We start from the raw sequence: 109,983 nt of genomic DNA, 5'->3' as shown, positions 1-109,983 counted from the left end.
GTGCCCACCTCCACTGGGGCATGTCGTGGCTGGACGTCCGCCTCGACCCGGAATCCACGGACGCCGCCCTCCGGGAACTCATACCTTCGTATAGATAGCACAACAAGGAAGTAGCTTTCTTACTCCTTGGTATGATATCTAACCCCTACGGATAGGCTCCGTGGGGAAGCCATGCGCATGCATCTGCCCGCCACCGGTGAGAACGACACCTTCGGCGACGATATTCTGGACGAGTTGGAAGGCGAGGCTCTGGTGATCCTGGAGCATCCGGACCAGCACGCCGCCATCACGGTGAACATGGCCCGCAAGACGCTGGCCATGATCCACCGGATACGCGGGCGCGACATTCCCTGCGCCGCGCCCCAGGTGGCCTGAGCCTTCCTCTTCCCCCGTCCCCGGACATGGCGTAATAATCCCGCCTCCCGCCTTCGCCCTGTTCCGAGGTCGTCATGAAATCCCTGTGGTCCGAAACGCAAGCCGAATCCTACGTCGCCAAATACGCGCCGCAGGGGGTGAACCGCGACCTGGCGCTTCGGGTCTACACCACCCGGCTGCTGGGGGGCGATCCGCGCCTGGTGCTGCACGGCGGCGGCAACACCTCGTGCAAGACCATCGTGAAGGACCTGCTGGGCGACGACGTCGAGGTGCTGTGCGTCAAGGGCTCGGGTTGGGACATGGGCGACATCGAGCCGGCCGGCCTGCCCGCCGTGCGCCTGGCACCCCTTTTGAAGCTGCGCAAGCTGGACACGCTGTCCGACGAGGACATGGTCGACTACCAGCGCGGCAACCTGATGAACTCGTCGTCGCCCAACCCGTCGGTGGAAACGCTGCTGCACGGCTTCCTGCCGCACAAGTTCATCGACCACACCCATTCCACCGCCGTTCTCTCGCTGGTGGACCAGCCCGACGGCGAGGCCCTGGCCCGCGAGGTCTACGGGCGTCGCATGGGCTATGTCCCCTACATCATGCCCGGCTTCGCCCTGGCCAAGAAGGCGGCCGAGGTGTTCGAACAGGACCCGACCGTCGAGGGCCTGATCCTGGTCAAGCACGGCATCTTCACCTTCGGAGACGACGCCAAGACCGCCTACGAGCGGATGATCGAGATGGTGACCCTGGCCGAGCAGCGCCTGGAAAAGGGCCGCAAGCCCCTGGTTCCCGCCCAGAATCTGCCCAAGGAAATCGCGCCCCTGGCCGAGGCGGCGCCCATCCTGCGCGGCCTGCTGGAAGGCGGCGGCAAGCGCCGCATCCTGGATTTCCGCACCAGCCCGGCCATCCTGGCCTATGTGAACGGCGCCGAGGTCTCCCGCTATTCCCAGCAGGGCGTGGTCACCCCCGACCACACCATCCGCACCAAGAACTGGCCGGTGGTGCTGCCCGCCCCGGAAGCCGGCAAGCTGTATCTGTGGGCCGATTCGGTCCGCGCCGCCATCGAGGCCTTCGAGGCCCGCTACCACGCCTATTTCAGCCGCAACAACCAGCGCCTGGGCGGCACCAAGACCGAGCTTGACCCCAAGCCCTGCGTCGCCCTGGTGGCCGGACTCGGCCTGTTCGGCATCGGCGCAAGCGCCAAGGACGCCGCCATCGCCGCCGACATCGCGGTCAACACGGTGGAGAGCATCACCGACGCCGAGGCCATCGGCCGCTTCGAGCCGGTCGGCGAGGCCGATCTGTTCGACCTGGAATACTGGTCGCTGGAACAGGCCAAGCTGGGCAAGGCCGCCGAAAAGCCCCTGGCCCGCCAGGTGGTGGTGGTCACCGGCGGCGGGTCGGGCATCGGCGCCGCCACCGCCAAGGCTTTTGCGCGTGATGGGGCCGAGGTCGCCGTTCTCGACCGCGATTCCGACGCGGCGGCCAAGGCCGCCAAGGCCTGCGGCGGCAAGGCCATCGGCGTCGCCTGCGACGTCACCGATTCCGCTTCGGTGCGCGCCGCTTTCGACCGCGTGGCCGAGCGCTTCGGCGGCGTCGACGTGGTGGTGAGCAACGCGGGCGCCGCCTGGCAGGGCGCGGTGGGCGAGGTGGACGATGCCACGCTGCGCGCCTCGTTCGAGCTGAACTTCTTCGGCCACCAGAGCGTGGCGCAAAATGCCGTGCGCATCTTCAAGGCCCAGGACACCGGCGGCGTGCTGCTGTTCAACGCCTCGAAGCAGGCGGTCAATCCGGGCAAGAATTTCGGCCCCTACGGATTACCCAAGGCGGCCACCATGTTCCTGATGAAGCAATACGCCCTGGATTACGGCAAGGACGGCATCCGCTCCAACGCGGTCAACGCCGACCGCATCCGCTCTGGCCTGCTCACCGACGAGATGATCAAGAGCCGGTCTTCGGCCCGCGGCCTGTCGGAAGCCGATTACATGGGCGGCAACCTCCTGGGCCGCGAAGTCACCGCCGAGGACGTGGCCGACGCCTTCGTCTGGCTGGCCAAGGCCGGCAAGGTCACCGCCTGCACCGTCACCGTGGACGGCGGCAACATTGAGGCGTCCTTGCGATAGGAATAAGGGGCGGAGAACACCTCCGCCCCCGTTCAGACGACGGTGCGGCCTACTTCCAGCCGGCTTCCTTCTCGCACGCCTTCATCTCGTTGGGATGGGTCTTTTCCCAGGCGCTGATGGACAGCGTCTCGTTGTCGTCCATCTTGTTGTTCATGCAGGTGCAGTAGGTCTTGACCACCTCGGCCGACACCTTGGCGTCGGCGTTGTCCTTGATGCACTTGGCGACCCACTTGGCGTCGTCGGAGCCGGCGAAGGCGGCGCCCGGCGCGGCCAAAAGAAGTCCAAGGCACGCGGCAGCGATGAATGCTTTCATGATCCCCTCCCTTCCTTCTTCCCCAAAAAGGCCATCCCTCCAGGGGACAGGAAGAAAGTAATATGGGATGGCTATGGCCGCCTGCTAAGGGGTCAGCAGACCGGACAGCGCACCATGGGCAGATCGCGCCGGATCCAGCCCGGCCCGGCGCTCGATCCCGCCATGCCTTCCGACACGTCGAGGATATGGGTGAAACCCGCGTCGGCCAGCGCCTTGGCGGTGGCGCCCGAACGGTTGCCGGTGCGGCAGATCAGCGCGATGGGCGCGTTGCGGTCGCCCTTGGCGGCGGCCAGCAGGTCGCGCACGAAACCGGCCCCGCCTTCCGGATGCCGCATGGGGATCAGCTTGGCGCCTTCGGCCACGCCGCTCTGCTTCCACTCCTCGGGCTGGCGGATGTCGACCAGCACCACCTCGCCCTTCTTCGCCGCCGCGAGCGCCTCGGGCGCCGAGATGGTCTTGATCTCGGCCAGAGCGGGAAAGGCCAGGGACAGCAGCAGGGCGGCAGACAACAGGATGCGCATGGAAGACCTCATTTGTTGAGGCTTTGCTAATACACCTTTCGGCGGGCCGCTATCAAGGCCAACGCCTCCTCGCGGGTCCGCACCCCCAGCTCCAGCAGCAAGGGCGGTTCCAGCCCGCAGGCCGCCAGGGATTCGCGATCGGCCAGTACCTCGGCCGCCTCGCCCTGGGCGATCACCCTGCCCCCCTGGAACAGCGCCACCCGGTCGGCGAATTCGTAGGCCAAATCCACCTCGTGGGTGGTGAAGACCAGGGTCGTCCCCGCTTGGGCCAGCCGGTCCAGGGCGGCGAGCAGGCGCTTGGCTCCCTGGTGGTCAAGGCCGGCCAGCGGCTCGTCGAGCAACAGCACCTCGGGCTCCATGGCCAGGGCACCGGCGATGGCGACGCGCTTCTTCTGCCCGAAGGACAGCATGTGGGTGGCGCGTTCGGCCAGATCAAGGATGCCGAGCGCGTCCAGCGCCGCCTCGACCCGCCGGCGGGTCTCCGCCTCGTCGAGGCCGAGGTTGAGCGGCCCGAACGACACGTCCTCGGCCACGGTGGCGGCGAACAGCTGGTCGTCGGGCTCTTGCAGCACCAAACCCACCCGCTTGCGCCAGCCGGTCAGGGCCGAGCGCGTATAGGACTGCGCCGCGCCGTCCAGGCGGACGTCGCCGGCGGCGGGCTTCAAGGTGCCGTTGAGATGCAGCAGCAAGGTGGTCTTGCCCGCCCCGTTAGGCCCCAGCACGGCGAGACGCCGCCCCCGCTCCACCCTGAGGTCGAGACCGGCGAGCGCCGCGACGCCGCCGGGATAGGCATAGGCGAGGCCACGCGCCTCGAGAATCACGCCAGCCACAGGCTTACCCCCGCCAGGGCGGCCAGCCCTGCGAAAATCAGCGCCAGCACCGGCCCCGAAGCCGGACGCGCCACGGACAGCATGGGCAGCGAGCCGTCGAAGCCCCTGGCCGCCAGTCCCACTTCCAGACGCCGGGCGCGCTCCATGGCGCGCGGCAGCAACTGGGCGATCAGGAGGCCCAGCGAACGCAGTTGCCGCTTGGGCCCGAACCAGCCGAGACGGGCCTCCTGCGCATTGCGGATGGCGGCGGCCTGGTCGAGCAGCAGGAACACGAAGGTCCAGGTCAGCAGCATGACCTCGGCGATCTCGGCGGAAAGGCCCAGGCGGCGCAGGCCGCGCACCAGATCGGGGGCCGGCGTGGTGGCGGCCAGCAGCAGCAGGGCGGAAACGCAAGCCGCCGCCCGCAGCACCACCTGGGCGGCGCGCGCGCCCTGGTCGGCGGCCAGACGCAGCCCCTGGGAATCCACGTCCACCGCCAGGGTGGCCGCCCCGGTCAGCACGAAGCCCAGCGGAATGACGTTGAGCCGCAGCCAGTCGCCCGGCGGCACCTTCGCCGCCCCCAGGGCCAGCGCCCAGGCGACGGCCAAGACCAGCGCCGCCCCCGGCAAAGGGGGCAACGCCAGGGCCAGGACCAGCAGGCCAAGGGCGAGCGCCGCCTTCTCGGCGGTCGCTCGCTTGCGCCATGGTCCCGACTGTGACAGCCGGTCGATGGCCAGCGTCATGGTTGAACGCCCTCAAGCGCCGGGCGCCCACATCCGTGGGCTGGGCTCCTCCGCTGCGCTTCGGGTCGCTCAACGCTCCCGCGCTCGCTCCGCTCGCTCACTTGTCCCGCCGGCCGTGCCGGCGTCCGATGACATAGCCCAGCAGACCGGCCCCGAAGGCGGCCTGCAGCGCGAACAGCAGGCCTTCGATCTCCTTGGACGGCTGCCAGAACGGCGCGGTCCACTTCTCGTAGCCGGGATTGGAGGACGACACCACCTCGCTGGCCGCGTCGTCGGTGCCGCCAAACTGGCCGGCGGGGTTGAGGACCAGCGGGGCGGCGATGATCAGCGCCGCGGCGCCCAGCAGCAGGGTATTGGCGCGCGCGCTCATGCCTTGGCTCCTTCGATGCGCGGGGTGCGGCTGGAAAGGGCGTTCATCACCACCACGGTGACCAGGCCCTCGGCCACCGCCAGGGGCAGCTGGGTGACGGCGAAGATGCCGCCGAACTTGGCGAAGGCGCCGACGAAGCCGCTTTCCGCGTCGGGGAAGGCCAGCGCCAGCTGGAACGAGGTCACCACATAGGTGGCGAGGTCGCCCAGGAAGGCCGACAGGAACACAGCCACGGCCACCGGCGCGCCCAGGCGTCCGGCCAGCTTCCACACGCCATAGGCCACCCACGGCCCGGCGACGGCCATGGAGAAGACGTTGGCCCCCATGGTCGACAATCCGCCATGGGCCAGCAGCAGGCCCTGGAACAGCAGCACGATGGCCCCGATCACCGCCATGATGCCGGGCCCGAACTGCATGGCGCCCAGCGCCGTGCCGGTGGGATGCGAGCACGAGCCGGTGACGCTGGGCAGCTTCAGGGCCGACAGCACGAAGGTGAAGCCGGCGGACGCCGCGATGTTCAGCCGCGCCTCGGGCCGTTCGGCCAGGATGCGCTTCAGGCTCCGTGCGCCCGCCACCACGAAGGGGGCGGAAATGCAGGTCCACGCGACGGCGTGGGGGGCGGGAAGGAACCCTTCCATGATATGCATGATGAACAGACTCCGTTCGTCGAGAGACAACACCTGTCGCCGCGAAACGGAAAACTGACCCGACGGCACACCCCGGCCGAACGGGCTCGCAAGCGACTCTCGATGATGGCAGGTCTCCTGACTCGCGGGTCGTTGGGTCCGGCATAGCCTTCCCAGCCCATTTTCGGGCCAGTGGCGTCTCTCAAGGGCCGGAACCTCTCCGCCTACAGTTGCGGGGGCAGTCGCGGAATTGGCCCCTTTTCGGGCGCCGCACCACGTTCCCATTTTCACCCCGCGCCCTCTCGGATCGCGGGGAACCATCGCCGGGCACTATAATTTCGCCATGATCGGGATGCAAACCATTCCCGGCCTGATAAAGTATGGCCTTAGGTCTAGCGTGAGGAGGGTTCCCGTGTCCCATACCATCGCCCTGGTCGACGACGACCGCAACATCCTGACCTCGGTCTCGATGGCGCTGGAGGCCGAGGGCTTCAAGGTGCGCACCTATACCGACGGGGCCGAGGCGCTGCGCGGCCTCACCAACCAGCCCGCCGACCTGGCGGTGCTCGACATCAAGATGCCGCGCATGGACGGCATGGAATTGCTGCAGCGCCTGCGCAAGCAATCGGCCATTCCGGTGATCTTCCTCACCTCCAAGGACGACGAGATCGACGAGTTGCTGGGCCTGCGCATGGGGGCTGACGACTACATCAAGAAGCCGTTCTCGCAGAAGCTCCTGATCGAGCGCATCCGCACCCTGATCCGCCGCCTGGAGGCCAATGCCGAAGGCGCGGCCGAGCCCGGCGGCGAGACCCTGGTGCGCGGCCAGCTGGTGCTCGACCCCGGCCGTCATATCTGCACCTGGAAGGGTAAAGCGGTGGACCTCACCGTCACCGAGTTCCTGCTGCTCAAATCCCTGGCGATCCGTCCCGGCCACGTCAAGAACCGCGACCAGTTGATCGACGCGGCCTACGGCGAGTCCATCTACGTGGACGACCGCACCATCGACAGCCACATCAAGCGGCTGCGCAAGAAGTTCCGCGAGGTGGACGACGACTTCGCCCAGATCGAGACCCTGTACGGCGTCGGATACCGTTATCGGGATGAGTGAGCCCACCCTTCCGAGGCGGCGGCTGCCCCGCTGGCGGCTGCTGGCTTCGCCGCTGACCCGGCGCATCCTGCTGGTCAACCTGCTGGCGCCCATCGTGCTGGTGGTGGGCGTGTTCTATCTCGACCGCTACAAGCAGGGATTGATCCGCGCCGAACTGGACGGTCTGGGCACCCAGGCCGAGATGGTGGCCGGCGCCATCGGCGAGGGCGCAGTGTTCGAGGAGGAGGCGGGCTTCTTCGAGATCAACCCCGACATGGCGCAGCAGATGGTCCGCCGCCTGTCCGAGCCGGCCAAGTTCCGCGCCCGGCTGTTCGGCTCGGTGGGCGAACTGGCCGCCGATTCCCGCGTGGTGGGCGGCGCCAAGGGCTCCATCTATATCGAGGAACTGCCGCCGCCCACGCCGCCCCACTGGAGTGACCGGCTGGCGCGGCAATGGGACCGCTGGTCGCGCTGGATGCCCAGGGACGATTCCCTGCCCCTTTATCGCGAGCATCCCAACGCCCGGGCCGACGATTTCGAGGAGGTGATGACCGCCATGGCCGGGCGGGCCGCCTGGGCGGTGCGCTCGCGCAAGAACGGCTCCCTGATGCTGTCGGTGGCGGTGCCGGTGCAGCGCTACAAGCAGGTGGTGGGCGCCCTGCTGATCACCGCCGACGGCGCCAACATCGCCCGTTCGCTGTTCCAGGTGCGCATCGCCATCCTGGAGGCCTTCGCCGTGTCGCTGGCGCTGACCATCGGCGTGTCGCTCTACATGGCCGGCACCATCGCCCGGCCCATCCGCCGCCTGGCCCTGGCCGCCGAGCGGGTGCGCCACGGCCAGGGCCGCGTCCACGCCATCCCCGACCTGTCGCGGCGCAAGGACGAGATCGGCGAGCTGTCCCTGGCCTTGAAGGAGATGACCGAGGCCCTGTGGCGGCGCATGGACGCCATCGAGGCCTTCGCCGCCGACGTGGCGCACGAGATCAAGAATCCGCTGACGTCCCTGCGCTCCGCCGTCGAGACCGCGGCCCGCATCGAGGACCCGGAAAAGCGCGCCCGCCTGATGGCCATCGTGCTCGACGACGTGGGGCGGCTCGACCGGCTGATCAGCGACATCTCGGACGCCTCGCGCGTCGACGCCGAGATGAGCCGCGCCGAAACCGGCCCGGTGACGCTGTCGGCCATGCTCGACACCATGGCCGAGATCTATTCCGGCATTGCCGAGGACCGGGGACTGCGCTTCCAGGTGGAACGGCCCACCGGCGATTCCCTGGTGGTCCAGGGGATCGAATCCCGCCTGGTCCAGGTGCTGCGCAACCTGATCGCCAACGCCGTCTCGTTCAGCCCCGAAGGCGGGCGAATCGTCCTGGCCGCCCGGCGGGACGGCGGGCGCATCGTGCTCACCGTCGAGGACCAGGGGCCGGGCATCCCCGAAGGCAAGCTGGAATCCGTGTTCGAGCGCTTCTACTCCGAGCGGCCCGAAGGCGAGAAATTCGGCACCCATTCCGGCCTGGGCCTGTCCATCTCGCGCCAGATCGTCGAAGCCCACGGCGGAACCATCCGCGCCGAGAACCGCGGCCAAGGCGGGGCGAGGTTCACGGTGGGCCTGCCGGCGTCATCCTGAGGGAAGGCAAACTACCGCGAGAGGATGTCCCTGAGCCGGTCGGCCTGGGGCGAATCCACCGTACGGCTGAACAGGATGTCCTCGGGCGTCGGATTGCCGCCGTAATAGGCGGAATTCCACGAGTGCCGCGGCAGGATGCCGGCCCCGTCCAGGGTGGCGCCGCCGTAAAGGCCGACCGAGCGCGAGAAGGCGTAGATGTCGGCCCCCACATTGGTGGTGGTGTTGGCCGAGGCGCCGGCGCCCACCACCGCCACCGCCACGCCCGCCTCGGCGCCGGCCTTGAACTGGTTGTCCACCACCGCCTTCAGGCCGCCCTCGTTCATGATGATGTAGACAGTCTCGGCGTCCTGCAGGCCGATCTGCAGCCCGACGCTGCCCGCCGCCACCGAATAGAAGGCCGGGCCGCTCCAGCGCCCCGACCCATCGCGGGCCAGCAGCACGCCGGTGCCGTACTGGGCGCCCAGGATGAACCCGCCCTTGACCAGATCGGGCACCACCAGCACGGCCCGCGCCCGGCCCAGCAGGTTAGTCATCTGGGAGCTGAAATTGGGGTCGGCGCGCAGGCGCTCGACCACGGTGACGGCCTTGCCGACCATCATGGTCTGGTCGGTGACCTGGGCCGTGGCGTGGCCCGCCAGGAAAAACGCCGCCAGGACCAGGGCGATCAGTCTCGGCATCTCGGCCTCCGTTGAGAAACGTACCCCTCCACTCCAACCACGAGCGTGGTTAGGATTCTGTTAACCCTTGCCCGCCCGCGCCATTGCGGGTAAGCCTGTAACCCTTCCAAACGGAAGGGCGACGGATCGATGTACTCTCTCATCGTCAACGGCGAACGCCACAAGGTGGACGCCCAGCCGGACACCCCGCTGCTGTGGGTGCTGCGCGACCAGTTGGGCCTGACCGCATTGCGCTACGGCTGCGGCCAGGGCCAATGCGGCGCCTGTTCCGTCCTGGTGGACGGCGAGCCGGCCAGGGCCTGCCAGCTGCCGGTTTCCGAGATCAACGGCCGGCGCGTCGTCACGCTGTCCGGTCTGAACGACGCCGTCGCGGCGCAATTGCGCGCCGCCTGGATCGAGCTGGACGTGCCCCAATGCGGCTATTGCCAGTCGGGCCAGCTGATCAGCGCCGGCGCCCTGCTGCGCCGCAATCCCAAGCCCAGCGATGCAGACATCGACAACGCCATGAGCGGCAATCTGTGCCGTTGCGGCACCTACCAGCGCATCCGCGCCGGCATCCATCTGGCCGCCAAGCGGCTGCGGGGGGGCGCATGAACCGCCGGACATTCCTGCAGGTCACCGCCGGCACCGGCCTGGTCCTGGCGGTGGGCGAGGCCCGCGCCGAGGCGGAAGCCGGCGGCGGCGGCACGGCCGTCAACGCCTTCGTCGCCATCGCCCCCGACGGGCGGGTGACGGTGACGGTCAAGCATCTGGAGATGGGCCAGGGCGTCGCCACCGGCCTGCCGGTGCTGGTGGCCGAGGAACTGGAGGTGGACCCCGCCCAGGTGACGGTGGAATTCGCCCCCGCCGATTCCAAGCGCTACAATAACCTGTTCTGGGGGCCGAGCCAGGGCACCGGCGGCTCCACCGCCACCGCCAATTCGTGGCAGCAGCTGCGCCTGGCCGGCGCCGCGGCGCGCGAGATGCTGATCGAGGCGGCGACCCGCGTTCTTCGGGTCAACGCCTCGACCCTTGCCGCCCTCAACGGCGGGGTGGTCCACATGCCCAGCGGAAGGCGCCTGTCCTATGGCGAGCTGGTGGAGGTGGCCGCCACGCTGGCTCCGCCCGCCGCGCCGCCCTTGAAGCAGCCCGCCGACTTCCGCCTGATCGGCAAGCCCGGGGTCAAGCGCACCGATTCCCGGATGAAGAGCGACGGCACCGCCAAATTCGGCGCCGACATCCGCCTGCCCGGATTGCTTACCGCCCTGGTGGCCCGCCCGCCCGTGTGGGGGGCCCGCATGGAATCCTACGACCGCAAGGCGGCCCTGGCGGTGCCGGGCGTCATCGCCGTGGCGCCCATCTCGTCGGGCATCGCCGTGGCCGCCAGTTCCTTCTGGGCGGCGCACAAGGGCCGCGAGGCCCTGAAGCCCCGCTGGACCGAACCGGCCGAACGGGTCTCCACCGAAGCCCTGCGCCGCGATTGGACCGAATTGCTTGCCAAGCCCGGCAGCCCGGCGGCGGCCAGGGGTGACGCAACCCTGGCGCTCGGCCAGGGGAGCCAGCGCCTCGCCGCCACCTACGAGCTGCCCTATCTGGCCCACGCCCCCATGGAGCCGCTCAATTGCGTGGTGCGCCTCGTCCCCGGCAAATGCGAGATCTGGGCCGGCTGCCAGTTCCAGACCCACGATCAGGCCATGGCCGCCAAGGTGGCGGGCCTCAAGCCCGAACAGGTGGAGATTCACACCATGCTGGCCGGCGGCAGCTTCGGGCGGCGCGCCAATCCGGCCTCGGACTACATCGTCGAGGGCGTCGAGGTGGCCAAGGCGGTGGGCGCCCCGGTGCGCCTGATGTGGACCAGGGAGGACGACATCACCGGCGGCTGGTACCGCCCCATGGCGCTGCACGGCTTCGAGGCGTCTCTGGACGAGCGCGGCATGCCGCTGGCCTGGCGCCACCGTCTGGTCTGCCAGTCGATCCTGGCCGGCGGCCCCTTCGCCGGCATGGTCAAGGACGGCATCGACCCGGTCTCGGTGGAGGGTGCGGCCAATCTTCCCTACGCCATCCCCCATCTGGGGGTGGAGCTGCACTCGCCCAGGCTGCCGGTGCCGGTGCTGTGGTGGCGCTCGGTCGGCTCCAGCCACACCGCGTTCGCCACTGAATGCTTCCTGGACGAACTGGCCCAGGCGGGCGCCAAGGACCCGCTGGAGCTGCGCCGCGCCCTGCTGGCCGACCAGCCCCGCCATCTCGCCGTGCTGGAACTGGCCGCCGCCAAGGCCGGCTGGGGCAATCCGCTGCCCGCCGGCAAGGGGCGCGGGCTCGCGGTGCATGAAAGCTTCCACTCCTTCGTCGCCCAGGTGGTCGAGGTGACCATCGGCCCCAAGGGCGAGATCAAGGTGGACCGCGTGGTCTGCGCGGTGGATTGCGGCATCGCCGTTACCCCCGACGTGGTCAGGGCCCAGATGGAAGGCAGCATCGCCTTCGCGCTGTCGGCCGCCCTGTTCGGCGAGATCACCTTGAAGGACGGCAAGGCCGAGCAATCCAACTTCCACGACTACCGCTGCCTGCGGATCGACGAGATGCCGGCGGTCGAGGTCCACATCGTGCCGTCGTCGGCGCCCCCTACGGGAGTGGGCGAGCCCGGCGTGCCGCCGCTGGCGCCCGCCCTGGCCAACGCCATCTTCGCCGCCTGCGGCAAACGCATCCGCAAGCTGCCCATGGGCGATCGGGTGTAGATGCAGGCGGGACGCCCGCGCTCCGCCTCTCCCCTGGAGCGCGGGCGTCCCGCCCGCACCACCCCGACGACATGAACTTTTCTTCACCGTCCGCCCGTTCGACTCCGCTGGAAATGCGAATGGAACGGCGCTAAGAAAGGGCGCCATGCATCGCTTCGCCAATCCCGCCCGCTTCCTCCGCCTCGCCAAGGTGATTCTGCCCTGGTCGAACGCCATCGCCATCCTCTGCCTGGGGGCGGGGCTCTACTTCGCCCTGCTCGGCTCGCCCGCCGATTACCAGCAGGGCGAAAGCGTGCGCATCATGTACGTCCACGTGCCGTCGGCCTGGATGGGCATGTTCTGCTACACCGCCATGGCGGTGTTCTCAGGGATGGCGCTGATCTGGAAGCATCCGCTGGCCGATCTGCTGGCCAAGGCCACCGCGCCGGTGGGCGCCGCCTTCACCTTCTTGTGCCTGCTGACCGGCTCGCTTTGGGGCAAGCCCATGTGGGGCACCTGGTGGGCCTGGGACGCCCGGCTGACCAGCATGCTGATCCTGCTGTTCCTCTATTTCGGCTACATGGCCCTGGTCAACGCCTTCGACGATCCTGAGCGCGGCCACAAGGCCGCCGCCATCCTGGCCCTGGTGGGCGCCGTCAACATCCCCGTGATCAAGTGGTCGGTGGATTGGTGGAACACCCTGCACCAGCCCGCTTCCGTGGTGAAGATGGGCGGCCCGGCCATCGATTCGTCCATGCTGATTCCGCTGCTGCTGATGGCGGTGGGCTTCAAGGCCTATTGGATCTCCATCCTGATCCTTCGGGGCCGCGCCGAGATCGCCGCACAGAAGATCCGCGTCATCCGCATGGCGCAGATCCACGCCGCGGCGCAAGGGGAGTGACCAACGTCATGGAATCCTTCCAGGCTATGCTCCATATGGGCGGCTATGGCGGCTATGTGTGGCCCGCCTACGGAGTCGGCGCCGCCGTGCTGGCCCTGGTGCTGGTCCTCTCGCTGTCCGCGGCCCGCAAGGCCGAGGCCGAGCTGGAGGTGCTGCAACAGGCCCGGCGAGCGCGCCGGGGCAAGGATTCGGAGACCGAAGAGTGACCCGCAAGCAACGCAGGCTGTATTTTGTCCTTCTCGGCATGCTGGCGCTGGGCGGCGCGGTGGCGCTGGTGCTGACCGCCATCTCCGACAGCCTGGTCTATTTCTATTCGCCCACCGACATCGTCACCCAGCGCATCCCCGAAGGGCGGCGCATGCGCATCGGCGGACTGGTGGAGAACGATTCCCTGGTCAAGGACGGCAAGACGGTGAGCTTCAAGGTCACCGACGTGACCAACGCCATTCCGGTGACGTATACCGGCGTGCTGCCCGACCTGTTCCGCGAGGGCCAGGGCGTGGTGGTCGAGGGCCGCATGGAGAAGGGCGGCCAGTTCAAGGCCACCGAGGTGCTGGCCAAGCACGACGAGAACTACATGCCCAAGGAAGTGGCCGACGCCCTGAAGAAGTCCGGCCAGTGGAACGACGGCAAGCAGCAGAAGTAGCGTCAGCGGGTCTCACGTCGCGCCCGGTCCTGACGAAACATAGAGGACCAAACCCATGATCGCCGAGATCGGCCATTTCGCCCTGGTGCTGGCTTTGTGCGTCGCATTGGTGCAGGCGATTGTCCCCCTGATGGGCGCCAAGCGCGGCAATGCCGCCTGGATGAACGTGGCCGGGCCCGCCGCCACGCTGCAATTCCTGTTCATCGCCATCGCCTTCGGGGCGCTGACCAACGCCTATGTCACCAGCGATTTCTCGCTGATGAACGTCGCGAGTAACAGCCACACCGACAAGCCCATGCTCTATAAGGTGGCCGGCGTATGGGGCAACCACGAGGGCTCGCTGCTCTTGTGGATCACCATCCTGGCGTTGTTCGGCTTCGCCGTGACCCTGTTCGGCCGCAACCTGCCGCCGGGCCTCAAGTCCCGCGCCCTGGCCGTACAGGCCATGATCGCCGTGGGCTTCCTGGCCTTCATCCTGCTGACGTCAAACCCCTTCGCCCGGCTCGAGCCGCCGCCGGTCAACGGCCAGGGCCTCAACCCCATGCTGCAGGACCCGGGCCTGGCCTTCCATCCGCCCTTCCTGTACCTGGGCTATGTGGGCTTCTCCATGGCCTTCTCGTTCGCCATCGCCGCCCTGCTGGAAGGCCGCGTCGACGCCGCCTGGGCCCGCTGGGTGCGGCCGTGGACGCTGGCCGCCTGGGTGTTCCTCACCGCCGGCATCGTGCTGGGCTCGTGGTGGGCCTATTACACCCTGGGCTGGGGCGGCTGGTGGTACTGGGACCCGGTGGAGAACGCCTCGTTCATGCCCTGGCTGGCCGGCACCGCGCTCTTGCACTCCGCCATCGTGGTGGAAAAGAGGGACGCGCTGAAAAGCTGGACCATCCTGCTCGCCATCGTCGCCTTCGGCCTGTCGCTCTTGGGCACCTTCCTGGTGCGTTCGGGCGTGCTGACCAGCGTGCATGCCTTCGCCACCGACCCGGCCAGGGGCGTGTTCATCCTGCTGCTGCTGTGCGGCGCGGTGGGCGGTTCGCTGGCCCTGTACGCGGCCCGCGCGCCGTCCATGAAGATGGGCGGCCTGTTCTCGCCCATCTCGCGCGAAGGCGCGCTGCTGCTCAACAACGTGCTGATGGCCACCGGCGCCGCCACCGTGCTGCTGGGCACCCTTTACCCGCTGATCGCCGACGCGCTGAACCTGGGCAAGGTGTCGGTGGGCCCGCCCTTCTTCAACGCGGTGTTCCTGCCCCTGATGGCCCCCATGGTGCTGGTGATGGCCGCCGCTCCCATGATGTCGTGGAAGCGCGGCGACCTGGCCGGCGTGCTGGGCCGGCTCAAGTTCATCGGCGCCCTGGCGCTGGGTGCGGCCATGCTGGTGTGGTTCCTCCAGGGCGGGTCGTCCGGCCCGTGGTGGACGGCCGCCGGCTTCGCGCTGGCCGTCTGGCTGGGCCTGGGCACCCTGTGGGACCTGGCCGAGCGCATCGGCCTGTTCACCCGTCCGGGCCAGGCCCTGTCGCGTGCCGCCAAGCTGCCCAATTCCGCCTGGGGCATGGTGCTGGCCCATTTCGGGCTGGCGGTGTTCATCGTCGGCCTCACCGCCTCGTCGGCCTGGACCACCGAGCACATCCAGACCCAGAAGGTCGGCGAGACCGTCACGGTGGGCGGCTTCGGCGTCACCCTGAAGGGGGTCCAAGACGTCCCCGGCCCCAATTACACCGCCACGCGGGCCACCTTCGAGATTTCCAAGGGCGGCACGGTCATCGACGTCATGCACCCGGAAAAGCGCCTGTACAAGCAGCCGCCGCGCCCCACCACCACGGCGTCCATCCGATCGGGCTTCACCGGCGACCTCTACGTGGTGATCGGCGACCCCGACCCCAACAAGGGCGGCTGGGTGACGCGGCTGTACTTCAACCCCTGCATTCCCTGGCTGTGGGCCGGCGCCCTGCTGCTGATCGTCGGCGGGCTGATCAGCCTGGCCGACCGCCGCCACCGGGTCGGCGCGCCGGCGCGTGCCGCCAACGCCGCCGCCAAGGCCTGAGGAGAGACGAGCCATGCGCCGCCTGCTCTACGTCCTGCCCGTGGTGGTGTTCACCGTGCTGGCCCTGTTCTTCCTGAAGGGCCTGACGCTGAACCCCCGCGACATCCCCTCGGTGCTGATCAACCGCCCGGTGCCGGAGATGAATCTGGCCCCCCTGCCGGGACGCGGCGAGAATTCGGGCCTTTCGACCGAATCGCTGAAGGGCCGGGTGTCGCTGGTCAACATCTACGGCTCGTGGTGCATTTCCTGCGTGCAGGAGCACCCCGTCCTGATGGAGATCAAGCGCCGCGGCGACGTGCCCATCCACGCCGTGGACTGGCGCGACGACCCCGTTCTGGGCGCCGCCTGGCTGAAGAAGAACGGCGACCCCTACGAGCGGGTCGGCGTCGATCCGCCCCCCGGTCGCACCGCCGTTGATTTCGGTGTCACCGGCGCGCCCGAGAGCTTCATCGTCGATAAGGCCGGCATCATCCGCTACAAGCATGTGGGCCCCATCTCCATGGAGATCTGGACCAAGACGCTGCTGCCCATCATCCGCCAGTTGGAGAAAGCGTCATGAAGCGGCTGGTCGTCGCCCTTCTGCTGCTCGCCTCGCCGGCCCTCGCCGTCAATCCCGACGAGATGCTGAAGGACCCGGCCCAGGAGCACCGCGCCCGCGAACTGGGCAAGGACCTGCGCTGCCTGGTCTGCCAGAACCAGTCCATCGACGATTCCGACGCCGATCTGGCCAAGGATCTGCGCGTCATCGTGCGCGAGCGCATCGCCAAGGGCGACAGCGACGAGCAGGTGAAGAAATTCGTGGTCGACCGTTACGGCGATTACGTTTTGCTGAAGCCGCCGTTCAAGGGCACCACCCTGGCCCTGTGGCTGGGGCCGCTGGTCCTGTTCGTCGGCGCCTTGTGGGCGGTGCTGGCCTTCTATCGCCGCCGTCCGGCGGAACAGGCCGCGCCCCCGCCCCCGCCGCTGTCGGCCGAGGAACGGCGCAGGCTCGACACGTTGCTGAAGGAGTAGGGCGCGGTGATCTGGATCGTTTTCGCCGCCATGGTGGCCCTGTCGCTGCTGGTTCTGCTGCGCCCGCTGCTGGCCGCTCCCGCCGCATCCGCCGCCCGGTCGGAATACGACCTGATGGTCTACAAGGACCAGCTGGGCGAGATCGCCCGCGACGTGGAGCGCGGCCTGATGACCGCCGACCAGGCCGAGGCGGCCCGCACTGAGATCCAGCGCCGCATGCTGGCCGCCGCCGATAGCGGGAAGGGGGAAAAGACCGCCGCCGTCAAGGCCGGCAAGAAAACCCCCATCATCATCGCCCTGCTGCTGCCCCTGCTGGCCCTGGTTCTCTACCTGCCGCTGGGCGCGCCCGAGCTGTCCGACCGCCCCTATGCGGGCCGCGCCGCCCAGATCGCCGAGATGCAGGAGAAGACCGCCACCATCCAGGCCATGGTCGCCCGTCTGGCCGAACGTCTGAAGCAGGACCCGTCCGACGGCAAGGGCTGGGCCATGCTGGGCCGCTCCTACCGCGCCCTGGGACTGGCCGACGAAGCCAAGGACGCCTACCGCAACGCCGTCACCTTGCTCGCCGACGACACCCAGTCGCGCATCGAGCTATCCATCATGCTGCTGGAGGAGGCCGAGGGCGACACCCTGCCGGCCGAGGCCGTCACGCTGCTGGAACAGGTGCTGGCGCTTAACCCCGACCAGCCCGACGCCCTGTACTTCACCGGCCTGTCGGCGGCCATGAAGGGCGAGACCGCCCGCGCCAAGGCCCGCTGGAACCGGCTGCTACTGGTCCTGCCCGCCGATTCCCCGGCCCGCGCCCAGGTGGAAAAGGATATGGCGAAGCTGGGGAGCTGAATTTTAGTCCGAATGGGGTTCGGGGCCCACGGCCCCGGGCGGGCGCGGGCGGCAGCCCGCATCCCTTGACTATTCCAGCGCCTGCCGCAATGCCGCCGCACTGGCCCAGGGGGCCAGCACCAGGGCGGCAGCCAGCATGGCCGAGAGGATCAGCAGGTGCGGCTTGGCCGACATGCCCTGCACGGCGGCGTCGATGGCCCCCACCCCGAAGATCAGCACCGGCACGTAGAGCGGCAGGATCAGGAGCGACAGCAGCACGCCGCCACGGCGCGCCCCCAGCACCAGGGCCGCGCCGATGCCGCCGATCAGCGACAGCACCGGGGTGCCCAGCGCCATGGCGGCCAGCAGGGTGAGGAAACCGTCCTCGTGCATGTGCAGCAGCACGGCCAGCACCGGGGCGGCCACCATCAGCGGCAGGCCGGTGGTCAGCCAGTGGGCCAGCATCTTGGCCGCCACCACGAGCCCTAAGGGCGCCGGCGTCAGCACCAGCAATTCCAGCGAGCCATCCTCGTAATCGGCCTGGAACAGCCGGTCCAGCGACAGCATGGAGGCGAGCAGCGCGGTGACCATCAGCACGCCGGCCGAGACGCGCTCCAGCACGTTGGCTTCCGGCCCGATGCCGAAGGGGAACAGCACCACGGTCAGCACGAAGAAGGTCACCACCATGACGCTGTCCGAGCCCTGGCGCAGCGCCAGCCGCAGGTCGCGGCGAACCACCTCGAAGAATCTGTTCACGGCAGTTCCTCCGCCACGGAGAAGCGGTCCAGATGCAGTTCGGCAGCACCCGGCATGTCGATATCCGCGTGGGTGGACAAGATGACCATGCCCCCCGACGCCCGATGCTCGGCCAGCACACTTTCCAGCACCTTGATGGAGGCCTTGTCCAACGCCGTGGTGGGCTCGTCCAGCAGCCACAGCGGGCTGGGCGCCGCCAGCAGGCGGGCCAGGTTGGTGCGGCGCTTCTGGCCCGCCGACAGCATCTTGCCGGGAATGGTGGCCAGCCGCGCCAGACCGAAGCGGGCCAGGGCGGCGTCCACGGCGCGCCCGGCGCGCTCGGCGTGGGGATCGTGCAGATGGGCCCAGAACCGCAGGTTCTCGGCCACCGAAAGGACCGGCTTCACCGCGTCGTGATGGCCGAGGTAATGGGTGCGCGCCGCATGGGCCTCGGGGTCCTCGGCCACCGCCTCGCCGTTCCAGGCGAGCACGCCGTGGGCCGGCTTCAACAGCCCGGCCAGCACGCGCAGCAGCGAGGATTTGCCCGAGCCGTTGGGACCCAGCAGCACCAGTCCGCCGCCGGCGGCAAGGGAAAAGCCCAGGCCGGCGAACACCACGCGCCCGCCGCGCACGCAGGCCAGATCACTCGCGGAGAAGGTCGAATCGGTCATGGCCCGCACCATGGCAAAAAACCGGACGCTTGACGAGGGGCTTGGTGGATTGCCCCCTTGCCTTTTCCCACCGCCGACCGATCATGGAAGCCATGAAACTGATCGGCAGAAAGCTCGGCGGACACGAAATCCAGCGGCGCCACGTGGTGGCGGCGGCCACGGGGCTGGCCGTCCTGATCCTGACCATCGCCTGGGACTGGGTTCCCGAGGCGGGGTTCCGCTGGGGCGTGGCCAAGGCCCTGCGGGGTCTCGGCATGGTCGAGGTCACCATCGACGACACCGACATCTCGCTGTTCGGCGGCCAGCTCACGGTGCGCAAGGTGGTGGCGCAGCCCGCTTTGGGCCGCGCGCTGGGCATCGGCGACTTCGACCTGAAGTTCCGCTGGCGGCCCTTGCTGGACCGCCGGCTGGTGCTGGACCGGGTGGCGGTCGAGGGCATCGACATCGAGCTGAAGCGGGAAGAAAGCGGCTTCGTCCTGAACGGCCTGCCGCTGGCGGTGGCGGCCGCGCCGCCTTCGGCCAAGGAGACCTCGCCGCCCTGGGGCATCGACGTGGCCGGGCTGGAGCTGACCAATTCCCGCCTCAAGATCACCGATGGCGACTTCACCGCCGACATCGCCGTCGAACGGCTGCTGGTGGAGAATCTCAACAGCCTGGAACCGGGCCGCGCCGTCTCCTTCACCCTGAAGGGCAGCCTGAACGGCGCCGCCCTGTCGCTGGCGGGAACCGTCCACCCCTTCGCCGCCGAGCCGTCCTTCGCCGTCACCGCCCACGCCCAAGGCCTTGCCCTGGCCGATTTCGCCGCCCTGGCCGCCCGTTCCGGGGCGGACGGGCTGGCCGGAACCCTTGAAACCTCGCTGGTCGCCGAAGGCGGCCTGAAGGCCGATGGAATCCGGCTCAAGACCAGCGGCCGCATCGCCGTGGAATCCGCGGCGCTCGCCGCGCCGGCCGCCATCAAGGCCGAACGGCTGGACCTGGATTTGGGCCGCCTGATCCTGGACGGTGGCAAGGTGGAGCTGGACGCCCGCCTCGCGGCGGTTTCCCCGGCCGTCGGCATCCATGGCGTCAAGGCAAGCGCCGGACGACTCGAGCTGGCGCTGGACGGCGTGACCTGGGACGCAGACAAGGCGGGGCTGGCCGGAAGCTTGCGGGCCGAGGCCCTGGAGGTCGCCGCACCGGGCGGCCAGGGCTCCGCCGCCAAGCTGGACATCGAGCTGAAATCCCTGTCCTGGCAAGGCGGCAAGCTGGGAGTGGAAGGCCGCGTCGCCGGCGCCGCCCTGGCCGGCAAGGGCGAGGGCGGCGACGGCGCCGCCGGCCAACTGGGGCTCGACGCCACCCGCTTCGACTGGGATGGACGCCGGCTGGGCTGGCAGGGCGGCCTTAAACTCGCCGGCGCCCGCATCAAGGCCGGCGGCCACGATTCCGCCCCCGACTCCCTGGACTGGGCGGGCCGCTTCGACCTGGACACCGCCGATCTGGCGGGCAAGGCCGAGGGCCGGCTGGCCCTGGGACCGCTGAAGCTGGGGGTGGGCGAGATCCGCACCGCGCTGAAATCCGCCGAGGCGCAAGGCAAGGTGGAGTTCGGCCAGACGGTGTCGGGCGAGCTGCCCAAGGCCCGCATCGAGGGTTTGTCGGTGCAGGATTCTGCCCGCAAGGTCGATCTCGCCACCGTGGACCGGATCGAGGCCGAGGGCCTGCGCATGGCCAAGGACGGCGGCGTTGCCGTCACCCATCTGGGGGCCGATGGGATCAACGCGCTGCGCAAGGAGGGCCAGGGCGGCTACAACTGGCGCTTCGAGACCAAGCGCCTGCGCCTGGACAAGGCGCAACGCGACGGCGACGGCGATTTGGGCCTGGACGAAGTGCGCATCGACGGCATGCTGGCCCGCGTCAACCGCACGCCGGACGGCTTCACCGGCTTCATCTCCGAGGACAAGACAAAGACCAAGGCCAAGGAGCCCGCCAAGGACGAAGACACGCCCGGCATCCGCATCGGCCGCCTGGTGGTGGCCGGCGACAGCCGGGTCAACCTGCGCGACCGCACCATGGCCGAGACGGTGCGCATCGACGTCACGCCGCTGGAGCTGACGGTCAGCAATCTGGACAGCGAGGCGCCCGAGCGCGATTCCCCCTTCGAGATCAAGGCCGGGGTGGGACGCGGCACGGTGGCGGCCTCGGGCACGGTCCGCCCCTTCGCCGACAAGGTGTCGGGCCGGGTGGACGGCAAGATCGCCTCGTTCGAGCTGCCGCCGCTGTCGCCCTATCTGGGCGAGGCGCTGGGCGTCAACCTGCAGTCGGGGCATTTCGACGGCACGCTGGGGGTGAGCGCCGACCAGGGCAAACTGTCGGGCGCGCTGGACGTGGCGCTGTCCAACCTGTTCATCGCCGCCCCCGATCCCAACGCCCCCGTCGCCGCCAAGGCCGGCATGCCCATCGAGACGGTGCTGGACCTGCTGCGCGACGGCGAGGACCGCATCCGCCTGTCGCTGCCCATCCGGGGCGACACCTCCAATCCCGACCTGGACGTCAGCGACGCGGTGGCCCAGGCGGTGGCCGGCGCGCTGAAATCCACCGTGCTGACCACGCTGAAGCTGGCCTTTCCGGTGGCGGCGCTGATCGAGCTGGCCATGGACGCCGACGACAAGTCGCATCTGGCCCTGGCGCCGCTGGCCTTTGCGCCCGGCATCGACGCCCTGTCCTCCGAGCACGAGAAGACCCTGGCGGTGGTGGCCGAACTGCTGAAGGGCCGTCCCGGCCTGAAGCTCACCTTGTGCGGCAAGGCCGACGACAGCGACTGGCCGGTGGTGGCGGCGCGCCGCCGCTCGGCGGAAAGGCCGCTGCTGTCCAAGCTGGAGCAATTGGTCGGCTTCGAGCGCAGCGCCGAATCCTTCGGCCCACCCGACCGCAACATGCTGGCCGCCCTGGCCCAGCGCCGCACCGATGCGGTGCGCAACAACCTGGTGGACAAGGGCGGCGTCGAGACCGGCCGCCTGTTCGGCTGCCGCCCCATGGTCGAGACGGCGGACAAGGGCCCCCGGGTGGAGCTGCTGCTCTAGCGATGGGGCTTGCGGCAATTTTGCACAGGCATCATCCTTGACCCTGCCGGCGCCATATCCGTAACGGATTAGACTGATGATGTTCGACGACAGCCAAGCGGAGCACGGAAGGCCGGAAACACCGACCTCCTCTCCCCGAGGGCTGCCGAGCATCCGCTCCAAGCTGGTGCTGCTGGTCATGGTCTGCCTGCTGCCCGGCAGCCTGGCGGTCGGCCTGCTGATCTACGACTTCTATCACCGCCAGCGCGCCCTGCTGGAGCAGAACATGGTCCAGACGGCGCACGCCCTGGCCCTGTCCGTGGATCGCGAAATCGCCCGCAGGGTGGCGGCGCTGCAGGTGCTGGCCACCTCGCCCCATCTCGCCAACGACGATCTGGCCCGCTTCTACGAACAGGCCAAGATCATCCTGAGCGAGCAGGGCGGCCTGAACATCGTGCTGAGCAACGAAGCGGAACAGCAGGTTCTCAATCTGGCCCGCCCCTTCGGCACGCCGCTGCCCCGTCATGGATCGCCGGAACAGATCGCCAAAATCTTCGCCACCGGCCAGCCGGCCATTTCCGACCTGTTCGTCGGCGGCGTCCTCAAGCGCTACCTGATCACCATCGACGTGCCGGTAAGAATGAACGGCAGGATCATCTACAATTTGAGCATGGCGCTCCTGCCCGAGAACCTGTCCCACCTGCTGACCGAGCAGCAGCTTCCCCGCGGCTGGATCTCCGCCATCTTCGATTCCCGCGGCGTCATCGTGGCGCGCACCCACCTATCGGAAAAATTCATCGGCCAGAGCGGCTCCCCCGTCCTGGTGGAGCGCATGCGCCAGTCCTCCAAGGGCCTGTCCGAGAACAACACCCTGGAAGGCATTCCGGTTTACGGCGCCTTCAGCCATGGCAGCGTCTCCCAGTGGTCGGTGGCGGTCGGCGTGCCCAAGCAGACCCTGCTGGCGGATCTGCGCAATTCCATCCTGCTGGTGTCCGGCTCGGCCATTGCGCTGACCGTCGTCGGCCTGGGCTTGGCCTGGGCGGTGGGCGGCCAGATCCGCCGCTCGGTGCGATCCCTGATCCGGCCCGCCCTGGCCCTGGGCTCGGGAGAAGAGGTGCGAAGCCCGCGTCAGGACATCCGCGAGGTGGACGAGCTTTCCTCCGCCCTGACCACCGCCGCGGCCCTGCTGCGCCAGCGCACCGCCGAGCGCGATCTGGCGCGCCGCAACGAGGCCGAGACCCAGCGGCTGCTCCAAGAACTGATCGACGCCAACGGCGAATTGCAGCGCTTCGCCCATATCGCGTCCCACGACCTGCAGGAACCCCTGCGGACGGTCACCGCCTTCACCCAGTTGCTGGCCCGGCGCTTCGCCGACCATCTGGACCCGGAGGCCGACGAATATGTCGGCTTCATCGTCGGCGCGGCCACCCGCATGCACGAATTGATCAACGGCCTGCTGGTCTTCGCCAACGTCTCGGGCCAGGGCCAACTGCTGGCGCCGGTCTCGGCGGCCCAGGCCTGCCAGGCGGCGCTGGACAATCTGAAGGACAGCATCATGGGCGGCAACGCCATGATCGAGGTCGGCGACCTGCCGGTGGTGCTGGCCGCCGAGATCCAGCTGATGCAGGTCTTCCAGAACCTGATCGGCAACGCCATCAAGTTCCGCCGCCCGGGCCTGGCGCCCCATATCCGGGTCACGGCCGAACTGCGCCAGGCCATGTGGGAGTTCTCCGTCGCCGACAACGGCATCGGCGTCGAGAAGTCCGAGCAGGACATCTTCCAGATCTTCCGCCGCCTGCACACCAGCGACGCCTATCCCGGAACCGGGGTCGGACTGGCGGTGTGCAAGCGGATCATCCAGGGATGCGGCGGCGAGATCTGGGTCGAACCCGCCCCCGAGGGCGGCAGCATCTTCCGCTTCACCCTTCCGGCGATCTCATAGAGCGCGCGTCTAAGCCTCGATCCCGCGGGCGATGCGGCGGATATGGGCGCGGATTTCGGCCTCGGCGGCATCGGGGTCGCGATGGGCGATGGCTTCGACCATGCGGGCGTGCTCGTCCACCCGTTCGTCCAGCAGCGCCGGACGGGCGCCGGGGCGGATGCACATGGCCTTGGCCCTGGCCCACAGCCGCTCGACGATCTTGACCATCACCTTGTTGCCCGCCGCTTGGGCCATCAGGGAATGGAAGCGGGCGGCCTCGGCGGCGTAGTCGTCCATAGCGCCGCCCGAAAGGGCGGCCCGCTGGCGTTCGACCGAGGCGCGCAGCTCCGCCACCTGCCCGGGGCTGGCCCTCTCGGCGGCCAGACGGGCGGCGGCGCCTTCCAGCACCTCGCGGGTCTCCATGATCTCCAGCAGGCCATCGAGGTCGAAGCCGACGAAGAACACGCCCTGGCGCGGCCGCACCTCGACGATACCGTCGGCTTCCAGCCGGGCGATGGCCTGCCAGACCGGCGAGCGGCTGACTCCCAGTTGCCGCGCCAGATCCTCGACGCTGATCTTGTCGCCGGGCGCGAAGCGCTCGCCGCCCAGCAGCATGTCGCGCAGCGCCGCATAGGCTTGCTCCGCCAGATTGGTCTTGTGCAGCTTCATGCCGACGATCCTCTCTCCCCTCCTCGAAGTGTGCCAAAGCTGGACTCCGGAGGCAAACAGGAATAACGTATCACGTAACATGAAACACGAGGTAGCGTGATGAGCCTGTCCCCCTCCCGAATTTCGTTGCCGCCAATTCCGCTGCCACGCGCCCTGGCCTGGGCCGCCGTGATCGCCGGGGCGGCGATCGTCGTCATCGACCCGCTTCCGGGAACCGAAGGCCGGGTCCTGGGGCTGGCGGTGGCGTTCATCGGATTGTGGGCCACGGCGGTGATGCCCGAACCCATCGTGGCGGTGTTCTTCTTCACCACGGCCATGCTGCTGAAGGCGGCCCCGTCCTCGGCGGTGTTCGGCGGCTTCCAGTCGGCGGCCCTGTGGCTGGTGTTCGGCGGGCTGGTGATGGGGGTGGCGGTGCGCTCCACCGGCCTGGGCGAGCGTCTGGGAACCCGGCTTTCCCACGCCTTCGGCTCCAGCTATTGGGGAATCATCGGCGGGGTGACCCTGGTGGGCGTCGCCATGGGCTTCCTGATGCCGTCCTCCATGGGCCGGGCCATCCTGTTGATGCCCATCGCGGTGGGGCTGGCCGAGCGCTACGGCTTCGCGCCGGGCTCCAACGGCCGGGTGGGCGTGGTGCTGGCCGCCGCCTTCGGCTGCCACGTGCCCACCTTTTCCATCCTGCCCGCCAACCTGCCCAACCTGGTGCTGGTGGGCGCGTCGGAGACCCTGTGGCACTACACGCCGAGCTATGGCGCCTATCTGCTGCTGCATTTTCCCGTGCTGGGCTTCTTGAAGACCGCCATCATGATTCCGCTGATCGTCAAGCTGTGGCCCGACACGCCAAAGCCCGAGGCGGCGGGCCGGGCGCTGGGCCCCATGACGCGCCAGGAGGGGCAGCTGTCCCTGCTGCTGGCCGCCGCCCTGGTGCTGTGGGCCACCGACTTCCTGCACCATGTCAGCCCGGCCTGGGTCAGCATGGCGGCGGGCGCCCTGTTGCTGCTGCCCGGAATCGGCCTGGTGGACCGCAAGGCCTTCAACGAGCAGATCAATTACGGCTCGATGTTCTATGTGGCGGGCATCATGGGATTGGGCGCCATCGTCGACCAGTCGGGACTGGGCGCGCGTCTGGCCGGGGCGATCCTCGACATCCTGCCCCTGGCGCCGGGCCAGCCGGCCACCAACTTCACCGCGCTGGCGGTGCTGTCCACCGTGGTCAGCGTCTTCACCACCCTGCCCGGCGGACCGGCGGTGCTGACCCCCATGGCCGGGCAGATGGCCGAGGCGTCCGGCCTGCTGGTGGAAGCGGTGCTGATGAGCCAAGTGCTGGGCTTTTCCAACCCCATCCTGCCCTACCAGTCGGCCCCCATGGTGGTGGCCATGCAGCTGGGCGGCGAGCGCCTGGGCCCGGCCCAGAAGCTGTGCCTGTGGCTGGCGGGCATCACCATCGTCGTCCTGCTGCCGCTGAACTTCCTGTGGTGGCGGCTGCTGGGGTGGATCTGATCCCCAAGGGCGAGGAGGTCGTTTACTAGGCCCAAGGGGCCGCGCGCCTTATGGCGCGGGAGCCAAGCGCCCGGCGATTGAGGGCGATACGTAAAGCGTTCAGCGCACCTTGCTGACGTAGGCGTTGACCTCGTCGTTCAGGGCCTCGACCACCTTGGACAGGGTGCGCGCGCTCCAGATGACGCGCACCGTGCCGCCACAGGCCTGGGCGGTGGATTGCGACAGGTGGGCGACGTTCTCGGACACCTCCGAGGCCTTGGCCGCCACCTCGTCGATATGGGCCGAGATGTCGCGGGTCACCGCCTCCTGCTCCTGCACCGCGCCGGCGATGGCCGCCGAGATGCTGTCGATGGTGCGGATGGTGGCGACCACGCCCTCGATGCCCGAGGCGGCGGAACGCGCCGCGTCCTGCACCGCGCCCACCTGGCGCGAGATGTCCTCGGTGGCGCGCGCCGTCTGGTTGGCGAGGTTCTTCACCTCGTTGGCGACCACGGCGAAGCCCTTGCCCGCCTCGCCGGCCCGGGCCGCCTCGATGGTGGCGTTGAGCGCCAGCAGGTTGGTCTGGGCCGCGATGTCGTTGATCAGCTGCACCACCACGCCGATCTGGCTGACCGATTCGGCCAGACCGTTCATGCGGTCGACGGTCTCGCCGATGTCGGACACGGCATTCTGGGCCACCGAGGCCGACTGGGTGACCTGCTGGGCGATCTCGTTGATGGCGTGAGCCAGCTGGCGGGTGGATTCGGACACCGCCGAGGCCAGATGGGTGGTGGTATCCGCCGCCTCGCCCACGGTGATCGAGCGGCCGCCGGCGCTTTCCGAGCGCCCGGCCATGGTCTGGGCGGTGCGCCCGATGCCGGTGGTGGCGGTGGCCACCTGGGAGACCATCTCGTGGACGTTCTTCTCGAAGGTCTGGGTTTCCTGGTCGCGGGCTTCCATGTCGCCCAGCACCTTGTTGATCATCTCGGCATAGAGGTGGTAATCGCCGCGCAGGCCCTGGACGGGGATATAGCGGAAATATTCCTTGGCCCCGGCCCGCTTCATGGCGGCGCCGGTATCCTTGGCGAATTCCTCGGTCAGGTCGAGAACGTGGTTGAGGCCGTTCATCATCCGGCCCAGTTCGTCCTTACGGCCGATGCGCAGCACCCGGACGTTGAGGTCGCCCTGGGCGGCGTGATGGGCCACCGCGGCGCCGCGCTCGATCAGGCCCAGCACCGCGCCCACCTCGCGGAAGGCGGCCAGCGACACCGCCAGCAGGAACAGCCCGGCCAGCCCCAGGGCCACCAGCGCGCCGACGGCGAAGCCCGCACCGCCCTCGGTGGAAAACAGCCGCCAGACGGCGACCAGCGCCACCAGCACGATGACGGCCACCGCCGACCCCACCAGGAAGGCGGCGGTATTGGTGCGGCCACGCAGCGTCGGATTGGACATGATCTTGTCTCCTACCGGCTGATGGTCATGATCAGGCGGTCATAGCTGTCGAAGCCGAGATCGCCGATGGTCTTGACCAGGGCGGCGAAGGATTGCTCCACGCCCTGCTTGCGGTCGGCGGCGCTGTTCTCGATACCCAGCAGGGTCTCGTAAAGCGGCTTGATCGTGGCCACCGCCTCGGCCTTGGGGACCCGGCGGTTGGAATGATAGCCCACCATCTTGCCGGTCTGGTCGTAGCAGGGGGTGACGTGGGCGAAGACCCAGTAGTGATCGCCGTTCTTGGCCCGGTTCAGCACATAGGCGAACACCTCGTGGCCGTCGGCGATGCGGTCCCACAGGAACTTGAACACGCAGCGCGGCATCGCCGGATGGCGCAGGATCGAATGGGGTGCGCCAAGAAGCTCTTCCTCGGTATAGCCGCTGATGCCCAGGAAAATGTCGTTAGCGTAGGTAATTTTTCCTGTCAGGTCGGTCTTGGAAACGATGACGTCGTCCCACTGGAAGGTTCTTTCCACATTGGTCAATGAACGGTCGATGGCCATGATGGACCTTCCCAGCCGGAAAATTCTTTGGAATCAACATCAGAGAAGTTCTAGTTCCTGTCCATCGGAGATAAGCCAATCCTCGATGAAGCAAAACGAAAGTGTTATGCCGCGCCGGTAGTGTCAACCGGCATGTATCCCCATGCCGTGGCCCGAACGCGTCGTGTCGCCGTCATGCCCCGCCGCGGACGCAGCGGGCCGTGTTGTAGATGCGGAGCACGTCGCCCTGGGGACCCGCGCCACGCGGCAGGCGGGATTCATCGCCGCCTTTCGGGCTGCTGCGCTGGGCGCCGGCGCCATGCACGTCGAGCAGCCGCATCTCTCCCGAGCCGCCGGCTTCGGCCCGGCCAAAACCCGGCCCGCCCATGGGACCATTGCCCATGGGACCATTGCCCGGAGGGGGACCGCCACCCGGAGGAGGGCCGAAGCCACCACCGGGCGGGGGCCCGAAACCGCCGCCAGGCGGTGGACCGCCACCGGGCGGAGGGCCGCCACGCCGTCCCATCCATCCGCCGGCCCGCCCGAAGGCGACGTAGACGGCGAAATCGCCCATCACCCGCCCGTCCAGATGGGTGGTGGAGGTCCAGGCATAGGGCCAGTCGCGCTTGCCCTGGTCGTCGGCGATGGCGGTGATGGCGAAGACCGGGTCGATGGCGGCCGAGCCGGTGACGTCGGGGGCGCGGGTGTAATCGACGATGGAGTGAAGCTCCTTGGCGTCGGGCAGCCGCCAGTCGGCATGGCCGGCGAAGTCCAGTCCGGAACAGAAGGCCAGGGCCTCGCGCCAGTCGAGCCGGCCGTCCCGCCGGGCCGTTCCGGCCATGGCGCGGCGAAAGGCCTCGCCGCCGCTGTCGGCCTGGGTCCAGGTCAGGCCGGTGGCACGGTCGCTGACGGTTCCGTCGCCGTTGTCGACGAAGTCGTTGCGGCCGTAATCGGGATTGCCGCGCACGAAACGGGCATACCACACCCGCCGGCCCGGCCCGCCGTCCTGGGGATAGCCCTTGATGCGGCCATCGGCAAAATTGACGCCGAAGAAGGCCTTGTCGCCCCCCATCACCGTGCCGGCATAGACGGTCCGCGTCAGGTACTGGGCGTCGATGAAGCGCCCCTGGGCCGGATATTCGAAGGCGAAGGCGCGTGTGTCGATATAGGGCCGCGCGTCGGCCGGGGCGCCGGTCTGCTCGGGCCGGGCGCTGCCGGTGGAGCCGTCGAAGCGGATCAGCGAATACAGTTCCTTGATGGTGGGAACCCGCCAGTCGGCATGGCCGCCGGTCCTGGCCCCGGCGGCGGCCGCCGCCGCCTCGGCGAAGCCCAGCTTGCGGAACCCCTTCTCCCACATCAGGCCGGTCAGGGGATCGGTGACGGTTCCGTCGCCATTGTCGCCATAGGCCGGCAGGGCCAAACGCCGCTGGCCGTCCTGTCCCCAGAAGGGCGCCCCCTTGGCGGCGGGACAAGGCGCGGCGCCGCGATCGTCATAGCAGCCCGTCTGGCCGGTGCCGGCCACGGGGTAGGAGCGCTCCGCCGCCCAGGCCGGCTCCAGAAGCATGACACTCAGGATCACGGACGGAATGAGGTGGCGCATCAAATCCCTCCCAGATCGGCAGCCCTCGCCTTTTTAATTTGAACGCACCGGCCACCGGACACAACGGCCGGAATTCTGTGCATCGAAACATCCTTGCCGAAATCGAGAGCAAGATCATTGACGGAGCGCCGTTCCGCAGGCTTCCATCGTGAAGGGCTCTCTTCGGATAGGGTGGGCGTGATGGGCAGGTGGATCAGCGCATTCCTTCTCGTGCTGGGTGCGGCGCTGCCCGCCGAGGCGGTGGACGTAAGCGTGGCCATCGGCCACTCCAAGTCGCCTTACGTGTTTCCCGATGAAGAACGGGGCATCGAATTCGATATCGTCAAGGAAGCCCTGGCCCTTGAAGGCCATCGGATGATACCGGCCTTTCTGCCCATGACCCGGGTGCTCAAGGCGCTGGAAAAGGGCCAAGTGGCTGCCGCCATGACGCAACAGCCCGGCATCGTCCCGGGAGCCGCCTATTCCGACACCTACATCACCTACCACAACTTCGCCATCAGCCTGGACGCCAATGCAATCGCCCTGTCGGAGGTCTCCGACCTCGGCGGCAAGTCGGTGGTGGCTTTCCAGAACGCGACCCTCGTTCTCGGCCCCAACTACCGCAAGGTGGCCGAAAGCAACCCGCGCTATCTCGAAGAGGCCAACCAGATGGCGCAGCCCCTGCTCCTCTACCTGGGCAGGACCGACGTGATCATCGCGGATCCGAACATCTTCGGCTGGTACGCCGGCCGCCCCGAAGTCAGGTCCAAGGTCGACACCACTCAGAAGCTGCGCTACGCGCCCCTGTTCCCGCCGATCGACTACCGCATGGCCTTCCGCGACCCCGCCTTGCGCGATGCCTTCAATCGAGGATTGGCCAAGCTGCGCGCCAGCGGCGCCTACGACCGCATCATCGCCGGCTATGCCGACCAGATGGTCACGAGGCCTTCGGCCGGATCGCGATGAACGTCATGTCGTCGCGGCAGGGCTGTTCGCCGCGCCAGGAATCGAGGGTGGCGAACAGCTTTTCCTTCTGCTCCTCCAGCGGCAGATGGGCGAGACCGCCCAGCGCCTCCTGCAGCCGCTTGCGGCCGAACAGCCGGCGGTTGGGGCCGCCCATGTGGTCGATCAGGCCGTCGGTGTAGAGGTAGAAGGTGGCGCCGGGAAGGATGGGCACCTCGTGGCAGGCGAAGGTGGCGTCGGGCGGGCTGTCGCGGTAACCCAGGCTGCGGCGGTCGCCGCGGATGACCTTCATGTGGCCGTCGCTCCACACCATCAGCGGCAGGTTGGCGCCGGCGAAGGTGGCGATGCCGCGCGCCTGGTCGAAGACACAGATGGCAGCGTCCAGCCCGTCGTCGGCGGGGGCGTCGGCCCGGTCCTGGCGCAGCGCTGACTTCACCAGGAAATTGAGCAGCGCCAGGATCACCGCCGGGTCGTCATGGCCGTGGTGGTGAAGGATGCGGGCCAGGATCGACGACACCACGGCGGTCATGAAGGCGCCGGGCACGCCGTGGCCGGTGCAGTCCATCACCGCCACCACGGTCTTGTCGCCGAAGGTGCCGGTCCAGTAATAGTCGCCGCCGACGATGTCGAAGGGCCGCCAGCCCACGGTGAACTCGGCCACCGCCCCGTCCAGCGCCGCCGTGTCGGGCAGCAGGGCCGTCTGGATGCGGCTGGCGTAGCGGATGCCGTCGGAAATGAAGCGGTTGGCCTTTTCCAGGTCGGCGTTGGCGCGCTCCACCCCTTCCTTCTGCTGCTCCAGTTCGCGGGTGCGCTCCTGCACCCGCAGTTCCAGGTCGCGGGCCAGGGCGGCCAGCGCCCCTTCCGCCGCGTCGCGGCCGTCCAGCCCGCGCTGGGATTCCGCCAGCAGGGCGTTGACGTTGCGGACCAGCAGACCCAACTCGTCCCCCTTGTGGCGCTGGGGCAGGTCGATCAGCGAAGCCCCGGGCCGGGCCGGGTCCACCTTGGCGACCGCGTGGCCGATCTTCAGCAGCGGCTTGGTGATCAGGCCGTAGAACACCGCCACCACCAGCAGGCACAAGACGATGGTGCGCGCCGCGCCCGACGCGGCGCTGGCCGTCACATGGTCGAGATAGCGGTTGAGCAGCAAGGCCGGGTCGAGGCGCAGTTCCAGCTTGCCCACGTCGCTGGCCGCTTCCTTCATGCGGGTCTGGAGCTGCAGGGAATGCTGGGCGACGTCGCCGAACAGCCGCTCGGCCAGTCCGGGAAAGGCGGTGGTGCCAGGTGGCCGGCGCACCTGGCCCAGAACGTCGCCGAAATTGTCGGTCAGCCGCGCCTCGGCCACCATGGGGTCCAGCGCCAGACCGCCCACCACTTCGCCTGCCAGGTCGTGGCTCAGCATGTAGGCGGCTTCCACCGCCGTGCCGCGCACCAGGGCCAGGTTGGCCCGGCTGCTCTCCACCACCTCGCGGCGCATGCGCTGGTAATCGACCGACAGGTCCCAGACTCCCGAGGCCGCGCCGAGGCCCAGCGCGATCAGCAGCGTCGCCACCGCCTGTTTGAAGGACAGGCCGCGGAAGGTGCCGATATGACTGGTTCTGGACGGAGGAAGCGGGGTGGTGACGTTCACGGGGGAGGCTCTCGGAGGAAAGCTGTGCGGACTCCATGATAAACAAGGCTGCGGCGCTGTCACGCGCATTCGGGGGCGACCGCAACCTGAGCAGAAGGAGGGCGGGACGCCCGCCCCCGTCCGGCTCAAGATGACGAGGCTTGCTCCGCCAGGCTGACCGCCAGACCGCCCCATTCCGAGCGGCCGAAGGAAAGCGACAGGCCGCCCAGCGCCGCCAGGTCGGCGACGATGGCCAGCCCCAGGCCCGAGCCCGGCACGCTTTCGTCCAGGCGGATGCCGCGGCCCGCCGCTGCCGCCGCCTGTTCCGGCGACAGGCCCGGCCCGTCGTCCTCGACGGCGATCCGGCCGGAAGCGGCCGTGACCCTGACCCGCGTCCTGGCCCATTTGCAGGCGTTGTCCATCAGGTTGCCGGCCATCTCGGCCAGATCGTCGGCCTCGCCTGCGAAATCGGCCTCGGGCGGGCAATGGATGGCGATCTCGATGGAGCGGCCGGCATGAACCTTGCGCAGGGCGCCGGCCAGATCGGCCAGCAGCGGGGCCAGATTCACCCGCCGCCCCACCGCCCGCGACGACGAGGAATCGGCGGCGGCGCGGGCCAGATGCAGGTCGATCAGCCGCGTCACCCGTTCGATCTGCGGCGCGGCCTGCGGGACGCCGCCGCATTCGGCGCGCAAGACCGCCAGCGGCGTCTTCAGCGCATGGGCCAGATTGCCCAGATGGTTGCGGGCGTGGCGGATCAGGCGCTCGTCGTGGTCCAGCACCCGGTTCATGGACTCCACCAGCGGGGCGATTTCCGCCGGATAGACGCCGCCCAGGCGCGACGCCCCCCGTGTCAGCTGGTCCAGCTCGTCCTCGAGACGGCGCAAGGGTTTGAGGCCATAACCCACCTGCACCATCACCGCCGCCAGCAGGCCCAACCCCAGCCCGCCCAGCGACAGGGCGAGCAGCAGGCGGAAGCGCCCGATCTCGGCATCCAGCTCGGCGCGGTCGGCGGCCACCGCCACATGCAGGCGCTGCCCGTTCTCGCCCAGGGCCAGATCGCGCTCCATCACCTCGAGGATCTGGCCGCGCGGCCCCGTCTCGCGGCGGATGTGCAGCGCGCCGGGCTCCACTTCCGCCGCGACGGCCAAAGCGGAATCCCACAGCGAGCGCGAGCGCGCCTTGACGCCGCCATCGCCCGAGACCTGCCAGTACCAGCCGGAATAAGGCTGCTCGAAGCGCGGCTCGCCCACCGGGCGGCCCACGGCGACGCGCCCGTCCTCGGCGGTCTCGACCAGGGCCAGCAGGGCGCGCAGATGGGTGTCGAGGCGGCGGCAGAAGGCCTGCTCGGCGCTGTCGGCGAAGGCGTGGCCGAGCACCAGTCCACCCGCCGCCAGGGCCAGCATTATCCAGGCCCCCGCCCCCAGGATCAGGCGGCGGCGCAGGGAATCAGGCTTCGCCACCAGGGGCCTCCATGCGCCAGCCCTGCCCCCTGAGCGTGTGGATCACATCGACGCCCAGCTTGCGGCGGATACGCGCCACCAGAACGTCCAGCACGTTGGAATCGGGGTCGGCGTCGCGGTCGTAGACATGCTCCACCAGTTCCGAGCGGCTGACCACCCGCCCCTGGTGATGGGCGAGGTAGGAGAGGATGCGGAACTCCTGGGCGGTCAGCGCCACCGGCAGCCCGTCGCGGCTGACCTTTCCGCCGATCGTGTCAATGCGCAAGGGGCCGCAGACGATCTCGGGCGAAGCGTGGCCGGCGGCGCGGCGGATCAGGGCGCGGACGCGGGTGACCACCTCTTCCATCTCGAAGGGCTTGGTGACGTAGTCGTCGGCCCCGGCGTTGAAGGCCTGGGACTTTTCCGCCCAGCGGGCGCGGGCCGTCAGCACCATCACCGGCATGCTCCGCCCGGCCTCGCGCCAGCGGCCCAGCACGGTGATGCCGTCGATCCTGGGCAGGCCGAGGTCGAGAATCACCGCGTCATAGGCCTCGGTGTCGCCCAGATGCCAGCCGTTCTCGCCATCATAGGCGGTGTCCACCGCGAAGCCCGCCGCCTCCAGGGCGCGTTCCAGCGCCAGGGTCAACTGCGGCTCGTCCTCGACGACCAAGACTCTCATGGGGACAGGACCCTCATCGCTTCTCCTTGACCTTGAGGCGGGTGCCGTCGACGGCATCATAGTAGAGCTTCAAGAGTCGCCCGTCGCGGGTCAGGCGCTTGATCTCGTAGACCCGGCGGCCGCGCTTGTCCTCCAGCTCGGCCTCGATCAGCTCGCCGGGATAGTCGCGGTCCACCTGTTCCAGAATGCGCTCGAGCGGCAGGATCTCGCCCGCCTGCACCAGGCGGCGGATGCGGTCGTGGTCGTCCCCCGCCCAGGCGGGGAAGCAGACGAGGAACAGCAGGGCGGCGGCAATGGCTTTCATGTCCAAATCATCGTCCCCGACGCATGAACGGCGGATGAACCGGCGGGTCACGCCCGGTTCAGGCGACATGCCCCATCCTGTCGCCAGATGAGGTCACGAACAAGGAGTTCCCCCATGCTGACCCGCATGATCATCCATGGCCTGATGGCCGCCCTGATCGTCGCCGGTGGCGCCTATGCCTACGCCGCCAATGTGCAGCCGGTGTCCTTCTCCTCGCACCAGGAGCACCACTGATGAACGCCCGGTGGGAATTCCGCCTGTTGCGCCTGTGGCACGCCGCCCTGGCCGGAGGCTTCCTGGTGGCCTACGTCACCGCCGACGAGGACACCTACGCCATGCACGTCTTCGCCGGCTATTGGGTGGTGGCCGCCATCGCGCTTCGCCTGGGCCTCGCCGCGCTGGGCTCGTCCAGCGGGCCGCTGGCCCTGCCCCGGCCCCGCCTCGCCTGGGCCCGGCCCGGCCGCAATCCGCTGTTCGCCTGGATGGCCGCCATCCTGATCGTCGGCATGGCGGTGGCCGGAGTGACCGGCGTCGCCGCCGATTTCATTCCGCCGCTCGAGGATCTGCATGAAGGTCTGGCCGAGGCCTCCCTGTGGCTGGTGCTGGCCCATGCCGCCATCATCGCCTGGATCTTCCAGGGCCGCCGGGTGCGCGAGATGCTGAAGGGCGCCACCCCGGCGCTGCTGGCCATCGCTCTCTTGGCAGCCCCCGCCGCCTTCGCCGCCGACGCCGCCCGCGACGCCATCAAGGCGGGCTATGCCAAGCAGGCCGGAGCGGGCTTTGGCGGGTTCTCGGCGGAACGCGGCCGGACGCTGTTCGAATCCAAGAACACCGCCAGCCCCGACTACGCCTCGTGCACCACCTGCCATACCGCCGATCCCACCGCCCAGGGCCGCCACGCCAAGACCGGCCGCGCCATCCAGCCGGTGGCGGTCTCGGCCAATCCCAAGCGGTTCACCGATGCCGCCAAGGTGGAGGAGCGCTTCGAGCGCGACTGCCAGACGGTGCTGGGCCGGGTCTGTACCGCCACCGAAAAGGGCGACTACATCGCCTATATGGAGAGCAAGTGATGAAGCGCATCAGTCCAGACCAGCCCCCTCAATCGCCGGGCGCGCCCTCCGGGTCGCTTGGCTCCCGCCGCATAAGCGGCGCGGCCACCTTGTGGCCGGCCAGCGGCCGAATGCTTCGACGGCTGGCATTGGCCGCGGCGTTCAGCCTCGCCGCCTTTCCCGCCCTGGCCGACCGGGTCCGCCCGGTGACCGATCCCGAAACCCAGGCGGCCTGCGGCGAATGCCACATGGCGTTCCAGCCCGCCTTCCTGCCCGCCCGTTCCTGGGACCGCATGATGGGCCAGCTGTCCGACCATTTCGGCGACAACGCCGCCATGGCCCCCGACAAGACCGAGCGCATCCGCAAGGTGCTGATGGAGGGCGCCGCAGACACCGGCGGCGGCAAGGCGGGCTCCAAGGCGCTGCGCGGCATCGGGTCAAAGGACGTGCCGCTGCGCATCACCGAGCTGCCGCGCTTCCAAAAGAAGCACGACCGCATCGCCGAGCGCGAGTGGAAGCGGCCCGAGGTCATGAGCAAGGCCAACTGCCCCGCCTGCCACAAGGGCGCCGAGGCCGGCCTTTACGACGACGACTGAGGTTCAGGCGGTCCGCGCTCCCCCTTCCGGCGGGCCGCCGGCGGGGCCGGGTTCCAGGGAGGATGAGCCCTCGAATCCGGCCCTTGGCCTATTCGATCCACTCGCCCTTGTAGACGCCCCATATCTCGTCGCGTTTGAACCAGCCCTGAATCTGGTTGATCTCGACGCGGCAGAAATCGCGGTTGCGCGGGCATTGCAGCAGGCGGCCCAGCACGCCTGAATCGACCAGGGCCAAGGTGTCGGCGCTGTCGGAATCGCCGCCCCTGAGCGTGCGCTGGCTGCCGATCACCACCATCATGCGCCGGCCCGACAGCATGGATTGGTGCACCCAGCCCTCGGTCCCCTGCCAGTCCCTGATCTTGCGCCAGGCCTCGAACTCGGCGATGACCTCGACGGGCAGGTCCTTGCGCGAATAGATCCAGTCGATGGGATAACGCTGGCCCGGTCCGGCCCGCAGATTGACCTCGTCCGAGCGAAGCGAGACGAAACGGGGCAGCGGCAGGCCGCTGGCCTCGCCGGCCAGGGCGGCGGGTGCGAGGCCGGCAAGCACGGCCACCAGCACGCTTGCCCCCCATTTGCGCATAAAGGCCCTCCCCAACTTCGGCAATCCATCCTCCTTCCGGCGGCGTATTATAGAGTGCCACGGCCCGACCCGGTCAAGGCGGGCGGAGGTTTGCGATTTAAAGAAGGTCCAACTGGCCTCTGGACAAGGGGTCTACGAGTTGCTAGGTCGATAGGGAAACGTTCCGGGAGGAAACAGGAAATGCCGCACAAGAAGCCCGTCGTCGTGGTCAGCCGCAAGCTGCCCGACGCCATCGAAACCCGGATGATGGAACTGTTCGACACCCGCTTGAACGTCGACGATCATCCCATGACCAAGGCCGAGCTGATCGAGGCCGTCAAGGTCGCCGACGTGCTGGTTCCCACCGTCACCGACCGCATCGACGCCGGCATCTTGTCCAATGCGGGCCCCAACCTGAAGCTGGTGGCCAATTTCGGCACCGGTGTCGACCACATCGACCTGGCCACGGCGCGGAGCCGGGGCATCATCGTCACCAACACGCCCGGCGTGCTGACCGAGGACACCGCCGACATGGCCATGGCGCTGATCCTGTCGGTGCCGCGCCGCATCGCCGAGGGCGAGCGCCTGATCCGCTCGGGCGACTGGAAGGGCTGGAGCCCGACCCACATGCTGGGCCACCGCATCTGGGGCAAGCGCTTAGGGATTATCGGCATGGGCCGCATCGGCCAGGCGGTGGCACGCCGCGCCAAGGCCTTCGGCATGTCCATCCACTACCACAACAGGAAGCGCGTCCACCCGGACATCGAAGGCGAGCTGGAGGCCACCTACTGGGAGAGCCTGGACCAGATGCTGGCCCGCATGGACGTGGTCACCATCCATTGCCCGCACACCCCCGCCACCTTCCACCTGCTGTCGGCGCGCCGCCTGGAACTGCTGCCCAAGCACGCCTACGTGGTCAACACGGCGCGCGGCGAGATCGTCGACGAGAACGCGCTGACCCGCATGCTGATCCGGGGCGACCTGGCCGGCGCCGGCCTGGACGTGTTCGAGCACGAGCCGGCGGTCAACCCCAAGCTGCTGGCGCTGGACAACGTGGTGCTGCTGCCCCATCTGGGCTCGGCCACCATCGAGGGCCGCATCGACATGGGCGAGAAGGTGCTAGTCAACATCAAGACCTTCGCCGACGGCCACCAGCCGCCGGACCGCGTGCTGGCCTCGATGTTCTAAAAGGCAGCGACCAAGGCAAAGCCCCCCGAAGCATCGCTTCGGGGGGCTTTTTCTTTGGATGGCTCAGTGATGCATCATCATCCCGCCATGGCGGCCGTGGCCGAAACCACCCTTGCCGCCCATGCCGCCCATCACTTCGTCGGCGACCTTCTGCTGCTCCAGCGACAGGCTGGCGTAGAAATCCTTCATGGCGGGAACCATCTTGCGCATGGATTCGGCGCGGGCCTCGGCCACCTTCTGCATGCGGTCCATGCGCTCGGGCAGGGTGGCGAGCTTGGCGGGGTCGGCCTTGTCCTCGCACATCTGGCGCATGGGGACGGCGGCCTCCTTCATGGTCTCGCCCAGGCGCTTGAACTCGGCCTTCTGGGTCTCGGTCAGCTTCAGCTTGACCTCGTTATAGGCCATGCGGGCGGCCATGCGGGCCTCCATGTCGTAGCACATGCGGCTCATGCGCTCGAAATTGGCGGCCTTGGGGCCGGCGGCCGGGTCGGCGGCGCGGGCCACGTTCACCAGGGCGGCGAGGCCCAGCACGATGGCGACGGAGGCGGTGATCAGGGTAATGCGGCTCATGGGGCACCTGTGAACGGGTGGATCGGAATGACACCGTTCTACAGGGGCCGCGTAACCGGCGAATGTCGCCGGAACGGGAAAATGGTAACGCTTGGTAACTGCGCTCAGATGAACAGCATGCCGCCGGTCTTAGACGCGTCGGCCAGGAAGGTCACCACGCCGCCCTTGGCGACGGGGACGTCGGGGCGGAGCGAATCGGGGTCCATGCCCAGGGCTTTGAGGCCCATCTCGCAGACCATGAAGGTGACCCCTAAGGCCACGCAGGCTTCCAGCAGTTCCTCGAAGCGGCCCACGCCCTTGGCCTTGAACCCGTCGTCCACCCATTTGGCGGCGCGGCCGTCCGAGCATTTGAGCCGCGTCCAGGCGGGCTGGCCGTCGGGCAGCGCCTTTTCCAGCACGCGGCCCGCCCACATGGTGAAGAACAGCGTCACCGGCGTGTTGGAGGCGATGGCGGCGGCGGCCATCACCAAAGCGTAGTGGATGCGGTCGAAATCGCCCGAGAACACCACGATGGACAGCTTGTCCGGCGAATTGCGTTCAGCCGCAGACATTGGCGGTGCTCCCGTGGGCCGAAAGGTCGGTGATGGTGGGATGGTCGCCGCACAAGGGACAGCCGGGGTCGCGCGGCACCCGCACGGTGCGCCACGCCACCGAAAGCGCGTCGTAGATCACCAGCTTGCCCGCCAGCGATTCGCCGATGCCCAGCAATTCCTTGATCACCTCGGTGGCCTGCATGGCCCCCATGGTGCCGGCGATGGCGCCCAGCACCCCGGCGCTGGAGCAGGTGGGCACATGGCCCTCGGGCGGGGGCTCGCGGTAGATGCAGCGATAGCAGGGACCATTCGGCTTGTAGGTGGCGAGCTGGCCGTCGAAACGCAGGATGGCCGCCGACACCAGGGTCTTGCCCTCCAGCCTGGCGGCGTCGTTGACCAGGAAACGGGTGGGGAAGTTGTCGGAGCCGTCGGCGATCACCTGGAAGTCGCGGAAGATCTCCCGCGCATTGTCCTTGTCCAGGCGCTGGCGGATGGGCACCACCTTGACGTCCGGATTGATGTCGGCCACCGCGGCGGCCGCGCTGTCCACCTTGGCGCGGCCCACGCCCGAGGTGCGGTGGATGATCTGGCGCTGCAGGTTGGACAGCTCCACCTCGTCGTCGTCGATCACCCCGATGGTCCCCACCCCGGCGGCGGCGAGATAGAGGATCACCGGCGAGCCCAGCCCGCCCGCCCCGATCACCAGAGCCGAGGAGTTGAGCAGCCTGGCCTGGCCCACGCCGCCCACCTCCGGCAGGATGATGTGGCGGGCGTAGCGGTGGATCTGCTCCTCGGTGAAGTCCATGACGATGGCCTCTAGAAAGTCGTCACCCCCGGACTTGGGTCCGGGGGTCCATGGATGCCCGGGTCAAGAGCCCGAGCATGACGACTATAACGTCCCTACACCTGATCGAACAGGGCGGTGGACAGGTAGCGCTCGGCGAAGCTGGGGATGATGGCGACGATCAGCTTGCCGGCGTTCTCGGGGCGCGAGCCCAGTTCGAGCGCGGCGGCGATGGCCGCACCCGACGAGATGCCCACCGGAATGCCTTCCAGCTTGGCGGCCTTGCGCGCGGTGGAAAGCGCCGTCTCGTTGCCGATCTGCAGGATCTCGTCGATCACGCCCTTGTCCAGGATGTCCGGCACGAAGCCGGCACCGATGCCCTGGATCTTGTGCGGGCCGGGGGCGCCGCCCGACAGGACCGGGCTGTCCTCGGGCTCCACCGCCACCATCTTCAGGCCCGGCTTGCGCGCCTTGAGGATGTGGCCGATGCCCGAGATGGTGCCGCCGGTGCCGACGCCCGACACGATGATGTCCACCTTGCCGTTGGTGTCGTTCCAGATCTCCTCGGCGGTGGTCTTCTCGTGGATGGCCGGGTTGGCTTCGTTCTTGAACTGCTGCGGCATGATGGCGCCCGGCGTGGAAGCCAGAAGCTCCTCGGCTTGGCGCACGGCGCCGGTCATGCCCTTGGACGCCGGGGTCAGCACGATCTCGGCGCCGAGCAGCTGCAGCATCTTGCGGCGCTCCAGCGACATGCTTTCCGGCATGCACAGGATCAGCTTGTAGCCCTTGGCGGCGGCCACGAAGGCCAGCGCGATGCCGGTATTGCCCGAGGTCGGCTCGATGATGGTGCCGCCCGGCTTCAGCTGGCCCGAGACCTCGGCCGCCTCGATCATGGCGAAGCCGATGCGGTCCTTGACCGAGGCCAGCGGATTGAAGAACTCCAGCTTGCCGACGATGTCGGCCTTGGAGCCGGATTCGGCGGCCATGCGCTTGAAGCGCACCAGCGGCGTGGCGCCGATGGTGTCGATGATGCTGTCGTAGATCTTGCCGCGGAAGGCGGGGGCGGAACTGGTCATCTTAAATTCCCCACATCGATTGTGTAGTACTGTAATTAACTACATCGTATCAAAGTTAGATGATGAAGTCCAACTTCTGATGCGCCTCGCTGGGAATGCCGCCCTTGTAGGCGCGCATGCACAGCTCGTCGATGGAGATGGCGTCGAGCCGCGACATGATCTCCTCGGTCAGGTCGCCCCACATGGGACGGATGACGTTCTTGCCCAGCTCGGAGGCCGGCATGTCCTGGTAGGGATCCTCGGCGGTCTCGAGCGCGCGGACCACGCGCACCACCTCGCCCACCGAGATGCGGCGGCGCTCCCGCGCCAGGCGGTAGCCGCCGCGCGGCCCGCGCACGCCCACCAGGATGCCGGCGCGCACCAATTGCTGCAGGGTCTGTTCCAGATAGCGGCGCGGAATGCCCTGGCGCCTTGTGATCTCGCGGCTCTGCACCGGCTCGCCGCCGGCGTGGTAGGCGATATCGAGAACCGCCTCGATGGCGAACAGCATTTTCTTGGAAGGCCGCAGCATGAGGTCTAGCCCTTCTTTCCCGTGCCGGTCGAGCCGAAGCCGCCGGTCCCCCTTTGGGTATCGTCCAAACTTTCCGCTTCGCGCCATTGCGCCCGCGACACCGGCGCCACCACCATCTGGGCAATGCGCATGCCGCGCGAAATGGCAAACGCGGTCTGGCCCAGATTGATCAGGATGACGCCCACCTCGCCCCGGTAATCGGCATCGATGGTGCCCGGCGCGTTCAGCACCGTGATGCCGTGCTTGGCGGCCAGGCCGGAACGCGGCCGCACCTGGGCCTCGAAGCCTTCGGGCAGGGCGATGGCGAAACCGGCGGGAATGATCGCCCGCTCGCCTGGGCCCAAGGTGATGTCGGCGGGGATGCAGGCCATCAGGTCCATGCCCGCCGCGTGCGCCGTCTCGTAGGCTGGCAGCGGAAGATCGGCGGCGTGCTCCAGGCGCAGAATGCTGACTTGAACCATCACAGTTTCCCCAAAGCCCTGGCGATGCGCTCGGCCAGCCTGCGCGCCACTTCGTCCTTGCCCATGGCCGGCCAGGATTCCGTGCCCGCTCCGTCCATGACGTGGACGGTGTTGGCATCGCCGCCGAAGGTGCCGCTGCCCTCGGAGACGTCGTTGGCGACGATCCAGTCACAGCCCTTGCGCGCCCGCTTGTCGGCGGCGTGTTCCAGCAGCTTCTCCGTCTCGGCGGCAAAGCCCACCACCAGACGGGGCCGCGCCGGCCCTTCCGCCTTGGACACCGTCATCAGGATGTCGGGATTGGGAGTAAGCTCGATGGTGGGCGGCGGATCGCCCACCTTCTTCTTGCGCTTCTCGGTGGCGCGGTTGGCCACCGTCCAGTCGGCGACGGCCGCCGCGCACACCACCACATCGGCGGGCAGGAGGCCACGCACCGCGTTCAGCATCTGGATGGCGCTTTCCACCTTCACCACGCGCATTCCGGCGGGATCAGGGATGGTGACCGGGCCGCTGACCAGGGTGACCTCGGCCCCCAGGGCGGCCAGGGCGCCGGCGATGGCGTGGCCCTGCTTGCCCGACGAGCGGTTGGCGATGAAGCGCACCGGGTCGATGGCCTCGTGCGTCGGGCCGCTGGTGACCACGGCCTTCACGCCCGAAAGCGGGCCGTCGGACAGCATGGCCCCGATGGCGGCCAGAATCTCGGCGGGCTCGGCCATGCGGCCCGCCCCCACCTCGCCGCAGGCCAGGTCGCCGGCCCCGGGGCCCACGCGGGCGACGCCGCGGCCCTCCAGGATCGCCATGTTGGCCTTTGTCGCCGCGTGCTCCCACATCATGGTGTTCATGGCCGGCGCCACCAGCACCCGCTTGTCGGTGGCGAGCAGCGCGGTGGACGCCAGATCGTCGGCGATGCCGGCGGCCATCTTGGCCAGCAAATTGGCGGTGGCCGGCGCCACCACCACCAGATCGGCTTCCCGCGAGAGCCTGATATGGCCCATCTCGGCCTCGTCGGTGAGCGAGAAGGTCTCCTGATAGACCTTATCGCCCGACAGCGCCGCCACCGAAAGCGGGGTGACGAAATTGGCCCCGCCCTTGGTCAGGATGCAGCGCACGGCGCATCCCCGATCCTTCAGGCGACGGATCAGTTCCAGCGACTTGTAGGCGGCGATGCCGCCCGAGATGATGAGAAGTACCCGCCTGCCATCCAGCACTGTGAAGCCTCGAAAAAATACGGTGGCGTTGTGTGGTTACGGTAGCGGGTGCGAAGCGGTGGTGCAAGGGGCGAGTCGATCCCGCCGGATCACCCTACTCCACCGTTTCGTCGTCGATCATGACGGTGCGGCAGGTCCTTTTGGCGTTCTTGCGGCAATTGGCCATGGCGTCCTCGACCGCCGCGTCGATGGTCTTCTGGCCGCTGCGCCAGCCGTAGCTTCCGTCGCCGCTCAGGGCGAAGGCCTTGTGGTCCGAGGCGTCCAGGAACTTGCGAAACGATTCCTTGCCCTGGGCGCTGAGGCGGCCGGGATAGGTGATGGAGGCCTCGTCGCGGCTGGGCAGCAGCCGGTCCACCAGGGTCAGGTGCTGCCGCGCCAGGAAGTCGTCCACATAACGCGTCCAGATGGGCTGACCTTTTTCCGAGAACAGGCTGTGCCCGTCATTCCCGAAGGGAGCGGCGGCGATGAATTCGGCCTTGCCGCCGGCCCCGGCAAAGGCGTCGTGGAACTGCCGGGCCAAAGCGGGCCCGAAAAAATGGTCGTTCTCGGCATAGACCCACAGCATGGGAACCCGCGAGGTCTTGCCGAAAGTGGCGAAGGCCTCCACCAGCCGGGCGGGAACGCAGACCTCGTCGGGACGGACCGAGCCCCTGCCCCCGGCGAAGCTGATGGCGGCGACCAGGCCGGGGGGCGGATCGGCGGCGAGCGCCACGGTGGCCAGACCGCCCGCCGAGCGGCCGACGCTGAGAATGCGCGACGCATCCACATAGGGCTTGGCCGCCATGGCGCGGATCACCGCCCGGATGTCATCGGCCGAGCGGCGGCCCGAGGTGACGTAGTCGGGAGAGGCGCATTTGCCGCTGCTTTCCACGTACTCGCCTTCGGACTGGCCATAGCCGCGCCGCATGAAGGTGACCACCACCCAGCCCCTTCGGGCGAATTCGCGGGCCTGGGCGCGCATGGCGCCGGGGCTCATCGTCTCGCGGTCGGCGGCGTCGCGGGGCGCGCCATGACTGAGCACCGCCAGCGGATGGCGCAGGCGATCGTCGGGACGGATGATCAGCGCGTCGAGGGCGACGGCCCGCCCGCCCTCGGAGAACGACACGGCCAAGCCGCCGGCTTCCTCGACCAGCCCGGCCCGGGCGGCCGGCACGAAGCCGACGAACAGTGCGAGAAAGGCGATGACCAGCGTCTTCATGGTGCCTCCGCAGGGCATGGCGAAGAGCAAAGAGTAGACGGTTTGGAGCGATTGAAAAGAAAAACCCCCCTCCCGTTGCCGGGAGAGGGGTTTCCTTCAACGCGGGTAAGCGTCGGTTGGCCGGACTTAGAAGTCCATGCCGCCCATGCCGCCCATGCCACCCATGCCGCCCATGTCGCCGCCGGGCATGCCGCCCACGTCCTTCTTGGGGCGCTCGGCGATCATGGCTTCGGTGGTGATCAGCAGGCCGGCCACGGAAGCCGCGTCCTGCAGCGCGGTGCGCACGACCTTGGTCGGATCGATGATGCCGGCCTTGATCATGTCGGTGTAGACGCCGGTCTGGGCGTCGAAGCCGAAGGCCAGGTCCTTGGACTCGCCGATCTTGCCGGCGACAACGGCGCCGTCATGGCCGGCGTTCTCGGCGATCTGACGCACCGGAGCCTGCAGCGCGCGACGGACGATGCCGATGCCCACTTCCTGGTCCGGGTTGCCGGACTTCAGGCCTTCCAGGGCCTTGACGGCGTGCAGCAGGGCGACGCCGCCGCCCGGGACGATGCCTTCCTCGACCGCGGCGCGGGTGGCGTGCAGGGCGTCGTCAACGCGATCCTTGCGCTCCTTCACCTCGATCTCGGACGCGCCGCCGACCTTGATGACGGCCACGCCGCCAGCCAGCTTGGCCAGACGCTCCTGCAGCTTCTCGCGGTCGTAGTCCGAGGTGGTCTCCTCGATCTGCGCGCGGATCTGCTTGCAACGGGCGTCGATGTCGCCCTTCTTGCCCGAGCCGTCGACGATGGTGGTGTCTTCCTTGGTGATGGTGATGCGCTTGGACGTGCCCAGCATCTCCAGGTTGACGCTTTCCAGCTTGATGCCGAGGTCTTCGCTGATCACCTGACCACCGGTCAGGATGGCGATGTCTTCCAGCATGGCCTTGCGGCGGTCGCCGAAGCCCGGAGCCTTCACCGCCGCGACCTTCAGGCCGCCGCGCAACTTGTTGACCACCAGGGTGGCCAGGGCCTCGCCCTCGATGTCCTCGGCGATGATCACCAGCGGACGACCGGACTGAACCACCTGCTCGAGCACGGGCAGCAGGGGCTGCAGGCCCGACAGCTTCTTCTCGTGCAGCAGGATGTAGGGGTTATCCAGCTCGCAGGTCATCTTCTCGGCGTTGGTCACGAAGTACGGGCTGGTGTAGCCACGGTCGAACTGCATGCCCTCGACCACGTCCAGCTCGGTGTCCAGGCCCTTGGCCTCCTCGACGGTGATCACACCCTCGTTGCCGACCTTTTCCATGGCCTTGGCGATCATGTCGCCGATTTCCTTCTCGCCGTTGGCGGAGATGGTGCCGACCTGGGCGATCTCGGCATTGGTGGCGACCTTGCGCGAACGCGACTTCACGTTCTCGACCACGGCGGCCACGGCCAGATCGACGCCGCGCTTCAGATCCATCGGATTGAGGCCGGCGGCCACGGCCTTGACGCCCTCGCGGACGATGGCCTGGGCCAGCACGGTGGCGGTGGTGGTGCCGTCACCGGCCAGATCGGCGGTCTTCGAGGCCACTTCGCGCACCATCTGGGCGCCCATGTTCTCGAACTTGTCGGCCAGCTCGATCTCCTTGGCGACGGTAACGCCGTCCTTGGTGATGCGCGGAGCGCCGAACGACTTCTCGATCACCACGTTGCGGCCCTTGGGACCCAGGGTGACCTTCACCGCATCGGCGAGAATGTCGACGCCGCGCAGCATGCGGGTGCGGGCGTCGGTGGAGAACTTGACTTCCTTGGCAGCCATTTGTCTGAACCTCTATGGAATTCTGGAATTAGGCGAGAATGCCGAGAATGTCGGATTCCTTCATGATCAGCAGATCGACACCGTCGATCTTGACCTCGGTGCCGGACCACTTGCCGAACAGCACGCGGTCGCCGGCCTTGACGTCGAGCGCCACCAGCTTGCCGTCGTCGCCACGGGTGCCGGAACCGACAGCCACCACTTCACCCTGCATGGGCTTTTCCTTGGCGGTGTCGGGGATGATGATGCCGCCGGCGGTCTTCTCTTCGGCGTCGAGGCGCTTGACCAGCACGCGGTCATGGAGCGGACGGAACTTCATTTCGGGAATTACCTCCGTAAGACGTTTCGATCTGCCGGGGTGCTGTTAGCACTCTCCGGCGACGAGTGCCAACCATCTAGGAGGGGTGAGCGGGAGAGTCAAGCGCGATCGGGTGAAATTTCCCGCACTTTTCGGAGCAGATTGTAGCAACTTAATGATTCGTAATGATAAATTTCCGCCATGGACATGCCGCGATTCGCACCTACATTCTTGCTCAGCGATTTCTCACCGGGAAGGCGAGCCATGACCCCCTCCGAACGTGACCTGATTCTTAGCGTGTTCGACCGTCTGTCGAAGCTGGCGGGCGGGCCCAAGGACCGCGAAGCCGAGGCCCTGATCGTTGAGCGCCTGCGCGCCGTGCCGGATGCCGCCTACAACCTAGTCGAGGCGGTGGTGGTGCAGGAAATGGCCATCAAGGAGAACGAGGCCCGCATCCGCGACCTCGAGGCCCGGCTGGCCGGCCAGTCCCAGCCGCAGCAGCCCGGCGGCGGCTTCGGCCGGGGGGCGTGGGGCGGCGGACGCGGCTCGGTGCCCGCCACTCAGGCGCCGCAGCAGCAGGTCCAGCAGCAGCAATACGCGCCGCCTCCGCAGCAGCAATACGCCCAGCAGCCCTCGCCCTGGGGCGGCCAGCCCTCGGCCGGCGGCGGCTTCCTGCGCACGGCGGCGGGTGCCGCGGTGGGCGTGGCCGGCGGCATGCTGCTGGCCAACAGCATCTCGTCCATGTTCGCCGGCGGCCATGGCGGCTCGTCGGCCGGCACCGGCGCGCAAACCGCGGGCGACACCACCATCAACAATTACTACGGCTCGTCGGCCCCGGCGGGCGACACGGCGGCCCAGCCCAGCTACGACACCACCATCGCCGACGACCAGAGCTATGGCGATTTCGACCCCGGCTACGACGTGGGCGGCGGCGACGACAGCTTCTAGACCGATTGCAACTTGGGAAGCCGCTCCCCTATAAAGGGGCGGTTTCCTTGTTTCGAGAGCCCGACATGATCCTCTATACGCTGCGCTGCTCCCACGACCACCACTTCGAGGAATGGTTCGACAACAGCGGCGATTACGACGCCAAGAAGGAGGCCGGCGCTCTGACCTGTCCCGAATGCGGCGACAAGGAAGTGGGCAAGGCGATCATGGCCCCCAACGTGGGCAAGGGCCGTGCGGCCGCCGCCCCGCCGCCGTCCTGCGGCACCCCCATGGGCTGCGGCGGCTGCCCCATGGCGGGAAGCCATTGATCAGTATCGACCGCATTGACCATTTCGTCCTGACGGTGGCCGACATCGCCGCCACCTGCGCCTTCTACCAGACGGTTCTGGGCATGGAGGTGGTGGAGTTCGGAGCGGGCCGCAAGGCTCTGGCCTTCGGTGGCCAGAAGATCAACTTGCACCAGAAGGGCCGTGAATTCGAGCCCAAGGCCCTCCACCCCACCGGCGGCTCGGCCGATTTCTGCCTGACCACCACCATTCCCATCACGGAGGTGATCGCCCACCTGAACGGATACGGCGTCGCCATCGAGGATGGGCCGGTGGCGAGGACGGGGGCGCGCGGCCCCCTCGTCTCGGTCTATATCCGCGATCCCGACGGCAATCTGGTGGAAATCAGCAACGAAGCCGCCGGTTAATCGGCCAGCAGTTCCAGATCCCGCGACCGCCAGTCCAGCACGGCGGTGCGCTTGCTCATCTTTGCCGCCAGCTGGGGGAAGTCCTCGGCCAGCACGCCTGCGGCGAAGTCGGAGAGGAAGCGCGACTTCAGCTCGGCCCGCGCCCGGTCGACGCCGATCTCGTCATAGGGCACCGAGGCCAGCAGCAGGAAGCCGTCGTCGGGAATGCGCCCGGCCTTCATGTTGTCCTCGATGATGCCGGCGGCCTTGCGCAAGGGATCGGCCAGATCGGGGCTGTAGGGGCCGATGATCAGGGCCAGGTTGGGGGTGTGCAGGAAGTCGAAGCCCCGGCCCAGGCAGATCATCCATTCGCGATGCTCCACGTCCAGCAGGCGCTCGTGACGGCGGGTCTGGTCGCGCACCGTGGCGACGTGCTCCAGGTTCCCGAGAAGCAGCGGCAACAGATCAGCGCGCATCTGGGCCGGCATGTCGGGCAGCAGGGCGGCGAGGCGCGGCTCCAGGGTGGCGGCCTCGGACGCAGACAGGGCGGCGAGGTCGAGGGTCGCGCCGCCACGGCCGTGGATCACCAGGGCGTCCTCGTCGGTCTCGAAGCCGCAGACCAGGGGATAGACCGTGCCGTGGCCGGTGCCGAAGATATGCTCCAGCTGGGCGCGAATCTGGCGGGTATGAGCGATGGCGGCGTCGGTGTCGTAGCCGAACCCGGCGCAGCCGCGCTTCCTGTCGCCCTTGGACCAGTGGTAGGTGATCAGGAACAGCACCCGGCGTCCCGACTCCACCATGCGGGTGACGTGGTGGGCCAGCACCTCGCCCAGATGGGGCCAGCCCAGGTCGAACATGCCGCCCAGATTGCGGAACGGCATCAGGATGCCGGCCGGCGTGTTGGTGGCGACGGGAATGTTGATGCGCCCGTCCATGCATTTCAGCACGGCGATGGCGGTGGGGTGTTCGGCGAGATAGCGCTGGCGGGCCAGCCATGCCTCGGGGCCGCGAAACACCTCGCCATGGCGGCGGGCCAGGTCGAACAGCCAGTCGATGCGCTCAGGAATGGGACGGCGGTGAATGTCGGGCATGACCTTCTCCTGCCTGTTTTCGGCTATCCCTTGTCCACGCAATCCAGCAGGGCCAGCAGCCCGGCGAGGATCTGGCGGGGGCTGGGCGGGCAGCCGGGAATGTGCAAATCCACCGGCACCACCTCCGAGACTCCGCCCACCACGGCGTAGGACCCGGCGAAGCAGCCGCCATCACGACCGCAATCACCCATGGCCACCACCCAGCGCGGTTCGGGGGTGGCCTCCACCGTGCGGCGGAGCGCCTCTTCCATGTTGCGCGTCACCGGGCCGGTGACCAGCAGCACGTCGGCGTGGCGCGGGCTGGCGACAAAGCGGATGCCGAAGCGTTCCAGGTCGTAGATGGGATGGTTGACGGCGTGGATCTCCAGCTCGCAGCCATTGCACGAACCGGCGTCCACCTCGCGGATGGACAGCGAGCGGCCCAGCCGGTCCCGCGCCCGGCGGCCCAGCGCCTCGGCCAGTTCCACGACGCCGTCGGGATCGGGACGCGGCGCGTCCTTCTGGGTGTGGGGGCCCTTCAGCAGGTGGCGGGCCAGGATCTTGGCGATGGGCGGGATCATAGATCATGCCCCGAGTAGGAACAGTTGAACGACTTGTTGCACAGCGGGAAGTCGGCGACGATGTTGCCTTCGATGGCGGCCTCCAGCAGCGGCCACTGGAACCACGAGGGATCGTGGGCGTGGCAGCGCTCCACCACGCCATCCTCGCCCAGGCGCAGCCAGACCACCACCTCGCCCCGGAAGCTTTCGGCCAGGCCCAGCCCCTCGCCCGCCACATCGGGCACCGGCACGCTTGTGGCGCCTTCCGGCATCTCGTGCAGCATGCGGTTGATCAGGTGCAGCGATTCCCGGGCCTCGGCGAAGCGCACCTGCACGCGGGCGTTGACGTCGCCCTCGGTCAGCACGGGGACGGTCATGTCCAGCTTGTCGTAGGGGGGATAGCCCGGCGATTGCCTTGCGTCGTGGCCGCGCCCCGAGGCCCGCCCGACGAAGCCGCCGGCCCCGAAGCGGTGGACCAGCGAGGTCTGGACGACGCCGGTCGACACCGTGCGATCGGACAGCGAGGGCGAGTTCTCGTAGAGCTGATAGGCTTCCTCGAACAGGCGAACGAAGCCGTGCAGCAGGTGCTTCAGCGCTTCCGCCCCCTCGTCCGACAGGTCGCGGGCCACGCCGCCCGGCACGATGCGGTCCATGTTGAGGCGATGGCCGAACAGGGCGTCGTTGGCCCGCACGATCTTCTCGCGCAGCACGCCCATATGCGACAGCATGATGGCGAAGGCGGCGTCGTTGCACACCGCGCCGATGTCGAAGACATGGTTGGCCACCCGCTCCATCTCGGCCATCACGCCCCGGATCCAGTGAGCGCGGGGCGGCACCTCGCAGCCGGTGGCGGCCTCAACGGCGCGGGCGAAGGCCAGGGAATAGGCCACGGTGGAATCGCCCGACACCCGGGCGGCGATGCGCGCCGCCTTGGCCAGGGTTGCGCCGGCCATCAGGCCCTCGATGCCCTTGTGCTGGTAGCCCAGGCGCTGTTCCAGCCTGACCACCGCCTCGCCCTGGCAATGGAAGCGGAAATGGCCGGGCTCGATGACGCCGGCATGGACGGGACCCACCGGAATCTGGTGCAGGCCGTCGCCCACCGCCTTGAGGAAGGGATAGGAATCGGGCTCGGAGGCCGGGGCCATGGGCTGGGCGGAAAGGGGCATGCGCGACGGCCAGCGCCCGTGGTCCAGCCAGTGGCGCTTGTCCTCGAGACCGACGGGGGCCAGCCCCCAGACGTCGTGGATGGCGCGCTCGATGCGGATCACCCCCGGCCGGACGTTGCCCAGCGCCAGGAAGCGGCGGTCGGCCGTGTGGTGCGACGCCACGGCGATGTCGCCATTGGTCTCGTCTCTGAGCGCCACGTGGATATGCTCGCGCTCGGCCCATTCGGCCATCACCGCCCATTCCGCCACCCGGAGGCGGTCGACCAGCAGCCGCCAGCCCTTGAGGTCGAGGGTGAAGCGCGGCCACGGCCGGTGCGCCTCGACAGGCGAGCCGAGCGAGAGGAACTCGAGAAGGGTGACGTCGCCGATCATCCCAGGAACCTCGCCACATGCTGGAACCACGCCACCAGTTCCTTGGGCAGATAGAGGCCGGCCACCAGCACCAGGGCCATGTGGACCCAAAGCGGCGTCAGCGCCAGGGCGGTGGACAGCGGCCCGGCCTTGCCGTGGGCGTGGGCGTGGGGCGGCGGCTCGCCGAAGGCCATGCTTTGCAGCCGGGCCACCAGGGCGCCGAAGGCCAGCAGCAGGCCGATGGCCAGCGGGATGGCCAGCAGCGGCTGACGGGCGAAGGTGGAACTCAGCACCAGGAATTCGCTCATGAACACCCCCATGGGGGGCAGGCCGGCAATGGCCAGCACCGCCAGCACGAAGCCCCAGCCCAGCACCGGGTGCGAGGAGGTCAGCCCCCGGATGGCGGCGATGCGCTTGGTGCCTAAGTTCTGGCTGATGATGCCGACGGCGAAGAAGATGGCCGACTTGGTCAGCGAGTGCATGGTCATGTGCAGCAGACCGGCGAAATTGGCCACCGCGCCGCCCATGCCGAAGGCGAAGGTGATCACCCCCATGTGTTCGATGGAGGAATAGGCGAACAGCCGCTTGATGTCGCCGCGCCGGTACAGCATGAAGGCCGACAGGAACAGGCTCGACAGGCCCATGACGATCAAGAGCGGGCCGGGCGTCAGCGTGGCGCCATTGGCGGCGATGACCATCTTGAAGCGCAGCAGGGCGTAAAGCGCCACGTTGAGCAGCAGGCCCGACAGCACCGCCGAGATGGGGGTGGGGCCTTCCGCATGGGCGTCGGGCAGCCAGGCGTGCAAGGGCGCCAGACCCACCTTGGTGCCGTAGCCCACCAGCACGAAGACGAAGGCCAGGTTCAGAAGGTCGGGCTGGAAGCGATGAGCCTGCTTGATCATCAGGGTCCAGGCCATGGCGTCGGCCCCGTCGCCCATCACCGGCTGGGCGGCAAGGTAGACCAGGGTGGTGCCGAACAGCGCGAGGCCGATGCCCACCGAGCACAGGATGAAGTACTTCCACGCCGCCTCGATGGCCTCGCGGGTGCGATACAGGCTCACCATCAGCACGGTGGTCAACGTCGCCGCCTCCACCGCCACCCACATCACACCGGTATTGTTGGCGCAAAGGGCCAGCAGCATGGTGAACAGGAAGGCCTGGTACATGGAGTGGTAGAAGCGCAAATGCAGGTCGGACAGCCGCTGCGCCTCGGATTCCCGCGCGATATAGGCGGCCGAGAAGATGGAGGTGGTGAGGCCAACAAAGGCGGTCAACACCACCAGATAGACGTTGAAATCGTCGATGAACAGCAGCCGCGTCGGCTCGGGCCGCACATGGATCAGCAACAGCGACGAGGCGAAGGTGACCCCCGACGCCAGCACGTTGATCCAGGTGGCCGCCCGCCAGTCCTTCAGCACCGCCAGAAAGCCGGCCGAACCCAGCGGCACGCCCAGAATCCACAACAGCGGATTGTCGAGGCCGGGCAGCAAGGTGAAGCCCCCGATCATTGGCGGTCTCCCCGGTGGGTTTCCAGCTCGACCAGATCCAGGGTGTCGAAGCGCTCGCGGATGCGGAAGAAGAAGATGCCGAACAGGGTCATGGCCACCAGCACCGAGAAGGCCACGGAAATCTCCACCACCAGCGGCATGCCCTTGGCCGAGACGGCGGCCAGGATCAAGCCGTTCTCCAGTGCCATGAAGCCCACCACCTGGGTCACCGCGTTGCGCCTTGTGATCATCATCAGCAGGCCCAGCAGCACCACGCTCATGGCCAAGGCCAGGCTTTCGCGGGTCAGCGCCGTGGCGTTGGCGGTGACGGGCAGCACCAAGAGGATGGACAGCGCCACCAGCGCCACCCCGGCCATCATGGTCCAGCCGATGGACATGGCGGTCTCGACGTTCCTGTGGATGCCCAGTTGCTCCACCAGCCAATGCAGCGCGATGGGCACGATCACCGCCTTGAAGATCAGCGCGATGGCGGCGGTGACGTAAAGGTGGGGGGCGTGCTGGATATGGGCCTGCCACGCGGCAGCGGCCGCCAGGGCCAGGGCCTGGAAGGCGAAGGTGTTCAGCACCGCGAACAGGCGGCGCTGGTACAGCAGCGAAAAGCCGGCCATCAGCACCGTGGCGCCGATCAGGTGGGCGATGTCGTAGGAAAGCTGCGCCCCCATCACACCGCCTCCGAGACGTAGAGGAAGATGGTGGCCAAGAGGCCGAGCAGCAGCGCGCCGCCCAGGAAGTCGGCGTAGCGGAACACCCGCATCTTGGCAATCGAGGTCTCGAACACGCCCAAGGCCGTGGCCAGGACGAAGCACTTGGCGAGGAAGGCCCCCAGCCCGACCAGCACGGCCAGCCCGCCGTCGCCGCCCTGGGCCATGCCCCAGGGCGCGAACAGGCCGCCGATCAGGGCCATGAACAGGGTCAGGCGCACCATGCCCGCCCCTTCCATCAGCGCCAGATGGCGGCCGGAATATTCCAGCACCATGGCCTCGTGGACCATGGTCAGCTCCAGATGGGTGGCGGGGTTGTCGATGGGGATGCGGCCGTTCTCGGCGATGGCGACCATCACCAGGGCGGCCAAGGCCAGGCCCAGCGACACCTCGAGCCCCACGCCGCCCGACAGGATGAAGGCGATGATCTGGGCCGGCGCCGTGGTGCCCGAAACCAGGGACAGCGAGAAGGTGACCATCAGCATGGCCGGCTCGGCCAGCGACGCGATCATCATCTCGCGCGATGCGCCCAGGCCGCCGAAGCTGGTGCCGATATCCATACCGGCCAGCGCCGTCCAGAAGCGCGCCACGCCCAGCAGCGCCACCAGGGCGATCAGGTCGGCCGCCTGGGCCAGGAACAGGTTGGTGGTAAACGCCGGAACGATCGAGGCGGCCAGCCATACCGAGCCGAAGGTGACGTAAGGCGCCGCCCGGAACACCCAGGACGCCGAATGGGCCACCACCGCCTCCTTCTGCAACAGGCGGTAGACGTCGCGGTAGGACTGGAAGGGCGAGGCGCCGATGCGGCCGTTGAGCCTGGACTTGACCAGCCGCACCCAGCCGGTGATCAGCGGGCTGATACCCACCACCAGGACGATCTGCAGCACTTGCCAAGCAACCGAACTCATTGGCTTTGCCTCACCGCCACCACCAGCAGCATCATCACCAGGGTGGCGAACATCATCAGCAAATAGCGCCGCACCGTCAGGTACTGGATGCGGTTGACCAGATCGGCGATGAAGTCCACCAATCGGCCGATGGAGGCGTAAAGCCCCACCCATACCGGATCGACCACGCTCACCTTCATCTCCGCCGGGCGGTTGTCGCCGGGGTCGGGCATGTCGACGCTTTCTTTGGCGGCGAAGATGGAGGCGCAGAAGACGCGGCGCAGCGGCTGCGAGAAGCTTTGGCCGGTATACTGGCTTTCGGGGATGTTCTCGCGGTGGCCGCAATCCCAGGCATCGGCGCGGCGCAGGCGCGAGGTGCCCAGCAGGCGGGCCAGCATCAGGGTGACGGCGCACAGAGCCACGCCGGTCATCACCAGCACCGTGCCGGAATATGAGCCCCGCGTCGAGCTGACGGGCGACAGCCACGGCCAGCCCAGATCGGCGGACACGGCGAACTGCACCCCGGTCAGCGGCGTCACCACGTGGGACAGCGCATCGGTGACGGTCACCGGAATGGCGCCCAGCACCACGCACATCACCGCCAGGAAGGCCACGGTCAGGCGCATGGAAGCGGGGACCTGATGGGCCTCGGCCGCCGCCTGGGAACGGGGACGACCCAAAAAGGCGATGCCGTAGGCGCGCACGAAGCAGGCGGCGGCCAAAGCGGCGGCCAGGGCCAGCATGGCGCCCACCACCGGCACGCCGAACTTCATGGCCCAATGGGGCAGCGAGGGCCCCTTGAACAGCGACTGGAAGATCAGCCATTCCGACACGAAGCCGTTCAAGGGCGGCAGGGCGGAAATGGCGATGGCGCCCACCAGGGCGGCGACGCCGTTCCACGGCATGCGCTTGGCGAGCCCCCCCAGCTTGCCGAGGTCACGCTCGCCGGTGGCGGTGATGACGGCGCCCGCCGACAGGAACCACAGGGTCTTGAAGATGGAATGATTGACGATGTGGTAGAGCCCGGCCACCAGGGCCAGGGCGGCCAGGGTCTTCTCGCCGCTGCCCTTGAAGGCGATGGCCAGCCCCAGCCCGATCACCACCACCCCGATGTTCTCGACCGTGGAATAGGCCAGCAGCTTCTTCAGATCATCCTGCAGGATGGCGTAGAGCACGCCGAGTACGGCGGTGACGCCGCCCACCACCATCAGCACCGCGCCCCAGGCCCAGTTCACCTCGCCGTGCAGGTCGAACAGGATGCGGATCAGGCCGTACAGCGCCACCTTGGTCATCACGCCGCTCATCAGGGCGGAGACATGGCTGGGCGCCGCCGGATGGGCCAGCGGCAGCCAGGCGTGCAGCGGCACCAGACCCGCCTTCGACCCCGCCCCCAGCAGGGCCAGCAGCACCACCAGGAAGCCGGACACGCCGTCCAGCTTGGCGGCGCGCATGGCGGGGAAGGAATAGGCCCCCTCGCCGCCCGCCATCAGGCCGAAACAGGTCAACAGGCAGAAGGTGCCGAAACAGGCCATCACCAGATAGACGAAGGCGGCCTGGCGGTTCTCGGCGTTCTTGTGGTCGGCCAGGACCAACAGCCACGACGACAGCGACATGAACTCCCAGGCCACCAGGAACATGAAGGCGTCGTCGGCGATCAGCACCGCGTTCATGCCGAACAGGAACAGGGGATAGAACGGCGTCACCCGCCGGGGCTCGGGCAGGTGCGAGCAATAGCCGATGCCATAGGCCGAAGCGGCGGCCGAGGCCAGGTTGACCACCACCATGAACAAGGCGGACAGGTTGTCGAGGCGGAAATGGGCGGCCATCCAGGGCAGGCCGATGGGCAGCACGATGGCCGGGCCGGTGCCGGGCGTCTGGCCCAGATGCTTGATGCCGCCCGCCAGCAGAGCCAGCGAGGCAATCATGCAGCAGAAATAGACCAATCGGTGCCGCCACATTTCCGCGCCGGCCAGCACGCCGAGAACGGCGAGGGCCAGAAGGGCGGAAAGGGCGGCCGCGATCAGCATCGGCTGCGCGACCTCGTAAAGTCATGCAGCCCCTCGCCGGGCGCGCGCCTCCGCGCGCTTGGCCGCCGCCTCAATGGCGGCTGGGCATGATGCAGGAAGGCTGCATCATGCTTGTCTGCTCCGTGGCAGGACATGGGTCTCGTCTCCCGTGAATCCCCTGTCGGCGGGACCGGTTGTTCCGGCCCTCTTCATCTCGTCTTATGGCGAGGAGAGAGGAATCATACCCACCCGAGGGGGCGGGCGCAAGGCCCCCCGAAGGTCTGCGGACTAACCCCGCGCCAGGGCCCGCCAGGCGATGTCGCGGCGGCAGAAGCCGCCCGGCCAGTCCAGGGCGTCCACGGCCTTGTAGGCGCGTTCGCGGGCCTCGGCCACGCTCTTGCCCTTGGCGGTGATGCCCAGCACGCGGCCGCCGGTGGCGACCACGTGACCGTCCTTCATGGCGGTGCCGGCGTGCAGCACGGTGACGCCGTCCACCTTGGCCGCCGCGTCCAGCCCGCCGATCACGGTGTTCTTCTCGTAAGAGCCGGGATAACCCTTGGCGGCCATCACCACCACCAGGGCGACGTCGTCGGACCATTCGAGCTCGATGCCCGCCAGCTTGCCCTCGGCACCCGCCGCCAGCACCGGCAGCAGGTCGGACTCGAGGCGCGCCATCAGCACCTGACACTCGGGATCACCGAAGCGCACGTTGTATTCCAGCAGCTTCGGCCCGGACTTGGTGACCATGATGCCGGCGAAGAGCACACCGGTATAGGGCTTTCCCATCTGGGCCATGGTGCGCACCAGCGGCAGGATGGAACGCTCCATGATCTCGGCCTGCACCGCGTCGGTGACCACGGGAGCGGGGGAATAGGCGCCCATGCCGCCGGTATTGGGACCGGTGTCGCCGTCGCCCACCCGCTTGTGGTCCTGGGCGGCCACCAGGGGCAACGCGGTCTTGCCGTCGCACAGCGCGAAGAACGAGCATTCCTCGCCGTCGAGGAACTCCTCGATCACCAGCTCGTTGCCGGCGTCGCCGAAGACCTTGTCGCCCATCATCATGTCAACGGCGCCCAGGGCCTCGTCCAGGGTCATGGCCACCACCACGCCCTTGCCGGCAGCCAGGCCGTCGGTCTTGACCACGATGGGCGCGCCCTTTTCGCGGATGAAGGCCTTGGCCTTTTCCATGTCGGTGAAGCGGCCGTACCAGGCGGTGGGAATGCCGGCCCGGGCCGCCACATCCTTCATGAAGCCCTTGGAGCCCTCCAGCTCGGCCGCAGCGGCCGAGGGGCCGAACACCTTGATGCCGGCGGCGCGGCACTTGTCGGCGAGGCCGAGAACCAGCGGAGCCTCGGGGCCCACCACCACCAGGTCGACGGCGTTGGACTTGGCGAATTCCACCAACTCGTCCACCTTTTCCGCCCCGATGGCGACGCATTCGGCCGCATCGGCGATGCCCGCATTGCCCGGAGCGCACCACAGCTTGGTGAGAAGAGGAGACGACTTCAGCTTCCAGCACAGCGCATGCTCGCGCCCGCCCGAACCGACCACCAGAACCTTCATGTCCGCCTCCGTCACTCGCTTGGCGGCGTTTTATCACTTCCGCCCGTGATTGCAAAAGGCCATCATCCCGCCATGAACGACGAGCGCCCCGCCCCCTCCAACGTCCCGGAATACTCGGTCTCGGAACTGTCCGCCGGCCTGCGGCGCACGGTGGAGGACGCCTTTTCCTTCGTGCGCGTCCGGGGCGAGATCTCGGGCTTCAAGCGCCATTCCTCGGGCCATCTCTATTTCGCGCTGAAGGATGCCGAGGCGGTGCTGGACGCGGTGTGCTGGCGGGGCAGCGCGGGCAAGCTCGCCATCGGCCCCGAGGACGGCATGGAGGTGGTGGCCACCGGCCGCCTCACCACCTATCCCGGCCGCTCGAAATACCAGATGGTGGTCGAGCGCATGGAGCTGGCCGGCCAGGGCGCGCTGTTGAAGATGCTGGAGGACCGCAAGAAGCGGCTGATGGCCGAAGGGCTGTTCGATCCCTCGCGCAAGCGCCCCATCCCCTTCCTGCCCGACATCATCGGCGTGGTCACCTCGCCCACCGGGGCGGTGATCAGGGACATCCTGCACCGCCTTGCCGAACGCTTCCCCCGCCGCGTGCTGCTGTGGCCGGTGGCCGTCCAGGGCGAGGGCGCGGCGGCCCAGGTGGCAGCCGCCATCCGGGGCTTCAACGCGCTGAAGCCGGGCGGCACCGTGCCGCGCCCCGACGTGCTGATCGTGGCCAGGGGCGGCGGCTCGCTGGAAGACCTGATGGCCTTCAACGAGGAGATGGTGGTCAGGGCGGCGGCTGAATCCGAAATTCCGCTGATCTCGGCGGTAGGGCACGAGACCGACACCACGCTGATCGACTTCGCCTCGGATTTGCGCGCCCCCACCCCCACGGCCGCCGCAGAAAAGGCGGTGCCGGTGCGCGCCGAGCTGATCGCCACCATGGCCGACATGGGCGCGCGCATGGTGGGCGCCATGCAGCGCGGACTGGAGGAGCGGCGCACCCGCCTGTCCCACACCTTCCGCGCCCTGCCCCACCCCCGCCGGGTGATGGAGGATTGCGCCCGGCGTCTGGACGAGCGGGCCGAGCGCCTGGCCAACGCGCCCCGCATCCTGTTGGAGCGCCGCCGGGCCGAGCTGGACCGCCTGGGTGCGCGCCTGCGCCATCCCCGTGAACAGCTGGCCGAGGCCGGGCACAAGCTGACCGCGCTTTCCACCCGTCTCGACCACGCCATGAAGACGGTGACGGCCGCCGAGCGCGCCGCCAACGAGCGCCGCGCCCTGCAACTGGAACAATCCACCGCCCGCCTGATTCAAGTCCTGCCCCGCCTGCTGGAAGACAAGGCCAAGCGCGTCGCCCATGCCGGCCAGCTGCTGGAAAGCTTTTCCTACCGCAAGGTCCTGGACAGGGGCTTCGCCGTGGTCAGGGACGAGCACGGCGCCCCGGTCACCTCGGTCGCGGCGGCCAAGCCGGGCACCGCCTTAGGCGTAGAATTCGCCGACGGCAAGGCCGGCGTGCGGGTCGAGGGCAGCGCTCCGCCGACGCCCAAGGCGCCGAAAAAGCCGGTCGTGCCGGACGGGCGGCAGGGGTCGTTGCTGTAGGCGGCGATCCCTCTACACGGATGGACACGGACGCCGCTTCGCGGCCACGGATCGACACGGATAATGTTCATCCGTGAGCGGTGCGAAGCGCCGCATCCGTGTCCATCCGTGTCTCGTGGCTCCGCCTTAGGGGATATTACTCCACCCCCACCAGGGACTTGGCGAAGGCATCGGCCTCGAAGGGACGCAGATCCTCGGCCTTTTCGCCCACGCCGATGGCGTGGACCGGCAGGCCGAACTTCTCGGCCAAGGCCACCAGCACGCCGCCCCTGGCGGTGCCGTCCAGCTTGGTCAGCACCAGGCCGGAGACGGCCACCATGTCCTTGAAGATCTCCACCTGGGAATGGGCGTTCTGGCCCACGGTGGCGTCCAAGACCAGCAGCACCGAATGGGGCGCGGTCTCGTCCACCTTCTTGATGGAGCGCACCAGCTTGGCCAGCTCGGCCATCAGGTCGGACTTGTTCTGCAGCCGCCCGGCGGTGTCGATGAACAGCAGGTCGTCACCCCTGGCGCGGGCCTGCTCGACGGCGTCATAGGCCAGACCGGCGGCGTCGGCCCCGGTTTCACGGGCGATGACCGGACAATTGGTGCGCTCGCCCCAGACCTTCAGCTGCTCGACGGCGGCGGCGCGGAAGGTGTCGCCGGCGGCCAGCGTCACCGACAGGCCGGCATCCTTGTAGCCCTTGGCCATCTTGCCGATGGTGGTGGTCTTGCCCGAGCCGTTGACGCCCACCACCAGCACCACATGGGGCTTGCGGGCGGGATCGATCTCCAGCGGCTTAGCCACGGGGCCGAGGATGCGGGTGATTTCCTCGGCCAGCGTCGCCTTGATCTCGTCGGAGGTGACGTCCTGGCCGAAGCGGGTCTTGGCCAGATGCTTGGTCACCCGCGCCGCAGTGGCGACGCCCAGATCGGCGGTGATCAGCAGTTCCTCCAGCTCCTCCAGCGCCTCGTCGTCCAGCTTGCGCTTGGTGAACAGGTCGCCGATGCCGGTCGTCAGCTTCGACGACGACTTGGCCAGCCCGGATTTCAGGCGGCCGAACCACGAGGTGGATTCCTCGGCCGGGGCGGGCTCCGGGGCGGCGACGGGCTCCGGGGCGGGAGCCGCTTCCTTCTTCTTGCCGAACCCGAAGATGCTCATGCCAATTCCCCCACCAACTCGTCGGCGTCCACCGCGGTGACGCGCACGTTCAATATCGTCCCCGGCGAGGCATGGCAACCCGCCACCCGCACCGGCAGGTAATGGGCGGAATGGCCCTTGCCCCCCGATTCGATCAGCACGCTTTCCACCCCGCCGATTCGGGTCGCCAGGAAGGCCGCCATGGACGCCGCGCCCTTGGCCCGCAGGCGGGCGGCGCGCTCCTTGATCACGTCGCCCCGAACCTTGGGCATGCGGGCCGCCGGCGTGCCGGGCCGGGCCGAGAAGGGAAAGACGTGCAGATGGGTCAGACCCGCCTCGTCCACCAGGTCGAGGGACTTTTGGAACATCTCCTCGTCCTCGGTGGGAAAGCCGGCGATGATGTCGGCGCCCAGCACCACATCGGGGCGCAGCGCCCTGATCTTCGCCGCCAGCGCGATGACGTCGCCCCTGAGGTGGCGGCGCTTCATGCGCTTGAGAATAGTGTCGTCGCCCGCCTGGACCGACAGGTGGAAATGGGGCAGCAGCCGGGGCTCGGACGCGATGGCGGCCAGCAGGTCCTCGTCCACCTCGACGGGATCGAGCGACGACAGGCGCAGACGGGCAAGCTCGGGCACAGCGGCCAGCAGACGGCGGACCAGCTGGCCCAATCCCGGCTTGCCCGGCAGGTCGGCGCCATAGGCGGTGACGTCCACGCCGGTCAGCACCACCTCGTTATAGCCGCCGGCCACCAGTTCCCGGATCTGCTCGACGATGCGGCCCATGGGCACCGAGCGGTTGGGGCCGCGCCCGAAGGGGATGATGCAGAAGGTGCAGCGATGGTCGCAGCCCTGCTGCACCTCGACGAAGGCCCTGGCGCGGCCCTCGAAGCCGGACACCAGATGGGAGGCGACCTCGCGCACCTCCATGATGTCGCCCACCACGATGCGCTGAGGCGGAGGGGCCGCGAAGATGTCGGGCCGCATCTTCTCGGCGTTACCGAGAATCTGGTCGATCTCGGGCATGGCGTCGAAGGTTTCGGGATGGGCCTGGGCGGCGCAGCCGGTGACCACGATGCGGGCGTCGGGGCGTTCGCGCCGAATCTTGCGGATGGCCTGGCGCGCCTGGCGCTCGGCCTCGGCGGTGACGGCGCAGGTGTTGACGATCACCGTCTCGACGCCGCTTTCCGTGGCCCGCGCGTGCTCCTTCATCACCTCCGACTCATAGGCGTTGAGGCGGCAGCCGAAGGTCAGAACCTCTGGTGGTTTCGTCGTCATGGAAGCAGGCTGGAATCCAGCGTCCCGGCAAAGGCCACCGCCACCGGCCCGGTCATCAGCACGTGGCCGTCCTTCAGCCACTCGATGGTGAGCTGGCCGCCGTCCAGGGTGATCTCGGCCTTGCGGGGGCTTAAGCCCCGCCGCGCCGCCGCCACCAGCGTGGCACAGGCCCCGGTGCCGCAGGCCATGGTGATGCCGGCGCCCCGCTCCCACACCCGCATGCGGATGCGCCCGATCTCGGCGTCGGGCGGGGTGAGGACCTGGGCCACCTCGATATTGGCGCGCTCGGGGAACATGGGATGATGCTCGAGGCCACGGCCCAAGGCGGCGAGGTCGACGCTTTCCGCGTCGTCCACGAAGAACACCGCGTGGGGGTTGCCCATGCTGACGCCCACCGGATCGGCCAGCGGTCCGGCGGCGATGCCCAGATGCAGGGTGTCCACCGCCTCGGCCACCGGAATTTCCCGCCAGTCCAGGCGCGCCGGTCCCATGTCCACCGCCACCTGGAAGGGGCCGCGCGATTCGGCGTCGAGCAATCCCGCCTTGGTCTCGAACACCACCTTGTCGAGGCCGGTTTCCTTCATCAAGAGCCAGGCGACGCAGCGCGACGCGTTGCCGCAGGCCGCCACCTCGGAACCGTCGGCGTTGTAGATCAGCATGGTAGCGTCGGCGGTGTTGCCCGAAGGAGGCGCCAGCACCACCAACTGGTCGCAGCCCACCCCGGTGCCGCGCGACGCGATGGCGCGCACTCGGGCGGGCGTCAGATCGAAGGCGCGCGCGCGGGCGTCGAGGACGACGAAGTCGTTCCCCAGGCCGTGCATCTTCAGAAAGGGCCAGGCTCTATCGCTCATGATGGCGTTATATGGGGCGGCGGGCGCTTGAGTCCAGCACCGCGCATGGGGCGAAGGCGGGATGGCGGGTTGCGGCGCGGCGCGCCCCCCCCTATCCTTGCTCCATGAGAATCGAAAGCGCCCACCCATGATGGAGTCCATGAACGCCGCCATCCTGATGGTTTCGGGCCTGGTGGCGCTGTCCATCTTCTCCAGCCTGCTCTCGTTCCGCATCGGCGCGCCGCTGCTGCTGGTGTTCCTGTGCGTCGGGCTGGTGGCGGGCGAGAACGGCCTGGGCCGCATCAGGTTCGACGACGTCAACGCCGCCTACATGATCGGCAGCATCGCGCTGGCCATCATTCTGTTCGATTCGGGGTTCCACACCAGCCTCAAGGCCTTTCGCATCGCGCTGTGGCCGGCCATGGCGCTGGCCACCGGCGGCGTGGTGGTGACCACCGTCGTGGTTGCGGTGCCGGTGCATTATCTGATGGGCTTCGACTGGCTGGAGGCGGCGCTGATGGGCGCTATCCTCAGCTCCACCGACGCGGCCGCCGTGTTCTTCCTGCTGCGCGTCGGCGGCATCCATGTGCGCGACCGCGTGCGTTCCACCCTGGAAGTGGAATCGGGGTCCAACGATCCCATGGCCATCTTCCTGACCCTGGCGCTGGTGGGCCTGCTGGTCGCCAAGGGGCCCATCTCGCCGGTGGGCATCGGCATGGAGTTCGTCACCAAGTTCGGCATCGGCGCAGTGGCCGGCATGTTCGGCGGCGGGCTGATCGTGCTGGCGGTCAACAAGATGGGCTTCGAGCGCGGGCTGCAGCCGCTGGCGGCGCTCAGCCTCGCCATGGTGCTGTTCGCCGCGACGGAGGAACTGCACGGCAGCGGCTTCCTCGCCGTCTACATCGCCGGGCTGGTGGCCGGCAACGCGCGGATCAACGCGCCCGAGACCATGCGCCGCTTCCAGGACGGGCTGACCTGGCTGGCCCAGATCGTCATGTTCCTGACGCTGGGCCTCCTGGCCACGCCGGCGGAGTTCCCCGCCTTCGCCTGGCAGTCCCTGGGCGTGGCCGCCGTGCTGATCTTCGTGGCCCGCCCGCTGGCGGCGTGGATCTGCCTGCTGCCCTACGGCTTCAACCGCAACGAGACCGCCTTCGTCGCCTGGGTGGGATTGCGCGGCTCGGTCTCGGTGCTGCTGTCCATCGTGCCCATGGTGGCGGGGCTGCCCCACGGGCGCGACTATTTCATCCTGGCCTTCCTGGTGGTGCTGATCAGCCTGGGGCTGCAGGGCTGGACCATCGGCGCGGTGGCCCGCTTCCTCGGCCAGATTGTCCCTAAGCGCATCGGTCCGGTGGAGCGCATGGAGCTGGAAATCCCCGGCGCCCGCCACGAACTGGTGTCGTACCGCATCGTCGCCGATTCCCTGGTGGCGCGCGGCCATCGCCTGCCGCGCTGGGCCGAGCCATCGCTGGTGGTCAGGGACAAGAAGTCCTATTCCGCCCACGCCGCCAAGGGGTTGAAGTCCGGCGACACCGTCTTCCTGTTCGCCCGCCCCGAGCGGGTGCCCCATCTGGACCGCCTGTTCGCCTCGGCCGCCCCGGCGGCGGAAGCCGATTCCCGCTTCTTCGGCGATTTCGCCCTGGAACCCGGCGCCCATATGAAGGACCTGGCCCTGCTTTACGGCCTGCCGGTGGACCCCGCCGATCACGACATGTCGGCATCGGACTGGCTGGTGCGCGAGCTGGGTCACGAGCCCGGCATCGGCGACCGGGTGGCCTTGGGCGAGGTGGAGCTGATCGTGCGCGCCATGAACTGGACGGACCACATCACCGAGATCGGCCTGGCGGTGGAGCCCACCCGCGTGGACGCCCCCAAGCTGCCGGTGTTCCAGAGCCGCACCGAATTGAAGGCAATGCTCAAACGCTGGATGAGGAAACGCGCATGACCCTGGTAAAGACTCATCGTCAGTTGATCGACGAGGCCAACGCCCTGATCACCACCATCCCCACGGCGGAAGCCATCGCCATGCATGGCCGGGACGACGTGGTGTTCGTCGATATCCGCGACGTGCGCGAGCTGGAGAGGGAGGGCATGATCCCCGGCGCCTTCCACGCGCCCAGGGGCATGCTGGAATTCTGGGTCGACCCCACCAGCCCCTATTACAAGGAGGTGTTCGGCCAGGCCAAGCGCTTCGTCTTCTACTGCCAGTCGGCGTGGCGCTCGGCCCTGGCGACCCGGGCGGTGCAGGACATGGGCCTCGCCCCCGTCGCCCATGTGGAGGGCGGCTTCAAGGGCTGGAAAGATGCGGGCGGGCCGGTGGGGCCCAAGCCCGAGCACAAGAAGGGCTAGAGATGCACCAGCGGCCCTGGGGCGGCGTCAGCCGCCACAGGTGCCGCAGCAGGTGTCGCTGTCGTAGGTCAGCCGCGCCACCAGGTGCCGCTGGCCGTCGCGGGCCGGGAAGAACTGCAGGAACACCATGGTCAGCCCCTTGGGCAGCGCCGACTTCAGCCCCGTCATGCGGGCCGAGCGCGAGGTGTTGTACTGGTAGTCGTCGGATTCGTCGCACAGGCTGAAGGCGGCGGGCAGCAGATCGGCGCAGCGGGCCAGCGGCATCTCGCGGCTCGCCACCACCGTGCCGGTAGCCAGGATCTCGACCACCGCCTGATCGCCGGCGACCTTCACCTGCACCACGTTGGCGTGGGCGGCGACGGCATGTTCCAGCAGGGTCAGCATTTCCGCCTGGGGTTCAGGGGCGATCATGTTCATGGGACTTAGGCTCCGGTTAGCGGGAGCCTCAAGAGAAACAGCATCGCGGCTCCGACCTCCTTGAGCCCGGTCAAGCATCCCCCCTTCGCAGCGGGGCGCGGCCGTGGTTATATATTCCCATGGAGGGCCAAGAGATGACGGGCGAGGTCACCGTTCGCGTGCTGATCGAAGGCCGGGTCCAGGGCGTCTGGTTCCGTGGCTGGACGGTCGAGCAGGCCCTGGCCCGCAAGCTGTCGGGCTGGGTGCGCAATCTGGTGGACGGAAGGGTCGAAGCCCTGTTCCACGGCCCCTCCCACATCGTCCGCGACATGGTCGAGGCCTGCCACCGGGGCCCCACCGCCGCCCTGGTCACCAGGGTGGAGACCGAAACCTCCTCCGAGGTGCCGCCCCCGGGCTTCCACCAGCGCCCCACCGCCTGATCATGAAACTCACCCGCCGCCAAATCCTAGCCGGAGCCGCCGCCATGACTATCGCCAAAGCCGCCGATGCCGCCCCTCAAGGAGCGCGCCAGTTCCCCAAGGATTTCTTCTGGGGGGCTTCGACCGCCGCCTACCAGATCGAGGGCGCCTACGACACCGACGGGCGCGGCATGACCATCTGGGACAAGTTCACCGCCGACGGCAAGATCATGGATGGCAGCAGCGCCAAGGTGGCCTGCGACCACTACCACCGCTACCCCGAGGACATCGCCCTGATGAAGGCGGCGGGCTTCCAGGCCTATCGCTTCTCGCTGGCCTGGCCGCGCATCGTTCCGGCGGGAACCGGCAGGATCAACGAGAAGGGCCTCGATTTCTACGACCGGCTGGTGGACAAGATCCTGGAGGCCGGCATCAAGCCCATGGCCTGCCTCTACCACTGGGACCTGCCCCAGCCGCTGGAGGACAAGGGCGGCTGGCAGGGACGCGACATCGTCGGCCCCTTCGCCGAATACGCCCGCATCGCGACCAAGCGCCTGGGTGACCGGGTCAAGGACTGGTACATGCTGAACGAGCCGAACGTGGTGGCCATCATCGGCTACGGCATCGGCGAGCACGCGCCCGGATACAAGCTGGGCGAGGACGGCATCCTGAAGGCGCTGCACCACCAGAATCTGGCCCAGGGCACCGCGCTTCGCGCCATCCGGGCCGAACATTCCGACGCGGTACTGGGCACGGTGATCAACCTGCAGCCCTGCCGCTCCCAGGACGACGACCCCAAGAACCGGGCGGCGGCCATCCGCTGGGACGCGGTGTGGAACCGGGTGCCCTTGGACGGCGTCATGCGCGGCGCCATTCCCGACGTTCTGGCCGAAAAGATGGCCCACATCGTCAAGCCCGGCGACATGGAGACCTGCAAGTTCCCCATCGACATGCTGGGCATCAACTACTATTCCCGCATGACCATGAAGCACGAGGAAGGCCACCCCTTCGACGTGTTCTGGGGCGACGCCCATTGCGACCGCTGGACAGCCATGGCCTGGCCGGTGCAGCCCGACGGGCTTTACGACCTGCTGCGCGAGTTCAAGGAGCTGTACGGCAATCCGGCCGTCTTCATCGCCGAGAACGGCGCTGCCTATGACGACGTGGTCACCCCCGACGGCCAGATCCACGACGCCGAGCGCGTCGCCTTCCTGAAGGACCACGTCTCCGAGGTGGCCCGCGCCGTCAAGGACGGCTGCAACGTCAAGGGCTACCTGGTGTGGTCGCTCCTGGACAATTTCGAGTGGGCCTACGGCCTGTCCAAGCGCTTCGGCATCATCCGGGTGGATTACGACACCCTGAAGCGCACGCCCAAGGACAGCTACAAGTGGTTCGCCGAGGTGATCAAGACGGGGCGGGTGGGGTGATGCCCCACCACCTCACGCCGGGGCGTATTCGGCCATGCAGTTGGGGGTTTCCCACACCCTGACCGCCACCAGACGGGCGGTGGCGTCCGAGCGCTTGCGCACCGGCGCCACCAGCACCTCGAACCAGTGCTTGGCCAGGCATTCGGCGGTGGGCTGGAAGGGCACCACGTAGAGCTTGGTGCCCATGCGGGTCTCGGTGGTGAGCGCCGCGCCGTCGGCGGCAACCGTGGCGCGGATGGCCTTGACCCATTCTTCACCGCCGTCCTCCGGGGCGAATAGGGCCAGCAAGTCGGCATCGGCCGACGCCGCGATGAAGCCGTGATCGCAAGGCGCGTCGATCAGGCGCATCATCTCATCCTTGAGGAAGCCGAAATCCACCACCATGTCGGTCTGCTCGCCGCTGGGATGCAGGTGGCTGGCCTCGCACTCCACCTCGACCACGTAGCGGTGGCCGTGCAGGTTCCGGCACTTGGAGCCGTGGGTCATGATGCGATGGCCGGCGTCGATCTCGATGCGGCGGCGGACGCGGAAGGTGGACATCAGGGAATTCCCAGCAATTTGTGGGTCTGCAAGCTGAGCCGCCAGCGCGGATGAGTCAAGCAATGCGCGATTGCGGCTTGCGTATTGGCCTCGCGGTCCGGCCCGTCCATGGGCTGCAGCAGGAAATGGGCGAAGTCCAGGGACTCGAAATCCTCAGGCGCGGCGCCCGCTTGCGGGAAGACCAGCTTCAACTCGTCGCCCCGCGTGGTCTTCAATCCGGTTCCGGCCTTGGGGCTGACGCACACCCAGTCGATGCCGCCGGGCAGGTCCACCGTGCCGTTGGTCTCGATGGCGATCTGGAAGCCCCGGGCGTGCAGCGCCCGGACCAGCGCCGTATCCAATTGCAGGCCCGGCTCGCCGCCGGTCACCACCACGTAGCGGGTGTCGCCGCCCGCCGCCAGCACCGCGTCGGCCAGGGCGGCCGCGTCGGCGAACTTCTCGCCGCCGACAAAGTCGGTGTCGCAGAAGCGGCAGGTCGCGTCGGCGCGGTCCTCTTCGCGCCCGCTCCACAGATTGCAGCCGGCAAAGCGCAGGAAGACCGCCGGGCGGCCCGCCTGCACCCCTTCGCCCTGCAGGGTGTGGAAGATTTCGCGGACGGTATAGGACATGAAACCGGCAATCCTTTCTCCTGCCGCCATTGAGGCGGCGGCCAAGGGTGCGCGAGCACCCGCTTAGGCAGAGGGGCGGAAAATTAGTGATCCGAGCCGTGCAGGATCTGATCGGTGATGCCGGTCTCGTAGTCCAGCCCGGCGGGGGTCAGCGTCACCGCCATGGGGAAGCTGGCGCGGATCAGGCCCTTGCGCTCCAGGGCCACCCACACCGCGCCGTTGGCGAGGCCGCTGGCGTCCTTGCTCATCACCACCTTGCGGCCCACGTGGAAGTGGTTGCCATGGGGATGGGGCAGGGCCGACAGGAACACCTCGCCGCTGTCCATGCGGGTGGAGGTCTCGGGATGGCGGGCCAGTTCCTGGAACAGCACCAGGGTCTTCAATTGCAGCGGATTGAGCTTCAAGGGATTGGCGCGGGGCGGCATGGGCGTCTGGACCTCATGGAAACGGGGGCGGCATCATGGCACCAGCCGCCCCCCGATTCCAAGAGTCATGCCCTCAGGCGGCCATTTCCTTCAGGAAGGAGGCGACCTCGCGCTCCAGGTCGGCGCTTTCGCCCAGCAGCTGGTTGGCGGCCTCGAACACCGCGCGGGCCATGGCCCCGGTCTCCTCGGCGGCCCCCACCACGCCGGTGATGTTATGCACCACCTCGCGCGAGCCGGCGGCGGCCTGCTGGACGTTGCGCGAGATTTCCGCCGCCGCCGCGCCCTGCTGCTCCACCGCCCCGGCGATGGAGGACGACATCTCGTTGATGCGGACGATGGTCTCGGCGATGGAGGCCAGGGCGGACACCGCCGACCCGGCTTCCTCCTGCACGGCGGCGATCTGGCGCGCGATGTCCTCGGTGGCGCGCGACGTCTGCCCGGCCAGGTTCTTCACTTCGTGGGCGACCACGGCGAAGCCCTTGCCCGCCTCGCCGGCCCGGGCCGATTCGATGGTGGCGTTCAAGGCCAGCAGATTGGTCTGCGACGCGATGTCGTTGATCAGGCCCAGCACCTGGCCGATACGCTCCACCGCCTCGGTCAGTCCCGAGATGCGGCCATTGGCGGCCTCGGCCTCGCGGGACGCCGCCTCGACGATGGTGCTGGAGCGGTGAACCTGCGACGAAATCTCGTCGATGGAAGCGGTCAGTTCGCAACCGGCCGAGGCGACGCTTTCCACGCTGGCCGCCGATTGCTCGGTGGCGGCGGACACGGCGGCGCCCTGCACATGGGTCTGTGCGGCGTTGGCCGACAGGCTGTTGGAGGCGGTATGCAGATGCTCGACCGAGCCCTTGATCCGCCCCAGCATGGCCATCACCGCGGTGTCGAAACGCCGCGTCGCCGCCTCGACCCGCTGCTGGCGGACCTGAATGCGGGCCTGCTCCTCCTGCTCGGCGCGGCGGCGGGCCTCCGCCTCGATCAGGCCTTGACGCCAGCCGTCCAGGGCGCGGGCCAGGGGGCCGATCTCGTCGGCGCGCCCGGTTTCCGGCACCCGGACGTCCAGCGCGCCGCCACCCAGCCGGCCGACCGCCTCGCCCAGCCGGGCCATGGGGGCGATGATCGCCCGCGCCATGCCGACCACCAGGGCCAGGGTCGCCAGGGCCGCCAGGATGGTGAAGGCCACCACCAGCAGCTTGTAGGTGGATTCCTGATCGGCGGCCTGGGCTTCAACCGCCTTGGACAGGGCGTCCGAGCGCGTCACCAGGGTGTCGATGGCGGCGCGATGCTTGGCGTAGAGCCCCGTCAGAACCGCGAAGGACGCCTGGGCCGCGTCACGGTCCCCCTTCTCCAACGCCGGAAAGAAGCCGGCGAAAACCTGTTCATAGAACTGCACCGCCGGCTTGTAGGATTCCACCAGCAGGCCATCGCGAACCGAGGCGTCCAGGGTCTGATCCTGCCAATATTTGTGACGGTCGTCGTAATCCTTGCGCAGCCGCGCCATGGTTTCCTTGAGCGACGCCAGTTCGGCCGGACCGGCGGCCAGGGCCTGCGACGCCGTCAGGTAGGATTCGATGATGTATTCCGGCGGCGGCAGAATGTCGGCGACCAGATCCTTGGCCTGAATGATGCGGCCATAGACAGGCCCATTGACCTTGAGCTCGCCCAGCACGACGCCCCAGCCCAGCGAAATGCCGACCAGGGCTGCGGCTGTCGCCGCGGCAAGAACGGTCAACTTCCCTTTAATGGTCGCGATACCCGGCATTGCCGACCTCCGATACGAAATGCATGCCATATGCATAAAACATAGGCCATTAGGCTGTGAGATTAAATAGCACACAGATAAGAATGAATCGAAAAATATGCATAGCCATGCCGCAGAAACAGACCGGCAAAATATAGAAACAAATCTAAAATGACATAATCACGAAAGTAACCGAGATTTACAGTACATTCACACGGCGTCACTTTTCGATCCGCACCATGCGGCGCTCATTGCCCGCAGAATGATTCAGCGGCCAAGGGACAACAGGCTCCCGCGGAAAATCGGCGCCCGTGAATGGGGCTGGACGCCCCCGCCACCCGGCCTTATCCCTAGGCCGGCAAAGAGCAAGCCGAAGGAGGCGCGTCGGGTTCCCATGGATGTGAGCCAGACCATCAAGGGATTGTTCCATAGTGCGGTCGACGCCATCTGCGCCCACCGCGACGGCACCATCGTGGTGGCCAATCCCGCCTTCGCCCGGCTGTTCGGTTACGCTTCCGCCGACGACATGGCCGGCAAGCGGGTCCTCGACACCCTGGCCCCGGAGGAGCGCGAGCGGATCGGCGAATTCATCCGCCGCCGCGCCACGGGAATCGATGCGCCGTCCTTCTACGCCGCCACCGGCCTGCGCCGCGACGGCAGCCGGTTCGAGATGGAAGTCGGCGCCTCCATGTTCCAGGGCGACGGAGAAAGCTTCTGCGTCGCGGTGTTGCGCGACATCTCGGACGCGGCGGCCGCCAAGCGCCATCTGGTGGAGAGCGAGGAGCGCTTCCGCAATCTGTTCAAGCTGTCGCCCGACCCCACCTGGATCATCCAGGACAACCGCTTCGTGGAATGCAACCGGGCGGCCGTCGCCATCCTGGGCTATCCCGACGAGGACTCGCTGAAGAACGTCCACCCATCCGAATTGTCGCCGGAATTCCAGCCCGACGGCGAAGCCTCGTTCACCAAGGCCGAGCGGATGATGGGGCTGACCATGGCCAACGGGCTGCACCGGTTCGAATGGACGCACAAGCGCCGCGACGGCAGCCTCCTTCCCGCCGAGGTCACCCTGTCGGCCACCTTGCTGCAGGGCAAGCCCTCCATCTACTGCTCGTGGCGCGACATCTCCGAGCGCCATCAGGCCGAGGCCCAGATGCGCCTGGCCGCTGGCGTCTTCGATTCCACCCAGGAAGGCATCGTCGTCACCGACATCGACGGCACCATCGTGTCGGTGAACCCCGCCTTCACCCGCATTACCGGCTATGCTGGCTGCGAGGTGATCGGCAAGACCCCGGCCATCCTCAAATCCCATCATCAGGACCAGAACTTCTACCGCGCCATGTGGGCCGACCTGCGGGCCAGGGGGGAGTGGCGCGGCGAATTGTGGAACCGACGCAAGGACGGCGAGGCCTATCTGGAATGGCTGACCATCAGCGCCGTCAACGGCCCCGACGGCAAGCCGGCCCGCTTCGTGGCGGTGTTCTCCGACGTCACCGAATTGCGGCGCAAGGACGACCAGATCCGCCATCAGGCCTATCACGACGCCCTGACCGGCCTGCCCAACCGCTTCCTGCTGGGCGACCGCCTGGACCATGCCATGGAGATGGCCCGGCGCACCCAGGCCCAGGTGGCGGTGCTGTTCCTCGACCTCGACCGCTTCAAGATCGTCAACGACAGCCTGGGCCACCACGAGGGCGACAAGCTGCTGGTGGAGGTGGCCCGGCGCATCGGCCAGACGGTGCGCAAGAGCGACACCGTGTCGCGCCTGGGCGGCGACGAGTTCGTGGTGGTGCTGGGCACCTTCAGCGACAGCACCGAGGTGGCGCTGGTGGCCGAGAAGATCATCGCCAGCCTGAGCAAGCCCCTGCGGCTGTCGGGCAAGGCGGTGCACACGGGCACCAGCATCGGCATCGCCGTCTTTCCCCAGGACGGCGAGGACGCCGCCACCTTGCTGAAGAACGCCGACACCGCCATGTACCAGGCCAAGGCGGCGGGCCGCAGCTGCTTCCGCTTCTTCGACCGCTCCATGAATGCGCTGGCGGTGCGCCGCCTGGAACTGGAGGCGCAGCTGCGCCAGGCCATGGAAGCCGGCCAGCTGGAACTGCACTACCAGCCCAAGGTGGTGGTGGAGACCGGCGCCCTGGCCGGGCTGGAGGCGCTGCTGCGCTGGAACCATCCCGAGCAGGGGTGGATTCCGCCCATGGAGTTCATCCCGCTGGCCGAGGAAAGCGGCCTGATCATTCCTCTCAGCTATTGGGTGGTCGAGGAGGCCTGCCGCCATCTGGCCCAGTGGCGCAAGGCCGGAATCCAGGCCAAGGTCGCCATCAACCTGTCGGCGCGGCAGTTCCACGACGACAAGCTGCCCCAGCGCATCGAGGCGATCCTTCAACGCTGCAAGGTGCCGGGCAGCGCGCTCGAGATCGAGCTGACCGAAGGCTCGGTGATGGACGAGCCCCGCCGGGCCATCGTGATCTTGCAGCGGCTGCGCGCTCTCGGCCTGCGCATCTCGCTCGACGATTTCGGCACCGGCTATTCCAGCCTGGCCTACCTGAAGCGCTTCCCCATCAGCACCGTGAAGATCGACCGCTCGTTCGTCATGGACCTGCCCGACGACCCCGAGGACGCCGCCATCGTGCGGGCCATCCTCGACCTGGCCCGCGGCCTCAATCTGGACGTGGTGGCAGAAGGGGTGGAAACCGCCGAGCAGATGGAGTTCCTGCGCGCCGCCGGCTGCGGCCAGATCCAGGGCTATTACTTCAGCCCGCCGCTGCCCGCCGCCGAACTGGGCGAGTGGCTCAGGAAGAAGCCCTAGGCCCGGCTCCCCAATCGCCGGCCAGCGCCTGCACCACCGCCAAAGCGGCGATGGCCGCCGTCTCGGCCCTGAGAATGCGCGGCCCCAGCCCCACGGCACGGGCGAAGGGCTTGGCGGCGATCATCCGGCGCTCGTCCGGGTCGAAGCCGCCCTCGGGCCCGACCAGCAGGGCCAGCGGACCGGGGGGCAGGCCGTTCAGCACCTGGGCCAAGGGCGGGCCGCCGCCGCCTTCGTCGAGGAACAGCAGCACCCTTTCGGCGGGCCACGACGCCAGCACCTTGTCCAGCGGCGCCGGTTCGGCCAGCTCGGCGATCGTGAGGCGCTCGCACTGCTCGGCGGCTTCGACCAGATGGGCGCGCAGCCGCTCGGCATTGACCCGGCCCGCATTGGTGCGCCGAGTGAACACCGGCCACAGGCGCGAAACACCCAGTTCCGCCGCCTTCTCCACCACCAGATCGGTGCGGTCCTTCTTCAACGGCGCCGCCAGCAGCCAAAGGTCGGGCTCGGCCGCCTGGGGACGGATCTGGCTTTCGGGCACCAGGGCGGCGCCGGCCTTGGCCAGCGAGGCGACGCGCGCCAGCCACTCGCCGTCGCTTCCGTTGAACAGCAGCGCCGTCTCACCGATTTCGGCCCGCATCACCGAGGCGATGTAATGGGTCTGGTCACGGGTCAGCGCCACGGCATTGCCCGCCACCAGGGGGGCGTCGACGAACAGGCGGAAGCGGGGACGGGGGGCGGTCTCGGTCATGGCATATCGTCGAAATGGGCGTCGATGTCGCGGTGGCCTTCCAGGATGCTCACCACTTCGACCCGGTCATCCACATAGCGGAAGAAGATCACGTAACCGCGAAAAGCGATGCTGCGCAAGTCCGGGCGCAGTTCGGGACGGGACCGCCCCAGGGTGCCGGGAAGACCGGCGAGATCGCGGCACCTCTGGCGCAACCGGCCGACAAAATCCATGGCTGTCGCGACGCTGCCGCTGGCTTGCGCCACATGATCGAGAATGCCGAGCATGTCATCGCGCGCGTAATCCAGCAGGACCAGCCGCCTCACTCAGGCGTTCCCCCGCGCCGCAAATCCTCGGCCCGCCGGGCCAGGGCGTCGTCCAGGTCGGCATCGCTCACCTCGCCGCCCGCCGCCATGGCGGCGTCCAGATGCGAGCGCAACGCCGCCAGCTTCATTTCGCGCTCTTCGACCAGCCGTAGGCCTTCGCGCACCACCTCGCTGGCCGAGCCGTAGCGCCCGGTCCGCACCGCCAGCTCGACGAAACTCTCCCAACGCTCCCCGATGGACACGTTCATGACCGCACACTCCCGACAGGCCCGGCACAAGGAATAACATAAAATGCGCATAATTTGCTATCGGCGCGACAAGCCGTCTTGGCGCGACGCTTGACCTCGCCCGCGACCGGGCCTATGTCGGACGTAAGAGATTCGATCGAAGGTTCCGCCATGGCCTTGCTGCCCATCCTGACCGCGCCCGATCCGGTGCTGAAATCCAAGTCCAAGCCCGTCGCCGCAGTGGACGACCGCGTCCGCGCCCTGATGGACGACATGCTGGAAACCATGTACCACGCGCCCGGAATCGGGCTGGCGGCGCCGCAGATCGGCGTGCTGGAGCGGGTCATCGTCATGGATATCGGCCGCAAGGAGGAGGACCGCTCCCCCATCCGCATGGCCAATCCCGAGATCGTCTGGGCGTCCGAAGAGGACAACACCTACGAGGAAGGCTGCCTGTCGGTACCCGAGCACTATTCCAACGTGGTGCGCCCGGCCGCGGTCAAGGTCCGCTATCTCGACGAGACCGGGGCCAAGCGGGAAATCCACGCCGACGGCCTGCTGGCCACCGTGGTGCAGCACGAGATGGACCACCTGGACGGCGTCTTGTTCATCGACCACCTGTCGTCCCTGAAGCGCAACATGATCCTGCGCAAGCTGCTCAAGGCGCGGAAGGACGCGCAATGAAGCTGGTGTTCATGGGGACCCCCGATTTCTCGGTCCCCATCCTCGGCTCGCTGATCGAGGCCGGGCATCAGGTGATCTGCGTCTACTCCCAGCCGCCCCGGCCCGCCGGACGCGGCCACAAGGAGCAGCTGACGCCGGTTCATGCCTTCGCCCACGAGCGGGGTATTCCGGTGCGCACGCCAAAGAGCCTGAAATCCCCCGAAGCTTACTCCGAGTTCGCGGCGCTGGAGGCCGACGTGGCGGTGGTCGCCGCCTATGGCCTGATCCTGCCCCAGGCGGTGCTGGACGCGCCGCGTCTGGGCTGTCTCAACGTCCATGCCTCGCTGCTGCCGCGCTGGCGCGGCGCGGCGCCCATCCAGCGGGCCATCCTGGCCGGCGACCAGGAAACCGGAATCACCATCATGCAGATGGATGCGGGCCTGGACACCGGGGCCATGCTGGCCAAGGAAAGCATCCTGCTGCTGCCCGACTGCACCGCCTCCTGGCTGCACGACATGCTGGCCGCCATGGGCGCGCGCATGATCGTCGAGGTCGTGGGCAAGCTGGAAAACGAGGAGCCCGTGCCCGCCACGCCGCAGCCGGCCGAGGGCGTGACCTACGCCCACAAGCTGGCCAAGGAGGAGGGCCTGCTGGACTGGCGCCAATCGGCGGTGGAGCTGGACCGCAAGGTGCGCGCGCTCAATCCCTGGCCCGGCGTGTGGTTCGAGATGGGGGCCGAACGGGTCAAGGTCATCGAGGCGGCGGTGGTTCCCGGCACGGCAGCGCCCGGAACGGTGCTCGACGACCAGCTGAGCGTCGCCTGCGGCAAGTTCGCGCTGCGCCCCCTGAAGGTGCAGCGGGCCGGCAAGGCCGCCATGAGCGTCGCCGAAATGCTGCGCGGCCACGCCATCCCCAAGGGCACGGTGCTGGGCTAATGCCTCGCTACCGCCTGCTCGTCGAATACGACGGCACCCCCTTCAACGGCTGGCAGCGCCAGGACAAGGGAATGTCGGTGCAGGGCGTGCTGGAAGCGGCGGTGGAGAAGCTCTGCGGCCAGCCCTGCACCCTGCACGCGGCGGGGCGCACCGACGCCGGAGTCCACGCCACCGGCCAGGTGGCCCATGTGGACCTGCCCCGCGACTATCCCGCCGACACGGTCCGGGACGCGCTCAACTACCACATGAAGCCCAAGCCGGTGGCGGTGGTCGCCGCCGAGTTGGTCGGCGAGGACTTCCACGCCCGTTTCTCGGCGACGGGACGGGCCTATCTCTACCGCATCGTCAACCGCCGCGCGCCTTTGGCGCTGGAGCAGCACCGCGCCTGGTGGGTGCCGGTGGCGCTGGACGCCGATGCCATGGCCGAAGGAGCGCGCCGGCTGCTCGGCCATCACGACTTCACCACCTTCCGCGCCAGCGAGTGCCAGGCCAAAAGCCCCATGAAGACGCTGGACGTGCTGGACGTGACGCGGGTGGGAGACGAGATCCGCATCGTGGCGGCGGCCCGCTCGTTCCTGCACCATCAGGTGCGCAACATGGTCGGCACCTTGAAGCTGGTGGGCGAGGGCAAGTGGAGCCCCGACGACATGACCCGGGCGCTCGACGCCAGGGACCGCACCAAGGGCGGCCCCACCGCACCGGCCGCCGGGCTGGTGCTGACCGGGGTCAGGTATCCCGCTTCTTCGGACGATAGAAGCGGCCCGACAGGCTGACCCGGTCCAGCTCGTATTCCTCGCGCAGCACGGCGAACACCTCGTCCTGGAAATCCTGCCAGCGGGCGGGCGGCACCAGGGCGCCGGGATTGTCGTCCTCGGTATGCTTGGGGGGGTCGACCAGTTCCACCACGGCGATCTCGCGGCGCTTCAGCATGCCGGTCAGGGTGTCGGCGGGCAGGCGGCCCATGGTCATGGCCTGCAGGGAGTTGATCGGATCGTAGAAGGCCGGCTTGCCGGCCCTGAGGCACAACAGGTGCGACTGGCACAGCGCCGTGCCCTTGATGCCCTTCAGATAGGCCACGTCATCGTGGAACATGGCCTCGCGATTGGCCAGCTCGCCCAGAGCCTCCACCCCGAACCGCCCCAGGGCGGCGGGAGCGTAGGCCAGCACGCCGGCATTGATGACCAGCGCCATCACCGGCCGCGCCATGGGATAGGGCGCCAGATGCAGCACCAGGCCGGCGCCGATGGCCAGGGCGACATAGGCGTCGAAATAGACGTTGACGTCGGTTCCCGCCCCGCCGGAGAACCCCGCGCCCAGGGCCAGGCTGCAGACCAGATAGGCCAGGATCAGCCCGGCCGGCCGGGTGCGCCGCGCCGCCAGCAGCCCCAGGCCGACCACTGCCAGGGGAGCCTGGAACTGGCCGAGAATCTCGGTGGTGAACAGGAAGGCCCGGGTGAGGTCCCAGGTGCGCGACGCCAGCAACTGGGCGAAGAAGGGCGGGCCCAGCAAGACGCCGCTGGCCGCCGCCAGGGCGGTGCCGGTGGCGAAATAGGCCAGCCGGGCGCGGCCCGGTCCACGCACCAGGATGTCGACGGCGATCAGCAGGGGCAGGCAGACCAGGCTGTGCTTGACCAGCATTCCGGCCGAGAACAGCAAGGCGGTGAGCGCCGCGCGGCGCGCGTCCATCTCGCCGCCCAAATAGACCGCCAGACCGCCCAGCACGAAGGCGTGGGCCAGCAATTGCGGATTGTTCTTGCCCACGTGGTCGGTCAGCAGGCAGGCGAAGAACAGGGCGCAGGTCACGGCGGCGAACCAGCCGTCCAGCCTCGATCCCCCCGCCGAGCGGACGATAGAGCGCACCGCCAGGCAGACGGCCGCCGTCGATGCGTAAGACACCAGGCGGCCGGCCAGGTTGACGTCGCCCACCAGCTTGGACAGGACGCCGACCAGATAGAACGACAGCGGCGGATAATTGTTGAAGAAATAGGGCGAGCCCGAGGCGTAGAGCGACTCGCCGGCCAGGGCGCGCAGCTGGTAATAGGCGTTCCAGCCCTCGGTGTTGTCGATCTCGAAATCCCAGAACAAACGCGCCAGCGGATAGGCCAGCAGCACCAGCGCCAGCATGCCCAAGGCGCGGACCGTCACCCGGTAGGACCGCTCCGCATCCCCGTTCACATCAACTCCCCGCACGCCGCTCCTCCGCTCCCGACGGATTCGCCCTCGGGAGCGGAAGTGCCACATTCACGACGGCAAGGCAAGGCGAGAAGCTACCCTCCCAATACTACCAGCAGGTCCTTGGCCTCCACCTGAGTGCCGGGGGTGACGGCGATGGAGGCGACGGTGCCGACCCGTTCGGCGCGCACCAATGTCTCCATCTTCATGGCCTCGATGGAGACCAGCAGGTCGCCCTTTTCCACCGCTTGGCCGGCATGGACGGCGACGGAGACCACCAGACCCGGCATGGGCGCGCCCACATGGTCGGCATTGCCGGCCTCGGCCTTGGGCCGTGCCATGCGGGCGGGCGCCACCTTGCGGTCGAAGACGCGCACGGTGCGCGGCTGGCCGTTCAGTTCGAAGAACACCTTGCGCGAGCCGTCCTCCTCGGCCTCCGCCGTGGCGAGGTACCGGACGATCAGGCTCTTGCCCTTTTCCAGGTCGATGCTGATCTCCTGGCCGGGCGACATACCCCAGAAGAACACGTCGGTGGGAAGGGCCGAGACGTCGCCGTATTGCCGCTGGTGAAGGGCGAACTCGGCGAACACCTTGGGATACATCAGCCAGGAGGCCAGCTCCGCCTCGGACAGCTTGCGGCCCGCCTTCTTCTCGGCCTCCTCGCGCACGGCCGCCAGGTCGGCGGCGGGCAACACCGCGCCGGGCCGCACGGTGATGGGCTTGGCCGATCCCAGCACCTTCTTCTGCAAGGCGGCCGGGAAGCCGCCGACGGGCTGGCCCAGGTCGCCCTTGAAGAACGACACCACGGATTCGGGGAAGGCGATCTCACGCTCCGGGTCCAGCACGTCCTCAGGGCTAAGGCTGCTGGTCACCATCATCAGGGCCATGTCGCCCACCACCTTGGAGGTGGGCGTCACCTTGACCACGTCGCCGAACATGGAATTGACGTCGGCATAGGCCTTGGCCACCCAGTCCCAGTGCTGCTCGACGCCCAGCGATCTCGCCTGGGCGCGCAAATTGGTGTACTGGCCGCCCGGCATCTCGTGGCCGTAGACCTCGGCGGTGCCCGACCGGATGTTGGCCTCGAAGGGGGCGTAGAGCGTGCGCACGCCCTCCCAGTAGCGCGACAGGCCGTTCAGCGCCCCCTGGTCCAGGCCGGGATCGCGGTCGTGGCCGGAAAGCGCCGCGCAGATGGAGCCCAAGGGCGGCTGGCTGGTCAGGCCGCTCATGGCATCCATGGCGGCGTCCACCGCATCCACCCCGGCGTCGACGGCGGCCAGGACAGAGGCCGCCGACAGGCCCGAGGTGTCGTGGGTGTGGAAGTGGATGGGCAGGCCCACCTCCTGCTTCAGCGCGGTGACCAGGGCCGAGATGGCGCGCGGCCGGGCCAGACCCGCCATGTCCTTGATGCCGAGGATGTGGGCGCCGGCCTTCTCCAGCGCCTTGGCCATGGCCACGTAGTATTTGAGGTCGTATTTGGGCCGGGCGGCATCGAAGATGTCGCCGGTGTAGCAGATGGCCGCCTCGCACACCTTGCCCGAGTCCCGCACCGCGTCGATGGCCACATGCATGTTGTCGACCCAGTTGAGCGAGTCGAAGACGCGGAACACGTCGACGCCATTGGACGCCGCCTGGGCGACGAAGTGCTTCACCACGTTGTCGGGGTAGTTGGTGTAGCCCACCGCGTTGGCCGAGCGCAGCAGCATCTGCAAAAGCAGGTTGGGCATGGCGGCGCGCAACGCCCGCAGGCGCTCCCACGGGTCCTCGCGCAGGAAGCGCATGGCCACGTCGAAGGTGGCGCCGCCCCAGCATTCCACCGAGAACAGGCCGGGCAGCAACCGGGCATAGGCCGGAGCGGCGGCCAGCATGTCGTGGCTGCGCATGCGGGTGGCGAACAGCGACTGGTGGGCGTCGCGCATGGTGGTGTCGGTGACCAGCACGCGCTTTTGCTCCAGCATCCACTTGCCCAAGCCTTCCGCGCCCAGCGTGTCGAGCAGTTGCTTGGTGCCCTCGGGCGGCTTGGCCGCCGGCACGGGCGGCAAATCGGGACGGTGGCCGAGGACGGGGCGCTTCAGGCCCATTACGTCCGGGTTGCCGTTGACCATGACGTCGCCCATGAAGGACAGCACCTTGGTGGCGCGGTCGCGGCGGTCCTGGCGGGCGAACAACTCCGGCGTCTCGTCGATGAAGCGGGTGGTGTAGGCGCAGCCCACGAATTTGGGATGCTCGATCACCGCTTCTAGGAAGGTGAGGTTGGTGGCGACGCCGCGGATGCGGAACTCGCGCAGGGCGCGGTCCATGCGGGCGATGGCCTCTTCCGGGGTGGGGGCCCAGGCGGTGACCTTCTCTAGGAGCGAATCGTAGTGCCGGGTGATCAGCGCGCCCGAGAACGCCGTGCCGCCGTCCAGGCGGATGCCGAAGCCGTTGGCGCCGCGATAGGCGGTGATGCGGCCGTAATCGGGGATGAAGCTGTTGGCCGGGTCCTCGGTGGTGATGCGGCACTGGATGGCGTGGCCGTTCAAGGGAATGTCCGCCTGACGCGGCACGTCCGAGCCCGGCGCGCCGATGGGAGCGCCGCCGGCGATCCTGATCTGCGCCTTGACGATGTCGATGCCGGTGACCACCTCGGTCACCGTGTGCTCCACCTGGACGCGCGGGTTAACCTCGATGAAGTAGAAAGACCCCGTCTCCATGTCCATCAGGAACTCGACGGTGCCGGCGTTCTCGTAACCGGCGGCGCGGGCCAGACGCACGGCGGTCTCGCACAATTCCGCCCGCTGGCGGCCGTCGAGATAGGGCGCAGGGGCGCGCTCGACCACCTTCTGGTTACGGCGCTGCACCGAGCAGTCACGCTCGTAGAGATGCACCAGATTGCCCTGGGAATCGCCCAGGATCTGCACCTCCACGTGCCGCGCCCGGCGCACCAGCTTTTCCAGGTAGACCTCGTCGTTGCCAAACGCCGCCTTGGCCTCGCGCCGCGCCACCGCCAGCAGTTCCTCCAGCTCGGACTCGGCCTCGATCACCCGCATGCCGCGTCCGCCGCCGCCCCAGCTGGCTTTGAGCATCAGGGGATAGCCGACGGCCGCCGCCAGATTTTTGCACTCGCCCAGATCGGCGGGCAGCGGCCCGGTGGCGGGCATCACCGGCACCCCGGCCTTTTCCGCCAGGGCGCGCGCCGCCACCTTGTTGCCCAACAGGCGCATGACCTCGGACGAGGGGCCGACGAAGGCCATTCCCGCCGCCCGCACCGCGTCGGCGAAGTCCGGATTCTCGGACAGGAAGCCGTAGCCGGGATGCACGGCGTCGCAGCCTGCCTCCTTACCCACCCGGATCATCTCGTCGATGGAAAGGTAGGCCTCGATGGGCCCGCTTCCCTTACCGATCAGATAGCTCTCATCCGCCTTGAAGCGGTGGAGCGCGAAGCGGTCCTCGGTGGAATAGACCGCCACGGTGCCCAGCCCCAATTCGGTGGCGGCACGGCAGATGCGGATGGCGATCTCGCCGCGATTGGCGACCAGAAGCTTGGCGAAGGGAGGCTTGCCCGAGGCGGAAGGGATCATGGTTCACCATGTTGATCGTTGACGAAGCGCTGGATAATTCTTTTTACCAGCCTTGTAAACAGGAGCTTTGAGCTTACCATTAAACAGAGGCGGCTTTACATGCGCGGAAGGTGGAGGTAGACAAAACCTTCACGCAGAGGGCAGGACATGACGGAACCGATCAGGCCGGCCAAGCTGGCCGATACCATTGCCGACCATTTGGAACAGCTTATCCTCGAGGGCAGCCTGCGGCCAGGGGAACGCCTGCTGGCCGAGCGCGAGCTGGCCCAGCGCTTCGACGTGTCACGGCCCTCTCTTCGCGAGGCGCTGGAGAAGCTGGAAAACCGCGGCCTGCTGAAATCCGGGCGCGGCGGCGCCACCTATGTCGCCCCCCTGCTGGGCGAGGGCTTTACCGAGCCCTTGTATTCCGCCCTGGCGTCCCGGCCGGAAACCACCTTCGACTATCTGGAATTCCGCCGCTACGTCGAGGGCTCGGCCGCCTATTTCGCGGCCCTGCGCGGCACCGACGTGGACCGCGACCTGATCCGCGAATGCTTCGAGAAGATGGAAATCGCCCACCAGAAGGACGATTCCAGCGACGAGGCCGAAACCGACGCCGACTTCCATCTGGCCGTCTACGAGGCGTCGCACAATCTGGTGATGCTGCACATCATGCGCTCGCTGTCGGACATGCTGCGCAAGGACGTGTTCTACAACCGCGCCAAGCTGTACCAGCGCCAGGGCGTGCGGGAATTGCTGCTGGAGCAGCACCGCGCCGTCTACCTGACGGTGATGGCCGGCGACCCCGACGCCGCCAAGGCCGCGGCGGAAGCCCATATCGACTTCACCCGCGACGCCCTGATGGAGATCGCCAAGGCCGACGCCCGGCTGGAAGTCTCCCTGCGCCGCATCGCCAAGACCGATCTGGTGGCGGCCAAGCGCTGATGGCCGGCTTCATGGCCCAGGCCCTGGCCGAGGCCGAAGCGGCCGGCGCCCGCGGCGAGGTGCCGGTGGGCACGGTGGTGGTCCGGGACGGCGAGGTCATCGCGCGCGCCGGCAACCGGGTCGAGGAGCTGGGCGACCCCACGGCGCATGCCGAGATGCTGGCCTTGCGCGCCGCCACGACCCTTCTCGGCGACAAGCGGCTCGATGATTGCGACCTCTACGTCACCCTGGAACCCTGCCCCATGTGCGCGGCGGCCATCTCGCTGGCTCGGATAAGGCGGCTCTATTTCGGCGCCTACGACCCCAAGGGCGGCGGGGTGGAGCACGGCGCCAAGGTCTTCGACCACGCCACCTGCCACCACCGCCCCGAAATCTACGGCGGGCTGGAGGAAAGCCGCTCGGCGGACCTGCTCAGGGCCTTCTTCGCCGAACGGCGCTAGGCAAGCTTGCCTAGCCTTATGTTTGCCCCGTGGCCTTAGCGCGCGCCTTCCGCGCGCTTGGCCGCGGCCTCAATGGCCGCTGGTCGCGTCGTGCGTCATGTGTGGACAGCCCCTGCGTTGCAAGGAGATTTTTTCGCGCTGACGCCCCGGTCGGGTGCAGTCATGTGTCCGGCCTGTTTGCGCGGCACTCTGACCGCTGGCCATGATGTGATCCGTGAAACGGCTCCCGATCAGATTTACGACCTTGGCGGCCATGACGTACGCTGGGTTTTGCCGTTCCTTGGATTGACCGGTCGCCATCACGCTTTCATCGCCCTCGCAACTGGTTGTTCCTCGCGCTCTTTCTCAGGCGGCCTGTGCTGCCGCGTCGTGATAGAGGCCACCCTTGGCGAGGATGGCCCAGGCGGTGCGCGCCATCTTGTTGGCCAGGGCGACGGAGATCTGCCGTGCCGTCTTACCCCGCGCCATCATGCCCGCCAGCCATGTGCCTTGCTCTTTGCGCCGCCGCCATAAAGTGCCGGTGGCGCCGACCACCAGGAGCGACCGCAGATAGCGGTCCCCAGCCTTGGTGATCGGCCCCAGCACGGTTTTGCCACCGGTGGAATTCTGCGATGGCACCAGCCCCAGCCAGGCGGCGAAGTCTCGCCCCGTCTTGAAGCGCTTGGGATCGCCCATGGCGGCAACGATGGCGCTGGCGATCAGCGGGCCGATGCCGGGAATGGAGGCGACCCTCTGGCTGTCGGCGTCGTTACGGTGCCATCTCAGGATTTCGTGATCCAGCGCATCGATCTTGGAGTCGGTCTCACGCACATGCGCGGCCAGCATCGCCATGGCTTCACGAGCCGCCTGAGGCAATGCCGCATCCGGTGCGTCCAGCGCACAGACGACCAGCCTTGCCAGCCCACCTTGCCCCTCCGGTTCGATGATGCCGTATTCGGCAAAATGCGACCGCAGCGCATTGCCGAGCATGGTGCGCTGGGTCACCAACAGGCGGCGGGTGCGATGGAGCATCAGCACCGCTTGCGCCTCCTCGCTCTTGACCGGCACGAACTCCATGTGCGGCCGTGTCACCGCCTCGGCGATCGCCGCAGCGTCGGCTGCGTCGTTCTTCCGTCCTCGCTTGACATAGGGCTTGACCCGCGAGGGCGGGATCAGGCGCACCTCATGCCCCAGTTTGGCCAGCGTCCGCGCCCAATAATGGGCTGAGGCGCACGCCTCCATCCCCACCACGCAGGGCGACAGCTTGGCGAAGAACGTCACGACCTCGGAGCGGCGCAACTGCCGCCGGATCGTCACGGCACCGTCGCCATCGACCCCGTGGACCTGGAAAACCCGCTTCGCCAGATCAAAACCAATCGTGCTAACCTCGGTCATGGACGGCCCCCTTCAAATGGTGTGTCTCGACAACCACCATCTTGGCGCATTGCGACGCCGGTGAGCAGGGGCCGTCCACCCCATCAGATTTGACGCTCGACGCTCTGAAACCTCAGCCGCAGGACGGTCGCCCCGCCTCGACCCGCTCGAGCGTCCCGTCGGCCACCAGTTCGGCGGCGGTGACCGAGGTGCGGAATTGCGGCGCGCCGCCCTTCTGGTCGAACCAGGGCGCCGCCCTGCCCGACCAGGCCACCAGGGGCTTGACCACCCGATAGCTGGAATAGGGCGCGGCCGAGCAGACATAGGGCAGCGCCCGCGACGCATAGGCGGTGCCCTGGGGATTGAACTGCTTGCCCTTATCGCAGCCGAAGCGGTCGATCACCATGCCCGGTGTCAGAATCACCGTGACAGTGATCTCGGTGCTCCATTCGTGGGTCGGCCAGCGCAGGTTGCCCTGGCCATCCTTCCACCGGCTGGAGATATCGGGCCGGACGTCGACATCGCGGCATTCGGCCCGGGCCGGACCAGCCGGCAACGACAAACCGAACACGGCCAACGCGGCCGCCGTCAAAAGCGATCTGATACGCATCGAAGAGTCTCCCCCAAGACCCAAACCCCGGAGAGGAGTATGCATCCGAAGGGAAATCCCGTCACGTCACATACAACTATATCATGTGGCGAGATGTCATGACTTGTATCATAGGACCGCCAAACCAAGCGACCTATCGCCAGATGGGTCTACCCGAGCCCGGCAACCCGTATTCCGCCCAGCGCTGGCTGACCCGGTCCACCACCTCGTCGCTCATCCGGATCTTCTCGCCCCATTCCCGGTGGGTCTCCGGCGGCCATTTGTTGGTGGCGTCCAGGCCCAGCTTTCCCCCTAAGCCCGATTCCGGGCTGGCGAAGTCGAGATAGTCGATGGGCGTGCCCTCCACCACCGTGATGTCGCGGGCGGGGTCCATGCGGGTCGAGACGGCCCACATGACGTCCTTCCAGTCGCGCGCATTGATGTCGTCGTCCACCACGATGACGAACTTGGTGTACATGAACTGCTTCAAGAAGCTCCACACCCCGAACATCACCCGCTTGGCGTGGCCGGGATAGGCCTTCTTGATGCTGACCACGGCGATGCGATAGGAGCAGCCCTCGGGCGGCAGCCAGAAATCGACGATTTCCGGGAATTGCTGCGCCAAGAGGGGGATGAATACCTCGTTCAGCGCTTCGCCCAGCACGCTGGGCTCGTCCGGCGGCCGGCCGGTGAAGGTGGAGAGGTAGATGGGGTCCTTGCGCATGGTGACGGCCGAGACGCGGAACACCGGGAAGTCCTCCACCGAGTTGTAATAGCCGGTGTGGTCGCCATAGGGGCCTTCCGGCCCGGTCTCGTCGAGCATGACATGGCCTTCCAGGACGATCTCGGCCTCGGCCGGGACCTTCAGCGGCACCGTCTTGCACTCCACCAGGTCCAGCTTCTTGCCGCGCAACAGGCCGGCGAACTGGTATTCCGACAGGGTCTCGGGCACCGGGGTCACGGCGGCGATGATGGTGCCGGGATCGGCGCCGATCACCACGGCCGCCGGCATGGGTTCCCGCTTTTCCTTGCCCCAACGCTGGAAATGCTGGGCGCCGCCCCGATGCTTCAGCCAGCGCATCAGGGTGGTGTTCCGGCCCGTCACCTGCATGCGGTAGATTCCTAAGTTGAAATTGTCGCGCTTGTCCTCGGACGGATTGGGCCCCTGGGTCACCACCAGCGGCCAGGTGATCAGCGGCGCCGGCTCGCCCGGCCAGCAGCCCTGGATGGGCAGTTGCGACAGGTCCACGTCGTCGCCCTTCAGCACCACCTGCTGGCAGGGAGCAGAGCCCACCGTCTTGGGCCGCATGGCCATCACGGTCTTGGCCAGCGGCAGCATCTCGAGCGCCTCGCGCCAGCCGCCGGGCGGCTCGGGCTGTTTCAGGAAGGCCAGCGTCTCGCCCACCTCGCGCAACTGGGCGGGTTCGCGGTCCATGCCCCAGGCGACGCGCTCCACCGTACCGAACAGGTTGACCAGCACCGGCATGGCATATTTCGAGCCGTCGGCCCGCACCACGTTCTCGAACAGCACCGCCGGGCCGCCCTCGGCCAGCAGGCGGGTCTGGATCTCGGTCATCTCCAGATGCGGCGACACCGGCGCGCTCACCCGCCTCAGCCGTCCGGCCTTTTCCAGGCGGGCGATGAAGTCGCGCAGGGATTCGTAGGGCATGGGGGGCTCTCCTTTGCGTCCGGCCCACAGGGGAGTACGATCCCGTCTTGCCGTCAAGGGGCACATCACCCAGATAAGAAACAGACACAAATGTAACAGGATGTAGTGCTTTTACCCGACTTCACGCTAAGCCCAAATCGGCGTAGGCTGGGTAGGGGTATCATTTGGTCTACCCTAAGGGGGATGGTCGCCTATGGCTTCGGTACATAAGAAGGAAGAGCGTTACCGGACGCTGATCGAGCTGGGCATCGCGCTCTCGGCCGAACGCAACCACAACCGGCTGATGGAGAAGATCCTTCAGGGCGCCAAGAGCATGTGCAACGCCGACGGCGGCACGCTCTACCTGATGACCGAGGCCAAGGACGGTCTTCGGTTCGAGATCATGCTCAACGACACGCTCAACATCGCCATGGGCGGCACCACGGGAAAGCCCATCCCCTTCCCGCCGCTCAGGCTGTACGACGACGAAGGCAAGGCCAACCACAAGAACGTGTCCAGCTCGTGTGCGCTGACCGGGCAGACGGTCAACATCGCCGACGCCTACGACGTGGACAAGTACGACTTTTCCGGCACCAAGGCCTTCGACACCAAGACCGGCTACCGCTCCAAATCCTTCCTCACCGTTCCCTTGAAGAACTACGAGGGCGAGGTGATCGGCGTGCTGCAACTGATCAACGCCCGCGACGGCCGCAACCGCATCGTCGAGTTCGGACCCGACATCACGCCCCTGATCGAGGCCCTGGCCTCCCAGGCGGCGGTGGCGCTGGACAACCAGCGCCTGATCGAGGCCCAGAAGAACCTGTTCAAGAGCTTCATCCAGGTGATCGCCGGCTCCATCGACGCCAAGAGCCCCTATACCGGCGGCCACTGCCACCGGGTGCCGGCCATCACCTTCATGCTGGCCGAGAAGGCCTGCGAGGCCACCGAGGGCCCCTTCGCCGATTTCAACCTGACCGAGGACGAGTGGTACGAGTTGGAGGTGGCCGGCGGCCTGCACGATTGCGGCAAGGTCACCACGCCCGAATACATCGTCGACAAGGCCACCAAGCTGGAGACCATCTACAACCGCATCCACGAGGTGCGCATGCGCTTCGAGGTGGCCAAGCGCGACACGGTCATCACCTACCTGGAAGGCCTGGTGGCCGGCGAGGAGAAGGCCGAGACACTGAAGGCCCGCATGGATGCGGAACTGGCCGCGCTTGACGACGATTTCGCCTTCGTGGCCGAAAGCAATGTGGGCGGCGAGTTCATGGCCCCCGACAAGGTCGAGCGGCTGAAGACCATCGCCGAGCGCAGCTGGGTCCGCACGCTGGACGACACCCTGGGCCTGTCCTTGGACGAGATGCGCCGGCGCACCGGCGACGAGCCCAAGCCGCCGGTTCCTGAGAAGATGCTGGCCGACAAGGACTGGCACGTCATTCCCCACGAGGTCAACGTGGACACCGCCCGCTACGATGCCGAGGGCTTCAAGATGAAGCCGCTGGAGAACCGCTACAATCTGGGCGAGCTCTACAACCTGGCCATCGGGCGCGGCACGCTGACCGCCGAGGACCGCTTCAAGATCAACGACCACATCGTGCAGACCATCTTCATGCTGAAGGCCCTGCCCTTCCCCAAGAACCTGGCCCGCGTCGCCGAATGGGCCGGCGGCCACCACGAGAAGATGGACGGCACCGGCTATCCCAAGGGCCTGAAGCGCGACGAGATGTCGCTGCCCGCCCGCATGATGGCGGTGGCCGACATCTTCGAGGCGCTGACCGCCGCCGACCGCCCCTACAAGAAGCCCAAGACCCTGTCGGAATCGCTGAAGATCATGTCGTTCATGGTCAAGGACCAGCATATCGACCAGGATCTGTGGGAGCTGTTCCTCACCTCCGGCGTCTGGAAGGACTACGCCGAGAAGTATCTGCGCCCCGAGCAGGTGGATGCGGTGGACATCGCCAACTACCTGCCCAGGAAGGCGGCCGAATAGGGGATGGCCACCGGCTTTCGCGCCTATATCGCCGCCAGCCTGGACGGCTATATTGCCGATGCGGACGGCTCCATCGCCTGGTTGAAGCCGTTCGATGCCATCGATTACGGCTTCGACGAGTTCATGGAGCATATGGGCACGGTGGTCATGGGCCGCACCACCTACGAGCACCTGCACGCCATGGGGCACTGGCCCCACTCGGACAAGCGTTGCATCGTGGTGACGTCACGCTCCATGGAGACCGCGCCCGACAACGTCGAACCCTGGCTGGGCGACCTCGCCCAACTGGTGGCCGAGTTGAAAGCCTCGACCGACGGCGACGTCTGGGTGGCGGGCGGGGCCAAGGCCTTGCGCGCCTTCATGGATCTGGGCGCCATCGACCATTTCGACCTGTTCATCATGCCCGTCCTGCTGGGCCGGGGCCGGCGGCTGTTCGAGCCCAGCGAACGCGGCGGCCGCATGACCCTGCTGGGCGCCAAGACCTACATCAACGGCGTGGTGCGCCTCAGCTACGTAGTCGGCTAGCTCAACGCGCGACGGGCGGCCGCCACCGCGTCGCGGGCCGCGTCGTAGGCCAGGCGGAAGCCTTCCAGGCCGCGCGGCGAGATGGCTCCGTCGGCCAGTCCCGACAGCACGCCGTCCAGCACCATCTCGATCTCCGCCTCGACGGCATCCAGTTCCTGGCCGTCGCAGGCGGCCCGCGCCCGCTCGCGCAGCGCCGCCAGGGCATGGGCGCGGCTGCCGGCGTGGACGGGCGGGCGACGGAACACCATGCCGTAAAGGGCCACGGCGCCCGAACCCAGGATGCCGGCGGCGTAAAGGCCGATGAAGACCATGTCGGCATAGCGGTCGAACAGCGTCTTGACCTCGCCGCTGACGTATTGCTGGGCGCCGGGATGAATGGCGATCAGCGCCACCTTCTCGGTGGACGGCGGCTCGATGCGGGTGGCGAAGGTCTGCTCCACCGCCAATTGCCGCCCGTTCTCGAACAGGGCGCGCATCAGCTCCACCACGTGCTGTTCGGGCAGCTTGGCGCGGGCCACCAGCAGCCGCTGCACCGCCACGGTATCCAGATCGTCGTCGGGAATGCGGGGCGAGCCCGACAGCAATCCGGCCTCGATCGTCTGGGCGTAGAGGCCGGGAATCTTGCGCTCCAGCGCGCTGGCGTCCGAGACGGGGCGGACGGCGTATCCCTTGAGGCCGCGCTCGAGCGTGGCGAAGCCCTCCGCGCCGGCGAGACGCGACAGCGGCAGAAGCAGGATGGCGGCGTCGGCCCCGCCGCCCGGGCCCAGCAGCGGAGCCAGCGGCGTTCCCGGCGGCACCGCGACGACCGCGGCGGCGCGGCCGTCATGGCGGTACTGCTCCATCAGGCGGCGGAACAGTGCCTCGTTGCGGCCGTCGCGGTCCATCACCACGGTGCGCCGCTTTTCCAGATCGGCCAGCGAGCGGATCTTGCTCTTGGCCGGGGTGATGAACAGCAGGACCTGCTCTTCCAGGACGGCGATGGAGCGGGCCATGGGCGGAATGCGGCGGTCGTCGCTGCGCACCAGGGCCAGGTCCGCCTCGCCCTGGGCCAGCCAGGCCATGCCCTGCTGCCCGCTTTCGGTCGGCTTCAGCTCCAGGCGGATGGAGGCGCGGTTCTGGGTCAGCACCTCGGCCAGCTTGCGGGCGAAGCGGTATTCGGGCGACGGTTCGGGAGACACCGCCAGGGTGACCAGTGTGGGCTTGATGTACCAATAACCCGCCACCCCGGCGGCGGCGGCCGACAGCGCCACGGTCGCCAGGATCAGGAGCAGGATGGTCGTGCGGTTGCGCATTAAACCCTGTTCCCTTCCCTCAATCGCCGGGCGCCGACCGTGGCGCGGCCCCTTGGGCCTGGCCGAGGCCCCGGCGATATTACGCCTACGGCAGCTCGCGATAGAAGATCAGCAGCAGCCCGACCATGGAGAAGCAGATGGGCCACAACAGGCCGGCCACCCGCCTGGCCCTGCCGTCGCCCCGGATCTCCAGCCAGCGCAGCCAGCCCGACATCACGCCGAACAGGCCCATGGGGATGTGGCTGAACTCGATCAGGAAGCGTTCCTTGACGTCGGTGAGCGTGTGGTTGTGGACAAGCAGCAGGCCGGCCCCCACCGCGCACAGGACGGGGAAGATCAGGGCGGCGCGCTCGGATTTCAGGCGTCCGGTGCGCACCCCCCATTCGAACAGGCCGAAGGGGAACAGCAGCAGCCCCACCACCCGGTGCTGGAACACCTCGGGATCGGCCAGCGCCTCGAAGAAGCCCTTGGGACCGATGGGCCAGCTTTCCGGGTCCGAGCGCAAGATGATGGCACCGCCGATCACCAGGAACATCAGCGGCCAATGCCGGGCCGGGCCGACGCCCATGCGGTGGGCCATGGCGCCCAGGCCCATGGCCAGCACGAAGATGCCGGCCCAGTTGTGGTTGAACTCCGACCACATCTTGTCGGCCACCTCGGTGGCGGCCGAGCGCTCCATGCCCACCTGGGTGAGCGTCGCCGAATCCGGGCTGACCAGGCGCGGCGGCCGGGTGGGGGCCATGCGCTCGACGATCTCCATGATCGTCGCCTGGTGCTGGGTCTGGTCGGCGGCGGGCGGCTGCGAGGCCATGGAGGCAGCGATCATCAGCACGGTGATGCCGATGCCGATCTCCACCTCGGCGAAGCGGCGCAGGCGGAACTGCCCCTTGTCCAGGCTTTCCGAGCGGGTGGACTGGCGGTTCATGGCCGCCAGGAACAAGAGAACCGCCAGCAGGGTGATCTTGGCCCCGGTCATGATGCCGTAGGCGGTGCCGATCAGGGCGCCCGGCGTGGCGATGTAGCCCCAGGCCAGCATGGCGGCGCCCACCAGCAGCAGCCCCACCGCCCCGGTGAACAGGTGCGAGAAGCGCATGCCCACCATCAAGCGGTCCTTGGACGCGCTCACATGGGACAGGGCCAGCAGCATGAAGGGGATGCCCCCGATCCACAGCGAGGCGCCGGCCTGATGCAGGGCGTCGGCCAGGATGTAGTACTCGCGCTCGTCCACCCGGGCGAAGGCATGGCTGGACATCACCGACGCGCCGAGGACCACCATGGACAGCAGGGCCAGGGACGACAGCTGGGCGGGATTGGCCGCCATGCGCGCCGTCACCGCCAAGGCGAGGGCGGCCACCGCCATGATGATGTTCCACTGGACGAAATCGGCCCCGATGGCGTCGTGGGCGTGAATTTCCAGGCCGGCCACCAGCTGGGCGAGATTGGCGAAGATGGACAGGCCCGCCACCACGACCAGGGCGAAGCCGCCTTTGGCGATCCAGCCCAGGCCGGTGCGCTCCATGGCGACGACGCCGCGGCCCAGCCTGGGCGCCAGCGGCCGGGAAAAGCCCAGCAGGAACAAAACGCCGCCCAGGATCACCGACTGGGCGGTCAGTTGCAGGCCGCGCAGGATGACGGCGAAGAAAGCGAGGATGTCGGGAGGCAGGGTGGTCAGCATGGCGGCCCGCCCCTCAAGGTGCGATGGTCAGGAAGGGCACCTGACCACGGCTGACATGGCCGTCCACCGACAGCACGTCCCAGAACAGGATATAGCGGCCGGGCGCCAGCCCCTCGGCGCGGGCGACCAGCTCCGCCTCGTTGGCGCCCTGCAGCGCGGGCAGGGTCGTCGCCCCGGCGGGTCCCTTGAGCGACAGGCGCGACCGCTTGGCGTCGATACGGCTGTTGTAGCGCAGGTGGAACTCCACCTTGGCGCCAACCACCTCGGCATCGGCGGGCGGCGTGGAATCCACCAGGACGGCATGGGCGCGGGCGTCGGTGGCCCCCAGCAGCCCCAAGGCCACCATCAGGGCGAACAGCACGGATCGAATCATCGGACGAAGGTCCCGGAACGGTCGAAAGTATCGGTCGGACGGTGCCATGGACAAGCGCTTCAGGCAAGTGCGCTGCAATAATATTGCCTGCAAACCTGCGTTGCTCCCACGGGCCCATGGTGACATGCTTAGGAAAACACCCCTGCCGGACAAACGCCCATGACCGCGAATTCGCACCAGATTTCGCCCCCCACCCTGTCGGTGGTCATTCCCTGCTACAACGAGGGGGAAAACGTCGCCCTGCTGTTTGGCCGGCTTTTGCCGGCGCTTTCGGCGCTGGGCGTTTCGTTCGAGGTGGTCTGCATCAACGACGGCTCCAGGGACAACACCCTGGACCGCCTGCTGGAGGTGCAGAAGGGCGAGTCCCGCCTGAGAATCATCGACCTGTCGCGCAATTTCGGCAAGGAGAAGGCGCTGTCGGCCGGGCTGTTCCACAGCCGGGGTCAGGCGGTGGTGCCCATGGACGCCGACCTGCAGCACCCGCCCGAGGCCATCGCCGACATGCTGGCCAAGTGGCGCGAAGGCTTCGAGGTGGTGTTCGCCCGGCGCGACGCCCGTACCGGCCAAAGCGTCTCGGAAAAGGCGTTCGCCAAGGGCTTCTACTGGGTGTTCGACCACCTGTCCGACGTGCGCCTGCCGCGCGAGGTGGGCGATTTCCGCCTGATGGACCGCAAGGTGGTGGACACCATCAACAGCATGCCCGAGCGCTCGCGCTTCATGAAGGGCATCTTCGCCTGGGTGGGCTACCGCCAGGCCGAGATCGTCTACACCCAGGGCGAACGGGCGGCGGGCACCACCAAGTTCACGCCATGGAAGCTTTTGCGCTTCGCCTTCGACGGCCTGACCTCGTTCTCCAATTTCCCGCTCCGGGTCTGGGGCGGCGTGGGCGCGGTGGTGTCGTCGCTGGCCTTCCTCTACATCGTCTTCCGCCTGATCCGCACCATGATCTGGGGCGTCGACGTGCCCGGCTACGAATCCATCCTGATGTCGGTGTTGTTCCTGGGCGGCATCCAGCTGCTGACGCTGGGCATCATCGGCGACTATCTCGGCCGGGTGTTCGACGAGGTGAAGGGCCGCCCGCTGTTCATCGTCCGCCAGCTCTACGAGCCAGGGGAAGGGAACGAAGCCTAGCGCGTCCTCGACCAGCAGGACATGCCCTTGGCCGCCGCGCTGGCGCAGAAGGCGTCGATGGCCTCGGCCGGGCCCACCGCCACCAGCCGGTACCAGCGGCCCTGTCCCTCGACCTTGTTGGCGATGATCTCGGGGGTCAGCCCCTTGCGATCAAGGCGCAGGCGTTTCCAATCCTGCTCGGCCGCCGCCTTGGTGCGGTAGGAACCGATTTGCATGCGCGCCGGAACAGGGGCGGGCGCGGCCGCCACCTCGGCCGGAGGGGGAGGCGGTTCGACCACCGCCGCCACGGGCGCTTCCTCCGGCGGCTGCAAAGCCAGACGCTCGATCTCGGCCTTGGCGGGGATGTAACCGGCTGCGGCGGCCTTGCCCAGCCGGGCCATGCCCTGTTCCTTGTTCGCCGGCAGGTCCGGCCCGCCGCGCAGGTAAAGCATGCCCAGATTGTAATCGGCGCTGATCACGCCCCCGTCGGCGGCCACCTGATACCAGGCGGCGGCCATGTGGCCGTCAGCTTCCACCCCCAGGCCCTGGCGGTAGAGATGGCCCAGATTGCGGGCCGCCTCGCTGTCGCCCAGTTCGGCGGCGCGCTGCCATTGGCGGGCCGCCTCGGCGTGCATGTCCTCGTGGAACGCCGCCAGGCCGCCGTAGAAATAATGGTCGCGGATGGTCTGCATGGGCTCGGGCGCCGGCGAACAGGCCGCCAGCAGGGCCAGAAACGCGATCGCCGCAAGACGTCGAAAATTTTCGCCTTTTGCGTAGGAATTCACAGAGCGCATCCGTTCGAAAGAGTAGCGTGTATCAGGCAATCACCGTATCGGCTCGACGTCCATGAACGACACCTTGCGCATAGACCTTACCGACTGGGCGACGCTGTTGGAAGTTCTCGACGGCGCCCAGGCCCCCTTCGCCGCCCTGTCGTCGCTGACCGCCGCCTGGGTCGCCGCCATCGCGGCGCGCTGCACCCCGGCCGCGCCGCCGCCCTGCCCTCCCGCCGCCGAGGGCGTCACGTGGCGGCTGGTCCCGTGATGCCGCGATCCCAATAGGGCTCCGGCCCGAACGTCCCCGCCAGATGGTCGACGAAGGCGCGGACCTTGGGCGACAGGTGGCGGCCGTGGGGATAGACCGCGTTGAGCGAGGAATCCAGCGGCACGTAGCGCTCGAGCAGCGGCACCAGCGTCCCGGCGCGGATGTCGTCGCCGAGAAAGAAGCTGGGCAGCAGCACGATCCCCATCCCGGCCAGGGCCATGTCGCGCAGCACGTCGCCGTTGTCGGCGTGAAAGCGCCCCCCGACCTCCACCTGCAGCGGCTTGCCGTCATCGCCGACGAAGCGCCACTCCGAATGGACCGCGTTGCCGTGGGTCAGGCAATCGTGGGCGGCGAGCTCCTCGGGACGCGTGGGCGCGCCCCGCCGCTCCAGATAGGCCGGCGAGGCCGCCGCCAGCCGGCGGACGGGGGCGAGACGGCGCACGATCAGCGAGGAATCGGCCAGCCGCCCGATGCGCACCGCCACGTCCCAGCCCTCCTCCACCAGATCCACGTGCCGGTCGGTGAAGCCCATCTCCAGCTCAATCTCGGGATAGCGCTCGAGGAAACCGGGCAGGCAGGCCGACAGGTGGCCGATGCCGAAGGACAAGGGCGCGCTGACCCGAAGGCGGCCGCGCGGCACCGCCTGGAGATGGCTGACCAGCAGGTTGGCCTCGTCCAGGTCAGCCAGGATGCGCTGGCAGCGTTCCAAATAGGCGCGCCCGGCCTCGGTGGGCGACAGCGAGCGGGTGGTCCGGTGCAACAGCCGCACCCCCAGATCGGCCTCCAGCGCCGAGACCTGCCGGCTGATCATGGATTTCGACAGGCCGAGACGCCGCGCCGCCTCGGAAAAGCTGCCGGTCTCCGCCACCCGGACGAAGGCGACGATGGTTTCGAAGCGGGGCGTCATAGATGCCTCCGAGACAACAATATGTTTAAATCATCCTGCATTGTTGCGGGTGGCCCGAAAAGCGTATTCTTTCCCCATTGGAGGAAAGATCATGGATTTCACCACCCTGTTCCTGTCCCACGGCTCGCCCATGATGGTGCTGGAGGACACGCCCACCCGCCGCTTCCTGATCGAGCTGGGGCGGACCATACCGAAGCCGCCGGCGGTCATCGCCGTGTCGGCCCATTGGCAGACCAGCCAGCCGGTGCTGGGCTTCGCCGCCTGGCCGGACAAGATCAACGACATCTTCGGCTTTCCCGCCGAGCTGTACCAGTTGGACTACGCCCCGCCCGGCGCGCCGATGGTGGCGGCGCGGGCCGCCGACCGGCTGGGCGAATCCTGCCGCCGCGATCCCGGGGCCGGCATCGACCACTCCATCTGGTCCGTGATGAGCCTGATGTGGCCCGAGGCCGACGTGCCGGTGGTGCCGCTTTCGGTTCAGCCCCAGGCCGGCGCGGCGCACCACTACTTCCTGGGCCGCCGTCTGGCGCCGCTGGTGGCGGAAGGCGTGCTGGTGATCGGCTCGGGCGCCGCCACCCACAATCTCGAGGATTACTTCCGCCGCAAGGTGAAAGCCGACATCGAGCCCGAGGTGGCGGAGTTCACCCAATGGCTGGCCGAGACGGCGGAACGGGGCGACGTCGCCGCGCTGCTGGACTACCGCGCCCGCGCCCCCCATGCCGAGCACAACCACCCCACCGAGGAGCATCTGCTGCCCTTCTTCGTCGCGCTCGGCGCCGCCGCCCATGGCGAGGCCCGCCGCCTGCACCAGGATGTGGATTCCGGCGTGCTGGCCATGGACGCCTTTGGGTTCCGGTAACCGTCCCGGCCATGCTAGACTTGATCAAAGTTAAAACGGGGGACCCGACATGGCCTACCTGCAGTGGACGGAAAACTTAAGCGTCGGCGTCGCCCGCATGGACGAGCATCACAAGAAGCTGGTCGACCTGATCAACCGGGTGTTCGACGCCATGAGCGGCGACGCCGCCTCCACCGTCGACGGCGTGCTGGCCGAACTGCTCGACTACACCCGCTATCACTTCGCCGAGGAGGAAAAGCTGCTGGCGGCCTGCTCCTTTCCCGACCTGGAGGAGCATCAGGCGGTGCATCGCGCCATGGTCAAGGAGGTGCTGGAGATGCGCGCCCGCCACCTGGACAATCCCGCCTCGGTGACCGCGTCGGAGACCCTGGACTTCCTATCCAAATGGCTGATGCGCCACATCATCGGCAAGGACCTGCGCTATCGCCCCTTCGCCGAGAGCCACCCGGCGGGCTGAACGCCGGCCACTCATTCCCCCTCCCCCGGCTTGCCGGGGGAGGGTTGGGGTGGGGGCTGACGGAAACAGGAATACGGGCGGCCACGCCCCCCTCCCGACCTCCCCCCACCACTTTGTGGCGGGGAGGAGGAGAGGCTGAACCTCAGAACAGGGCGTACTGGCTGACCGGCGCGCCGGCCTTGCCGCGGCGGGCGGCGGGCGGCGGCGGGGCGCTGGCGCGGCGCGGCGCGGGCTCGGCCCGGACCACGGGGGCCGGAGCCGGCGGAACCGCCGCGGCCAAGGGCGGCGGCAGGGGATGGCTCTGGTCGGCGATGCGTTCGTCCAGCTCCACCTTCAAGGCGGCGGCCACCAGGCCGAGGCGGCGGTTTTCGGCTTCGAGGCGGTCGGCGCGGCCCTTCAGCGAATCGAACTGGGCTCCCAGGCGTTCGGCCAGTTCGGCGGCCTGGACGAGGTCGGCATGCAGGGCGCGCTCGGCCGCCTGGGCGGAATCGGCGCGGCGCTTCTCGGCCCCCAGGGTTTCGCGCAGTTCGTCCAGTTCGGCCTTCAGGCGGATGGTTTGCGCCACGTCCTGGGCGGCGGCGGCCAATCCACCCCCCGCCACGGGACCACCCTGGCGCAGCTTCTCGTTCTCGGAGCGCAGATGGCGGATTTCGTTGCGCAGGTCGAAGACCGTGTCTTCCAGATCCTCCAGCCGGGTGGCGCTGACCACCGGCCCGCCCTCGGCGAGGCGCGACGCCAGGGCGACGAAGTCGAGCCCGGCCGATTCCAGCAGCCGCCCAGCGGTGCGCAGCGCGTGCAGCGCCTCGGCATCGTTGTCGGAAGCGGCCAGCGCCAGCACCTTGGCGAGTCTCTGAACGTCCATGAACCCCTACCCCGCAGGAATGGGCGATTCTGTCAAAAGGCGAGTCGGGGAGCAAACCATATTTTGTGGGCGGGCCGGCAACCGCCCAACAAGGGGTCGTCGCGGGACCGCAACCCCTCCATGCGCGATTCACCCCAAGACATTTCAGGACAATTTTAATATAGTCCGCTTCTAATATAAATTCCGGAGAGCCCCGCCATGGACGCCAAGCCTGCCGTACCGGCCTTGCCGCTGCACAAGGGCGAGGTTCCGCTCTACATGGAGACCGGCAAGGCCCAGCCCCGCGCCGTCAGCGGCACCTTCCGCTCGTGGAAGTGGTGGGCCATGATCGTCACCCTGGCGTGGTGGCACCTGGGGCCGTTCCTGCGCTGGGACCGGGGGCCGGGGGCGCCCAACCAGGCCATCCTGATCGACATGCCGGGCCGGCGCGCCTACATGCTGTTCATCGAGATCTGGCCGCAGGAGATCTATTACCTGACCGGCATCCTGCTGCTGTCGGCCATCCTGCTGTTCCTGATGAGCGCGGTGGCCGGTCGGGTGTGGTGCGGCTTCATCTGCTGGCAGACGGTCTATACCGACCTGTTCGTGGCCGTCGAACGTCTGGTGATCGGCGACCGCAACCAGCGCATCGCCTTCGAGCGCCAACCCATGTCGGGGGCCAAGCTGGCGAAGAAGGCGGTGATCAACCTGATCTGGCTGGCCATCTCGGCGGCCTGCGGCATCGGCTTCACCCTGTGGTTCGGCGACGCCTTCGAGATGCTGAGGGACATCTTCACCGGCAACGCCAATCCGCCGGTCTACGCCTTCATCGCCATCCTGGGCGGCTTCTGCTTCCTGCTGGCCGGCTATGCCCGCGAGCGGGTCTGCGTCTATCTCTGCCCCTATTCCCGCTTCCAGTCGGCCATGTTCGACGAGCATTCGCTGATCGTCACCTACGAGGCCTGGCGGGGCGAGCCGGGCGGCCCGGCGCGCAAGGGGCAAAGCTTCGAGGGGCGCGGCCATTGCGTCGATTGCCGCGCCTGCGTCCAGGCCTGCCCCACCGGCATCGACATCCGCAAGGGCAACCAGCTGGCCTGCATCGGCTGCGCGCTGTGTATCGACGCCTGCAACCAGGTGATGGACCGCTACGAACTGCCCAGGGGCCTGATCTCCTACGATTCCACCTACAACATCGAATCGCGCGGCGCCGGCAAGGCCGGGGCATTGCGCATCATCCGGCCGCGCACCCTGATCTATGGCGGCATCATGAGCGTGGTGCTGGCGGTGATGCTGTTCCGCCTCACCACGCGGCCCGACGTGGACGTCAACGTGCTGCACGAGCGCTCGCCGCTGTTCGTGCAGATGTCGGACGGCGCCATCCGCAACGGCTACGCCTACAAGGTGCTGAACATGAAGGCCGAGGACCGCACCTTCACCGTGCGCCTGGACGGCGTCGAGGGCGCCACCATCTCGGTGGTCGGCGGGGTCAGCAACGCAGCGTCCGCCGAACTGCGCGTGCCCCGCGATTCGGTGGGCGACTTCCGGCTTTACGTCACCGTTCCGGCCGACAAGGCGGCGTCGAAGAGCATGCCGGTCACCTTCGTGCTGACCGGATCAAGCCGCGAGGTACGCACCGGCACCATCTTCGCCGGACCGGAGAAGTAAGGGGGGCTCAGCCGTCCTCGACCATATCCAGCCAGTTGGGGGCGTTGCTGTTGTGGTGAGCCGGCAAGGCCTGGTTCGGCTTGGCGGCCGGCGTGCTCAGGCCGGTCAGGATGACCTCGCTCAGGGCGGCGCGAATGGCCGCCACCAGCCGGTCCGCCGGAACGGGCTTGCCCAGGAAACGCACGGCGGGCCCAACCTGCTGGCGTGACACCGCCGACGTCCAGTGTCCGGACAGCACCAGCACCACCACGTTGGGATAAGTCTCATACATCTCGGCAATCAGCGCCTTGCCGTCCATGACCGGCATGGCGATGTCGGTGACCACCACGTGGACGTCCTGCTTCGCCAGGATGTCGAGGGCCTGCACCGCACCGGTGGCGAACAGGGCTTCCCACTCTGCGGCGAAGCTCCACATGGAACGCCGGATGCCGTCGAGAACATGAGGTTCATCGTCGACAAAAAGGACACGGGCCCCGGGCATTTCAATCTCCCGTCAACAAGCCCATCCGCCCGGACACTAACCCAGACGGCCAGTGTCGCGCTATACTAAATGTATGGCGCGAGGCGCCAAATCAGAACACGTCCTTGCGCCGCCGCAGCTCGGCGAAGACGCGAACCGGATCGGTGCCCGGCTCCATGCCGACCGCCTTGGCGACGGACGGCGTATCGGCCCTGAGGAAGGGATTGGCGGCGCGCTCGTCGGAGAGGCGGACCGGCACGGTGGGCCGGTTGCCCGCCCGCAGGCGCTCCACCTCGTCGAGGCGGGCCTTCAAGGCCTGGTTGTCGCGCTCGACCAACTTCGCGAAGCGACCGTTCCCGGCGGTGTATTCGTGGGCGGGATAGGCCATGGTGTCGGGCGGCAGGTCGCGCAGTTTCTTCAAGCTGGCCCACATCTCCTCCGCAGACCCCTCGAACAGCCGGCCGCAGCCCAGCGAGAACAGGGTGTCGCCGCAAAACAGCGCATGGCTGTCGGCGAACCAGAACGCAATGTGCCCCGAGGTGTGGCCCGGCACCTCCAGCACGGTGACGGCGGCATGGCCCAGCATGAAGGTCTCACCTTCGGACACCTCGGCGGTGATGCCGGGAATGCGTTCGGAATCCCGGGCGGCGCCGACGATGGCGCACCCCGTTCGCCGCGCCAGCTCCAGGTTGGCCCCGGTATGGTCGCCGTGATGGTGGGTGTTGAGGATGTGGGTGAGCGTCCAGCCGCGCTCGGCCAGGCGTTCCAGCACCGGCTCGGGCACCGCCGGGTCGACGGCGGCGGTGACGTTGCCCACCGGCTCGTGGACCAGATAGACGTAGTTGTCCGCGAGCACGGGAATCTGCTCGACGACGATCTTGGCCATGATTGCCTCGCCTTGTCCTTGTGCTCCGGTTGTAGCACCAACCGGCCAAAACGCCTATCCTTGAGCCATGAACGGAGACTTGTCCTATCCCGCCATGTGGACCGACGTGGTCGACCTGCGCGACTTCTACGGCGACAGCCTGGGCCAGAGCGCCCAGCGGCTGATCCGCCGCCAATTGCGCGCGCTGTGGCCCGACGTCAGCGGCCAGCGGGTGCTGGGCCTGGGCTTCGCCACCCCTTACCTGCGCATCTTCCTGGCCGATGCCGAGCGGGTGATCGCCGCCATGCCGGCCAGCCAGGGGGTGCTGCCCTGGCCCCCCGAAGGCCCCGGCCTGACCGCCCTGGTGGACGAGACCGACCTGCCGCTGCCCGACCGCTCCATCGACCGGCTGCTGATGGTCCACGCCCTGGAAGCCACCGAACAGGTGCGCGCCATGATGCGCGAGGCCTGGCGGGTGCTGGCCGACGGCGGGCGGCTGGTGGTGGTGGCACCCAACCGGCGCGGCATCTGGGCGCGTCTCGAGCGCACCCCCTTCGGCAACGGGCGGCCCTATACCATGGGCCAGCTGAACCGCCTGCTGCGCGACAACATGTTCACCCCCATCAACAGCGCCTCGGCCCTGTTCCTGCCGCCCACCACGTCGCGCATGCTGCTGCGCTCGGCGCCTGCGGTGGAGCGCATCGGCCAGCGCTGGTTCGAGACCTTCGGCGGCGTGATCATCGTCGAGGCCGCCAAGCAGATCTATGCCGGTTCGGCGGTGCGCGAAGCCAAGGGCAAGCGCCGCTCCTACCTGCCGGTGGCCGAAGGCTTCTCGCGGGTGATGGAATAGCGCCGCATCGCCGCGTTGATAACCGGGCGGCCCGTTCTTACATCAGACTCTGCGCATAATTCACGTCAGGCCGAGGAGAGATCCATGCTCGAGCCCACCATCGCCCAGAAGGAGCCTTACGAGGTCGAGCTGGAAGCCGGCAAGACCTATCACTGGTGCGCCTGCGGCCTGAGCAAGAAGCAGCCCTTCTGCGACGGCTCGCACAAGGGGACGGGCTTCGTCCCCAAGGCTTTCACCGCCCCCACCTCCGGCACCGCCTGGCTGTGCGGCTGCAAGCACACCAAGGACGCCCCTTATTGCGACGGGACGCACGAGACGCTGTGATCGGCGGGGCTTGCGCCCCCTCGCACCAAACTGCGATGAGCGTGACTCATCGTGGTTTGGATAGGCCCAAAGGGCCGCGCCGCTTATGCGGCGGGAGCCAAGCCGCCACCGGCGGCGCCCGGCGATTGAGGGCGATGCGCGGATCGGTCCCGATCAGCGCATCTTGGTATCAGTGCTGCTCGCGCGTGGCGGTGAAGCGGATCTTCTCGAAATCCTGCTGGGCGCGGCCCAGCTGCCAGGAATTGCGGGCGAGGTACACCAGGGCGCCGTCACGGTCCTCGGCCATGTTGGTCTTGTTGGAATTCATGAAGCGCTTGAGCTCCGCCTCGTCATCGCAGGCGATCCAGCGGGCCGTGACGAAGCCGCCATCCTCGAACCCGGCCTTGATGCCGTATTCCGACTGGATGCGGGTGGTCAGCACGTCGAACTGCAGCGGTCCCACCACGCCGACGATCCAGGTGGAGCCGTCCAAGGGCTTGAACACCTGGGAGACGCCCTCCTCGGCCAGGTCCTCCAGGGCCTTCTTCAGTTGCTTGGCCTTCATGGGATCGTCGAGGCGCACGCGCTGCAGCACTTCCGGCGCGAAGGTGGGAATGCCGAGGAAGTTGAAATCCTCGGACTCGCTCAGCGTGTCGCCGATGCGCAGCTGGCCGTGATTGGGAATGCCCATGATGTCGCCGGGGAAGGCCTCTTCCGCCAGCTCGCGGTCGCGGGCCAGGAAGAACACCGGATTGACCAGGGCCATCACCTTGCCCGAACGCACGTGCTTGACCTTCATGCCGCGCTTGAAGCGGCCCGAGCAGATGCGGAAGAAGGCGATGCGGTCGCGGTGGTTGGGGTCCATGTTGGCCTGGACCTTGAAGACGAAGCCGCTGACCTTGGCCTCACCCGGCTCCACCACCCGCTTGTCGGTGGGCCGCGCAATGGGCGACGGCGCCAGCTGGCCGATGCCCTTCAAGAGCTCGGCCACGCCGAAGGTCTTCAAGGCGCTGCCGAAGAACACCGGGGTCAGATGCCCGGCGCGGAAGGATTCCAGGTCGAATTCGGGATAGCCGCCGCGCACCAGCTCCACCTCTTCGCGCAGGCGCTCGGCGGCGGCGACGCCCAGCACCTCGTCCAGCTTAGGGGAATCGAGCGAGGCATCCACGGCGATCTCGGCGATATGGTCGCCGCGCCCCGGATCGAACATGATGACGCGGTCGTTGACCAGGTCGTAGACGCCCTTCAGGTCCCGGCCCATGCCGATGGGCCAGGTCACGGGGCAGACGTCCAGCGCCAGGGTCTTCTCCACCTCGTGCAGCAGGTCGAAGGTCTCGCGGCCCTCGCGGTCGACCTTGTTGACGAAGGTGATGATCGGCACGTCGCGCAAGCGGCACACCTCGAACAGCTTCAAGGTCTGGGTCTCGATGCCCTTGGCGGCGTCCAGCACCATGACGGCCGAGTCCACGGCGGTCAGCGTGCGGTAGGTGTCCTCGGAAAAGTCCTCGTGGCCGGGGGTGTCCAGCAGGTTGAAGGACAGGCCCGAATACTCGAAGCTCATCACCGAGGCCGACACCGAGATGCCGCGCTCCTTCTCGATGGCCATCCAGTCCGACCGGGTGCGGCGCTGTTCGCCGCGGGCGCGCACCGCGCCCGCCATCTGAATGGCGCCGCCGAACATCAGCAGCTTTTCCGTCAGCGTGGTCTTGCCCGCGTCGGGGTGGGAGATGATGGCGAAGGTACGCCGCAGCGCGATGGCTTGATCGAGAGTGCTCATGGGGCTGGGTTTTCGCCCTACTTGGTGCAAGAATCAAGGGGATTAGGTTGGAGCCCCCTCATGCGTATCGAGCTTGACCCCGATCTGGCGTCCCGCCTTTACACCGCCGCCCGCCAGCTGGGCCGCGACCCGGCCCAATGCGCCCTCTCGGCCATCCTGGCCTTCGTCACCGATTGCGAGGACGCCGCCCGGATGCGCACCCAACTGGGCGGGGGAGATTGGGTCAGGACGGAGAACCAGCCGGACTGAGATGGCCATAGGCCGGACGGGTGGCGATGCGCCCATCCTCCACCGCGCCGCCCACCGTGAAGTGGTAGAGCGACTGCCAGGGACCGCCGCCGGGGGGAAGGCCGAGCAGGTCGTGGACCTCGTCGTCGTGGTAGCAGCCGATGCCGGTGCCCGACAGTCCGGCCGCGGTGGCTTCCAGGTAGAGCACCTGGCCGATCAGGCCCGCCTCCCAGAACAGGCGGCGATAGGCCCATTCGCCGTCCTCGGCCAGGGTGCGGTCGAAATCAGCCAGCATGCCCAGCGAGAAGGCGCCGCGCCCGGCGATATCCTGGGCGCACGACACCTGGGTGGCGTCCCAGGTGAGATCGCCCTCGGCCAGATTATAGAGCGGCACCTCGGCCGCCGCCCGCTCCCAGGCGAATCGGGGATTGCAGTCGGCCCGCAACCGGTCCAGCGCTTGCCCGTCGCGCACCAGGGCGTAGAGGCCGGGGCTCAAGCCCTCCACCCGATGGACGAACAGCATCAGGCCCACCCGGGCCGGCCACGGCCAGGACCGCCACGGCACCTTGTCCTGGTCGGGCAGGGTGGCGCCCAGCAGACGGAGAAAGGCGTCGCGGCCCATGCCGGTCACGCCGTCCATGGCCTGGGCGCTGCGTCGCCGCCGGATGATCGCGGCGGCGGGTTCCAGGCTGGCGGCCAAAGGCGGAATGGCGATCGAGGGCGGCGGGAGAACGGGCGCGGTGGATGGCTTCTCGGTAAGCGCCAAGGCCTGGCCGATCACCTCCCACACCACATGGTCGGGGGAAAGGGTATTGGCCTCGCCGACCCATTCCCCCGTCACTGGTGGAAGCGCGGGTTCGGGCAGCGGAGCGGGCGAGACCACGGCGATCAAATCGGGATGTTCGGGCTCGAAGCGGGCGCAGGAGTCCGGGCGGTCCAGACCCAACAGGGCCGCCAATTGCTCATCGCCGGGCGCGGTGAGCACGCGGATGTGCCAGCCCAGGCAGGCGGCGGCATAGGCGGCGGCGGCCAAGGCGTGGCCGCAATCGTGCTGGCAGTAGCGGAAGGCGCGCTCGCCGTACTTCCACGATTCCCGCCAGGGAATGGAGGACAGGGCGAACAGGAAGGCGCCATCCGGCAGATCGGCGGGCAGGCGATCCAGGCGGCAACGCTCCTCCAGCCCATGATGGAACGGGGCGTAGTGATAAAGCCCCGGCCCGGCGCCGATACCATCCAGGGGAGGCAGGATCACCCACCCCTCGGTGGGATGCAGGTTGCCGCTGCTGGGATTATTGCGCAGCGCCCAGCGGGCCTCTCCCACTTCCTTCCAGGCCGACAGTCCCAGCGCCAGTTCCAGGAACAGCCCCAGCCCTTGGGCGTCCAGCGGCGCGGGGTCATGCCCCTCCAGCCGGCCGAAGGGCGGCGTTTCGGCATCGAGGCGGAGCGGCAGGCCCACGCACCTTGCGCCTGCGAAGGCGCGGAAGGGGTCGGGCTGGGTCTCCCAGTCGAGGAAGCCGGGGCCGCGGGCGTAGCGCCGGCTGGAATGCTTGGTGCGCGCATGGTAGGCGGCGATGCGGTCTAAAGGTTCTTCCATCCCCGTCTTTCCCCGTTGCCTCGCGCACCATATATTGGAAGGAAGCGAGGCCGCATCACCCCCATTGCTCCGAAGAAGTCCATGTCCACGTCCCGTCCCACCGATCTCGCCGGCGAAAGGCTGGTGCGCAAGACGCCCAACCACATCCTGCCACTGGACCAGAGCGACCAGGACTACATCCGCGCCGGGCTGGAAGCGGTGCAGGCGGCCTTTGGAATTTCCGCCCTGCCCGACGTGCCCATCGCCCTGATGCCGGGAAGGACGCTGATGCGGCTGCTGGTGGACCTGCGGTCCCAGCTTCGCCCCCGCACGCCGGAGCAGACCGCCGCCTGGGGGCGCCTCGCCGGGGCCATCCTGGTGCTCGACACGGCGGGCGAGTTCGCCACCCAGCATTCCCAGGCGGAAGCGCGCCGCCACGCCGTCGAGCAGGACGACCTGGAGGATTAGGGGATCGGTGCGGGCGGGACGCCCGCGCTCCATGGTTTGGGATGTCGCGCCCCGGAGCGCGGGCGTCCCGCCCGCATTCAGGGACAGATCAGGTCCACCGTCTGGTCGGCGATGGAGATTTCGGCGGGCAGGCGGGCGACGATGTCGCCGTCGCCCTGGACCGGCGCGCCGCGCGGACCGGTGATCAGGATGTTGCGGGCCGACACCACCCGGACCTCGGGCAGGCCGGGCAGCTTGCCCAGCGGCAGGGCCAGCCCGTAGCGCAGCATGCCCGCCATGCCCGGATTGGGCAGGATGCACAATTCCAGCTTGGGGGCGGCCAGATCGGCGTCGGGGGCGGCGATGAACGGCCCGCCGTAGAAGCGGCCCTTGCAGGCCACCACCATGCGGGCCTCGTATTCCACCCCATCGGCGCGGATGGTCAGCTTGGGGAAATCGTAGCCCACCGCCTGGCGCAGGCTTTCCACCACATAGGCCAGCTTGCCCGCCCGGCGCTTCAAGACGGTGCTCACCCCCGCCACCACATGGGCGTCGAGGCCGGCGCCGGCCATCAGCAGGAAACGCCGCCGGTTGGCCTGGCCCACATGGATGCGCCGGGCGACGCCGAAGGCCACGGTGCGCGCCACCTGCTCCACGTCGTCGGGGTCGAGCCCGATCTCGCAGGCCAGCACATTGGCGGTGCCCAACGGAATCACGCCAAGCGCCAGACCGCCCGGCCCCGCCCCCAGGCCGTTCAGGACCTCGTTGACAGTGCCGTCGCCGCCCGCCGCGATCACCGCGTCGAACTCGTCCGGGCTGGCCAGGGCGGCGAAATCCTCGGCGTCGCCGCGCCGCGCCGTCTCGCGCCGCGCCACCCGCCCGCCCAAGGCCTCGAGAGCGCTCACCACCAGTTCCAGTTGGCGGCGGCGGCGGCGGCCGGCGGTGGGATTGTGAATCACCAGCACCCGGCGCGGCGCCACGGCGGATTGCGTCTCGGGAACGACCAGGCTGGCGGATTGATCGACGGTCATGGACGCCGTGTATAGCGCGAAGCCAGAAAAAGCATGATGAAATATTTATTACGGATAGACTTCAGTTCAATGAAATAACAAACCGTAACCATAATGCATGTGAACATTAAAAATATTTGAGCTATGAGAGTCATCAATATCGTTCTGAATTGATATCGGATGCTTGCCCGATGAACGCCAGTCTCGACAGCAAGAGGCGTTACAGGACCATCTGGATTTCCGACATTCATCTGGGCACCCGCGGCTGCAAGGCCGACGACCTGCTGGACTTCCTGAAAAGCACCGAGAGCGAGACGCTCTATCTGGTCGGCGACATCATCGACGGCTGGCGGCTGCGGCGTTCGTGGTACTGGCCGCAAAGCCACAACGACGTGGTGCAAAAGCTGCTGCGCAAGGCGCGCAAGGGCACCCGCGTGGTGTTCGTGCCCGGCAACCACGACGAATTCGCCCGCGACTATCACGGCCTGCTGTTCGGCGACATCTCGGTCGCCACCACCATCCTGCACGAGACCGCCGACGGCAGGCGGCTGCTGGTGCTGCACGGCGACGCCTTCGACGGGGTGGTCAAGCACGCCAAGTGGCTGGCCCATCTGGGCGATTCCGCCTACACCCTGGCGCTGGCTCTGAACCACTGGCTGAACGTGGCGCGGCGCGCGCTGGGCTTTCCCTACTGGTCGCTGTCGGCCTACCTGAAGCACAAGGTCAAGAACGCGGTGCAGTACATCGCCAGCTTCGAGGACGCCATGGCCGACGAGGCGCGCCGCCATGGCGCCGACGGCGTGGTGTGCGGCCACATCCACCACGCCGAGAAGCGCGACGTCAACGGCATCCTCTACTGCAACGACGGCGACTGGGTCGAAAGCTGCACCGCGCTGGCGGAAGGCTTCGACGGCGCCCTGGAAATCATCCGCTGGCTGGAGGTCGAGGGAAACACATGCGCATACTCGTCGTCACGGATGCCTGGCTCCCTCAGGTCAACGGCGTCGTCCGAACCCTCGACACCCTAAGGCGCGAGCTGGAGCGCGACGGCCACGAGGTGGTGATGGTCACCCCCGAGAAGTTCCGCACCGTGGCCTGCCCCACATATCCCGAGATCCGTCTGGCCCTGAAGCCCGGAGCCAAGCTGGGCGCCATGATCGAGGCGGCGCAGCCCTGCGCCATCCATGTCGCCACCGAAGGGCCGCTGGGCTGGGCGGCCCGGCGCTGGTGCCGCAGGAAGGGCGTCCCCTTCACCACCGCCTACCACACCAAGTTTCCCGAATACATCAAGGCCCGCTTCGGCGTGCCGCTGCCGCTTTCCTACGCGGTGATGCGCCGGTTCCACAATTCCTCGTCCCGCGTCATGGTGGCGACCCAGGGCATCGAGAACGAACTGGCGGCGCGCGGCTTCAAGAATATCGGCCGCTGGTCGCGGGGCGTCGATACCGAGCTGTTCCGCCCCCGCCCCGAAGCCCGGGGCGAGGACGGCCCCTTCGCCCATCTGGCGCGGCCCGTCTTCCTCTATGTCGGGCGGGTGGCGGTGGAGAAGAACATCGAGGCGTTCCTTTCCCTCGACCTGCCCGGCTCCAAGGCGGTGGTGGGTGACGGGCCGCAGATGGACGAGATGAAGCGCCGCTTTCCCGAGGTTCATTTCGCAGGCGCGCGGATGGCCGAGGACCTGGCCCGCCACTACGCCGCCGCCGACGTTTTCGTCTTTCCCAGCCGCACCGACACCTTCGGGCTGGTGCTGCTGGAAGCCCTGGCCTCGGGCCTGCCGGTGGCGGCCTATCCGGTGCCCGGCCCCAACGACGTGATCGGCGATTCACCCGCCGGCGTGCTGGACGAGGACCTGGAGAACGCGGCCCAAAGGGCCATGTCCATCGACCCCGCCCTGTGCCGCGCCCATGCCCTGACCTTCTCGTGGGAGGCCTGCACCCGGCAGTTCCTCGACAACCTGCGGCCCTTCGAGACCGGAGTGTGGCGGGCGGCGGCGGAATAGCGCCCCTTGACCCAGTGGGCCGCTTCATGCTGTTGATGCCGGGTCTTTAAAGTCTGCACGGATCGCCCCATCGTGGAACGACTGACCGGCGGTATCCGCCCCTATCTCCTGCTGTCGCTGTTGTCTGTGTTCCTCTATCTGCCGGGTCTGGTGGCGCTGCCGCCCATGGACCGCGACGAATCCCGCTTCATCCAGGCCACCCGCCAGATGCTGGAGACCGGCGATTACGTCCGCATCCAGTTCCAGCAGGAGATGCGCGCCAAGAAGCCGGTGGGGGCCTATTGGCTGCAGGCCGCCTCGGTCAGCCTGTTCTCGGACAAGGCCAGCAAGGCGGTGTGGCCCTATCGCCTGCCGTCCGCCCTGTCGGCCTGGGCGGCGGTGCTGATGACCTTCGCCTTCGGGCAATACCTGTTCGGCCGCCAGGTGGCGCTGCTGGGCGCCGCCCTGCTGGCCTCGTCGCTGATTTTGGTGTCCGAGGCCCATCAGGCCAAGACCGACGCCATCATGCTGGCGACGGCCGTGGCGGCGCAAGGAGCCCTGGCCCGCATCTATCTCGGCGCCAGGGGCACCGCGGCGGTGCCCGGGCCACTGGTGGCGCTGGTGTTCTGGGTGGCCATCGGCGCCTCGATCCTGATCAAGGGGCCGGTGATTCCGGCCATCTCCATCCTGACCATCCTGGCGCTGGGCTTCGCCGACAAGCAATGGGCCTGGCTGGTGGGGCTTCGCCCCTTCACCGGGCTGATCGTCGCTTCCTCCATCGCCGCGCCCTGGTTCGTGGCCATCTCCAACGCCACCGGCGGCGCCTTCGTCGGCGAGGCGGTCAAGGGCGACCTGCTGCCCAAGCTGCTGGGCGCCCAGGAAAGCCACGGCGGCTGGCCCGGCACCTATCTCGCTTTGGCGGCGGTGATCCTGTGGCCGGGCTCGCTGTTGCTGTGGCCCTCGCTCACGGCGGCGTGGAAGGTGCGCCTGCGCCCCGAGATCCGCTTCTGC

Annotated in this window: 113 protein-coding genes and 1 riboswitch (2 of these 114 running past the window's edge); of the genes, 49 read left to right on the top strand and 64 right to left on the bottom strand. The window is 68.1% G+C overall.

Annotated elements, in window-relative coordinates; genetic code table 11:
- From XM1_RS05635 to XM1_RS05625, 3 genes are all read left to right on the top strand, one after another.
- A protein-coding gene (locus XM1_RS05635) for a M23 family metallopeptidase (RefSeq protein ID WP_068431042.1) crosses the window boundary here: on the top strand, positions 1-98 show its 3' portion. 760 nt of this gene lie to the left of the window's left edge; only the last 98 of its 858 coding nucleotides appear in the window; its start codon lies off the left edge, out of view; it ends in the stop codon at positions 96-98.
- Between the two features lie 73 nt (positions 99-171).
- Positions 172-375, top strand: a complete 204-nt coding sequence (locus XM1_RS05630) for a hypothetical protein (RefSeq protein WP_231920698.1) — start codon at positions 172-174, stop codon at positions 373-375.
- Between the two features lie 74 nt (positions 376-449).
- Entirely contained in the window at positions 450-2,489 is a 2,040-nt protein-coding gene (locus XM1_RS05625; RefSeq protein WP_068431039.1) for a bifunctional aldolase/short-chain dehydrogenase, read from the top strand.
- Between the two features lie 49 nt (positions 2,490-2,538).
- Here XM1_RS05625 and XM1_RS05620 read toward each other — a convergent pair whose 3' ends face one another.
- The 6 genes from XM1_RS05620 to XM1_RS05595 all read right to left on the bottom strand — a co-directional run bounded on the left by XM1_RS05620 (position 2,539) and on the right by XM1_RS05595 (position 5,892).
- A complete protein-coding gene (locus XM1_RS05620) occupies positions 2,539-2,802 on the bottom strand; it encodes a hypothetical protein (RefSeq protein WP_068431036.1) in 264 nt (87 codons plus the stop codon).
- A 92-nt stretch (positions 2,803-2,894) separates the two neighbouring features.
- Positions 2,895-3,323: a rhodanese-like domain-containing protein gene (locus XM1_RS05615; RefSeq protein ID WP_068431034.1), complete on the bottom strand. Its 429-nt coding sequence runs from the start codon at positions 3,321-3,323 to the stop codon at positions 2,895-2,897.
- A gap of 26 nt (positions 3,324-3,349) precedes the next feature.
- Positions 3,350-4,153, bottom strand: coding sequence for an energy-coupling factor ABC transporter ATP-binding protein (locus XM1_RS05610; RefSeq protein ID WP_231920697.1), 804 nt, complete (start codon positions 4,151-4,153; stop codon positions 3,350-3,352).
- On the bottom strand, positions 4,141-4,875 hold the full coding sequence (gene cbiQ / locus XM1_RS05605; RefSeq protein ID WP_068431031.1) for a cobalt ECF transporter T component CbiQ: 735 nt from the start codon (positions 4,873-4,875) through the stop codon (positions 4,141-4,143). Before cbiQ ends, XM1_RS05610 begins: the two co-directional genes overlap by 13 nt.
- A 97-nt stretch (positions 4,876-4,972) precedes the next feature.
- On the bottom strand, positions 4,973-5,245 hold the full coding sequence (locus tag XM1_RS05600) for an energy-coupling factor ABC transporter substrate-binding protein (protein ID WP_068431028.1): 273 nt from the start codon (positions 5,243-5,245) through the stop codon (positions 4,973-4,975).
- Positions 5,242-5,892, bottom strand: a complete 651-nt coding sequence (locus XM1_RS05595) for an energy-coupling factor ABC transporter permease (protein WP_068431026.1) — start codon at positions 5,890-5,892, stop codon at positions 5,242-5,244. Before XM1_RS05595 ends, XM1_RS05600 begins: the two co-directional genes overlap by 4 nt.
- Positions 5,893-5,981: 89 nt before the next feature.
- A riboswitch (cobalamin riboswitch) is annotated at positions 5,982-6,208 on the bottom strand.
- A 75-nt stretch (positions 6,209-6,283) separates the two neighbouring features.
- On the opposite strand from XM1_RS05595, the gene XM1_RS05590 reads away from it, so the two are divergent.
- Both XM1_RS05590 and XM1_RS05585 read left to right on the top strand, forming a co-directional pair.
- Complete coding sequence (locus tag XM1_RS05590) at positions 6,284-6,982, top strand: response regulator transcription factor (RefSeq protein WP_068431022.1); 699 nt, start codon at positions 6,284-6,286, stop codon at positions 6,980-6,982.
- Positions 6,975-8,585, top strand: a complete 1,611-nt coding sequence (locus XM1_RS05585; protein ID WP_068431019.1) for a stimulus-sensing domain-containing protein — start codon at positions 6,975-6,977, stop codon at positions 8,583-8,585. The genes XM1_RS05590 and XM1_RS05585 overlap by 8 nt, the downstream gene beginning before the upstream one ends.
- Positions 8,586-8,596: 11 nt before the next feature.
- Here XM1_RS05585 and XM1_RS05580 read toward each other — a convergent pair whose 3' ends face one another.
- Positions 8,597-9,262: a lipid-binding SYLF domain-containing protein gene (locus XM1_RS05580; RefSeq protein WP_068431016.1), complete on the bottom strand. Its 666-nt coding sequence runs from the start codon at positions 9,260-9,262 to the stop codon at positions 8,597-8,599.
- Positions 9,263-9,391: 129 nt separating this feature from the next.
- On the opposite strand from XM1_RS05580, the gene XM1_RS05575 reads away from it, so the two are divergent.
- The 9 genes from XM1_RS05575 to ccmI all read left to right on the top strand — a co-directional run bounded on the left by XM1_RS05575 (position 9,392) and on the right by ccmI (position 17,385).
- Positions 9,392-9,856 carry a (2Fe-2S)-binding protein gene (locus tag XM1_RS05575; RefSeq protein ID WP_068431013.1) on the top strand — a complete coding sequence of 155 codons (465 nt, stop codon included), beginning with the start codon at positions 9,392-9,394 and terminating at the stop codon, positions 9,854-9,856.
- Positions 9,853-11,973, top strand: coding sequence for a xanthine dehydrogenase family protein molybdopterin-binding subunit (locus tag XM1_RS05570; protein WP_068431009.1), 2,121 nt, complete (start codon positions 9,853-9,855; stop codon positions 11,971-11,973). Before XM1_RS05575 ends, XM1_RS05570 begins: the two co-directional genes overlap by 4 nt.
- Before the next feature lie 145 nt (positions 11,974-12,118).
- On the top strand, positions 12,119-12,853 hold the full coding sequence (locus tag XM1_RS05565; protein WP_068431006.1) for a heme ABC transporter permease: 735 nt from the start codon (positions 12,119-12,121) through the stop codon (positions 12,851-12,853).
- Between the two features lie 8 nt (positions 12,854-12,861).
- Positions 12,862-13,059, top strand: a complete 198-nt coding sequence (ccmD, locus tag XM1_RS05560) for a heme exporter protein CcmD (RefSeq protein WP_231920696.1) — start codon at positions 12,862-12,864, stop codon at positions 13,057-13,059.
- A complete protein-coding gene (ccmE, locus tag XM1_RS05555; protein ID WP_068431003.1) occupies positions 13,056-13,499 on the top strand; it encodes a cytochrome c maturation protein CcmE in 444 nt (147 codons plus the stop codon). Before ccmD ends, ccmE begins: the two co-directional genes overlap by 4 nt.
- A 55-nt stretch (positions 13,500-13,554) precedes the next feature.
- Positions 13,555-15,534: a heme lyase CcmF/NrfE family subunit gene (locus tag XM1_RS05550; protein WP_068431000.1), complete on the top strand. Its 1,980-nt coding sequence runs from the start codon at positions 13,555-13,557 to the stop codon at positions 15,532-15,534.
- Positions 15,535-15,547: 13 nt separating this feature from the next.
- Positions 15,548-16,093: a DsbE family thiol:disulfide interchange protein gene (locus XM1_RS05545; protein ID WP_068430996.1), complete on the top strand. Its 546-nt coding sequence runs from the start codon at positions 15,548-15,550 to the stop codon at positions 16,091-16,093.
- Positions 16,090-16,545, top strand: coding sequence for a cytochrome c-type biogenesis protein (locus XM1_RS05540; protein ID WP_068430992.1), 456 nt, complete (start codon positions 16,090-16,092; stop codon positions 16,543-16,545). Before XM1_RS05545 ends, XM1_RS05540 begins: the two co-directional genes overlap by 4 nt.
- A 6-nt stretch (positions 16,546-16,551) precedes the next feature.
- Positions 16,552-17,385, top strand: coding sequence for a c-type cytochrome biogenesis protein CcmI (gene ccmI, locus XM1_RS05535; RefSeq protein ID WP_068430989.1), 834 nt, complete (start codon positions 16,552-16,554; stop codon positions 17,383-17,385).
- 69 nt (positions 17,386-17,454) lie between these two features.
- Here ccmI and ccmB read toward each other — a convergent pair whose 3' ends face one another.
- Positions 17,455-18,120 carry a heme exporter protein CcmB gene (ccmB, locus tag XM1_RS05530; RefSeq protein ID WP_068430986.1) on the bottom strand — a complete coding sequence of 222 codons (666 nt, stop codon included), beginning with the start codon at positions 18,118-18,120 and terminating at the stop codon, positions 17,455-17,457.
- The gene (ccmA, locus tag XM1_RS05525; protein ID WP_082700388.1) at positions 18,117-18,770 is read right to left on the bottom strand and encodes a heme ABC exporter ATP-binding protein CcmA; all 654 of its coding nucleotides are present in this window, start codon (positions 18,768-18,770) and stop codon (positions 18,117-18,119) included. The genes ccmB and ccmA overlap by 4 nt, the downstream gene beginning before the upstream one ends.
- Positions 18,771-18,862: 92 nt before the next feature.
- Between ccmA and XM1_RS05520 the strand changes: the two genes are divergently transcribed.
- Positions 18,863-21,826: a DUF748 domain-containing protein gene (locus tag XM1_RS05520; protein ID WP_082700695.1), complete on the top strand. Its 2,964-nt coding sequence runs from the start codon at positions 18,863-18,865 to the stop codon at positions 21,824-21,826.
- Positions 21,827-21,902: 76 nt separating this feature from the next.
- On the top strand, positions 21,903-23,747 hold the full coding sequence (locus tag XM1_RS05515; RefSeq protein WP_068430976.1) for a sensor histidine kinase: 1,845 nt from the start codon (positions 21,903-21,905) through the stop codon (positions 23,745-23,747).
- Between the two features lie 9 nt (positions 23,748-23,756).
- Here XM1_RS05515 and XM1_RS05510 read toward each other — a convergent pair whose 3' ends face one another.
- Complete coding sequence (locus tag XM1_RS05510; protein ID WP_068430973.1) at positions 23,757-24,395, bottom strand: GntR family transcriptional regulator; 639 nt, start codon at positions 24,393-24,395, stop codon at positions 23,757-23,759.
- A 99-nt stretch (positions 24,396-24,494) separates the two neighbouring features.
- On the opposite strand from XM1_RS05510, the gene XM1_RS05505 reads away from it, so the two are divergent.
- A complete protein-coding gene (locus XM1_RS05505) occupies positions 24,495-25,892 on the top strand; it encodes an SLC13 family permease (RefSeq protein ID WP_068430970.1) in 1,398 nt (465 codons plus the stop codon).
- A 99-nt stretch (positions 25,893-25,991) separates the two neighbouring features.
- On the opposite strand, the gene XM1_RS05500 is transcribed toward XM1_RS05505, so the two are convergent.
- The 3 genes from XM1_RS05500 to XM1_RS05490 form a co-directional block, all read right to left on the bottom strand.
- Positions 25,992-27,323, bottom strand: a complete 1,332-nt coding sequence (locus XM1_RS05500) for a methyl-accepting chemotaxis protein (RefSeq protein WP_068430967.1) — start codon at positions 27,321-27,323, stop codon at positions 25,992-25,994.
- 11 nt (positions 27,324-27,334) lie between these two features.
- Complete coding sequence (locus tag XM1_RS05495; RefSeq protein WP_068430964.1) at positions 27,335-27,865, bottom strand: PAS domain-containing protein; 531 nt, start codon at positions 27,863-27,865, stop codon at positions 27,335-27,337.
- A gap of 172 nt (positions 27,866-28,037) precedes the next feature.
- On the bottom strand, positions 28,038-29,444 hold the full coding sequence (locus XM1_RS05490; RefSeq protein WP_068430962.1) for a DUF1566 domain-containing protein: 1,407 nt from the start codon (positions 29,442-29,444) through the stop codon (positions 28,038-28,040).
- Between the two features lie 180 nt (positions 29,445-29,624).
- Between XM1_RS05490 and XM1_RS05485 the strand changes: the two genes are divergently transcribed.
- Positions 29,625-30,389 carry an ABC transporter substrate-binding protein gene (locus XM1_RS05485; RefSeq protein ID WP_068430959.1) on the top strand — a complete coding sequence of 255 codons (765 nt, stop codon included), beginning with the start codon at positions 29,625-29,627 and terminating at the stop codon, positions 30,387-30,389.
- Here the strand turns inward: XM1_RS05485 and XM1_RS05480 are convergent.
- From XM1_RS05480 to XM1_RS05465, 4 genes are all read right to left on the bottom strand, one after another.
- On the bottom strand, positions 30,361-32,013 hold the full coding sequence (locus tag XM1_RS05480) for a SpoIIE family protein phosphatase (RefSeq protein ID WP_068430956.1): 1,653 nt from the start codon (positions 32,011-32,013) through the stop codon (positions 30,361-30,363). The two genes, XM1_RS05485 and XM1_RS05480, sit on opposite strands and share 29 nt — an antisense overlap.
- Positions 32,014-32,138: 125 nt before the next feature.
- Positions 32,139-33,455 (bottom strand): sensor histidine kinase, encoded by a 1,317-nt coding sequence (locus XM1_RS05475; RefSeq protein WP_068430953.1) that lies wholly within the window; start codon positions 33,453-33,455, stop codon positions 32,139-32,141.
- On the bottom strand, positions 33,442-34,113 hold the full coding sequence (locus XM1_RS05470) for a response regulator transcription factor (protein WP_068430950.1): 672 nt from the start codon (positions 34,111-34,113) through the stop codon (positions 33,442-33,444). Before XM1_RS05470 ends, XM1_RS05475 begins: the two co-directional genes overlap by 14 nt.
- Before the next feature lie 13 nt (positions 34,114-34,126).
- Positions 34,127-34,417, bottom strand: a complete 291-nt coding sequence (locus tag XM1_RS05465) for a PepSY domain-containing protein (protein WP_068437527.1) — start codon at positions 34,415-34,417, stop codon at positions 34,127-34,129.
- Between the two features lie 233 nt (positions 34,418-34,650).
- Between XM1_RS05465 and XM1_RS05460 the strand changes: the two genes are divergently transcribed.
- Together XM1_RS05460 and XM1_RS05455 are read left to right on the top strand one after the other, a co-directional pair.
- Positions 34,651-35,487 carry a DUF1924 domain-containing protein gene (locus XM1_RS05460; protein ID WP_068430948.1) on the top strand — a complete coding sequence of 279 codons (837 nt, stop codon included), beginning with the start codon at positions 34,651-34,653 and terminating at the stop codon, positions 35,485-35,487.
- Positions 35,488-35,597: 110 nt separating this feature from the next.
- Positions 35,598-36,062 carry a diheme cytochrome c gene (locus XM1_RS05455; RefSeq protein WP_068437524.1) on the top strand — a complete coding sequence of 155 codons (465 nt, stop codon included), beginning with the start codon at positions 35,598-35,600 and terminating at the stop codon, positions 36,060-36,062.
- An 88-nt stretch (positions 36,063-36,150) separates the two neighbouring features.
- Here XM1_RS05455 and XM1_RS05450 read toward each other — a convergent pair whose 3' ends face one another.
- A complete protein-coding gene (locus XM1_RS05450) occupies positions 36,151-36,645 on the bottom strand; it encodes an SH3 domain-containing protein (RefSeq protein WP_231920695.1) in 495 nt (164 codons plus the stop codon).
- A 180-nt stretch (positions 36,646-36,825) separates the two neighbouring features.
- Between XM1_RS05450 and XM1_RS05445 the strand changes: the two genes are divergently transcribed.
- On the top strand, positions 36,826-37,812 hold the full coding sequence (locus XM1_RS05445) for a D-glycerate dehydrogenase (RefSeq protein WP_068430945.1): 987 nt from the start codon (positions 36,826-36,828) through the stop codon (positions 37,810-37,812).
- A 63-nt stretch (positions 37,813-37,875) separates the two neighbouring features.
- Here the strand turns inward: XM1_RS05445 and XM1_RS05440 are convergent, their stop codons facing one another.
- From XM1_RS05440 to XM1_RS23865, 11 genes are all read right to left on the bottom strand, one after another.
- A complete protein-coding gene (locus XM1_RS05440; protein ID WP_068430943.1) occupies positions 37,876-38,382 on the bottom strand; it encodes a Spy/CpxP family protein refolding chaperone in 507 nt (168 codons plus the stop codon).
- Between the two features lie 104 nt (positions 38,383-38,486).
- Complete coding sequence (locus XM1_RS05435; protein ID WP_068430940.1) at positions 38,487-38,933, bottom strand: DsrE/DsrF/DrsH-like family protein; 447 nt, start codon at positions 38,931-38,933, stop codon at positions 38,487-38,489.
- Positions 38,920-39,720 carry a molybdopterin-synthase adenylyltransferase MoeB gene (locus XM1_RS05430; protein WP_068430937.1) on the bottom strand — a complete coding sequence of 267 codons (801 nt, stop codon included), beginning with the start codon at positions 39,718-39,720 and terminating at the stop codon, positions 38,920-38,922. The genes XM1_RS05435 and XM1_RS05430 overlap by 14 nt, the downstream gene beginning before the upstream one ends.
- Positions 39,721-39,815: 95 nt before the next feature.
- Positions 39,816-40,775, bottom strand: a complete 960-nt coding sequence (gene cysK, locus XM1_RS05425) for a cysteine synthase A (protein WP_068430935.1) — start codon at positions 40,773-40,775, stop codon at positions 39,816-39,818.
- A 55-nt stretch (positions 40,776-40,830) separates the two neighbouring features.
- The gene (locus XM1_RS05420; RefSeq protein ID WP_068430932.1) at positions 40,831-41,286 is read right to left on the bottom strand and encodes an Rrf2 family transcriptional regulator; all 456 of its coding nucleotides are present in this window, start codon (positions 41,284-41,286) and stop codon (positions 40,831-40,833) included.
- A gap of 5 nt (positions 41,287-41,291) precedes the next feature.
- A complete protein-coding gene (gene dut / locus XM1_RS05415) occupies positions 41,292-41,747 on the bottom strand; it encodes a dUTP diphosphatase (protein ID WP_068430929.1) in 456 nt (151 codons plus the stop codon).
- Positions 41,747-42,952: a bifunctional phosphopantothenoylcysteine decarboxylase/phosphopantothenate--cysteine ligase CoaBC gene (gene coaBC, locus XM1_RS05410; protein ID WP_068430926.1), complete on the bottom strand. Its 1,206-nt coding sequence runs from the start codon at positions 42,950-42,952 to the stop codon at positions 41,747-41,749. Before coaBC ends, dut begins: the two co-directional genes overlap by 1 nt.
- Before the next feature lie 94 nt (positions 42,953-43,046).
- Entirely contained in the window at positions 43,047-44,150 is a 1,104-nt protein-coding gene (locus tag XM1_RS05405; RefSeq protein WP_068430924.1) for a S9 family peptidase, read from the bottom strand.
- Positions 44,151-44,276: 126 nt separating this feature from the next.
- Positions 44,277-45,935: a chaperonin GroEL gene (gene groL / locus XM1_RS05400; RefSeq protein ID WP_068430920.1), complete on the bottom strand. Its 1,659-nt coding sequence runs from the start codon at positions 45,933-45,935 to the stop codon at positions 44,277-44,279.
- A gap of 28 nt (positions 45,936-45,963) precedes the next feature.
- A complete protein-coding gene (gene groES / locus XM1_RS05395; RefSeq protein ID WP_008613804.1) occupies positions 45,964-46,251 on the bottom strand; it encodes a co-chaperone GroES in 288 nt (95 codons plus the stop codon).
- Positions 46,252-46,349: 98 nt separating this feature from the next.
- Positions 46,350-46,496 (bottom strand): hypothetical protein, encoded by a 147-nt coding sequence (locus XM1_RS23865; RefSeq protein WP_156428650.1) that lies wholly within the window; start codon positions 46,494-46,496, stop codon positions 46,350-46,352.
- Here XM1_RS23865 and XM1_RS05390 point away from each other — a divergent pair.
- From XM1_RS05390 to XM1_RS05380, 3 genes are all read left to right on the top strand, one after another.
- On the top strand, positions 46,495-47,178 hold the full coding sequence (locus XM1_RS05390; protein ID WP_068430916.1) for a DUF2076 domain-containing protein: 684 nt from the start codon (positions 46,495-46,497) through the stop codon (positions 47,176-47,178). The two genes, XM1_RS23865 and XM1_RS05390, sit on opposite strands and share 2 nt — an antisense overlap.
- 65 nt (positions 47,179-47,243) lie before the next feature.
- Positions 47,244-47,486 (top strand): DUF1178 family protein, encoded by a 243-nt coding sequence (locus XM1_RS05385; protein ID WP_068430913.1) that lies wholly within the window; start codon positions 47,244-47,246, stop codon positions 47,484-47,486.
- Entirely contained in the window at positions 47,486-47,872 is a 387-nt protein-coding gene (locus XM1_RS05380) for a VOC family protein (protein ID WP_068437517.1), read from the top strand. The genes XM1_RS05385 and XM1_RS05380 overlap by 1 nt, the downstream gene beginning before the upstream one ends.
- Here the strand turns inward: XM1_RS05380 and XM1_RS05375 are convergent.
- The 8 genes from XM1_RS05375 to purD form a co-directional block, all read right to left on the bottom strand.
- Positions 47,869-48,942 (bottom strand): carboxysome shell carbonic anhydrase domain-containg protein, encoded by a 1,074-nt coding sequence (locus tag XM1_RS05375; protein WP_068430910.1) that lies wholly within the window; start codon positions 48,940-48,942, stop codon positions 47,869-47,871. The two genes, XM1_RS05380 and XM1_RS05375, sit on opposite strands and share 4 nt — an antisense overlap.
- Positions 48,943-48,965: 23 nt before the next feature.
- On the bottom strand, positions 48,966-49,502 hold the full coding sequence (locus XM1_RS05370) for an NADH-quinone oxidoreductase subunit B family protein (RefSeq protein ID WP_068430907.1): 537 nt from the start codon (positions 49,500-49,502) through the stop codon (positions 48,966-48,968).
- A complete protein-coding gene (locus XM1_RS05365; protein WP_231920694.1) occupies positions 49,499-51,019 on the bottom strand; it encodes a nickel-dependent hydrogenase large subunit in 1,521 nt (506 codons plus the stop codon). The genes XM1_RS05370 and XM1_RS05365 overlap by 4 nt, the downstream gene beginning before the upstream one ends.
- Complete coding sequence (locus XM1_RS05360; RefSeq protein ID WP_068430905.1) at positions 51,016-52,506, bottom strand: hydrogenase 4 subunit F; 1,491 nt, start codon at positions 52,504-52,506, stop codon at positions 51,016-51,018. The genes XM1_RS05365 and XM1_RS05360 overlap by 4 nt, the downstream gene beginning before the upstream one ends.
- A complete protein-coding gene (locus XM1_RS05355) occupies positions 52,503-53,168 on the bottom strand; it encodes a hydrogenase-4 component E (protein ID WP_068430902.1) in 666 nt (221 codons plus the stop codon). Before XM1_RS05355 ends, XM1_RS05360 begins: the two co-directional genes overlap by 4 nt.
- On the bottom strand, positions 53,168-54,115 hold the full coding sequence (locus XM1_RS05350; protein ID WP_068430898.1) for a respiratory chain complex I subunit 1 family protein: 948 nt from the start codon (positions 54,113-54,115) through the stop codon (positions 53,168-53,170). The genes XM1_RS05355 and XM1_RS05350 overlap by 1 nt, the downstream gene beginning before the upstream one ends.
- On the bottom strand, positions 54,112-56,121 hold the full coding sequence (gene hyfB, locus XM1_RS05345; protein WP_068430895.1) for a hydrogenase 4 subunit B: 2,010 nt from the start codon (positions 56,119-56,121) through the stop codon (positions 54,112-54,114). The genes XM1_RS05350 and hyfB overlap by 4 nt, the downstream gene beginning before the upstream one ends.
- Positions 56,122-56,388: 267 nt before the next feature.
- Positions 56,389-57,663: a phosphoribosylamine--glycine ligase gene (gene purD / locus XM1_RS05340; RefSeq protein WP_068430892.1), complete on the bottom strand. Its 1,275-nt coding sequence runs from the start codon at positions 57,661-57,663 to the stop codon at positions 56,389-56,391.
- A gap of 72 nt (positions 57,664-57,735) precedes the next feature.
- Between purD and xseA the strand changes: the two genes are divergently transcribed.
- Entirely contained in the window at positions 57,736-59,241 is a 1,506-nt protein-coding gene (gene xseA / locus XM1_RS05335; protein ID WP_068430889.1) for an exodeoxyribonuclease VII large subunit, read from the top strand.
- A gap of 136 nt (positions 59,242-59,377) precedes the next feature.
- On the opposite strand, the gene ftsY is transcribed toward xseA, so the two are convergent.
- From ftsY to dapF, 3 genes are read right to left on the bottom strand one after another with little or no spacing between them, the layout of a single operon-like run.
- A complete protein-coding gene (gene ftsY / locus XM1_RS05330) occupies positions 59,378-60,382 on the bottom strand; it encodes a signal recognition particle-docking protein FtsY (protein ID WP_068430887.1) in 1,005 nt (334 codons plus the stop codon).
- A complete protein-coding gene (gene mtaB, locus XM1_RS05325; protein WP_068430883.1) occupies positions 60,379-61,635 on the bottom strand; it encodes a tRNA (N(6)-L-threonylcarbamoyladenosine(37)-C(2))-methylthiotransferase MtaB in 1,257 nt (418 codons plus the stop codon). Before mtaB ends, ftsY begins: the two co-directional genes overlap by 4 nt.
- Entirely contained in the window at positions 61,632-62,486 is an 855-nt protein-coding gene (gene dapF, locus XM1_RS05320) for a diaminopimelate epimerase (RefSeq protein WP_068430880.1), read from the bottom strand. The genes mtaB and dapF overlap by 4 nt, the downstream gene beginning before the upstream one ends.
- Positions 62,487-62,625: 139 nt before the next feature.
- On the opposite strand from dapF, the gene XM1_RS05315 reads away from it, so the two are divergent.
- Both XM1_RS05315 and XM1_RS05310 read left to right on the top strand, forming a co-directional pair.
- Complete coding sequence (locus tag XM1_RS05315) at positions 62,626-64,407, top strand: potassium/proton antiporter (RefSeq protein WP_231920693.1); 1,782 nt, start codon at positions 62,626-62,628, stop codon at positions 64,405-64,407.
- A complete protein-coding gene (locus XM1_RS05310; RefSeq protein WP_068430873.1) occupies positions 64,404-64,811 on the top strand; it encodes a rhodanese-like domain-containing protein in 408 nt (135 codons plus the stop codon). The genes XM1_RS05315 and XM1_RS05310 overlap by 4 nt, the downstream gene beginning before the upstream one ends.
- A 27-nt stretch (positions 64,812-64,838) precedes the next feature.
- On the opposite strand, the gene XM1_RS05305 is transcribed toward XM1_RS05310, so the two are convergent.
- Complete coding sequence (locus tag XM1_RS05305) at positions 64,839-65,228, bottom strand: hypothetical protein (RefSeq protein WP_068430871.1); 390 nt, start codon at positions 65,226-65,228, stop codon at positions 64,839-64,841.
- Between the two features lie 134 nt (positions 65,229-65,362).
- On the opposite strand from XM1_RS05305, the gene XM1_RS05300 reads away from it, so the two are divergent.
- Both XM1_RS05300 and XM1_RS05295 read left to right on the top strand, forming a co-directional pair.
- Complete coding sequence (locus XM1_RS05300; protein ID WP_082700387.1) at positions 65,363-65,647, top strand: acylphosphatase; 285 nt, start codon at positions 65,363-65,365, stop codon at positions 65,645-65,647.
- 44 nt (positions 65,648-65,691) lie between these two features.
- Positions 65,692-67,053: a GH1 family beta-glucosidase gene (locus XM1_RS05295; protein ID WP_068430865.1), complete on the top strand. Its 1,362-nt coding sequence runs from the start codon at positions 65,692-65,694 to the stop codon at positions 67,051-67,053.
- Between the two features lie 12 nt (positions 67,054-67,065).
- Here XM1_RS05295 and XM1_RS05290 read toward each other — a convergent pair whose 3' ends face one another.
- The 4 genes from XM1_RS05290 to XM1_RS05275 form a co-directional block, all read right to left on the bottom strand.
- Entirely contained in the window at positions 67,066-67,593 is a 528-nt protein-coding gene (locus XM1_RS05290) for a 6-carboxytetrahydropterin synthase (RefSeq protein ID WP_068430862.1), read from the bottom strand.
- Positions 67,593-68,201 (bottom strand): 7-carboxy-7-deazaguanine synthase, encoded by a 609-nt coding sequence (queE, locus tag XM1_RS05285; protein ID WP_068430858.1) that lies wholly within the window; start codon positions 68,199-68,201, stop codon positions 67,593-67,595. Before queE ends, XM1_RS05290 begins: the two co-directional genes overlap by 1 nt.
- Positions 68,202-68,284: 83 nt before the next feature.
- Complete coding sequence (locus XM1_RS05280; RefSeq protein WP_068430855.1) at positions 68,285-68,626, bottom strand: hypothetical protein; 342 nt, start codon at positions 68,624-68,626, stop codon at positions 68,285-68,287.
- 73 nt (positions 68,627-68,699) lie between these two features.
- Entirely contained in the window at positions 68,700-70,355 is a 1,656-nt protein-coding gene (locus XM1_RS05275; protein ID WP_231920692.1) for a methyl-accepting chemotaxis protein, read from the bottom strand.
- Positions 70,356-70,758: 403 nt separating this feature from the next.
- Here XM1_RS05275 and XM1_RS05270 point away from each other — a divergent pair, with 403 nt between their 5' ends.
- Positions 70,759-73,176 carry an EAL domain-containing protein gene (locus XM1_RS05270; protein ID WP_068430844.1) on the top strand — a complete coding sequence of 806 codons (2,418 nt, stop codon included), beginning with the start codon at positions 70,759-70,761 and terminating at the stop codon, positions 73,174-73,176.
- Here XM1_RS05270 and XM1_RS05265 read toward each other — a convergent pair.
- Genes XM1_RS05265 through XM1_RS05255 form a run of 3 tightly spaced genes read right to left on the bottom strand, consistent with a single transcriptional unit; the run spans position 73,160 to position 74,477 of the window.
- Positions 73,160-73,924, bottom strand: a complete 765-nt coding sequence (locus XM1_RS05265) for a 16S rRNA (uracil(1498)-N(3))-methyltransferase (protein WP_068430843.1) — start codon at positions 73,922-73,924, stop codon at positions 73,160-73,162. The two genes, XM1_RS05270 and XM1_RS05265, sit on opposite strands and share 17 nt — an antisense overlap.
- On the bottom strand, positions 73,921-74,229 hold the full coding sequence (locus XM1_RS05260) for a type II toxin-antitoxin system RelE/ParE family toxin (protein ID WP_068430839.1): 309 nt from the start codon (positions 74,227-74,229) through the stop codon (positions 73,921-73,923). The genes XM1_RS05265 and XM1_RS05260 overlap by 4 nt, the downstream gene beginning before the upstream one ends.
- Entirely contained in the window at positions 74,226-74,477 is a 252-nt protein-coding gene (locus XM1_RS05255; protein ID WP_068430837.1) for a type II toxin-antitoxin system ParD family antitoxin, read from the bottom strand. Before XM1_RS05255 ends, XM1_RS05260 begins: the two co-directional genes overlap by 4 nt.
- Before the next feature lie 150 nt (positions 74,478-74,627).
- Here XM1_RS05255 and def point away from each other — a divergent pair, with 150 nt between their 5' ends.
- Genes def through truA form a run of 3 tightly spaced genes read left to right on the top strand, consistent with a single transcriptional unit; the run spans position 74,628 to position 76,827 of the window.
- Positions 74,628-75,140, top strand: a complete 513-nt coding sequence (gene def / locus XM1_RS05250) for a peptide deformylase (protein ID WP_068430834.1) — start codon at positions 74,628-74,630, stop codon at positions 75,138-75,140.
- A complete protein-coding gene (gene fmt, locus XM1_RS05245; protein ID WP_068430831.1) occupies positions 75,137-76,054 on the top strand; it encodes a methionyl-tRNA formyltransferase in 918 nt (305 codons plus the stop codon). The genes def and fmt overlap by 4 nt, the downstream gene beginning before the upstream one ends.
- Positions 76,054-76,827 carry a tRNA pseudouridine(38-40) synthase TruA gene (gene truA / locus XM1_RS05240; protein ID WP_068430828.1) on the top strand — a complete coding sequence of 258 codons (774 nt, stop codon included), beginning with the start codon at positions 76,054-76,056 and terminating at the stop codon, positions 76,825-76,827. Before fmt ends, truA begins: the two co-directional genes overlap by 1 nt.
- On the opposite strand, the gene XM1_RS05235 is transcribed toward truA, so the two are convergent.
- A complete protein-coding gene (locus tag XM1_RS05235) occupies positions 76,781-78,229 on the bottom strand; it encodes a glycosyltransferase 87 family protein (RefSeq protein WP_231920691.1) in 1,449 nt (482 codons plus the stop codon). The genes truA and XM1_RS05235 overlap by 47 nt on opposite strands.
- A gap of 92 nt (positions 78,230-78,321) precedes the next feature.
- A complete protein-coding gene (locus XM1_RS05230) occupies positions 78,322-81,786 on the bottom strand; it encodes a pyruvate carboxylase (RefSeq protein WP_068430822.1) in 3,465 nt (1,154 codons plus the stop codon).
- Between the two features lie 147 nt (positions 81,787-81,933).
- Between XM1_RS05230 and XM1_RS05225 the strand changes: the two genes are divergently transcribed.
- Together XM1_RS05225 and XM1_RS05220 are read left to right on the top strand one after the other, a co-directional pair.
- On the top strand, positions 81,934-82,710 hold the full coding sequence (locus XM1_RS05225) for an FCD domain-containing protein (RefSeq protein WP_082700385.1): 777 nt from the start codon (positions 81,934-81,936) through the stop codon (positions 82,708-82,710).
- Positions 82,710-83,150 (top strand): nucleoside deaminase, encoded by a 441-nt coding sequence (locus XM1_RS05220; RefSeq protein WP_068430818.1) that lies wholly within the window; start codon positions 82,710-82,712, stop codon positions 83,148-83,150. Before XM1_RS05225 ends, XM1_RS05220 begins: the two co-directional genes overlap by 1 nt.
- Before the next feature lie 345 nt (positions 83,151-83,495).
- On the opposite strand, the gene XM1_RS05215 is transcribed toward XM1_RS05220, so the two are convergent.
- The 3 genes from XM1_RS05215 to XM1_RS05205 all read right to left on the bottom strand — a co-directional run bounded on the left by XM1_RS05215 (position 83,496) and on the right by XM1_RS05205 (position 86,761).
- The gene (locus XM1_RS05215) at positions 83,496-84,524 is read right to left on the bottom strand and encodes an IS110 family transposase (RefSeq protein ID WP_068430816.1); all 1,029 of its coding nucleotides are present in this window, start codon (positions 84,522-84,524) and stop codon (positions 83,496-83,498) included.
- Positions 84,525-84,636: 112 nt separating this feature from the next.
- Complete coding sequence (locus XM1_RS05210; protein ID WP_068430812.1) at positions 84,637-85,113, bottom strand: TNT domain-containing protein; 477 nt, start codon at positions 85,111-85,113, stop codon at positions 84,637-84,639.
- Between the two features lie 133 nt (positions 85,114-85,246).
- Positions 85,247-86,761, bottom strand: coding sequence for a UbiD family decarboxylase (locus tag XM1_RS05205; protein WP_068430808.1), 1,515 nt, complete (start codon positions 86,759-86,761; stop codon positions 85,247-85,249).
- Between the two features lie 193 nt (positions 86,762-86,954).
- On the opposite strand from XM1_RS05205, the gene XM1_RS05200 reads away from it, so the two are divergent.
- Both XM1_RS05200 and XM1_RS05195 read left to right on the top strand, forming a co-directional pair.
- On the top strand, positions 86,955-88,733 hold the full coding sequence (locus tag XM1_RS05200) for an HD family phosphohydrolase (protein ID WP_068430805.1): 1,779 nt from the start codon (positions 86,955-86,957) through the stop codon (positions 88,731-88,733).
- 3 nt (positions 88,734-88,736) lie between these two features.
- A complete protein-coding gene (locus XM1_RS05195) occupies positions 88,737-89,258 on the top strand; it encodes a dihydrofolate reductase family protein (RefSeq protein ID WP_068430801.1) in 522 nt (173 codons plus the stop codon).
- Here XM1_RS05195 and XM1_RS05190 read toward each other — a convergent pair.
- From XM1_RS05190 to XM1_RS05180, 3 genes are all read right to left on the bottom strand, one after another.
- Entirely contained in the window at positions 89,255-90,550 is a 1,296-nt protein-coding gene (locus XM1_RS05190) for a TAXI family TRAP transporter solute-binding subunit (RefSeq protein WP_068430798.1), read from the bottom strand. The genes XM1_RS05195 and XM1_RS05190 overlap by 4 nt on opposite strands.
- Before the next feature lie 85 nt (positions 90,551-90,635).
- Entirely contained in the window at positions 90,636-92,225 is a 1,590-nt protein-coding gene (locus XM1_RS05185; RefSeq protein WP_068430795.1) for a copper resistance D family protein, read from the bottom strand.
- 13 nt (positions 92,226-92,238) lie between these two features.
- Entirely contained in the window at positions 92,239-92,598 is a 360-nt protein-coding gene (locus XM1_RS05180; RefSeq protein WP_068430792.1) for a copper resistance CopC family protein, read from the bottom strand.
- A 159-nt stretch (positions 92,599-92,757) separates the two neighbouring features.
- On the opposite strand from XM1_RS05180, the gene XM1_RS05175 reads away from it, so the two are divergent.
- Complete coding sequence (locus XM1_RS05175) at positions 92,758-93,729, top strand: glycosyltransferase family 2 protein (RefSeq protein ID WP_068430789.1); 972 nt, start codon at positions 92,758-92,760, stop codon at positions 93,727-93,729.
- Here XM1_RS05175 and XM1_RS05170 read toward each other — a convergent pair.
- Positions 93,726-94,493: an SPOR domain-containing protein gene (locus tag XM1_RS05170; protein WP_231920690.1), complete on the bottom strand. Its 768-nt coding sequence runs from the start codon at positions 94,491-94,493 to the stop codon at positions 93,726-93,728. The genes XM1_RS05175 and XM1_RS05170 overlap by 4 nt on opposite strands.
- Positions 94,494-94,554: 61 nt before the next feature.
- On the opposite strand from XM1_RS05170, the gene XM1_RS05165 reads away from it, so the two are divergent.
- Positions 94,555-94,752 carry a hypothetical protein gene (locus XM1_RS05165; RefSeq protein ID WP_068430786.1) on the top strand — a complete coding sequence of 66 codons (198 nt, stop codon included), beginning with the start codon at positions 94,555-94,557 and terminating at the stop codon, positions 94,750-94,752.
- On the opposite strand, the gene XM1_RS05160 is transcribed toward XM1_RS05165, so the two are convergent.
- On the bottom strand, positions 94,730-95,659 hold the full coding sequence (locus XM1_RS05160; protein WP_068430783.1) for a LysR family transcriptional regulator: 930 nt from the start codon (positions 95,657-95,659) through the stop codon (positions 94,730-94,732). The genes XM1_RS05165 and XM1_RS05160 overlap by 23 nt on opposite strands.
- Positions 95,660-95,750: 91 nt before the next feature.
- Between XM1_RS05160 and XM1_RS05155 the strand changes: the two genes are divergently transcribed.
- Together XM1_RS05155 and XM1_RS05150 are read left to right on the top strand one after the other, a co-directional pair.
- A complete protein-coding gene (locus XM1_RS05155; RefSeq protein WP_068430780.1) occupies positions 95,751-96,518 on the top strand; it encodes a class III extradiol ring-cleavage dioxygenase in 768 nt (255 codons plus the stop codon).
- Between the two features lie 49 nt (positions 96,519-96,567).
- Positions 96,568-96,975 carry a bacteriohemerythrin gene (locus XM1_RS05150; protein WP_068430777.1) on the top strand — a complete coding sequence of 136 codons (408 nt, stop codon included), beginning with the start codon at positions 96,568-96,570 and terminating at the stop codon, positions 96,973-96,975.
- A 142-nt stretch (positions 96,976-97,117) separates the two neighbouring features.
- Here the strand turns inward: XM1_RS05150 and XM1_RS05145 are convergent, their stop codons facing one another.
- Positions 97,118-97,837, bottom strand: coding sequence for a DUF2786 domain-containing protein (locus tag XM1_RS05145; RefSeq protein WP_068430774.1), 720 nt, complete (start codon positions 97,835-97,837; stop codon positions 97,118-97,120).
- 198 nt (positions 97,838-98,035) lie between these two features.
- Here XM1_RS05145 and ccoG point away from each other — a divergent pair, with 198 nt between their 5' ends.
- Entirely contained in the window at positions 98,036-99,481 is a 1,446-nt protein-coding gene (gene ccoG / locus XM1_RS05140) for a cytochrome c oxidase accessory protein CcoG (RefSeq protein ID WP_068430771.1), read from the top strand.
- Positions 99,482-99,488: 7 nt separating this feature from the next.
- On the opposite strand, the gene XM1_RS05135 is transcribed toward ccoG, so the two are convergent.
- Both XM1_RS05135 and gloB read right to left on the bottom strand, forming a co-directional pair.
- Positions 99,489-99,962, bottom strand: coding sequence for a response regulator (locus XM1_RS05135; RefSeq protein WP_068430769.1), 474 nt, complete (start codon positions 99,960-99,962; stop codon positions 99,489-99,491).
- Between the two features lie 91 nt (positions 99,963-100,053).
- Entirely contained in the window at positions 100,054-100,827 is a 774-nt protein-coding gene (gloB, locus tag XM1_RS05130; protein ID WP_068430765.1) for a hydroxyacylglutathione hydrolase, read from the bottom strand.
- A gap of 67 nt (positions 100,828-100,894) precedes the next feature.
- Here gloB and XM1_RS05125 point away from each other — a divergent pair, with 67 nt between their 5' ends.
- Positions 100,895-101,656 (top strand): class I SAM-dependent methyltransferase, encoded by a 762-nt coding sequence (locus tag XM1_RS05125; RefSeq protein ID WP_369816041.1) that lies wholly within the window; start codon positions 100,895-100,897, stop codon positions 101,654-101,656.
- Between the two features lie 84 nt (positions 101,657-101,740).
- Positions 101,741-101,980: a CDGSH iron-sulfur domain-containing protein gene (locus XM1_RS05120; RefSeq protein WP_068430761.1), complete on the top strand. Its 240-nt coding sequence runs from the start codon at positions 101,741-101,743 to the stop codon at positions 101,978-101,980.
- Positions 101,981-102,149: 169 nt separating this feature from the next.
- Here XM1_RS05120 and XM1_RS05115 read toward each other — a convergent pair whose 3' ends face one another.
- Positions 102,150-103,736, bottom strand: a complete 1,587-nt coding sequence (locus XM1_RS05115; RefSeq protein ID WP_068430758.1) for a peptide chain release factor 3 — start codon at positions 103,734-103,736, stop codon at positions 102,150-102,152.
- Positions 103,737-103,796: 60 nt separating this feature from the next.
- Between XM1_RS05115 and XM1_RS05110 the strand changes: the two genes are divergently transcribed.
- Positions 103,797-103,985 carry a hypothetical protein gene (locus XM1_RS05110; RefSeq protein ID WP_068430755.1) on the top strand — a complete coding sequence of 63 codons (189 nt, stop codon included), beginning with the start codon at positions 103,797-103,799 and terminating at the stop codon, positions 103,983-103,985.
- On the opposite strand, the gene XM1_RS05105 is transcribed toward XM1_RS05110, so the two are convergent.
- The gene (locus XM1_RS05105; RefSeq protein WP_068430752.1) at positions 103,960-105,558 is read right to left on the bottom strand and encodes a SagB/ThcOx family dehydrogenase; all 1,599 of its coding nucleotides are present in this window, start codon (positions 105,556-105,558) and stop codon (positions 103,960-103,962) included. The two genes, XM1_RS05110 and XM1_RS05105, sit on opposite strands and share 26 nt — an antisense overlap.
- Positions 105,559-105,639: 81 nt before the next feature.
- Between XM1_RS05105 and XM1_RS05100 the strand changes: the two genes are divergently transcribed.
- The gene (locus XM1_RS05100; RefSeq protein ID WP_068430750.1) at positions 105,640-106,005 is read left to right on the top strand and encodes a hypothetical protein; all 366 of its coding nucleotides are present in this window, start codon (positions 105,640-105,642) and stop codon (positions 106,003-106,005) included.
- Between the two features lie 77 nt (positions 106,006-106,082).
- Here XM1_RS05100 and XM1_RS05095 read toward each other — a convergent pair whose 3' ends face one another.
- Positions 106,083-107,015 (bottom strand): diacylglycerol kinase family protein, encoded by a 933-nt coding sequence (locus XM1_RS05095; RefSeq protein ID WP_068430747.1) that lies wholly within the window; start codon positions 107,013-107,015, stop codon positions 106,083-106,085.
- A gap of 170 nt (positions 107,016-107,185) precedes the next feature.
- Between XM1_RS05095 and XM1_RS05090 the strand changes: the two genes are divergently transcribed.
- The 3 genes from XM1_RS05090 to XM1_RS05080 all read left to right on the top strand — a co-directional run.
- Positions 107,186-108,022, top strand: coding sequence for a UDP-2,3-diacylglucosamine diphosphatase (locus XM1_RS05090; RefSeq protein WP_068430744.1), 837 nt, complete (start codon positions 107,186-107,188; stop codon positions 108,020-108,022).
- The gene (locus XM1_RS05085; RefSeq protein WP_068430741.1) at positions 107,950-108,993 is read left to right on the top strand and encodes a glycosyltransferase family 1 protein; all 1,044 of its coding nucleotides are present in this window, start codon (positions 107,950-107,952) and stop codon (positions 108,991-108,993) included. Before XM1_RS05090 ends, XM1_RS05085 begins: the two co-directional genes overlap by 73 nt.
- Positions 108,994-109,065: 72 nt before the next feature.
- Positions 109,066-109,983, top strand: partial view of a glycosyltransferase family 39 protein gene (locus XM1_RS05080; protein ID WP_068430738.1) — the 5' portion only. 726 nt of this gene lie beyond the right edge of the window; 918 of the gene's 1,644 nt are visible here — the first part of the coding sequence; its start codon is at positions 109,066-109,068; its stop codon lies off the right edge, out of view.

The organism is Magnetospirillum sp. XM-1 (assembly GCF_001511835.1).
Taxonomy (GTDB): domain Bacteria; phylum Pseudomonadota; class Alphaproteobacteria; order Rhodospirillales; family Magnetospirillaceae; genus Phaeospirillum.
Note: the sequence above shows the minus strand (reverse complement) of the source record. Positions and strands in the feature narration are given on the sequence as shown.

Coding starts and splice junctions, on each gene's coding strand:
- XM1_RS05195 (WP_068430801.1), top strand. CDS start 88,737: ATGGCCACCGGCTTTCGCGCCTATATCGCCGCCAGCCTGGACGGCTAT.
- XM1_RS05255 (WP_068430837.1), bottom strand. CDS start 74,477: ATGAACGTGTCCATCGGGGAGCGTTGGGAGAGTTTCGTCGAGCTGGCG.
- XM1_RS05225 (WP_082700385.1), top strand. CDS start 81,934: ATGACGGAACCGATCAGGCCGGCCAAGCTGGCCGATACCATTGCCGAC.
- groL (WP_068430920.1), bottom strand. CDS start 45,935: ATGGCTGCCAAGGAAGTCAAGTTCTCCACCGACGCCCGCACCCGCATG.
- XM1_RS05115 (WP_068430758.1), bottom strand. CDS start 103,736: ATGAGCACTCTCGATCAAGCCATCGCGCTGCGGCGTACCTTCGCCATC.
- purD (WP_068430892.1), bottom strand. CDS start 57,663: ATGAAGGTTCTGGTGGTCGGTTCGGGCGGGCGCGAGCATGCGCTGTGC.
- XM1_RS05370 (WP_068430907.1), bottom strand. CDS start 49,502: ATGATCCCGCCCATCGCCAAGATCCTGGCCCGCCACCTGCTGAAGGGC.
- XM1_RS23865 (WP_156428650.1), bottom strand. CDS start 46,496: ATGGCTCGCCTTCCCGGTGAGAAATCGCTGAGCAAGAATGTAGGTGCG.
- XM1_RS05120 (WP_068430761.1), top strand. CDS start 101,741: ATGCTCGAGCCCACCATCGCCCAGAAGGAGCCTTACGAGGTCGAGCTG.
- XM1_RS05580 (WP_068431016.1), bottom strand. CDS start 9,262: ATGCCGAGACTGATCGCCCTGGTCCTGGCGGCGTTTTTCCTGGCGGGC.
- queE (WP_068430858.1), bottom strand. CDS start 68,201: ATGTCCTATACCGTCCGCGAAATCTTCCACACCCTGCAGGGCGAAGGG.
- XM1_RS05520 (WP_082700695.1), top strand. CDS start 18,863: ATGAAACTGATCGGCAGAAAGCTCGGCGGACACGAAATCCAGCGGCGC.
- XM1_RS05575 (WP_068431013.1), top strand. CDS start 9,392: ATGTACTCTCTCATCGTCAACGGCGAACGCCACAAGGTGGACGCCCAG.
- XM1_RS05265 (WP_068430843.1), bottom strand. CDS start 73,924: ATGACCGAGACCGCCCCCCGTCCCCGCTTCCGCCTGTTCGTCGACGCC.
- XM1_RS05365 (WP_231920694.1), bottom strand. CDS start 51,019: ATGATCGGCGACGTCACCCTTCTCGAGTTCCTCTCGCTCGGCTCGCCT.
- XM1_RS05270 (WP_068430844.1), top strand. CDS start 70,759: ATGGATGTGAGCCAGACCATCAAGGGATTGTTCCATAGTGCGGTCGAC.
- XM1_RS05295 (WP_068430865.1), top strand. CDS start 65,692: ATGACTATCGCCAAAGCCGCCGATGCCGCCCCTCAAGGAGCGCGCCAG.
- XM1_RS05465 (WP_068437527.1), bottom strand. CDS start 34,417: ATGAAAGCCATTGCCGCCGCCCTGCTGTTCCTCGTCTGCTTCCCCGCC.
- XM1_RS05155 (WP_068430780.1), top strand. CDS start 95,751: ATGGATTTCACCACCCTGTTCCTGTCCCACGGCTCGCCCATGATGGTG.
- XM1_RS05385 (WP_068430913.1), top strand. CDS start 47,244: ATGATCCTCTATACGCTGCGCTGCTCCCACGACCACCACTTCGAGGAA.
- XM1_RS05500 (WP_068430967.1), bottom strand. CDS start 27,323: ATGTCCAATCCGACGCTGCGTGGCCGCACCAATACCGCCGCCTTCCTG.
- dapF (WP_068430880.1), bottom strand. CDS start 62,486: ATGAGCGATAGAGCCTGGCCCTTTCTGAAGATGCACGGCCTGGGGAAC.
- XM1_RS05430 (WP_068430937.1), bottom strand. CDS start 39,720: ATGGACTTCACCGAGGAGCAGATCCACCGCTACGCCCGCCACATCATC.
- ccmD (WP_231920696.1), top strand. CDS start 12,862: ATGGAATCCTTCCAGGCTATGCTCCATATGGGCGGCTATGGCGGCTAT.
- ftsY (WP_068430887.1), bottom strand. CDS start 60,382: ATGAGCATCTTCGGGTTCGGCAAGAAGAAGGAAGCGGCTCCCGCCCCG.
- XM1_RS05160 (WP_068430783.1), bottom strand. CDS start 95,659: ATGACGCCCCGCTTCGAAACCATCGTCGCCTTCGTCCGGGTGGCGGAG.
- XM1_RS05145 (WP_068430774.1), bottom strand. CDS start 97,837: ATGGACGTTCAGAGACTCGCCAAGGTGCTGGCGCTGGCCGCTTCCGAC.
- XM1_RS05355 (WP_068430902.1), bottom strand. CDS start 53,168: ATGGGGGCGCAGCTTTCCTACGACATCGCCCACCTGATCGGCGCCACG.
- XM1_RS05405 (WP_068430924.1), bottom strand. CDS start 44,150: ATGAAGACGCTGGTCATCGCCTTTCTCGCACTGTTCGTCGGCTTCGTG.
- XM1_RS05510 (WP_068430973.1), bottom strand. CDS start 24,395: ATGAAGCTGCACAAGACCAATCTGGCGGAGCAAGCCTATGCGGCGCTG.
- XM1_RS05450 (WP_231920695.1), bottom strand. CDS start 36,645: ATGCGCAAATGGGGGGCAAGCGTGCTGGTGGCCGTGCTTGCCGGCCTC.
- XM1_RS05565 (WP_068431006.1), top strand. CDS start 12,119: ATGCATCGCTTCGCCAATCCCGCCCGCTTCCTCCGCCTCGCCAAGGTG.
- XM1_RS05540 (WP_068430992.1), top strand. CDS start 16,090: ATGAAGCGGCTGGTCGTCGCCCTTCTGCTGCTCGCCTCGCCGGCCCTC.
- truA (WP_068430828.1), top strand. CDS start 76,054: ATGCCTCGCTACCGCCTGCTCGTCGAATACGACGGCACCCCCTTCAAC.
- gloB (WP_068430765.1), bottom strand. CDS start 100,827: ATGGCCAAGATCGTCGTCGAGCAGATTCCCGTGCTCGCGGACAACTAC.
- XM1_RS05310 (WP_068430873.1), top strand. CDS start 64,404: ATGACCCTGGTAAAGACTCATCGTCAGTTGATCGACGAGGCCAACGCC.
- XM1_RS05230 (WP_068430822.1), bottom strand. CDS start 81,786: ATGATCCCTTCCGCCTCGGGCAAGCCTCCCTTCGCCAAGCTTCTGGTC.
- ccoG (WP_068430771.1), top strand. CDS start 98,036: ATGGACGCCAAGCCTGCCGTACCGGCCTTGCCGCTGCACAAGGGCGAG.
- XM1_RS05305 (WP_068430871.1), bottom strand. CDS start 65,228: ATGAACATGATCGCCCCTGAACCCCAGGCGGAAATGCTGACCCTGCTG.
- cbiQ (WP_068431031.1), bottom strand. CDS start 4,875: ATGACGCTGGCCATCGACCGGCTGTCACAGTCGGGACCATGGCGCAAG.
- XM1_RS05135 (WP_068430769.1), bottom strand. CDS start 99,962: ATGCCCGGGGCCCGTGTCCTTTTTGTCGACGATGAACCTCATGTTCTC.
- XM1_RS05315 (WP_231920693.1), top strand. CDS start 62,626: ATGAACGCCGCCATCCTGATGGTTTCGGGCCTGGTGGCGCTGTCCATC.
- def (WP_068430834.1), top strand. CDS start 74,628: ATGGCCTTGCTGCCCATCCTGACCGCGCCCGATCCGGTGCTGAAATCC.
- XM1_RS05350 (WP_068430898.1), bottom strand. CDS start 54,115: ATGAGTTCGGTTGCTTGGCAAGTGCTGCAGATCGTCCTGGTGGTGGGT.
- xseA (WP_068430889.1), top strand. CDS start 57,736: ATGAACGACGAGCGCCCCGCCCCCTCCAACGTCCCGGAATACTCGGTC.
- XM1_RS05490 (WP_068430962.1), bottom strand. CDS start 29,444: ATGCGCCACCTCATTCCGTCCGTGATCCTGAGTGTCATGCTTCTGGAG.
- XM1_RS05615 (WP_068431034.1), bottom strand. CDS start 3,323: ATGCGCATCCTGTTGTCTGCCGCCCTGCTGCTGTCCCTGGCCTTTCCC.
- XM1_RS05280 (WP_068430855.1), bottom strand. CDS start 68,626: ATGCCGCCCCGCGCCAATCCCTTGAAGCTCAATCCGCTGCAATTGAAG.
- XM1_RS05485 (WP_068430959.1), top strand. CDS start 29,625: ATGGGCAGGTGGATCAGCGCATTCCTTCTCGTGCTGGGTGCGGCGCTG.
- dut (WP_068430929.1), bottom strand. CDS start 41,747: ATGGTTCAAGTCAGCATTCTGCGCCTGGAGCACGCCGCCGATCTTCCG.
- XM1_RS05180 (WP_068430792.1), bottom strand. CDS start 92,598: ATGATTCGATCCGTGCTGTTCGCCCTGATGGTGGCCTTGGGGCTGCTG.
- XM1_RS05125 (WP_369816041.1), top strand. CDS start 100,895: ATGAACGGAGACTTGTCCTATCCCGCCATGTGGACCGACGTGGTCGAC.
- XM1_RS05185 (WP_068430795.1), bottom strand. CDS start 92,225: ATGCTGACCACCCTGCCTCCCGACATCCTCGCTTTCTTCGCCGTCATC.
- XM1_RS05175 (WP_068430789.1), top strand. CDS start 92,758: ATGACCGCGAATTCGCACCAGATTTCGCCCCCCACCCTGTCGGTGGTC.
- XM1_RS05190 (WP_068430798.1), bottom strand. CDS start 90,550: ATGCGCAACCGCACGACCATCCTGCTCCTGATCCTGGCGACCGTGGCG.
- XM1_RS05545 (WP_068430996.1), top strand. CDS start 15,548: ATGCGCCGCCTGCTCTACGTCCTGCCCGTGGTGGTGTTCACCGTGCTG.
- XM1_RS05150 (WP_068430777.1), top strand. CDS start 96,568: ATGGCCTACCTGCAGTGGACGGAAAACTTAAGCGTCGGCGTCGCCCGC.
- XM1_RS05515 (WP_068430976.1), top strand. CDS start 21,903: ATGATGTTCGACGACAGCCAAGCGGAGCACGGAAGGCCGGAAACACCG.
- XM1_RS05435 (WP_068430940.1), bottom strand. CDS start 38,933: ATGTCTGCGGCTGAACGCAATTCGCCGGACAAGCTGTCCATCGTGGTG.
- XM1_RS05550 (WP_068431000.1), top strand. CDS start 13,555: ATGATCGCCGAGATCGGCCATTTCGCCCTGGTGCTGGCTTTGTGCGTC.
- XM1_RS05455 (WP_068437524.1), top strand. CDS start 35,598: ATGCTTCGACGGCTGGCATTGGCCGCGGCGTTCAGCCTCGCCGCCTTT.
- XM1_RS05165 (WP_068430786.1), top strand. CDS start 94,555: ATGAACGACACCTTGCGCATAGACCTTACCGACTGGGCGACGCTGTTG.
- XM1_RS05210 (WP_068430812.1), bottom strand. CDS start 85,113: ATGCGTATCAGATCGCTTTTGACGGCGGCCGCGTTGGCCGTGTTCGGT.
- XM1_RS05220 (WP_068430818.1), top strand. CDS start 82,710: ATGGCCGGCTTCATGGCCCAGGCCCTGGCCGAGGCCGAAGCGGCCGGC.
- XM1_RS05215 (WP_068430816.1), bottom strand. CDS start 84,524: ATGACCGAGGTTAGCACGATTGGTTTTGATCTGGCGAAGCGGGTTTTC.
- XM1_RS05100 (WP_068430750.1), top strand. CDS start 105,640: ATGTCCACGTCCCGTCCCACCGATCTCGCCGGCGAAAGGCTGGTGCGC.
- XM1_RS05420 (WP_068430932.1), bottom strand. CDS start 41,286: ATGCTGCGGCCTTCCAAGAAAATGCTGTTCGCCATCGAGGCGGTTCTC.
- XM1_RS05290 (WP_068430862.1), bottom strand. CDS start 67,593: ATGTCCACCTTCCGCGTCCGCCGCCGCATCGAGATCGACGCCGGCCAT.
- cysK (WP_068430935.1), bottom strand. CDS start 40,775: ATGACCAGTTCCGCCCCCGCCTTCCGCGGCAAGATCTACGACAGCATC.
- XM1_RS05375 (WP_068430910.1), bottom strand. CDS start 48,942: ATGCCCGACATTCACCGCCGTCCCATTCCTGAGCGCATCGACTGGCTG.
- XM1_RS05630 (WP_231920698.1), top strand. CDS start 172: ATGCGCATGCATCTGCCCGCCACCGGTGAGAACGACACCTTCGGCGAC.
- XM1_RS05360 (WP_068430905.1), bottom strand. CDS start 52,506: ATGATCGGGGGCTTCACCTTGCTGCCCGGCCTCGACAATCCGCTGTTG.
- XM1_RS05620 (WP_068431036.1), bottom strand. CDS start 2,802: ATGAAAGCATTCATCGCTGCCGCGTGCCTTGGACTTCTTTTGGCCGCG.
- fmt (WP_068430831.1), top strand. CDS start 75,137: ATGAAGCTGGTGTTCATGGGGACCCCCGATTTCTCGGTCCCCATCCTC.
- XM1_RS05090 (WP_068430744.1), top strand. CDS start 107,186: ATGAACGCCAGTCTCGACAGCAAGAGGCGTTACAGGACCATCTGGATT.
- XM1_RS05460 (WP_068430948.1), top strand. CDS start 34,651: ATGAACGCCCGGTGGGAATTCCGCCTGTTGCGCCTGTGGCACGCCGCC.
- XM1_RS05495 (WP_068430964.1), bottom strand. CDS start 27,865: ATGGCCATCGACCGTTCATTGACCAATGTGGAAAGAACCTTCCAGTGG.
- XM1_RS05440 (WP_068430943.1), bottom strand. CDS start 38,382: ATGAGCCGCATTACCCTGATCACCGCCTCCGTCGCCATCGTGCTGGGC.
- XM1_RS05595 (WP_068431026.1), bottom strand. CDS start 5,892: ATGCATATCATGGAAGGGTTCCTTCCCGCCCCCCACGCCGTCGCGTGG.
- XM1_RS05570 (WP_068431009.1), top strand. CDS start 9,853: ATGAACCGCCGGACATTCCTGCAGGTCACCGCCGGCACCGGCCTGGTC.
- groES (WP_008613804.1), bottom strand. CDS start 46,251: ATGAAGTTCCGTCCGCTCCATGACCGCGTGCTGGTCAAGCGCCTCGAC.
- XM1_RS05095 (WP_068430747.1), bottom strand. CDS start 107,015: ATGACCGTCGATCAATCCGCCAGCCTGGTCGTTCCCGAGACGCAATCC.
- XM1_RS05445 (WP_068430945.1), top strand. CDS start 36,826: ATGCCGCACAAGAAGCCCGTCGTCGTGGTCAGCCGCAAGCTGCCCGAC.
- XM1_RS05205 (WP_068430808.1), bottom strand. CDS start 86,761: ATGCCCTACGAATCCCTGCGCGACTTCATCGCCCGCCTGGAAAAGGCC.
- XM1_RS05585 (WP_068431019.1), top strand. CDS start 6,975: ATGAGTGAGCCCACCCTTCCGAGGCGGCGGCTGCCCCGCTGGCGGCTG.
- XM1_RS05105 (WP_068430752.1), bottom strand. CDS start 105,558: ATGGAAGAACCTTTAGACCGCATCGCCGCCTACCATGCGCGCACCAAG.
- mtaB (WP_068430883.1), bottom strand. CDS start 61,635: ATGACGACGAAACCACCAGAGGTTCTGACCTTCGGCTGCCGCCTCAAC.
- XM1_RS05200 (WP_068430805.1), top strand. CDS start 86,955: ATGGCTTCGGTACATAAGAAGGAAGAGCGTTACCGGACGCTGATCGAG.
- XM1_RS05085 (WP_068430741.1), top strand. CDS start 107,950: ATGCGCATACTCGTCGTCACGGATGCCTGGCTCCCTCAGGTCAACGGC.
- XM1_RS05505 (WP_068430970.1), top strand. CDS start 24,495: ATGAGCCTGTCCCCCTCCCGAATTTCGTTGCCGCCAATTCCGCTGCCA.
- XM1_RS05600 (WP_068431028.1), bottom strand. CDS start 5,245: ATGAGCGCGCGCGCCAATACCCTGCTGCTGGGCGCCGCGGCGCTGATC.
- XM1_RS05625 (WP_068431039.1), top strand. CDS start 450: ATGAAATCCCTGTGGTCCGAAACGCAAGCCGAATCCTACGTCGCCAAA.
- XM1_RS05390 (WP_068430916.1), top strand. CDS start 46,495: ATGACCCCCTCCGAACGTGACCTGATTCTTAGCGTGTTCGACCGTCTG.
- hyfB (WP_068430895.1), bottom strand. CDS start 56,121: ATGCTGATCGCGGCCGCCCTTTCCGCCCTTCTGGCCCTCGCCGTTCTC.
- XM1_RS05110 (WP_068430755.1), top strand. CDS start 103,797: ATGCGTATCGAGCTTGACCCCGATCTGGCGTCCCGCCTTTACACCGCC.
- XM1_RS05470 (WP_068430950.1), bottom strand. CDS start 34,113: ATGAGAGTCTTGGTCGTCGAGGACGAGCCGCAGTTGACCCTGGCGCTG.
- ccmA (WP_082700388.1), bottom strand. CDS start 18,770: ATGACCGATTCGACCTTCTCCGCGAGTGATCTGGCCTGCGTGCGCGGC.
- XM1_RS05300 (WP_082700387.1), top strand. CDS start 65,363: ATGACGGGCGAGGTCACCGTTCGCGTGCTGATCGAAGGCCGGGTCCAG.